The organism is Enterococcus sp. DIV1208 (assembly GCF_050530455.1).
Classification (GTDB): Bacteria; Bacillota; Bacilli; order Lactobacillales; family Enterococcaceae; genus Enterococcus_B; species Enterococcus_B hirae.
Genome location: NZ_CP172887.1, coordinates 2,477,843 through 2,593,185, shown reverse-complemented (window position 1 = coordinate 2,593,185; position 115,343 = coordinate 2,477,843). Strand labels below are relative to the sequence as shown.

Genomic DNA, 115,343 nt, shown 5'->3' with positions numbered 1-115,343 from the left:
CCACCGGAGCTTGCTCCACCGGAAAAAGAGGAGTGGCGAACGGGTGAGTAACACGTGGGTAACCTACCCATCAGAAGGGGATAACACTTGGAAACAGGTGCTAATACCGTATAACAATCGAAACCGCATGGTTTTGATTTGAAAGGCGCTTTCGGGTGTCGCTGATGGATGGACCCGCGGTGCATTAGCTAGTTGGTGAGGTAACGGCTCACCAAGGCGACGATGCATAGCCGACCTGAGAGGGTGATCGGCCACATTGGGACTGAGACACGGCCCAAACTCCTACGGGAGGCAGCAGTAGGGAATCTTCGGCAATGGACGAAAGTCTGACCGAGCAACGCCGCGTGAGTGAAGAAGGTTTTCGGATCGTAAAACTCTGTTGTTAGAGAAGAACAAGGATGAGAGTAACTGTTCATCCCTTGACGGTATCTAACCAGAAAGCCACGGCTAACTACGTGCCAGCAGCCGCGGTAATACGTAGGTGGCAAGCGTTGTCCGGATTTATTGGGCGTAAAGCGAGCGCAGGCGGTTTCTTAAGTCTGATGTGAAAGCCCCCGGCTCAACCGGGGAGGGTCATTGGAAACTGGGAGACTTGAGTGCAGAAGAGGAGAGTGGAATTCCATGTGTAGCGGTGAAATGCGTAGATATATGGAGGAACACCAGTGGCGAAGGCGGCTCTCTGGTCTGTAACTGACGCTGAGGCTCGAAAGCGTGGGGAGCAAACAGGATTAGATACCCTGGTAGTCCACGCCGTAAACGATGAGTGCTAAGTGTTGGAGGGTTTCCGCCCTTCAGTGCTGCAGCTAACGCATTAAGCACTCCGCCTGGGGAGTACGACCGCAAGGTTGAAACTCAAAGGAATTGACGGGGGCCCGCACAAGCGGTGGAGCATGTGGTTTAATTCGAAGCAACGCGAAGAACCTTACCAGGTCTTGACATCCTTTGACCACTCTAGAGATAGAGCTTCCCCTTCGGGGGCAAAGTGACAGGTGGTGCATGGTTGTCGTCAGCTCGTGTCGTGAGATGTTGGGTTAAGTCCCGCAACGAGCGCAACCCTTATTGTTAGTTGCCATCATTTAGTTGGGCACTCTAGCAAGACTGCCGGTGACAAACCGGAGGAAGGTGGGGATGACGTCAAATCATCATGCCCCTTATGACCTGGGCTACACACGTGCTACAATGGGAAGTACAACGAGTCGCAAAGTCGCGAGGCTAAGCTAATCTCTTAAAGCTTCTCTCAGTTCGGATTGTAGGCTGCAACTCGCCTACATGAAGCCGGAATCGCTAGTAATCGCGGATCAGCACGCCGCGGTGAATACGTTCCCGGGCCTTGTACACACCGCCCGTCACACCACGAGAGTTTGTAACACCCGAAGTCGGTGAGGTAACCTTTTGGAGCCAGCCGCCTAAGGTGGGATAGATGATTGGGGTGAAGTCGTAACAAGGTAGCCGTATCGGAAGGTGCGGCTGGATCACCTCCTTTCTAAGGAATATTACGGAGACTACACTGTTTGTTTTTCACTTTGTTCAGTTTTGAGAGGTCTACTCTCAAAAACAAATCGGGGCCTTAGCTCAGCTGGGAGAGCGCCTGCTTTGCACGCAGGAGGTCAGCGGTTCGATCCCGCTAGGCTCCATTAACAACATTAGTTGTTAAAACATTTTGTTCATTGAAAACTGGATATTTGAAGTAAATTAGTAATACAAACCGAGAACACCGCGTTGAATGAGTTTTTTAATAAGTTCAATTGCTTATTTTCTTGATCGGACTTCTATCGCTAGAAGAAAGATCAAAACCCAACCGCAAGGTTGATAAGGTTAAGTGAATAAGGGCGCACGGTGGATGCCTTGGCACTAGGAGCCGATGAAGGACGGGACTAACACCGATATGCTTTGGGGAGCTGTACGTAAGCTATGATCCAGAGATTTCCGAATGGGGGAACCCAGCATCTTTTATAGGATGTTACGTTTGCGTGAATACATAGCGCATTCGAGGTAGACGCAGAGAACTGAAACATCTAAGTACCTGCAGGAAGAGAAAGAAAATTCGATTCCCTGAGTAGCGGCGAGCGAAACGGGAAAAGCCCAAACCAATGAGCTTGCTCATTGGGGTTGTAGGACTCCAATATGGTAGTTCTTTCAGATAGTCGAATGACTTGGAAAAGTCAGTCAAAGAGGGTAAAAACCCCGTAGATGAAATTTGGAAGGCACCTAGGAGGATCCTGAGTACGGCGGAACACGAGGAATTCCGTCGGAATCCGGGAGGACCATCTCCCAAGGCTAAATACTCCCTAGTGACCGATAGTGAACCAGTACCGTGAGGGAAAGGTGAAAAGCACCCCGGAAGGGGAGTGAAATAGAACCTGAAACCGTGTGCCTACAACAAGTCAAAGCCCGTTAATGGGTGATGGCGTGCCTTTTGTAGAATGAACCGGCGAGTTACGATTGCATGCGAGGTTAAGTTGAAGAGACGGAGCCGCAGCGAAAGCGAGTCTGAATAGGGCGTTTGAGTATGTAGTCGTAGACCCGAAACCATGTGATCTACCCATGTCCAGGTTGAAGGTGCGGTAAAACGCACTGGAGGACCGAACCCACGTACGTTGAAAAGTGCGGGGATGAGGTGTGGGTAGCGGAGAAATTCCAAACGAACTTGGAGATAGCTGGTTCTCTCCGAAATAGCTTTAGGGCTAGCCTCGGAATTGAGAATGATGGAGGTAGAGCACTGTTTGGACTAGGGGCCCATCTCGGGTTACCGAATTCAGATAAACTCCGAATGCCATTCATTCATATCCGGGAGTCAGACTGTGAGTGATAAGATCCATAGTCGAAAGGGAAACAGCCCAGACCACCAGCTAAGGTCCCAAAATATATGTTAAGTGGAAAAGGATGTGGGGTTGCACAGACAACTAGGATGTTGGCTTAGAAGCAGCCACCATTTAAAGAGTGCGTAATAGCTCACTAGTCGAGTGACCCTGCGCCGAAAATGTACCGGGGCTAAACATATTACCGAAGCTGTGGAGTACACCTTTAGGTGTATTGGTAGGAGAGCGTTCTAAGGGCGTTGAAGGCAGATCGTGAGGACTGCTGGAGCGCTTAGAAGTGAGAATGCCGGTATGAGTAGCGAAAGACAGGTGAGAATCCTGTCCACCGAATGACTAAGGTTTCCTGGGGAAGGCTCGTCCGCCCAGGGTTAGTCGGGACCTAAGCCGAGGCCGACAGGCGTAGGCGATGGACAACAGGTTGATATTCCTGTACTCGTTGTTTTTGTTTGAGCAATGGAGGGACGCAGGAGGCTAAGGAATGCAGACGATTGGAAATGTCTGTCTAAGCAGTAAGTCTTGATAGGAGTCAAATGCTTCTGTCTGTACGGACAAGCTGTGATGGGGAGGGAAATAATAGTACCGAAGTTCCTGATGTCACACTGCCGAGAAAAGCTTCTAGTGAGAAAACAACGACCCGTACCGCAAACCGACACAGGTAGTCGAGGAGAGAATCCTAAGGTGAGCGAGAGAACTCTCGTTAAGGAACTCGGCAAAATGACCCCGTAACTTCGGGAGAAGGGGTGCTGATCTAAGATCAGCCGCAGTGAATAGGCCCAAGCGACTGTTTATCAAAAACACAGGTCTCTGCAAAATCGTAAGATGAAGTATAGGGGCTGACGCCTGCCCGGTGCTGGAAGGTTAAGAGGAGTGCTTAGCGTATGCGAAGGTACGAATTGAAGCCCCAGTAAACGGCGGCCGTAACTATAACGGTCCTAAGGTAGCGAAATTCCTTGTCGGGTAAGTTCCGACCCGCACGAAAGGCGTAACGATTTGGGCACTGTCTCAACGAGAGACTCGGTGAAATTTTAGTACCTGTGAAGATGCAGGTTACCCGCGACAGGACGGAAAGACCCCATGGAGCTTTACTGTAGTTTGATATTGAGTGTCTGTACCGCATGTACAGGATAGGTAGGAGCCGTAGAAATCGGAACGCTAGTTTCGATGGAGGCGCTGGTGGGATACTACCCCTGCGTTATGGCCACTCTAACCCGCACCACTGATCGTGGTGGGAGACAGTGTCAGATGGGCAGTTTGACTGGGGCGGTCGCCTCCTAAAAGGTAACGGAGGCGCCCAAAGGTTCCCTCAGAATGGTTGGAAATCATTCGAAGAGTGTAAAGGCAGAAGGGAGCTTGACTGCGAGACCAACAAGTCGAGCAGGGACGAAAGTCGGGCTTAGTGATCCGGTGGTTCCGCATGGAAGGGCCATCGCTCAACGGATAAAAGCTACCCTGGGGATAACAGGCTTATCTCCCCCAAGAGTCCACATCGACGGGGAGGTTTGGCACCTCGATGTCGGCTCGTCGCATCCTGGGGCTGTAGTCGGTCCCAAGGGTTGGGCTGTTCGCCCATTAAAGCGGCACGCGAGCTGGGTTCAGAACGTCGTGAGACAGTTCGGTCCCTATCCGTCGCGGGCGTTGGAAATTTGAGAGGAGCTGTCCTTAGTACGAGAGGACCGGGATGGACTTACCGCTGGTGTACCAGTTGTTCTGCCAAGGGCATTGCTGGGTAGCTATGTAGGGAAGGGATAAACGCTGAAAGCATCTAAGTGTGAAGCCCACCTCAAGATGAGATTTCCCATTTCTTTAAGAAAGTAAGATCCCTGAGAGATGATCAGGTAGATAGGTCAGGAGTGGAAGTACAGTGATGTATGGAGCGGACTGATACTAATCGATCGAGGACTTAACCACATTGGTAAAGAAAAAAAACTCGGTAGAGTTTACGAAATACTTCAAATCCAGTTTTGAGTGAGCAAAAGCAAACTCAATAATGATAACACCACAGTGTGGTGGCGATAGCGAGAAGGATACACCTGTAACCATGCCGAACACAGAAGTTAAGCTTCTTAGCGCCGATTGTAGTGAGGGGTTGCCCCTTGTGAGAGTAGGACGTCGCCACGCTTAAGTTATCCATGGAGGTTTAGCTCAGCTGGGAGAGCATCTGCCTTACAAGCAGAGGGTCAGCGGTTCGATCCCGTTAACCTCCATATGAGCCGTTAGCTCAGTTGGTAGAGCATCTGACTTTTAATCAGAGGGTCACAGGTTCGAGCCCTGTACGGCTCATATTTTTTGCGGGTGTGGCGGAATTGGCAGACGCACTAGATTTAGGATCTAGCGCCTTACGGCGTGGGGGTTCAAGTCCCTTCACCCGCATAATATGATTTTTTTAATGACATGCCGGCTTAGCTCAGTTGGTAGAGCATCTGATTTGTAATCAGAGGGTCGAGGGTTCAAGTCCTTTAGCCGGCATCATAAACACGCGGAAATAGCTCAGTGGTAGAGCACCACCTTGCCAAGGTGGGGGTCGCGGGTTCGAACCCCGTTTTCCGCTTTGCCAAAGTAACAACGCCGGGGTGGCGGAACTGGCAGACGCACAGGACTTAAAATCCTGCGGTGAGTGATCACCGTACCGGTTCGATTCCGGTCCTCGGCATTACAAATATGCGCCCATAGCTCAACTGGATAGAGTGTTTGACTACGGATCAAAAGGTTAGGGGTTCGACTCCTCTTGGGCGCGTTTATATCAACGGGAAGTAGCTCAGCTTGGTAGAGCACTTGGTTTGGGACCAAGGGGTCGCAGGTTCGAATCCTGTCTTCCCGATAGATAATAATTTTCACACGGGGCCTTAGCTCAGCTGGGAGAGCGCCTGCTTTGCACGCAGGAGGTCAGCGGTTCGATCCCGCTAGGCTCCATTTCATTTGAATAATGAATATCTTTTTTCGCGGTGTAGCTCAGCTGGCTAGAGCGTCCGGTTCATACCCGGGAGGTCGGGGGTTCGATCCCCTCCGCCGCGATTTTTAAAGAGCCTGGACCTTTAGCTCAGTTGGTTAGAGCAGACGGCTCATAACCGTCCGGTCGTAGGTTCGAGTCCTACAAGGTCCATAGTGACGTTGTAAGTTCCATATTGGAGGATTACCCAAGTCCGGCTGAAGGGAACGGTCTTGAAAACCGTCAGGCGGGTAAAACCGTGCAAGGGTTCGAATCCCTTATCCTCCTTACTTTGTGAGTTACTATAAAGTAGTTGATTCGCAATTATATTATCGCGGGATGGAGCAGTCTGGTAGCTCGTCGGGCTCATAACCCGAAGGTCGTAGGTTCAAATCCTGCTCCCGCAATTGACTTTGAATTTTTCAAAGTCGACAATTAAAAAAACTAAAATCATGGTTTGGTAGTTCAGTTGGTTAGAATGCCTGCCTGTCACGCAGGAGGTCGCGGGTTCGAGTCCCGTCCAGACCGCCATGCGGGTGTAGTTTAGTGGTAAAACCACAGCCTTCCAAGCTGTTGTCGCGAGTTCGATTCTCGTCACCCGCTTTTAGTTTTTTTATGGGCCTATAGCTCAGCTGGTTAGAGCGCACGCCTGATAAGCGTGAGGTCGATGGTTCGAGTCCATTTAGGCCCATTAGTACAAAACTTTATTGGTTTTGGGGAAGTACTCAAGTGGCTGAAGAGGCGCCCCTGCTAAGGGTGTAGGTCGGGAAACCGGCGCGAGGGTTCAAATCCCTCCTTCTCCGTTTCAATATTTTACCTGGCCCGTTGGTCAAGCGGTTAAGACACCGCCCTTTCACGGCGGTAACACGGGTTCGAATCCCGTACGGGTCATGATTATAGTTTTATATTGGAGGATTACCCAAGTCCGGCTGAAGGGAACGGTCTTGAAAACCGTCAGGCGGGTAAAACCGTGCAAGGGTTCGAATCCCTTATCCTCCTTACTTTGTGAGTTACTATAAAGTAGTTGATTCGCAAATTATATTATCGCGGGATGGAGCAGTCTGGTAGCTCGTCGGGCTCATAACCCGAAGGTCGTAGGTTCAAATCCTGCTCCCGCAATTGACTTTGATTTTTCAAAGTCACCAAATAAGAAACTAAATATGGTCTGGTAGTTCAGCTGGTTAGAATGCCTGCCTGTCACGCAGGAGGTCGCGGGTTCGAGTCCCGTCCAGACCGTTTGGCTCGGTAGCTCAGTTGGTAGAGCAATGGATTGAAGCTCCATGTGTCGGCAGTTCGATTCTGTCCCGCGCCATAATGCGGGTGTAGTTTAGTGGTAAAACCACAGCCTTCCAAGCTGTTGTCGCGAGTTCGATTCTCGTCACCCGCTTTTAGTTTTTTTTATGGGCCTATAGCTCAGCTGGTTAGAGCGCACGCCTGATAAGCGTGAGGTCGATGGTTCGAGTCCATTTAGGCCCATTAGTTTCACCTGGCCCGTTGGTCAAGCGGTTAAGACACCGCCCTTTCACGGCGGTAACACGGGTTCGAATCCCGTACGGGTCATTAAAGATACTTTCTAAAGTATCTTTTTTTATTTGTAAGAATGATTTCAAAAGACTTAAGATAGTTATCGTAGGCGATGATTGTTTTAGGTCTTTTTATTTGATTCTATAGGTGATCAGAAATAGAATGAAAAAAATTTGATTCTGCTGCAAAGGATTTGTTGTACACTTATGCTCCTAAACTTTGAACCTTTTTTATTGCTATTCTTTAAACATGTAGCATAGTGAAGCGAAATGATTACCTGGGATAAAGGAAATAACTAGCATAATCAGTGAACTATTCAAATTTTTAAGTAATTACGTTAAAAAAACAAGCGTAAATTTCAAATATCTGCTATACTTGGTTCGTTGCAAGTTCCCGAGAGGATCCGTCATCGGCGGAGATGCCTTGTAACCGAATTTAACTAGGGGGAATCACTATGGGAGAAAGACATTTATTTACCTCAGAATCTGTTTCTGAAGGACATCCAGATAAAGTTGCTGATCAAATCAGTGATGCGATCTTGGATGCAATTTTAGCAAAGGATCCAAATGCACGTGTGGCTTGTGAAACATCTGTTACCACTGGTCTTGTATTGGTATTTGGAGAAATCTCAACCACTGCCTACGTGGATATTCAAAAAGTGGTACGTCAAACGATCAAAGAGATTGGCTACACACGAGCAAAATTTGGCTTTGATGGAGATACAGTAGCTGTATTAGCTGCAATTGATGAACAATCACCAGATATCGCTCAAGGTGTTGATGAAGCACTTGAGATTCGTGACGAAGCGAAGAGAGATGTATTGGATGAGATCGGTGCTGGAGACCAAGGATTGATGTTTGGTTTTGCAGTCGATGAAACACCTGAATTAATGCCTTTACCAATTGCATTAAGCCATCGTCTAGTTCGTCGTTTAGCTGATTTACGTAAATCCAATGAATTAACTTATCTACGTCCAGATGCAAAATCACAAGTAACAGTTGAATATGATGACAATGGTCAGCCAGAACGAGTGGATACCATCGTTATTTCAACACAACATGATGATGCAGTGGACAATGAAACAATTCGTCATGACGTCATTGAAAAAGTAATAAAAGAAGTTATTCCAGCTGAATTACTTGATGACAACACAAAATACTACATCAATCCTACTGGTCGCTTTGTTATTGGGGGACCTCAAGGAGATGCTGGGTTGACGGGAAGAAAAATCATCGTTGACACATATGGCGGCTATGCTCGCCATGGTGGTGGAGCATTTTCTGGGAAAGATGCTACTAAGGTTGACCGTTCAGCAAGTTATGCCGCTCGTTACATTGCGAAAAACATTGTAGCAGCTGGTTTGGCAAGAAAAGCTGAAGTTCAGTTAGCCTATGCGATCGGTGTTGCACAACCTGTATCTATTTCAATCAATACTTTTGGTACGTCAACTGTTCCAGAAGAAGACTTGATTGCCGCTGTGAGAGAAAACTTTGATCTACGACCTGCAGGTATTATTGAAATGCTTGATTTACGTCGTCCAATTTATCGTCAAACAGCAGCTTATGGTCATTTCGGTCGTACGGATATCGAATTGCCATGGGAAAAAACAGATAAAGTTGATGCAATTAAAGCAAGCTTAGCAAAATAGCTTTTTGATGGCTGGAATGGTTCTCTTTATGGGATCATTCCAGTTTTTTTTATCCAAACGACTGAAGAGAAATCCATGGTCGTTTTTGATTCGTGTTTTTGATAAATGATAAAGCCTATTTTTTTTGGCTAAAATTTATTTGGCAACAATAAAAAAAGGAGGAATAAGATGAAAAGAGAAACAAACGTCAAATTAGTAACGATCAGTGTGTTTATTGCAACTTTCATGACAGCAATTGAAGGAACGATCGTGACCACTGCGATGCCTACGATCGTCGGCTCTCTTCACGGTATGGAGATCATGAATTGGGTATTTTCGATTTATTTACTAACGAATGCGATGCTGACACCGATCTATGGCAAACTTGCAGATAAAGTGGGGAGAAAACCTATTTTTATCTTTGGAACGCTATTATTTATTATTGGTTCTTTATTTTGTGGACTTTCTCAAACCATGATGGGGTTGATTGCTGCTCGTGCTGTTCAAGGAATGGGCGCTGGAGCAATGATGCCAGTGGCGTTAACGATCATTGGCGATTTATATACGATTGAAAAAAGAGCAAAAGTTTTAGGTTTGAACAGTTCGGCTTGGGGAATTGCTAGTGTTTTTGGACCATTAGCTGGAGGTTTTATTGTAGAAACGATCAGTTGGCATTGGATCTTTTTTATTAATGTACCGATCGGGCTTTTATTGATGGTTTTGATCTGGCTTTATTTGAACGAACCACAGAGAGAACATGAGTCAAAACCGATGGATCTATTCGGGAGCTTTAGTTTGATGGCGATGTTGGTTGCTTTACTTCTTGGATTTCAATTGTTAGGGGATCAAGGATTTACTCCAGTAGTGATCGGGCTTTTGATCGGAAGTCTTCTTCTATTATTTTTATTTATTGCAGCAGAAAGAAGAGCCAAAGACCCTGTGATCATGTTGCATCTTTTTGCTAATCCACTATTTGTGGTCGTGAATCTAGCAGCAGCTTTAGCCAGTGGGTTCTTAATGGGCATCGATGTGTATATCCCGATGTGGATGCAAGGGGTATTGGGGCTAAATGCTGCAGTAGGGGGATTAGTCTTAGCACCGCTTTCTCTCGTTTGGATGGTCGGTTCTTTCTTAGCAAGTAAGTGGATGACTCAAATGGCAACGAATTGGGTATTGCGAATTGGTCTATTGATTGCCTCTCTAGGCGGTGCCTGGCTCTGGTTAATGCCATTTGAAAGTAATTTTTTATGGTTCTTTGCTATTTCAACGGTCATTGGTGTAGGACTAGGAATCACCATGACTACCTCAACTGTTAGTGCCCAAAATAGTGTGTCTCGAGATCAACTAGGGGTAGCTACCTCGTTCAATACATTGGTGCGGACGATTGGACAAACTGTGATGGTGGCAGTCTTTGGCTTATTGATCAATGGAGTAACACAACGGGAGCTGAATGCGACTAATTTGACGAATGATGCAGATATCATGAATAAGCTAGTCAACCCACAAACAGCTAAAAACATTGCGTCAGAGTTGATCACGCCTTTACGGAAGATTTTATATGAAGGATTGCATCAAGTCTATTTTGTGGGGCTATTACTAGTAGTGATCGCTTTTGCATTGACATTTGTCGTTCGTGAAAAAAGTGATAGAATAAGAGAGTATTAGTACAAGAAAGTAGTACTAAATGTTACTTTGTGAGGTCGTTTGACCAATTATTTCACAACGATAACCGGTGTTAGAATAGTTGTTTTATCAAAATTTGTCATTATTGGTCAGGTCAAAAACACTATTTTTCACACCTTAGAGAGGATGTTTCAACGTGGCATTTATTCAAGCAAATATTTATTCGAATGTTTTAGAGATGGAAGTAAACCTGAATGTAATCCTTCCACAAACAACAAATAAAGTGATCGGTACGAGTTCACAACAAGCGACAACAGATGTTCCTGTCTTATACCTTCTGCACGGAATGGGAGGAAATCATAGTGTCTGGGAGCGTCGGACGTCGATTGAAAGATATGTCGCAGACCATGGATTAGCGGTCATTATGCCTTCTACTGATCTAGGTTGGTATACCGACACGGCCTATGATATGAAATACTGGACGTTTATTTCAGAAGAGCTTCCCGAAATCTGTCATGAACTGTTTCCACAATTAACGACAAAAAGAGAAAAGACTTATGCTGCTGGATTATCAATGGGTGGCTATGGTGCTTTGAAACTTGGGCTGGCAAAACCAGAAAATTTTGCTGCAATCATTTCTTTATCAGGAGCCATTTCAGTAGGCAATCGGATGGATGATTTATTGATGATTCGAAAGGCAAAATTCTGGGAGGGCGTATTTGGACCGTTAGATCAGATCAAAGGTTCAGTTAATGATCCTCAGTATTTATTAGAAGAATTAGTAAAGAGTGACAAAACAGCACCTCGTATCTACTTGGCATGTGGGGAATCAGATTTTCTTTATCAAGCAAATCAAGAAATGACTGATTCATTGAAAGCAAATGGGATTGGCGTAACCTTCGAACATGGTCCTGGCGAACATAACTGGGTATTTTGGGACCAGTGGATTCAACGTGCTTTGGAATGGTTATTTGAAGAAAAATAGGTGAAGAATCCTTGATCTTTCTTAGCTTTTGAGACTATTTTTCAGGACGATCGCTAGGGCTAGGACATTGTCTTGGCCTTAGCTTTTTTATAGGACGAATCACAAGGTAATAATTTGAAAGAGGTGTTTTTTTGGAAGAGATAAAGCATTGTAAAGAATCGATAGTCATTCAAACACATCGGATTTTTCCGTTCGATCTTAATCCTTTTGGGTTTTTATTTGGTGGGAAATTGATGACGATGATTGATGATGCTGCGTCGATCTCTGTGACAAGACATTGTCGCAGAGGTGCAGTTACCGCTTCTTTAGACAGCTTGAATTTTTTGAAGCCATTGCATGAAAACCATTCTGTGTGTGTAGAATCTTATGTAAGTGGTACTCATCATAAATCGATGGAAGTATTCGTTAAAATTATTGGGGAAAATCTGACAACTGGGGAGCGTTACTTAGCCGCAACTTGTTTTACAACATTTGTCGCTGTTCCGTCTCATATGAATGAAGAAACGGAATTTACAGTACCTAAAGTCATACCTGACACGGCAGAAGAAAAACTAGTGTGCGCAGGATACGAAAAACGTCGCAAACAGCGCTTACAAGAACGAGAAGACTACCGAGCTTTTGCTGCTCAATTATCAACAGACCTTCCTTGGTTAAAAAATGAAGGAATAGATGATTAGACCGCTTTATCTAGGATAAGTGAAATGGCTAAACTAGTAGCTAAACTGGCTATTACTTGTGGAATAGGAAGTTTTATTCACGTAGTCAACTCAAACAGTAAACAAAAAAATCATGAAGGCAAGTTCGCGAACTTGCCTTCATGTCTTTTTTTGTTTACGATTCTTTTTGTACAGCCAACCCTTGAAGATAGATCGTCACGCTATCAAGAAAGAGTTGTTTTTCATTTTCTTGGTTCTGGTGAGCGGTGATACTAGCCTTTAGTCCAACTAGTGCATTTTCTTCGACATAACTTTTCATAGAAAGAATAGCATCTTTGAGTAAGTGATTACCGGTCATGATTTTGTGCCGAAGATTCTGTTCATGCTGTTGATCCATCAGTTGACCAATCAACAAGTTATGAAGAGCAAACACTGCTTGACGACTACGGTCAATCGAAAAGCCCGCTTGGATAAGAATCTGGATCATCATTTCTAAGTGTTCCAAACGACTCGCATAAGAAGGAACGGTATTGATTTCTAGCTCTGCACCACAAGGAAAGTGGGTGTAAAGGTCATAGTAGTTTTCCATGAATTGAACAAGACGTTCCTGCCAAGGTAAACGAGGCTCGGGAATGATTAGTTCATTTTCCATGAATTCAGCCATTTTTTGGAGCAAGTCTTGCTTATTTTTGAAATACCAGTAAAGCGCAGGGGCTTTTACTTGAACTTTTTGAGCAAGGTTTCGCATAGATAGTTTTGATAGTTCTTGCGTTTCTGCCAGAATCGCAAAAGCAGATTTGATAATCATTTCTTGGGAAAGCTTTGGTTCCAAATTTAATCAACCTCTTGTATTGCAATATTTTTTTAAACATGGTAAATTGTTAGTCGGCCTTATTTTACAGTGTTAAATAAGACCTGTCAATTTTAATAAAAAGGGGTGTAACAACCAATGGGCTTAATTTTAAGACATGCAAAAAAATACAAAGTTGCTGTATTTATTTCATTGTTTTCTGTAGCGATTATGGTAAGTGCCGCATTATGGCAACCGAAGCTTTTACAACAAGTATTAGAAGCTATTATTACAGAAGATAACGACAAGATGAAAACGATCGGTGTATACTTGATCAGTTTAGCTTTATTAGGACTGGCAGCTGGAGTTTCAAATACGATTTTTTCAGCGAAAGTGGCACAAGGGATTAGTGCTGATATTCGGGAAGAAGCATTTCGTAAAATCCAGACTTTTTCATTTGGAAATATCGAAAAATTCTCTGCTGGAAATCTGGTAGTTCGACTAACAAATGATATTACACAAATTCAAAACCTAGTCATGATTTCTTTACAATCGCTCTTTAGAATTCCATTTCTGTTTATCGGGGCTTTTGTTTTGGCAATGATGACGATGCCGCAATTATGGTGGATCATTGTCGCATTGATCGTAGCAGTTTTCTTGATTACAGCTTTATCATTTACCAGAATGGGTAAACATTTTATGATCATCCAAAAACTGATTGATAAAGTCAATAGTATTGCCAAAGAAAATCTTATGGGGATCCGTGTAGTCAAATCTTTTGTCCAAGAAGACAATCAATTGAAAGAGTTTAGTAAAGTCAGCGAAGATCTAACGAAACACAACATCATTGTGGGAACCTTGTTTTCTGTGATGATTCCATCCTTTATGTTGGCTGCTAATTTAGCAGTAGTTGGCGCAATCTTTTTTGTTAGTGATTTAGCAAAAGATGATCCAACCTTAATCGGTGGTTTGGCTTCTTTCATGAACTATTTGATGCAGATCATGATGGCAATCATTATTGGTGGAATGATGATGATGATGACATCAAGAGCTGCAGTTTCATTGAAACGGATCAAAGAGATTTTAGACACAGAACCAGATTTAACATACCAAGATGTGCCAGAACAGGATTTAACTGGATCAGTCACTTTTGATCATGTTTCTTTCCGTTATCCTGGCGATGATGCAGACACATTGAAAGACATCAGTTTTTCGATCCAACCAGGGGAAATGGTGGGGATTGTTGGTGCAACAGGAGCTGGTAAATCGACACTCGCTCAGTTGATTCCACGATTGTTTGACCCAACAGAAGGAAAAGTGGAAGTAGGCGGCGTAGATTTAAGACAAGTCAATGAAAAAAGCTTACGTCACACTGTATCCTTTGTTTTACAAAAAGCGATCCTTTTCTCTGGAACGATTGCGCAAAACTTGCGTCAAGGGAAAAAAGATGCTTCTGAAAAAGATATGGAACATGCTTCTGCGATTGCTCAAGCACAAGAATTTATCGAAAAATTAGCGGATCGCTATGAGGCTCCTGTGGAAGAACGTAGTAGTAACTTTTCAGGTGGACAGAAACAGCGGTTGTCTATTACCCGAGGTGTCATTGGTGATCCTAAGATTTTGATCTTAGATGATAGTACCAGTGCATTAGATGCGCGTTCTGAAAAGTTGGTTCGTGAAGCATTAGCAAAAGAATTAAAAGGCACTACTACGATTGTGATCGCTCAAAAAATCGCTTCTGTTGTCAAAGCAGACCGGATTCTTGTGTTAGATGAAGGCAGATTAGTGGGTGAAGGAACACACGAAGAACTAGTAGCAACCAATCGGGTGTACCAAGAAATTTTCGAAACACAAAAAGGAACGGAGGAGTAGCCATGACTGATTTAATAAAAGCCAGTAAGTTTTTCTATCACTATTTAAAACGGTATAAGGTCTCCTTTTTCTTTATTTTTGTTACAGTTATCATTGCCACTTATCTTCAAGTGAAGGCACCACAATATATCGGAGAAGCCTTTCAAGAACTAGCCAACTATGTTGGGGCTTTGATGCAAGGAGTCGATGATAAGAGTCGCTTCGTTTCCATTATTTGGAAACTATTAATGTTTTATGTTTTAGCGAGTGCCGCAAACTTCATTTACAGTATCTTATTTACGCAAGTAGTGGGTAAATCGACGAATCGGATGCGTATTGGTTTATTCAATAAACTAGAAAAATTGACGATCCGCTTCTTTGATTCTCATCAAGATGGGGAAATTCTTAGTCGATTTACGAGTGATTTAGATAATATCCAAAATAGTTTGAACCAAGCTTTGCTCCAAGTAATCACCAATATCGTTTTACTTTTTGGGATATTGATTATGATGTTCCGCCAAAATGTTGAGTTAGCTTGGGCAACAATTGCTTCTACACCAGTGGCAGTTTTGATTGCTGTTTTGATTATCCAAAAGGCAAGAAAATACGTTGATTTACAACAAGACGAAGTTGGGAAATTGAACGGCTATATGGATGAAAAAATCAGTGGTCAACGTGTCATCATCACCAATGGATTACAGGAAGAGACAATTGATGGTTTCTTGGAACACAATGAGACTGTTCGTAAAGCAACGTTTAAAGGACAAGCTTATTCAGGATTGCTTTTCCCAATGATGCAAGGGATGTCTTTAGTGAATACCGCAATCGTCATTTTCTTTGGTGGATGGTTAGCACTGAATGGGGATCTGGAACGCTCGGCTGCTTTAGGATTGGTAGTCACATTCGTTCAGTATTCCCAACAATATTATCAACCATTGATGCAAATTTCATCTGGTTATAGCATGATCCAATTAGCGATCACAGGAGCACGTAGACTGAATGAGATGTTTGCTGAAAAAGATGAAGTGAAACCAGCGAATGGTCAATCCTTTGATGGGATCGATAAAGGCTTATCTTTGGAACACGTTGATTTTGGTTATAACCCTGATAAATTAGTGTTAAATGATGTATCCATTGATGTAAATAAAGGTGAAATGGTTGCGTTAGTTGGACCGACTGGCTCAGGTAAAACAACGATCATGAATCTATTGAATCGTTTTTATGATGTGAATAGTGGTGCAGTAACGATTGATGGGACAGACATCCGTGAGTATGATTTAGATGCTTTACGAAAACATGTAGGAATCGTTTTACAAGAATCCGTCCTATTCTCGGGTACTATTCGCGACAATATTGTCTTTGGGAAACCTGATGCGACAGACGAAGAAGTGATCAATGCCGCTAAGCAGGCGAATATTCATGACTTTATCATGAATCTAGAAAAAGGGTATGAAACAGAAGTATCTGAAGAAAACAACTTGTTCAGTACCGGTCAGAAACAATTGATCAGTATTGCCAGAACGATCATTACGAATCCTTCATTGTTGATTTTAGATGAAGCAACAAGTAACGTGGACACAGTAACAGAAGCTAAAATCCAAAAAGCCATGGACGAAGCAATCAAAGGACGTACCAGCTTTGTGATTGCCCACCGGTTAAAAACGATTTTAAATGCAGATCGTATTGTTGTTTTACGTGATGGAAAAGTAATCGAAGAAGGAAATCATCATCAGTTGTTGGCAGAAGATGGCTTCTATGCTGAACTTTATCATAATCAGTTTGTCTTTGAATAATCTGTTTTTGATGAACAAATAAGCTAACTAATAGACTACTTAGAAGAGGGAATGGCTCTTTTCTAAGTAGTCTTTTTTGCATATAGAGATCTCTTTGACTTTGGCTATTGTGAGATAAGAAACGTTATTTTTCAGACTTGTCTGAAAAAGTTGAAGTAAGCTGTTTCAAGAAACCTGTTATATTTCATGTTAAATAAGGCGCTCCTTAAAAACTATAAAAAGGCAGGTAATGGGTATGAAGGTAAAAATAAGGCAGGTGTGCTTACAATTGATGATGCTCTTGACGATTTTGGTTCCTTTGTCCAACCCGCTCTTTTTGATGGGGCCGCTAGTCCATGCTTCCTCAAATGGTCATTTCCAGGTAACTGGACAACCAACAGGTTTTCAATTAGGTGAGGCTTACGGGAACAATGATAACGGCGTCCAATTGATGATCGATCCTGAAAAAGACGGCACGTATACGAATGATTTGCCCGAAACAGGCGTTCCAAGCGATACGAATGTCCGCCTTCAAATCAATTGGTGGTTGGTCGATGACGATATTTATCCTAGTGGCGATCTAATAGCTAATGAACGCTATACGATCATTGAAAATATTCCTGACACATTATTGATTCCAGCAGGTGGTCTATCGGGTGAATTGATGGATGAAACTGGACGATTTTCTTTTGGTACGTTTTATGTAAATGAGGATCGTAGTATAGCAATCCAATTTAATACCCGTATTTATAATTTTAGTGAGATTCAGGGTTCGTTTTCTATTGATACGAGTTTTGATAATATTACCGAAGAATTGATCGTAGATTTGGGAGAATATGGTGTAGTTGAAGTGCCAATCATTGTTAAAGGAGAAGAGATCGTTGAAAAACAGGGAATTGGTTTTAATCGGGACACTGGAATTGTTGAATGGGAAGCGTTGATCAACGAAGAACATCGGGCGTTGACAAATGTGAAAATCACAGATTTCTTTGGTGATAACCAGGAATTTGTGTCAGTTAGTATCCAAAAGAAAGAAGTTGAACAGTTCCATCCTTTGTTAGCAAGTGATTATAGTCAAGCGCAACAAGACAATCAAATAACTTGGACGATCAGAAATAATGAAGCACCTAAACGAACCGCTTATCGATTAATCATCCGTACCAGAGTCAAAGATCTGAGCCAACCAACTGTTCATAATCAACTCATTGTCGAAAGTGATGAATTAGGTCGGACAGAAACGAATGATGTCGAATTTGATATCGTAAAACAAGACTTTTCAAAACGAATAGCTAAAAATCCAAATGGATCAGACAAAATTGATTTTTATCGGGCGACAGATGAGCCTGGTCAACCAACAGGGAATCGCGAAGCGTATGACTATGTACTCGTGACTTGGCAAATCGACACGTATTATTACGTCGATGGTGAAAAAGACCCTATCGTTGATCGATTATCCGTCATTCCAGCAAATGCTGCGAGCCATACCTTTGAACAAAACTCACTGCAGATCACTGGAACGAATGCGGAAGGCTTTACAGTCGGTTTCAATGCAGAAAACACAGAGATGACGCTCACACCACCAGGGGATGCGAATGGCACCTACCGAATCACCTACCAAACGAGGATACAAACGACGGATGGACAGGTTTCAGCGGATACGATCCAGTTTTCCAACCATGCGATCCAAGGAAGTTTTGGTGAAGGTAGCGCTGGCGGAATCATTCCTAACCCAAGCATGCCAGGGATCGTAAAACGTGGAGTTGGGGGTGACCAGACTCAGCAGATCCAACATTGGGAGATTTTGTTCAATCAGGAAAATAAATTAGTTGAACAAGTAGAAATCCGTGATTCTTCCATCATCTTTGAAGAGGATCTCGTGCGATTGTTCGATCCTAATAACTATCACGGCTACTATGAGAACAATGTTCGTCCTTTTAAATGGATCTATTATGCTCGCTCATTACTAGAATCGACATTAGTCATCACAGATGACGTAGGCAACACATTAGAAAAGGATGTTGATTTTGAGTTGGTTTTGCATAATCTTTCTGAACCCGATGAACGATTGATGTTGCCGGATGGGAGTTATTTACATCAAGCGAATAGTGCTTATCAAACAGGGTTTACGATCCGCTTGATTGGAGATTATGAAACAACGGATCGAACCATTAAGATTCATTTTTCAACGAAAGAGCATCAGTTATCTAGTAGAGGTTATTTAAAAATCTGGGATGAAGACCCTTCTCAGTTCAATAGAAGTAATTACTATTCCAGCGATCCAGTAGTCCAAGGGACCTATCCTTGGTTAGGTGGAACGTATATCCATCCAGATATTACGTTCTTCAACTATGCCAAAGCAACTTGGCGACAAGGAGACGTTCAGTATTCTCAAGATTCAGTTGGTTATGGAACATTTGGCAATTGGCACTATAGCCTCATAAACGATGGACATAAAAAAGGGTTATTCCTACAGCCAGGGCAAAAGTATGAAGAAGCAATCGCTGAAGATGCAGAACAAGCTGATGCTGGAAATATCGGAACGTTTGAATATTGGACAGATGAAAGTTTTTCAAATGAGAGTCGACAACCGGTCTACACTGGAATCGTTGATCGCTACCAAACACTGTTTCGTCTAGAATTCAATCCTTCCAGTGGTCCATTACCAGCAGGAACCGTCATTGAAGATGATTTTTCGACCCTTGCTGGTTGGGAGTTTAAGCCAGACTCTGTTCACGTCTTTCAGGGGACCGCCAACCTAGCTGGTCCGATTGATCCTGATACGAACCAACACCGCTGGAAAATAGCGGCAGGAGATTATGCAGGGAATGAACGACTAGTGGAAGGTACGGATTATCGCCTAGAATATGATCCGCAAACACAATTGATGCGGATCGTTCTCTTAAAAGAGAGTCATCGACCAATCGTTATCTTCTTCATTGCCGATTATGTTGCCACTCAAGAACTAGCTGATAATCCATTACTAGCAGGTTCTTATAAAAATATAGCGACACTGACAAGTCCTGGTGGGCGCAAGACAGAAGTAGAAACGCAAGTCACGATACCGACAGAAAGTTTAGTGATCAAGACGGGTGAAGTAGCAGACGACGGCGAACATATCACCTACCGCGTGATCGTGAATCCAGGTGGCGCCAAATACCAGAATTTGTATCTCTTTGATCTCATGGATCATGAAGAAGAAACGACGCTTCTGCTAGATCCCGATACTGGAAAATATCGAATCAACGTTTTTGAAGGAAAATACAATCCCCAGACTCAGCAATTTGAAAAAATACGCCGTTTAATTGATGAACAAGATTTTCTACTGTTGGCACCACAACAACTCTTAGTCCCATATTTGCCAGAGTACATTGGCGTAGATGGGCGAGGTGCTTATCAAATCTTTGAATGGCAAGCAAATCCAGAAAATGATACAAGTGAAGCTCATTGGATCAGTCAGCAAACAGGAAGAGCTTTAAGTGAGCCAGGTGTGAAGGCAGAAACCGCCTTTGACCAGTTAGCTGCGGACGGTTTGATCAATTTATCGCAAAAAACTGCTCATTTCCAATTAGTTGTAGGTGATAATACTGGTCAGTCAGAAGTGACAGATAAAACATTGATCGTAGAATATACTGCCCAAACAACCGCTGATTCTGTCAATAATCGTGCAGGTGTTTTCTTGAATGGGAAACAAAAAGTGACGGAAGAATCCATTACGGACATCACGACGGGCGAAGGTTATGCTTCAGGAATCCACCGAATCGTGGAATTCTATAAAGCCGATCACGAAGGAAATGATCTTACAGGTTCAGAATTCCGTTTAGAGAAAAAATCTAAAGATTTTTTCCAAGAACAATTTCCTGAAAGAGTATTAGGGACATTTACAGTAGATAATCCTACTCAGATCGGTGGTGTTCATGAAGAAGAGGCTTATGGATTGACGAACGGAATCTATCGTCTGACAGAGATTACTCCACCAGCAGGTCCGTTTGCTGTACTACCAGAGCCCATTTATTTCAAGGTACAGGCATCAGGAACGACTAGTAGAGAAGAGGAAATTTTTTTCACCGATGAACAAGGGATTCCAGTGACACAAGAACGAGCAACGATCCAATTAGACAATGGTCAGTTCAAGTTGACTGTTGAAAACCGACCAAAGCCTTTCACGATCGAAAAAAATTGGGATTTTACCACGCCTAATGCGGCAGTACCAGAGGAGATCAAAGAAGATTATGAAATTACGGTCAATTTATTAAGGGAACAACGGCATGAACAAAGCGATGAGTGGCGCTTGGATGCTTCATTCACACCCATGACTTTCACTTTAAATCAGGAGAATGAGTTTAAAGTGTTGGTCGAAGAGTTAGCCGATTTAGGTGAGGATTATCGATATATCGTAAAAGAAACCAGCATCATCAATACCAAAACAGGAAAAAACCTGCAACCATATTTTGATTTAAGTAGTGGGGAAGAAGGCGATCAAGTTGATAATCTCAATAAGATCGTGAAAGATGCTAATCATAATTGGCAAATCACCCTGAAAAATAGCACGACACCTGAAAGTACCCCTGAACGTGTCTATGTGGGATTTGAGAAACAATTTGAATTCAGCGATTTAGATTACTCGAGCATTAACTACATTACCTTTGAGTTATTTAGAAGTGTCGAAGAAGGGGAAAAGCAGAAAATCCAAACGATTCTCTTAACGCCAGGAGATACAGGTGAAGGGTTGAAATGGATCAGTAACCGCTTGGAGAAATTTACTCCAGATGGTCAAGCTTATCATTATTACATTAGAGAAATAAGTATCACGGATCACGAAGGTAGTGACCTTTCTGAACGATTTAGGCTAGCTGATACAGATTACATTTTGTTACAACCACATGAAGCTGTCCAAAACTTGGACGAAATGGAAGTCGTACCAATCATGAATACGGAAACGTCTGGCTTATTGCCAATGACAGGTGGACCTGGACTTCGCTTCTTTCTAATTGCAGCCCTCACTACCATTGTTTTATTACTAGGTTGGTTGTTCTATCACTTGAGAAGTAAGCGAAATAGCAAATAGTAATTAGGACGGTCTGATGGCATTTCAGCAAATGAGAAAGGAGTAGAGGATATGCAGAAAAAAAAGAATGTTTCAATGGCTGTTGCTAGGTCTGCTGTTAGTAACCGGGTTCTTCCCATATTGAGGCTATGCTACTGATCCTGAGACTGTGACGTTTATCTTACACAAGAGAGTCCTTGTAGATGAGTCGATCACAGATCCACAGACCTCTCCATCAAATGGCAGACAATTGACAGAAGATGAATTGGCTAACTTAAATGGCCTTGGTCTGAGTGTTCCTTATAATGGCGCCACGTTTCATGTCTATCATTTGACGGATTACTATCTTCAAGCACAAGAAGATGCGCAAGCTTTAGCTAAACGCTTGGGACAGATGAACCCGATCCAAATCGAACAATTTATTGCAGAGCAGCAATTAGAAGAAGTGACAGGTAGTCCTGTCCTAACGCAGACTCATGCTGAATTTGGCGAAGGAGTGGGTGTGGTCGATGTTCCCAGAAAGCACAACGGTCACTATGGAATTTATCTGATCGTTGAGGATCATTCCCAGCAAACTAGTTATTTCAATGTGACAAATGCTGCACCGATAATGATTGGCTTGCCTCTAATGGACCCATTAAATGAAGTAGAGCTGACTCAGATTCATCTTTATCCTAAAAATGCTGGGTATTTTCGACAACCGTATTTTTACAAATATGGCAAAGAAGAAGACAGCGAGCAGACCGAACCTCTCGAAGGTGTGATTTTTTCCCTGTTTCGTTATAACGAAGCTGGGGAAAAAATCTATTTAGCACAAAATCAGGAGGCGTTAGGGGATGTGTGGAAACAAAGTGATGATCCCTTAAATGATGAAGCAATCGCAACCTTCATCTCTGATGCTGCAGGGCGTGTCAAGATAGCAGACCATTTTTTGATCGGTGGTGAATACTATTTTGAAGAATTGCAAACTCTTCCGGGGTATGAGATCAGTGAAGAAAATCGGCAGATTCCATTATTTATCCCAAATACTTGGAAAAATGAATCAGGTGAGTTTTTATTCATGACCCTTAATGAACAAAAAATGTCGGAACCTTTTTCTGATGAACAGGACGAATCGGTAGAGAAAGGACCTAGAATCTATAATATTTCACGAGCAGGAGAGTCTCAAAAGGACGATGATCTGCCAACAGATGATGGGAGTGGACAAGGAGGGACAGCGACAGGGACGGAACAGCTATTTAATCGTCTGTTACCACGTACTGCAGAAATGAGACAAGCGCTAGCTATTTTAGGCATTGCGTTGTTATTACTGGCTTACTTGTTAAGGAAGTACATGAACAAAACTAGGAGGGAAGAAGATGACTGAAAGTAAAAAGAATAAATTCAGGATATTCGTGATGCTTGCTACGTTGTTGTTTTCGGCATTCAGTCTTTTAGGAATGAGTCTTCCAGTAGCAGCAGCCCCAGAGCATGTGAATGTCACGCTTCATAAACGTGTTTGGCAGGATGAGATCCCGAAAGAAGCTTATCAACAAAATACTGGTGAACTAATGGAAAACTTTGGCGGTGATCCGTTAGACGGAGTGACATTTTCTGTCTATGATGTCACAGAACAATATTTTCGTTCTATCAGAGAGGATGGGAAAACAGCACGAGAAGCCTTGGAAAGAATCCAGTCTGATGCGGCTCTATATAAAAGAGCCCCTGATTATGCCAGTGGCCCTTCGCAGACTCAAGTGACAGCAACAGCAAGTGGCGAGACCGATCCAAACAGACAGGGGATTGCGGTCTTTGACCAATTACCTCGAAAAGATGCCCAAGGTAGAGATGCTGTTTATCTCTTTGTCGAAGAAGAATCACCAGCGAATATATATGAAATGGCATACCCACTACTTTTGGCTTTGCCAGTCTATGCTGGTGATGGAGAACTAACAGAGATCCACCTCTATCCTAAAAATATTTTGAAAGAACATTCGAAAACTTTAGTAGATAGCGGTCGGTTTAATGAAGTAACAATCACTCAAGAGGGGAATCAAGTAACCTACTATGATGTTGGAACAGATGACATCTTAAATTATCTGTTGACGGTTGCTGTTCCCCGTGACTTAGGTAACAAAGCATTTTTCGAAATCACGGATACACCAACTAATGGGTTGCGACTAACGACCCCTGATTCAATCGAAGTATTGATTGATGGTGTAGCGGTACCTAGTAGTTATTTTACGATTGATACAGCTACTCCGAATGGTGGGTTTACGATTACTTTCCACATTGACAATGAGGAAGTGGTTGAATTATTACAAGGAAAAACGCTCACGATTTCTTATGACATGTCGCTCACGGGTGATGCAATCACTCAACTATCTGATAATACCGCCACAATCGATTTTGGCTCGGATCCTACGATCTTAGATGGACCAAAAGTCAAGACGAATGAGCATCAATTTAGAAAGATCAATAGTCATGATGGTAATCCATTAAGTGGGGCGGTCTTTCGGATTTTTAAAGATTCTGATGGTCAAGTATTGTACGCACGTCTGAATGAAGAGAATGTCTTGATTGGTTGGGATGATGTCGGGACAGAAATAACCTCAGGACCAGATGGCTATTTTGATATTCGGGGCTTTAAAGCGGGAACCTACACGTTGGAAGAGGTGACGGCTCCAAGTGGTTACGTCATTTTAGATCCTTATACCACTTTTGAAATTGATTCAACTGCTTCAGAGACACTTTTAGTCACGATTGAAAACCAACCTCAAGGGCTTTTACCGGAAACCGGTGGTATGGGTATCTATATTTTCCTGCTGATCGGGGGACTGATTCTCTTAGCAGCTTATGTGGTGTACCGACAAACGAAAAAAAAGCCAATGTAAACAGGTTTTGAAGGAGGGAATATCCAATGTCCCAAAAACAGCGACCAAAAAAGTGGCTTCGGATCGTGATGTATCTCCTTTTTTTAACAGGTGGGTTAATTGCGAGTTATCCTTTTTATGTCAATGCCTTCAACCAACTCGTTGATCATTATCGCATCAATGAGTCTCAAAAAACAAAAGCAGAACAGCAACAGGCACGAGAAAGAGCCAAAAAGTATAATCAAGAACTAGCAGAAAGAGGCATGGGAGCGATCACGCTCCCAACCTATACTGGTCGGAAAGAAGCGGACCTCGCTAATTATTTAGCGAATCACTTGATTGGTTCGATCCAAATCCCTAAGATTAGGGTCAGTGTTCCGTTGTTTGACCATGCAAGCCCGACGATCCTCCAATATGGTGCTGGTGTTTTGGAAGGGACGTCCTACCCTACTGGTGGTAAAAATAACCATAGTGTGATCTCAGCCCATAGTGGGATTCCTGAAAGAAAACTTTTTACGGATCTTGATCAACTGGAGTTGGAAGATATTTTCATTATCACCTATGCAGAAGAAAAGTTGGCCTATGAAGTGAATGACATCACTATTGTGACACCTGATGATGTTAGCTCTCTAAAAATTTATCCAGAGGAAGATCTCGTGACTTTAGTTACCTGTACACCGTATATGATCAATTCCCATCGATTATTAGTCAGAGGACATCGAGTGCCTTATACAGAAGAACTAGCCCAAAAAGAAGCCGACGCAGAACAAAGACAATGGTGGCTCAATCTCATGATCTTACTCATTTTATTGCTCTTTGTAGGAAGTCTATCCCTGTTCATTCTGCGAGTCATACGTGAAAAACCAATAGAATAGAAAAAGAGATGCTTGTTTACTTGCAGAAACCCAAAATGATAAAAAGTCCATAACCATAGAAAGCTTAGTGAAAACTTTCTAGTTATGGGCTTTTTTATATTCGTCAATTAACAAAACTGTCCAAAAAACATTGATGAGCCATAAAGAAGCGAATGGAGTAATTGAACAAAGCCAATTATTTCAACATTTTTTCTTCTCCACACAATACAAAATCGGTGGATTGTTTTTTTGATTAATAAATTGATAGTTTAAAACATTATACTGATCTTGAGGGAGCCTTTGACAAAACTGTTGTACCATATCCAGTTCTGATTTCCCACCTTCATGACCATAGTAGACGACGATAATCATGCGTCCTCGAGGGGCTAAACGTTTCAGTATCTCTTCCATTGCGATTTTCGTTGTTTCAGGTAAAGTGATGATTGCTTTATCACTCTTAGGAAGATAACCTAGATTGAAAATCCCTGCTTTGATTGGTTGCTCTGGAGCCACAACATTCCCCAGTGTCTCATGACCTTGTAAATAAAGAGAGACTCGATCGGTCAATGCTTGTTCAGCGAGTTTTTCTTTCGTGGATTGCAAGGCAGCAGGTTGGATATCAAAACTGTAAACATGTCCGGTCTTCCCGACCAATTCAGCCATAAAAAGCGTATCGTAGCCATTACCCATGGTGGCATCAATAGCATGGTCACCTGGTTGCAGGATTTCTGTTAATAACGTATGGCTAAAGTGTAAAGCAGTTTGTAACATTAGCAACGCACTCCTTTACGAACATCAAATTTTCCTTGATAACTATTGCGACGAACCAATTCTTCATCTATCGCATTCAAGACTTCCCACTTTTTCAAACTCCACATTGGTCCGATCAACGAATCCCAAGGGGCATCACCGGTAAGCCGATGGATAATGATTTCTTGAGGGATCATTTCCAATTGATCACAAATCACATTGACATAATCAGGACGGGTCATCAGTTGCAAACGACCTTCATGGTAATCACGAAGCATCCTTGTTTTGCGCATCAAGTGCATTAAGTGAAGCTTGATTCCTTGGATATCTGAATCAAGGATCGTACGTCGGACATTTTCACGCATCATTTCTAATGTTTCACCAGGTAAACCGTTGATTAAGTGAGTGCAGACACGAATGCCATGTTTTCGTAATTTATTCACACCATCAAGGTAAGTTTGGTAGTCATGTGCGCGATTGATCAGTGTAGAGGTTTCTTCAAAAGTCGTTTGTAATCCTAATTCGACCCACAGATAAAGCCGTTCATTTAGTTCTGCGAGATAATCCACGACCGCATCTGGTAAGCAGTCTGGGCGAGTACCAATCGACAACCCGACAACACCAGGAAGGTTGATCACTTGTTCAAAACGCTCGCGAATGATTTCTACAGGTGCATGAGTATTCGTGAAATTTTGGAAATAAACGATATATTGGGTTACCCCTGGCCATTTTTGATGCATCATATCGATTTCTTTATGGAACTGAATAGGTAATGGGTCTTCGGGAGCGACGATCATATCACCTGATCCAGAAACACTACAAAAAGTACAGCCCCCGTGAGCCACTGTACCATCACGATTGGGGCAGTCAAATCCTCCATCGATTGGCACTTTGAAAATTTTCCCGCCAAATTCATTTCTTAACGCATAATTCCATGAGTGGTAGCGTTTATTTCCATCTGAATATGTAAATTCCATTGTTATCCTTCTTTCTTAATGGTGCTAAATTCATCACTTTCTTCTACTCGTATTGAACGATTCAGATCATTATACCTGATGAATGACGCAAAATCTAAGCACTTTATAACGAGAATCGTTCTTAGAATCAAGTAAAGAGACAGATTAACTAATCATCAAAGAAAAAAGTTAACTGTCTCTCCACAATTTTTTATTTATTTGGATGATTTGTAACAAAAGTTCTCACTAAAAAATACTTGTGTGAGATCAAGACGTTTTCTGCGTGTTTAGCCATTTTTCTTTTTGGGTTCGATAAATTGGATACGTGAAGCATAACCACGAGAGGCTAAGTAAAAAGCCACCTAGAATATCACTTGGAAAATGAACGCCTAAATAAATACGGCTAATCCCAACACTTACTATAATAAACGCTAGAAGTATTTGAATCAATGGACGAAAGACCTTTTTTTGAATAATGACAGGAATTAGAAAAATCAGTGTACCATATAAAATCATACTACCAGCTGCATGACCACTAGGAAAACTGTAACTGTGCTCTACCACAAGGTGTTCAAGGGTTGGGCGAACGCGCATCACGAATAGTTTGATCACAGGATTGATGATCCCAGCAATGGCAATAAAATTAACCGCTAACCAAATCATTTCAGGTCTTTTTTTCTTCCACCATAACAAAAATGAAACCAGCAAGAAGACTAAGATGACCGTGAGTGGATTGCCAAATTTTGTCATAAACAGCTGATAAGCATTCCAATGGGGGTAGGGAGCGCGGATCATTTCTGTTATTGATTGATCAAATCCCGCCAGTAAAGAAATACGGTATTTGACAATGTAGCCTAAGACTAAAAAGAGCAGTAAAAAACAAGCTCCAGCTACATGAAAAGTTGTACGTTGCTTCATAAATATCCTCCTTTTCAACAATGACTCATTATAGCATTATTCGCTCTATAAATAATATCCATAATTATTTATAGAATCGAGCACTTAATCAAAAAATAAAAAAGGTATTTTATTTGTAAATCACTTTGTAATCTCCTAGACATTTTCAAGTAATATAACTGACATACTTTGACTGGGAAAGTTTAAATCGATTATTTGTTAAAAGTCGTTAAAATCAAGCGGGGAAAGGTGCTATTTTTTTCTCAGTGTTGAACATTACGAAAGGTTACAGTCTGATTACAATAAGCAGTCACACACTTAAATAACTTTTAATAAAGATTAAGAGAAGTTATAATTATTATAATAGTATAGAAATTGTATATAGAAGTTGGAGGATAGAAGATGGAAAACATTGCAAGAAAAGAACGTAGACGTTTAAATGAAACCAAACGTTTTCGTAAAGTAAAACGTAGTGCTGCACTTGTCGGTACGGCGATGGTCGGCTGTTCTGTGGCAGCGCCATTGATTCAGCCTGTACAAGTAGATGCTGATCAAACCCCCACACAATTCGGTGCCAGAATCAATACAGCAGCGTTTATTGCTGAGATTGCTACGTATGCACAACCAATTGCTCAAGCCAACGATTTATATGCCTCAGTCATGATTGCTCAAGCAGTCGTCGAAAGTGGTTGGGGAAGTAGTGCCTTGTCACAAGCACCTTACTATAATCTATTTGGGATTAAAGGAAGTTATCAAGGTCAAACTGTTTATATGGATACACTCGAATATCTTAACAATAAATGGGTATCTAAAAAAGAACCTTTCCGTCAGTACCCTTCTTTTGCAGAGTCATTTAATGACAATGCCTATGTTTTAAGAAATACCTCTTTTGGTAATGGCTATTATTATGCAGGTACTTGGAAAAGCAATACTAAATCTTATACTGATGCTACTGCTTGTTTGACAGGTCGTTATGCAACTGATCCAGGGTATGCTGGAAAACTAAACAATATTATTACAACCTATGGATTGACCAAATACGATACACCAGCTAGCGGCAACGCTGGAGGCGGTGCAACGATTGGAAATGGCGGGAATACGGGAAATACATCCAATTCTGGAAGTACTAGTGGGAACTCAGGCGGTTCTGCAACTACGACTGGTACGACTTATACCGTCAAATCAGGAGACTCCGTTTGGGGAATCTCTCATTCATTTGGAATCACGATGGCGCAGTTAATCGAATGGAATAATATCAAAAATAATTTTATCTATCCAGGACAAAAATTAACGATCAAAGGTGGCCAATCTGCAGGTTCTTCAACCACTAACACTGGTAATAATGCTTCTTCTGGAAATACTTCTGGCAACACGAATACGTCTGGCAGTACGGGACAAGCAACTGGTGCAAAATATACGGTTAAATCAGGCGATTCTGTTTGGAAAATTGCGAATGATCATGGGATTTCGATGAACCAACTGATCGAATGGAATAACATCAAGAATAACTTTGTTTATCCAGGTCAACAGTTGGTTGTTTCAAAAGGTAGTTCTTCAGCAAGCGGTTCTACTTCTAATACATCGACAGGTAATACATCTAGTAATACGGCAAATACAGGAAGTACTACTTCTGGAAGTACTTATACTGTCAAAGCAGGCGAATCGGTTTGGAGTGTTTCGAATAAATTTGGAATTTCCATGAACCAACTGATTCAATGGAACAATATTAAAAATAATTTTATTTACCCAGGGCAAAAATTGATTGTCAAAGGTGGTTCATCTTCAAGTAATGCGTCCACTTCGACAGCTAATAACAAGAACACCGCATCAAGCAATACCAGCTCAACTGCGACAGGGCAAGCGACTTATACTGTCAAGGCAGGCGAATCAGTATGGGGTGTTGCAAATAAAAATGGGATTTCCATGAACCAGTTGATTGAATGGAACAATATTAAGAATAACTTCATTTATCCAGGACAGAAATTGATCGTCAAAGGTGGAAGCAGTAAAGCAAGCGCAACAGCAACAACCAAACCAACAGCTTCAACGCCAGCTTCTACAACTCCAACGGCTTCTTCAACGGGTGATACGAAGTATACTGTCAAAGCAGGCGAATCGGTGTGGGGCGTTGCCAATAAACACCATATTACGATGGATCAGTTGATTGAATGGAACAACATCAAAAACAATTTTATTTATCCAGGACAAGAAGTCATCGTTAAAAAAGGCACTGCACAATCAACGCCAGCGAAATCAGATGAAAAAACCTATACCGTCAAAGCAGGCGAATCAGTATGGGGCGTTGCCGATAGTCATGGAATCACCATGAATCAATTGATCGAATGGAATAATATCAAGAATAACTTTATTTATCCGGGACAACAGTTGATCGTCAAAAAATAAGTAATGACACATGGCAGGAAATCAGTAAATGTGTGAAATAATATTTGAACTTGTAGCATTTATTTGTTACTATGAATCTACACTTTTGAGTAAATAAAAATCAACGCCTGAAAAGGAAGTAGTAAAAAGTCGAAAGTTTTAGAGAGCACATGGTTGGTGGAAATGTGTACGGACGCTTTTGAACTCGCCTTTGAGTTGCGCCTACTGAAATCACAAACAGAGTAAGTAGGAGCGGTGACGACCGTTACAACGTTTGAGGCCTTTGTGAAAAGGCAAAATTAGGTGGTACCACGTAGATTACGTCCTATAAAAAGAGCAATCTTTTTATAGGACTTTTTTGTTTTCTTCAGATGAAAAAAACAAAAAGGTGAGGCTAGACTTCACTAAACTTCGACAGATTGATGTGGAAGTACAAATAGATCAGGGGGATAGAAAATGAGTTATAACCATAAAGAAATCGAAAAGAAATGGCAAAAATACTGGGCAAAAAACAATACCTTCAATACCCATGATGATCCTGAAAAACCAAAGTTCTATGCGTTGGATATGTTTCCATACCCATCAGGTCAAGGATTGCATGTTGGACATCCGGAAGGCTATACAGCAACAGATATCTTATCTCGTTTTAAACGCAGTCAAGGATTCAATGTCTTGCATCCGATGGGATGGGATGCGTTCGGACTACCAGCCGAACAGTACGCATTAGATACAGGAAATGATCCAGCTGAATTTACACAAAAAAACATTGAAACATTTCGTCGTCAAATCAATTCTTTAGGGTTTAGTTATGACTGGAATCGTGAAGTCAACACAACTGATCCAGAATATTACAAATGGACACAATGGATCTTTACAAAATTATACGAAAAAGGTTTGGCATATGAAGCAGAAGTAGCAGTTAACTGGGTACCTGAACTTGGTACGGTGATCTCTAATGAAGAAGTGATCGATGGAAAAAGTGAACGTGGCGGCTACGATGTCGTCCGCAAACCAATGCGTCAGTGGATGCTGAAGATCACTGCATACGCAGATCGTTTACTTGATGATCTTGATTTAGTAGATTGGCCAGATAGCATCAAAGAAATGCAACGCAACTGGATCGGTCGTTCAGTAGGAGCAAATGTTGAATTTAAAGTTGCTGGAACAGATAAAACGTACACGATTTTTACCACACGACCAGATACACTGTTTGGCGCAACGTACTCTGTTTTAGCTCCTGAATTAGACTTGGTGCAAGAAATCACGACGCCAGAACAAAAAGCAGCAGTTGAAGCATACATCGAAGAGACAGCTAAAAAATCAGATTTGAAACGTACAGATCTAGCAAAAGAAAAAACGGGTGTCTTTACTGGAGCTTATGCAATCAATCCAGTTAATGGAAAAGAGATCCCGATCTGGATCGCTGACTATGTGTTAGCTTCTTATGGTACTGGAGCAATCATGGCTGTACCTGCTCACGATGAACGTGATTATGAATTTGCAAAAACCTTTGATTTAGAAATTCTTCCCGTGATCGAAGGAGGAAATATTGAAGAGGCTGCTTATACGGAAGATGGTCCTCATATCAACTCTGAATTTTTGAATGGCATGAATAAAGCAGAAGCCATTGCTAAAATGAATGAATGGTTAGAAGAAAATAGTTGTGGGAAAAAAGAGGTCAGCTATCGTTTACGTGACTGGTTATTCTCACGTCAACGTTACTGGGGGGAACCAATTCCGATCATTCATTGGGAAGATGGTACAGTCACAGCTTTACCAGAAGAAGAGCTGCCATTACGTTTGCCTAAAACGACTAATATCAAACCAAGTGGAACAGGAGAATCGCCACTGGCTAACATCGAAGAATGGGTGAATGTTGTCGATCCTGTGACTGGCAAAAAAGGTCGCCGTGAAACCAATACGATGCCACAATGGGCTGGAAGTTCTTGGTATTATTTACGTTATATCGATCCACATAATAAAACAGAATTAGCGAACTATGAGAAATTAGAACGCTGGTTGCCAGTAGACATCTACATTGGGGGAGCAGAACATGCCGTTCTTCACTTGCTGTACGCTCGTTTCTGGCACAAATTCTTATATGATATCGGTGTTGTACCTACAAAGGAACCATTCCAAAAATTATACAACCAAGGAATGATCTTGGGAGAAAACAACGAAAAAATGTCTAAATCACGTGGCAATGTCGTTAATCCAGATGATGTCGTGGCCAAATATGGCGCAGATACATTACGATTATATGAAATGTTTATGGGACCATTAGACGCATCGATTGCTTGGAGTGAAAATGGACTAGAAGGAAGCCGCAAATTCTTAGATCGTGTTTGGCGTTTGATCGTGGATGAAAACAATAAGATGCGTGATCGAATCACCACTTTAAATGATGGGAAATTAGATAAAGTGTATCATCAAACCGTCAAAAAAGTTACGGAAGATTACGAAAATCTTCACTTCAATACAGCCATCTCTCAATTAATGGTGTTTGTCAATGAAGCGTATAAAGTGGATGCACTACCTTATGAATATATCGAAGGATTTGTTCAATTGTTGGCACCGATCGCACCACACATGGGTGAAGAACTATGGGCAATCTTAGGAAATGAGGAAGGGATTTCTTACGCAGCTTGGCCAACTTATGATGAGTCAGCTTTAGTCGAAGATGAAATCGAAGTTGTCTTCCAAATCAATGGTAAGGTCCGAGGAAAAGCTAATGTTTCACGTGACTTACCAAAAGATGAACTTGAAAAAATAGCGATGAACAATGAAACGATCAAAGAAAACATTGCTGGCAAAACTGTTCGTAAAGTGATCGTTGTACCAAATAAATTAGTAAATATCGTGGCTAATTAAAAGCAGGAACAAGTGAATTATAAGAGATTGTTGAAGGAGCTTTCGATGAAACCCAGAGCCACTTTCAGAATGAAGAACAGATCATTAAAAACAATTTTGGCTGTTTCAGTATTTTAAGATGTTTTATAAGTCGCAATCAGTTCAGCAAGTTTATAACTGAATAAACAAAAAAGAGATTATGACAAAAGTGTCTAGCTCTGAGAAATAAGCCGGAAAAGAGGTTGAGCCATGTGTTGGCTCAACCTCTTTCTTCGGCTTATTTTCCGTTAGAGCTTGAAACACCGTGGATAAGATCGTGAAAGAGGCGGATAGCTCCGAGCAGATGCTTAAATACTATTTATTTGTCTTGGGTCGCTTCCTCTCAAACTCTTTTATAGAAAAATAAAGTGAAGAGAAACTAAAACAAAGAAAATATCAATTGAAGAGTTAGAAACATTCACCGAGTGGAAGTTTGCTGACGTTTTTTTTTGTGAATAACTATCCAAGATGAACAGTTATTTTTTGTTAGTTACAGAAGTGAAAAAAACAAAAAGTGTTTTATTAAAATTGCTTATGTCTCACAATATTTGCATCGTGATAACTTTTGAACGTAAACAAATGACACATTTTTTTAAAACATTGTTATTTTTATTTAGTTGGCATGTTTTCTTTTTTTTAATACCAAGCTATAGTATTACGCTATTTTGTTTTTTTTTATTTTAGAAAAATGACAGGCCGATGAAACAACCACAAATCTGTTAAAAATTACCATTCTATCGGTAAAAAAAGGTTTTGTTCTAAGTGGATAATCGTAGATAATTTTAGTGTAGGTGTTTCATATGTTTTTGGAGGTGAGTATACGTAAGATTAAAATGAAAAATTTTTCTTTACATAGTGATTTTTGTTATGTTAATAGTCAAATAAACTATCATCTCATGAGCAAAAAAGTAACCTTTTACAAATATTAGGAACGTTCACACTAGGAATGTTCATAAGAAATAATAAAAATTTTGTTTATTTAATCTTTCCTTTTAGAGAATTTGAGCAAGGAAAAAGAGTGAGTGTATTAGTAAGAGAGGAGGACAGAAAATTTGAAAAGCAAGCATTTGCGAACGATAACAACCTCTTTGTTGTTGTTCCAAAATTGTCTTTATCCATTAACCGTTTTTGCTGAGGAAGCACCACCAGAACTAGATACGGAGTTTGTACAGGATTTACAAAATCAAGGGGAACAACCAGTGATGCAAGAACCTGTTTCACCTGAAACAGCTGCAAACGACTCAACAGAAGAGTCAATCGAGGTAGAAGAGCCAGTAGAAGAAAATACAGAGGAAATCGTAGAAGAAGCACCTGTAGTTGAGGAAGTACCGATCGTTGAAGAACAAGAAGCGGAAGAAGTACCAACTGAAACACCAACTGAACAGCCAACTGAAGTAACGGAACCTGTGATTCCATGGGAAGATCCTGTACCACCAGTCCTTCGACAAAGTGCTGAGTTAAGGAAGAATAGTTTACCAAACCTAGATAAATATCGACCTGATCTGATAGCAAATGGGAAAAAAAGTTATATTGAGAAAACGTTAGCGACACAGATTAATCGCACTATTATGTTGGGAGCTGCCGTTGGTTCGAAGACTTCCTTTACTGTGAATGTGCCTACCTATGAGAAGGTCACTCAAGATAAAGATCATGGTTGGATTTCTTGGATAGCAAGTAATCTAACCACAACGGATGATTATCCATACGATACGATGTATTATGGGAATCATTCATCTTACCGCGGAACGTATACGTTAACGATTCCATCTGATCAAAGTGTCAATGGGTACCAAGTGACGGTTACGAAGCCGAGTATTTCTTCTTATGCCGCATCTTTTACCGTCACGATCACTAGGCTGGCATCGACCAGTGCAAAAGAAGATCGATTAGTACTTAACGGAGACGTGAAACTAGGGACGACGGCTGTAGCCTCCCAATACTCTGTTTTAGACTCGATCCCGATCGAAGATATTTCGTATGTCAATGCTTTGCTGGGAACGATTACAGTGAAGAAAGAGCAACCTGAATTTGAGATCAAAAATGAAGTGACCGTTGAAGCACAAAGAGGAAAAGAACTATCTACGAGCATCCTAAAATCGTGGTTTTCTACGATATCGGAGAATTCAGGGAATTATGACTATAGTCTGTCTTCCGGACCGGCAGAATGGGCACCTGGAGCAACTGGAAAAGCTACAGTTATTGTCAAAAATAAAACAACGAATAACACGCAAGAATTTACGACTAACTATACTGTTGTAGATACTACTGCACCAAAATACACAGTAATCAGGGATGCACCATTGGAGGCTAGACGAAAAGGGAGTCTCACTGATGAAGAACTAAGGAGTATATTTGAAAAACTAGAAGATAACTGGAGTAAACCGGAGGATCTCCAGATTGAGTTATTTGATTATAACGGTTCCAACGTTCCTTGGGAGATTGCTGGGACTCAACCAGGTGTTGAAATTGTCAAGGTACGTGTGACCGACCAAGCAGGGAATGCTGCTACGGGAAGTGGTTATCGTATCCAAGTGGTTGATACTACGCCTCCTGATGGGAAACTAAAAGACAAAATCGTGATTGAACAAGGAATGGAACTGAAAGATTTAAGAGATTTACTAGAGGGTGATCCAACCGACAATTGGTCCTTGCCAGAAAAAATCAGTCTTTCGTTGGCTGTTGATGGCGGCAAGCAAGTCTCGGAATTACCTAGGGGAGAGCATAAATTTACGCTAACCTTGACGGATGAGGCTGGAAATACTAAAGAGCTCAAAGGTACGTTACACGTCGGTGATGCGTTTAAAATCAAATCGGAAGTGGTTGTCCAAGCACAAAGAGCCAAAGAGCTATCAACTGAAATTCTCAAAAGCTGGTTTGAACAATTACCAAACAATCCTGACAGTTATGACTATCGTCTGTCTTCCGGACCGGCAGAATGGGCACCAGACACTAACGGACAAGCAACAGTCGCTGTCACAAATAAAGCAACGAATGAAACAAAAGAATATGAAACGAAATACTCCGTCGTAGACACTAAAGCACCCACCGCAACACTTAAAAAAGAGATCGTGTTTGAAGCAAGGCGTACAGGTGCGCTCACGCAAGCAGAACTACGAGAACTGTTGATTGAGAGTGATCTGCAAGATAATTGGAGTTTACCAGAAAAGATTACGATCGGATTGACTAACATCGGATCCGCAAATGAACCGTTTGAACTTGTTGGAAAGGCACCAAGTATGTACAGTAATATTTTTATTACCTTAACAGATGAAGCAGGAAATACGAGTCGATACATGAAAAATATTTCAGTCGTTGACACGCAAGCACCAGAGGGCAAGCTTAAGGAGTCACTGTTTTTTGAAAAAGGCAGTAAAGAGCCAGATTTACGAGAGTTATTAGATGGCGAACCCACCGACAACTGGTCGCTACCAGAAAATATCAAACTTGCGTTAAGCTTCAAGGACGGCAAGCAGTTTTCAGAATTACCTGAAGGGGCGCACGAGTTTACGTTAACCTTGACGGATGAAAGAGGAAATGCTAGAGAACTTAAGGGTAAGTTGTACATCGGTGAACGGTTTGAAATAAAGTCTGAAGTGGTTGTTGAAGCACAACGAAGCCAAGAATTATCTCGGACGATTCTAGAATCATGGTTTGATAAACGACCAAAAGATACCGATGATTATGAGTATCGTCTGACTAATGGACCGAAAGAATGGGCACCTGGAGCAACTGGAGAAGTAACAGTTGCTGTCAAAAACAAAACAACGAATCACACGCAAGAACTTACTACTAAATATACAGTAGTAGATACGAAGGCACCGACAGCAGAGTTTGAACGGAGTGTTTCATTTGAAGCAAGACGTACAGGCAGTCTTAGCCGAGAAGAGTTAATGAGTGTGATTAAAGAAGGGACTTTACAAGATAATTGGAGTTTACCAGAAAAGATTACGATTGGGCTGGAGGATCTTCAAGGAGGAAAGTTTGAAATTGCTGGGAAAGTGCCTTCAGCTACTGCGTATGTTGTAGCCTCTGTTCTAACAGACGAAGCAGGAAACCAACAACACTTTTCACCTATAAATCTATTGATCGAAGATACAACACCTCCAGAAGGAAAGCTAAGAGATTCACTTGTCTATGAGCAAGGAAGTGAAATGCCGGATTTACGAGAGTTGTTAGATGGCGATCCAACTGACAATTGGTCCTTACCAGAAAATATCCGACTTGAGTTAACTTTCGAGAACGGCTTAGAATTTTCTGAGTTGCCTGCAGACGATCATCGATTTACGCTGAAATTGATTGATGAATTTGGCAATAAAACAGAACTAGACGGAATATTGACGATTACATCTAACGCACAATACATCGATGTCACCATTCCTGCACGTATGAGTTTTGTACAGGAGGATATTCTAGCTGGTATCGCTTCACCAAATTATGAGATCAAAAATAATTCCAACCGTCCGGTATCCGTTTATGTGGATGCCATGACTAGTCTTGAAGAAACCGAACGATTAACTGAACTGACATTAGGTTTGCAAAATACGGATCATGAACAAGAGGTAGTTTTAGTATCAAATGGTCAAAATCTATCAGAAACCGTTGAACTTGTCACTTTAACAAGTGAACAGAATGCTTATGAGTTCTCTTTCTTTGGAACAGCAGGTGATAACATCTTGTCGGAAACCTTAGATGCTCCAATCAGACCTAGTTACTTGATGCAGTTGCATTTTAAAACACCATGAGATATAGACCTATTCAAAAGAGATCGTGAAAGCATCGGATAGTTCCGAAAACAAACAGAAAGAATTTTTTAACCAACTAAAAAAGAAACTGAGGCAAGTTTTAGCTCAGTTTCTTTTTTTGTATGTTTTTTTCTTCCTAATCGATACGGAAGTATTTCTTTTGTAAAGAAAACGTTTACAATCTATACTTTAAATAGAACGAAAAGGAAGGAGCAAATAAAATGAAAAAAGCATTGATTATTTGTGCAGCAGGGATGTCATCTTCTATGATGGCTTCTAAGACCACGGATCTATTCAAACAAAAGGGGGAAGAAATCGAAGTCGATGCGGTATCTGCGACAGAAGGCGATAAAATGATCAAGTCAAGCGACTTTGATTTATTTCTCATTAGTCCTCAAACCACGATGTTTTTAGATAAGTTTGTTAAACTAGGAAAAACGGTTGATAAACCTGTGGTTAGTATCCCCTTTCAAGCGTATGTTCCGATTCCCACAGGTATTCAGAAATTAGTGGAATTGATTGAAGAAAATATCTAACTAGGAGTGGATAAAGATGAAACAGATCGAAAAAGCATTGTTAGGGCTATTGATCAACTATCAAAAAAAATATATCACTAGTCATGAGCTTGCTTCTGAATTGTCTTTATCTGATCGAACAATCCGTAAATACATGGTTGATGTCAAAGAGAAAATTGAAAAAAACGGAGCAAAAATTATTGCCAAACAAGGACAAGGATATCAGTTGGCGATCTTAAAGCCTTTGGCATTTGCATTTTTTTTAAAACATCAAAATATCGCAGCTGATCAAGGCATGTCTGAAATGGAATTTTTTGAAACTGAAGATCGTCAAAAATATCTGTTAAATAAGTTATTGCTAGAAGATGAAGCCATTTTTATGGATGAATTAGAGTCGGAACTCTTTATCAGCCGTTCTAGTTTATCCAATGATCTAAATGAGATAAAGGCAAAAATTGAGCCCTATGCGTTAAAAATTTGTTCTAAACCACGACAAGGAATGTGGATCGAAGGATCAGAGCAAAACAAGCGCCATTTTATTATGGACACGTTTTTTGGTGATCAAGCAGCTAATTCTTTAAAAGATTATTTAGTGAACAGTCACTTTTTCAATGAATTCAATTTTGAAGAGGTTTTAATCATTATTTTAGATGAGATCCGAGAAGCAAATTTAAAAGTTTCTGATTTTATCATGCAAAATCTAGCATTACACCTAGCATTGACGATCAAGCGAATCAACGAAGGATTCCCCATTGAAGCTTTAGATTTTAGTGAAGAGTTAGTGGATCGCCGTGAATATCAAGTAGCAAAAAAGATCGTTCAACGAATGAATCGTGTGACAAAAGTACCTTTTCCAGAAGCGGAAATTCATTATCTGACATTGCATTTGGTTGCTAAGTCTAATCCCATCGAAAAAATAAATGATGAGCTGCTTTACGAGGAATTAGCAAGAGTGATTGAGCAGCTTGCCGACTTTTTTGGCGATTCACTGATTGAGGATCAACAATTAAAAAATGGTCTGCTTAATCATTTGACGCCAATGGTGGTTCGTCTACGGCAAGGGATTACTTTAGAGAATCCGTTGACTGAGGATATAAAAAAAGAAAATATGGTCGCCTTTGAACAGACGAAAAGAATATTTAGTCAAATGCCTATGTTACGACAATTCACGATCAATGAAGATGAATGGGCGTATCTTACCTTACACATCATGGCAGCTTTAGAAAAAGTCAGAACAGCGAAAAAAATACGGGTATTGATCATTTGTGCAACTGGTTATGGAAGTGCGCAATTGTTGAAGAATCGTGTGCTTGCTGAGTTTGGCGAAATGCTCTTAGTGACCAATGTCAAAGGTTATTACGAGATCAATGAAATGACTTTGATGGGCGTAGATATGATTATTTCATCAATCGATTTATCAACGATGATTTTTAAGATCCCCGTATTACATGTGAGTGTCTTTTTGAATCCACTAGATAGCCAAAAAATTCGACAGACGATTGCGGACTTACAACCTTGTCCGTCAAAAAGAATAAAAACTATTTGCACAGATTCTCCGAAAAAAAGACAGGATTATCATGGCCAGCTTTCTGAAAGATGGTACAAAGTCTATTCTGAAAGACCAACTAAAGAGACGGTGATTTTAGACCTACTCTCGCTTTTAGAAAAAGACGAAGTAAAAGATTATACCCTTGAAATGATGGCACAAATCAGCAAGCGAGAGAAAATGGGACAGATTGTCTTCAGTGAAACCGTTACAGTCCCACATCCAGCTATTCCAGTAGGGGTCACGACAAAAATTGCAGTCGCAGTGATTCCGGAGGGGATGTTTTGGGATGATTACCAACAGATCAAATTTGTTTTTCTCGTGTCACCATCTTTTATTGAAAACGAAGAAATTACTATAGTGACAAAAGCAATTGTGCAATTAATTGATCGCACAGATTTGCAACAACAAATTTTAATTGAACCAACGTTTGAAAATTTTAGCAATCATTTTGACGAGGTGATTGAATAAGGAGGAATACGTGTGACTGGAAATATGACGAGTGAAGAATTACAAGTCATCGCTTTTGATATTATTTTGCATAGTGGAAATGCCCGAACATTGATTCATGAAGCCTTCAAACTTCTACGGCAAGGAGAAAAAGCGGAAGCAAGTCAACAATTAGATAAAGCAAATGAAGCTATTTTAGAAGCGCATAAAGCCCAGACAAACTTGCTAAAAGAATATGCAAGTGGGCAAAAAATCGAGATGGAGATCATCATGGTCCATGCCCAAGATCATTTAATGACAACAATGACCCTTTTAGAAGTCGCAAATGAAATGAGTTATTTGTATCAACAAAAAGCTTGAAAGAGGAGATTAAGGTGGATGAAACTAAGAAGCAACAATTAGCTTTAGAAAAGAAACAATTTAGTTTGAAAATCATGTACTTCAATCGTTATCTTGTGATTCGTTATTTGACAGCCTTTTTCTTTTTCATCAATCTTAATTGGCTAGTACTACTATTAATCGCAAGAAGCAGTGCCTGGCTACTGCCGCTTAGCTTGCTGGCTTTGATCGTTCCTGCTATCGGTGAACAAGTCATACTTTATCGTACGCACACGAACCGAGCACCTTGGACGAGCAATTATTTTAAGATTCAAGGAATGATGAACGTAGGAATCAGTGGCTTACTACTTACCCCATGGTATCGCTCATTTTTTCCATTTATATCTAATGATCATAGCACCAAGCTATTTTTACTCGCATTATTTGTAAGCGGTATCTTTGTTTGTGGCTTTTGCTGGTTCCGCTTAGAAAAAATTGAACGTAATCAAGACCGTCAATATCAACGTGTTAAACAATATGAAAAGATTTCACAATTAGGGAAGGGGAGTAACTAATGTTTAAATTTTTGGAAAAGTATTTGATGGGACCGATGGGAAAAATTGCACAAATGAAAATCGTTCGGGCGGTAATGGCAGCAGGGATGGCTTCGATTCCATTTACGATTGTCGGGTCGATGTTTTTGGTTTTGAATATCTTACCTTTACCATTTCCATTTCTTGAAGGGTTTTTCAACGCTACATTTTTTAAAGTCAGTGATTTGTACATGATCATCAACACGATGACCATGGGGATTTTATCCATTTATTTTGCTATTGTTTTTGCTTATGAACTGACTTCAATCGAACGAGATGAACAAGGGTTGAATGTCAATCCTTTAACTGGTTCGCTGCTTGCGGTATTTGCTTTCTTCATGTGTATTCCGGAATTAGTGTTATCCGATGGGAAAGTAAGCTTGATCGCTAGTATCTCAGATACGGAAACTGTTGTGAACGGGATTCGGATGGGCTCATTTGTCGAGCGGCTAGGCACTTCCGGTATCTTTACAGCAATCATCATGTCATATATAGCTGTTGAATTATATTGCATCTGTGTCAAACGGAATTGGGTCATCAAGATGCCTGATGTAGTACCTCCAGGTGTTTCTCGTTCCTTTACAGCTTTGATCCCTACATTTGTGATTGGCTTCGTCGTGATGCTTGTTAATGGTCTGTTGGTTGTATTAGGAACAGATATCTTCAAAATGATTGCGATCCCATTCGGGTTTGTTACTCAATTAACGAACACATGGTTAGGGATCATGGTGATCTATTTCTTGATCCATGCACTATGGATCGTGGGTATCCACGGCGCCAATATCATTACTTCTTTCTTGACACCGATCGTATTAGCGAACATGGCAGCAAATGCACAGGGAGCGAATTTCCCGCTTGCTGGCGAATTTAATAATTCCTATGTAACAGTAGGAGGATCAGGGGCCACATTAGGATTGATCTTCTTCATTGCCTTTTTGGCTAAATCCGATCAATTAAAAGTACTAGGGAAAGCTTCACTAGTTCCAGGTATCTTTAATATCAATGAGCCAATTATTTTTGGGATGCCAATTGTTTATAATCCGTATCTGGCTGTTCCATTTTTCCTAGCACCGATGGCATCGGCTTCACTAGCTTATTTTGCCATTCGCTTCGAGATCGTTAAGCCAATGCTGGCGCAAATGCCTTGGCCTTCGCCAGTTGGTGTGGGCGCATTTGTCGGTAGTGGGGGAGACTGGAAGGCGGCTGTTTTAGCAGTATTATGTGCAATTTTAGCGTTCTTCATTTGGTTACCATTCATCAAATACTATGACAATAAACTATTGACTGAAGAAAGAGAAAAAGCAGCCGAATTAGCTGCGGAATAAAGCCATGTGATTTGCTTCAATTAATTCAATAAAAACAAAGATAGAAAACTACGATAAATGTGAAGCGACCTTCAAAAAATCTAATTTTTGGAGGTCGCTTCAATACGTTTCGCATCTCGTATTTTTTATTGTAAATAAGTGGTATTCATTGAAATACTCAGTCTTCAATCAGTTCTTTGACGACTTCATAATCGCCTTTATAAGGAACATCTATCCCATTGATTTTTTGATAAGGATCGACTCCTTTTCCAGCGACTACAACGGAATCTTCAGGATTGCTGATCGCTAATGCTTGTCTGATCGCTTCTGGACGATCCATTTCATAGTGAACCTCAAGCTCAGCATTAGTGATAGCTGCATTGATTTCTTCAGCGATTTTTTGTGGATCTTCAAACGCTGGATCATCCGCTGTTAAAAAGACGACGTCAGCCGTTTCTGATAATACTTTTCCGAAATCCTGACGGCGAGAAACTGCTTTGTTTCCGGGGCTACCTAGAACAACGATGACCCGACCCTTCGGATGTTCTTTTTTGGCAAATTCTAATAATGTTTTTAAACTGAGATAATTATGTGCATAATCGACATAAACATGACTGCCATTTTTTTGGATCAACTGATCCATCCGTCCAGGCACACGTGCTGCTTTGAGTCCTTTTTGGGCATCCTCGATGGAAGCGCCAGTCAACGCAGCCGCAATGATAGCACTTGCTGCATTTTCTTGGTTGAAATCACCGGCTAATTGGATCTCATAGTCTGCTTCGATATCAAGTTTTCCGTTGTGTTTGATCAAGTGAAAGGCATGGTTCCCTGAAGTTAAACTTTTTACTTCATAATCAGATTCGGCAGAACGTCCATAAGTGATGTAAGGGACGTTTGCTAACTCAGCCGTTTCCTGTAAAAGATCGAAATGATCACTTTCATGATCTAAAATCACAGTTTTAGAATTTAAAATCAGTTGACGTTTGCAATAGAAATAATCATCAAAAGTTGGATGTTCAATGGGGCTGATATGATCAGGAGAGATGTTCAGGAAGATTCCTACATCTAGCGTTAAACCATATACCCGTTGTGTTTTGTAAGCCTGTGAGGAAACTTCCATCACTAAGTGTGTCATACCGTTTTTTACCGCTTCCGCCATCATGCGATACAAGTCTAACGATTCAGGCGTTGTTAAATGGGATTTAAAAAAAGTTTGTCCATCTAAAGTCGTGTTCATTGTTGAAAGCAACGCTGTTTTGTTGTTTGTCGCATGATCTAAAATGGCTTTGGTAAAATAGGCTGCTGTCGTTTTTCCCTTAGTTCCAGTGTAGCCGATCACTTGCAATTGTTTTTGGGGATACTGATAAAAAGCCATGGAAAGGATCGCCATCGCTTTGCGAATATCAGTCACGATGATACCAGTTGCTGTATTTTCGTAAGGCTGTTCAGCGACGTAGTAGCTCAAACCATTCGAGATCGCACTTGTTAAATACTCTTCTTTGAAATTCAGACCTTTACAAAAAAACAACGTCTCATGATCTACTTGGCGTGAGTCATAACTTAACTTTTTGAATACAAATTGCTCAGGAGCATCTAAATGCCAACCTTGAACAGAAACAAATTCTTTTAATAAATTTTCTTTGATCAATAATTTACGGATATCTTCTAAAGAGAAGCTCATTGAATCATCCCTCACTTTATTATTCATTGGGTTCTGATTTATTATAGCATACTTCAAAAGAGTTGCTAAAAAGGGAATCAGCTATCTCAAAAGAGAATAGGAAAGAGAAAAAAACTCAAAACGACCGAACGTGTTGAGCTTTTTCTCTTTTTTATATAAAAATTGCTTGTTACTTGTCTAGCATTACTGACCTATCCGAAACGAATGCATAACACATTGTTCCAACAGAACAGTTCTTGATTTTTTTGCACGTAATTCTTGAATCAACAGTGAGAGCATCACGCCTCTAGATCATTTGTGATCGGATAGATCCGTCCCAATAGCTTTAAGAATAGTGAACTTAAAACGATAGAAAATAAGACATAGAGGGTTTCCCGTAATCCAAACACAAGATAATTCAACCAAACAATGATTAGATTCGTTAAGAGTAATCCTTTAGAAACCGGGATACGGAAGAACTTTTGGAGGATGATTGGTGGGATTGTCACGCCACCGTTTGATGCACCAACTGTATAAAGCGTATAGACACCCGTACTAAAAAGTAGACTTCCCATGATCAACGAAAGAAGATGAGAATAAAAAATCGGTGTTTTAGGAATCACATCTAACACAAGTGGAAAGAGCAAACTACCAAATACTGCTTTAATGAAGATCATTTTTCCTAATAAGAGTATAGCTAATAGCAGCATGATGACATTCACTGACCAAACCGTGATGGATCGTGGAATCAAAAAGGCAGTCTCAACTAAATGTCCGATCGCTCCGACTCCTGCTGAAGCAATGTCATGTGGCAGTAAAAACCAATTCAAACCAATGGCAATAAAAACGACACCTAGTAAAATGATCGGTGTTTTTTTCAATTCTTTCAGCATAAGCGCATCCTCCGTTCGCTAATTATAGAACTAGTATAGCATAAGAAAAAAACAACTCGTTAGTAATTATAAATGTTAAATAATAACGAACATTATTGAGGAGGAACTTTATGATAGCTAGAAAGAAAACGTTATCTTAAAAATGTTGAATTTACAGAAAAATCACACAAAAAAGATTGCCAGTTTCCCTTTTTACTATTAAACTGTTAGTAATGTTTTGAAGAAAGTTGGAATCTGATCGATGACTAATCAACGAAAACCAGCAATGGAAAATTTAACACCTCAAGAAAAAATGGCTCGTGGCTCTGCTTGGATGACAGCTAGTAATATCATTTCCCGGTTACTCGGTGCGATCTACATTATCCCTTGGTACGCTTGGATGGGGGAGAATGCGAAAGCTGCTAATGGATTATTCAATATGGGCTACAATATTTATGCTTTGTTCCTACTGATTTCGACAGCTGGGATTCCGGCGGCGATCGCCAAGCAAACCGCTCGCTACAATTCATTAAATGAATATGGGACTTCTCGGCGTTTATTTATTCGAGCATTACAGATGATGGGTGTACTAGGACTCTTATTTTCATTATTTATGTATGTGGCTTCGCCTTGGCTCGCACATGCTTCTGGTGGCGGAGCAGAATTGATTCCAACGATGCGATCACTCAGTATCGCGGTACTTGTTTTTCCTTGTATGAGTGTTATACGAGGGTATTTCCAAGGAAACCAAGAAATGATGCCGTATGCACTTTCCCAAATCGTGGAACAAGTCGCACGGATCTTTTACATGTTGCTTGCGACCTTTATTATTATGAAAGTCATGAAAGGCGATTATGTCACAGCAGTTACTCAGTCGACTTTTGCTGCATTTATCGGAATGTTAGCAAGTATTTTGGTTTTGTTGTATTTTTTGAAAAAACAACAGGCGTATTCAGCGGCACGTGTCCAGTATAGTCATAACCAAGTCAACGTAGCGACAAAAGAATTGTTACTAGATACGATCAAAGAAGCGATTCCGTTTATTATTGTTGGGTCAGGAGTGACGATCTTTAAATTAGTAGATCAGTTTACCTTTATTAAAATCATGTCAGCAACGACTGAATATTCCAAAGATCAGTTATTGGATCTCTTTTCAATTTTCAGTGCAAACCCAGATAAATTGACGATGGTCGTGATTGCGCTTGCTACTTCCATCGCTTCTACTGGGTTGCCGTTGATCACCGAAGCAGTGACGATCAAAGATCACCGTGGTTTAGCGAAACTGACAAGTGGCAATTTACAATTGTTTTCGTTCTTTATGTTTCCTGCTACCTTTGGCGTGATCTTGCTAGCCTATCCTTTAAATACGTTGTTTTATGCACCTGATAAACTAGGAAGTCACGTGTTGATCCAAGCCAGTTTTGTGGGGCTGTTCCTTGGTCTATATATGTTAGTTTCCAATATGCTTCAAGGGATGTTTGAAAATGCCGCAGCGATCCGTTATCTTGCAATCGGTTTTGTCGTGAAGGTGATCTTGCAATATCCAGCGATCAGTCTGTTTGAAGTCTATGGTCCATTATTTGCGACGATGATCGGTTTTGCTGTTTCTTGCACGTTGATTTTAAAAAAGATGCGTCAAGTGGCACGTTTCAAACCAAGTTTTGTTTGGCGGAGAACACTATTGATTTTTATTTTGACACTGATCATGCTGGCAGCAGCTGGGGTCACGAAATCTGTTTTCGGTTTATTCCTCAATCAAGATAGTAAAATTCAGTCATTGTTCTTGATTTTATTTGTAGCTGGTGTTGGCGGTACGGTGTACGCATACTTAGCGTTAAAAATTCGATTAGCTGAACGTCTTTTAGGACCAAGTATGGTTCGATTACGCCATCGATTAAGAATCAAGTAGTAAATAAAATTTGAAAAAAGAAGTTAGGAATAATGTTCCCTATTATCCCTTAACTTCTTTTTTCAATCAAATGGAGGAAAAGCATGCGATTAGACAAATTTTTAGCGGATGTCGGATTAGGCAGTCGCAAAGAAGTCAAGGCACTGATCAAAAAAGGGCACATCAAAGTGAACGATCAAACCATTAAAAGTGACAAATTCCAAGTAGATGAATGGAAGGATCAAGTGACTTATGAAGGCGAACAGTTCATTTACCAAAAAGATTTTTATTATATCCTCAATAAACCAGCTGGAGTAATTTCAGCCACTCAAGACAACTACGATCAAACAGTGCTTGATCTATTCGATGATACTTCTTATCGGGAAGACCTTTTTCCAGTCGGGCGTTTAGATAAAGATACAGAAGGCTTATTGGTTGTGACAAATGATGGCGGCTTGGCGCACCGTTTACTTTCCCCAAAAAAACACGTCGAAAAAGAGTACTTCGCTGAAGTTAACGGTATCATGACCGAAGCTGATGTACAGGCATTTAGTCAAGGATTGACGATTGATGGTGGCGAAGAAACCAGACCTGCTCAGTTATCGATTGTTTCAGTCAATTCGGAAGATGAAACATCAGTGATTCACTTGATCCTACATGAAGGAAAATTCCATCAAGTCAAACGGATGGTCAAAGCCGTAGGAAAAGAAGTCACTTATCTTAAAAGAATCCGAATGGGGAACTTCCTGCTCCCAGAAGACTTAGCACTCGGCGAGTATCGACCAATGACAGCTGAAGAAGTCAAGCAGTTAGAGGGAAAGGAAATGTAATCAAACAAAATACAATGAAGAAACAAAAGCCAGCTAGCCTGTTTTTAGGCTCATTGTCAAATGATAAAATGATAGTTAGGGTATCTTTGATAAGCTAAGTAAAAGACATCTTGAAACCTCCTATGAATTAGTTCGCGAAATTAATTCTAAAGGAGTTCAAGGTGTCTTTTCTATATTTTTCCATCATATAAAAGATGTTGGCGATCTGCACTTTCATTAAAAAGTATAGAACCAATAAAGTTAATAGCTTTTGTATTAGTTTTTTTATTATTATTTAATGTTATTGAATCGATGGATTAAGAGAGAAATTTGATTATTGTACTAGTAAAATAGAATTTTAACGGCTGTTCTTTTTGGAATAAAAAATCTTATTTTTTATAAAAATGTTGAAATAAAAATTCGTAGGATGTATGATTAGCTATGTAATTATGATTCTATGTTTAATTGGTCGTCTAGTATTTGTGATTAGAATTATAATTTTTTTTTACCGCTAAAAGAAAGGGGTTACAAAAGTGATCATGTGGGGAGGAGCTACTGCGGCAAGTCAATATGAAGGAGGTTTTGACAAAAAAAAAGGAATCGATACTCAAGATTGTAGACCATATTTGCCAAGAAATAGTAATGCAACTATGCAGACGAGATTATTAACCAAACAAGTGATTCAAGAATCGAAAGATGAAGAAAGTAAGCTGTATTATCCATTTAGAGTTGGAACGAAAGGTTATGAGTATGTAGAAGAAGATTTAAACTTATTGAAAGAATTAGGTATTCAAATTTATCGTTTTTCATTAAGTTGGGCAAGGCTATTTCCAAAAGGAATTGAAGAAAAACCAGATATGGAGGGCGTTCAGTACTACGATCAGATTTTTGAATTTTGTAAACAGAACAATATTAAAATTTTTCTAACAATGAATCATTATGCTGTACCTTTGTATCTGGTCGAAAATTATGGTGGATGGACGAATAGAAATATGATTCGCTACTATTTGAATTTTGCGAATTTTGTATTTGAGCGTTGGGGGAGTTATGTTGATTATTGGTTACCTTTTAATGAGATAAATGCTGGTTACTTTAGCCCATATAATGGAACCGGTTTAATTAAGCCGGAAAGTGAAGGCTATGATATGCAAAAAGTTTTTGAATCTTTGCATCATCAGTTTGTTGCGAATGCGAAAACGATCCAGTTAGCAAAAAAATTGAAGGTATCTGGGGAGTTTGGTGCAATGATTTCATGTTTTTGTTATTACCCATTTACGCCAAAACCAGAAGATAATTTCAAATTAGTGAAGGAAGAACAAGTTAATCAATGGTTTTGTAGTGATGTGCTAATGAAAGGGAAATATCCTTATTACATGGACGATTTTTTTGAAAAAAATAAGGTTAACTTGAATATAACTAAAGACGATAAAAAAGTATTGAGTGAATTTCCTTGTGAGTTTATTTCATTTTCTTATTATTCTTCAAGTGTTGTCACTACAGAAGAAGTGGAGAAAACTGCTGGTAATTTAGTTATTACAACTAAAAATCCTTATCTTCAAGCTAGTGAGTGGGGATGGCAGATTGATGCAATAGGGTTACGTACAACCTTGAATAAAGTTTATGATCGCTATAATTGTCCTGTCATTATTGCTGAAAATGGTTTTGGCGCGAAGGATGTATTGGAAAAAGAACAAGTTCATGATTTATATCGAATCAATTATTTTGATTCTCATTTTAACGAGATCATTAAGGCAGAAAAAGAAGACAAAGTGGATATTCGTGCATATATTGCTTGGGGCATCATTGATATTGTTTCTGCTGGTAGTTGTGAAATGGATAAGCGGTATGGGGTAATTTATGTTGATGGGGATAATGAAGGAAACGGAACATACCGTCGATACAAGAAAGACAGTTTTTATTGGTATCAAGATTTTATAAAGAAACAAACAAATAAAATTTAAGTTGGAGGTAATTGTTATGAAACACGTTTTATTTATTTGCTCTGGTGGAATGTCTAGTGCGATTGTAGAAAAAGCTTTAGAAAAGGAAGCAGAAAAAAATAATGTTGAATTAGAAAGTTCCGCAGTTGGAAGTGGCGAAGCAGAGCATGCAATGAAATCAAAGAAATGGGACATCATTTTAGTTGCCCCGCAAGTGAAACACCGATTTAAATTATTTAAAGAGGTAGCAGATGAAATGAATTTGCCAATTGAATTGATTCAACCTAGAGATTATAGTCCACTGGGAGGAAAACATTTATTAGCTTTAATTGAACAAAACTAATTAAAAGAAAGGTTGTAGACAGAATATGAACCGTTTTTTTGAAGTTTTAGAGGAAAAAGTGGCATTGCCTATGTCAAAAATTTCAGAGCAACGTCATTTACGAGCTTTGCGGGATGGCGTTGTCTCGGCGATACCATTCATTATCGTAGGAAGTTTCTTTTTAATTATTGCTTTTCCGCCAGTTCCAGAAACCTGGGGAATTCATCAATGGGCAGCCGAACACATTAGTGAAATATTAATTCCTTATCGAATGACTTTTTGGATTATGTCTTTATATATCTGTTTTGGTATAGGTTATAATTTGGCTAAAAGTTATGACTTGGATCCATTGACAGGGGGGCAATTATCAGTAGCTGCTTTTTTATTAAGCATTATGCCAGTTCAATTTGATGAAGGGCTAATGTTACCCATGGAATCTTTAGGTTCAGTTGGAATTTTTCCATGTATGATTTTAGCAATTTTTGCAGTGGAAGTTTTACGTTTTTGTAAAGAAAAAAATGTGATGTTTAAGATGCCTGAACAAGTGCCTAGTTCGGTGGCGCATTCTTTTGAAGCAGTTATTCCAGCTGCCATTGTAATTGCTGTCATTGGTACAATTAATGTAGTGTTTAAAATCAACTTGGAACAAGTAATACAAGTTTTATTTTCTCCTTTAGTTAAAGCAGGGGATACCTTTTTAGGTGTGTTAGTTCCAGTCTTGTTAGTAACATTTTTGTGGCTGTTTGGGATTCATGGAGATTCAATCGTTGGTTCTGTGGCGCGTCCAATTTGGTTACAATATTTTACTGAAAATGCTGAAAAAGTGGCGAACCATCAGACACCTACACATATTGCTCCAGAAACATTTTTTCAATGGTTTATTTGGATTGGTGGATCGGGAGCTACTTTAGGATTGATTATTTGCGCTATTATATTTGGCCGTGCCAAATATACGAAGTCAATTAGTCGAGCATGCTTGATCCCAAGTATTTTTAATATCAATGAACCAGTTATATTTGGATTCCCGATCATGCTTAATCCACTATTCTTTATTCCGTTTGTTTTATCACCAGTAATTATGACTATTGTAACGTGGTTTGCGTTTAAATTAGAATTTATTCATTTGATGTACGTACAACCACCATGGACATTACCTGCACCAATTGGCGCTTTTTTAGCAACTGGCGGAGATTGGCGTGCGATTGTGTTAGTGATTATAAATATTTTGATATCAACTTTTATTTATTATCCGTTCTTTAAAATTTATGACAAAAAACAATTACAACTTGAGTTGGAAGAAGAATGAGAGATAAATCCCGTTTTTTAAATGCTTTTGTTTATGTTTTGTGTTTATTAATCATAAACATCATTCTTATTTATTTTAGTACTATTTATAATTCAAAAAAACTTTTATTTTGGGGAAATATTTTAGCAATAAGCTTTGTATTTCCAATGATCATTTTATACTTTGAAAAAAAAGAACCGTTTAAATGGAAGCGGTATATTTATTTTACTTTTCTTACATTTGTAGTAATGTTTATGATTTGTAATCTATTTATTTATCGTCTTTATTAACAGAATTAAATATTAATGGATGTGAAAAATATGGAAGAATTAGAAACAATCATTTTTGATTTGATTGTTCATAGTGGGAATGCACGCGGATCGTTATTTGAAGCGTTAGAATGTGCAGAGAATAAAAAATATGACGAAATAGATAATTTGTTAAACAAGGCAAAAGAGGAGATGAATATAGCACATAATATTCAAACTCAATTGATTCAAGATAATCTGGCGGGTAAAGGCGAAATTAGTTTACTATTGATTCATGCCCAAGATCAATTAATGACGGTTATGAGTGAACAAGCATTGATTGAGCGATTAATCAAAATGCAAAAGCAAATTAATGAAAATAATTAATACGTTAAAAGAGGGCTTAGTTATAAAGTCCTCTTTTTATGAGGAGTGTAGGTATGGAATATCTCATTGGGGTAGATGCTGGCGGAACAAAAACAAAATTTAGTATGTACGATGTAAATGGTGTTTTGGTTAAAGATTTTAACTTGGATGCAGCAAATATTGTTGTCCAAAAAGAGTATGCGTGGTCGATTATTCAACAAGGGTTAAATTTTTTATTAACTAAATATCATAATGAAGTTAAAATGATTCTTGTGGGGATTGCAGGAATAGAAACAAGTGGGCTTCAAAATGATATTGAAAACAAATTAAAAGCATTATATAACTGTCCATTCATTGTAATGAGTGATGCGAAATTGGCACTAATTAATAAACTAAAAGGAAATGATGGCGGACTGATCATTTCAGGAACGGGATCAGTTGGCTATGGTTTGCAGCATGCTACTTTTTATCGAGTAGGTGGGTGGGGGCATCTTTTAGGAGATGAGGGAAGTGCTTATTCTATTGGTTTGGCTTGTTACAAACAATTAGTAAATGAATTAGATGCTGGATTGGAACTAACTGATTTTTCTTTAGAATTTTTGGAATATATTGGTGAAAAAGATTCAATGAAAGCTATTAGTCGATTTTATGAAAAAAGCAAAAAAGAAATTGCAGACGCAGCCTTGTTTGTTGCCATGTATGCGAAAGATGGGGATGTAAAATCCAAAATTTTGACAGATTCTATAGAAGCATTAAATTTATTGTTAGATAGTTTGATTCATAAAATGAAAGCGAAACAAGAAAATATGGAAATTGCTTTTGCCGGTTCTGTGTTAGAAAAAAATGAATTCATTAGAGAATCATTGATAGGAAGACTAGCACAAAAAAATATTAGAGTGTTGCCTATATCCCAAGATTTTAATACGAAGGCTGTGTATTATTACTATAGAAGAAACAAAGGAGAAAAAAATGAGTCTTATAAAAAACATTGAGAATGTTCAAAATGAGTTGTCCATGACTGAAGAGAAATTAGCTAGTTACATATTAGCTAATCTTGGTGATATTCCACACATGACTGCTCAAAAATTAGCAGATCTATCAGAAACAAGCCCAGCTACTGTTATTCGTTTTTCAAGAAAAATAGGTTATAAAAAATATTCTGATTTTAAATTAGCTGTTTCTCGTTCAATTGAAAAACAAGTTAGAAATGAATACAATTATATTTCGTTTGATGAATCATTTGAAGTTACTAAAAATAAAATATTAATTAATGACAAGTTGGTTGTGGATTCTATAGGGGAACTATTAGATGAAAAAACTATTAACAGAATTGTCAAAGAAATTTATGATGCAGACAAGATTTATGTATTTGGCGTAGGAACTTCTGGAATAGCTGCAGAAGATATACGACAAAAGTGGTTGAAAATTGGGAAAATGGTTATCTTTGAAAAAGACAAATCATTGATTTTGGAACAAATAAAAAATGATTTAGAGTATAACAAGATCGTTTTTTGGGGGATTTCTCATTCAGGGAAAAACAGAGAAGTCTTACAATTGATTAGAGAAGCCAGAAAGAATGATATAACAACAATTGGAATGACTCAGTTGGGTGGGTCAGATTTAGAGAAGGCAGTGCAATATGTGCTTCAAACTTCTCGTACAGACAATATAGAAAATGGCCATTATGGAAGTGGCGCTACGCATTCGTTATTACTACAACTGTTGACCATTGATATCGTCTATTTCTTCTATTTGAAATATTCTAGAAGTGTAAATACTATATGAAGATAATCAAAAGCTTCATATTTCAAAAAAACATAAGCAGTGCATTGTTTTCCTTCATTCGGTAGTTTAAAAAAGTACTTCCCATATGTTGGAGAATGTGGCTATTCTTCTGGCTTGTACTGAAGAACATCTTTATAAATCAAGCAAATATGTCCTTTATATTTTTCTTTGGTTAAACAATTTTTCTAGAAATGGATAGTTGGGTCTGGGGTATTTAGCTATCTTTGATAAACTTAGTATAAGACATCTTGAATCCTCTTATGAATTGGTTCGCGAAATTAATTCTAAAGGAGTTCAAGGTGTCTTTTCTATTTTTTGAATCTTAAAAAAGATGTTGCGAATTGCACGAATATCAAAAAGTATAGCCTATATTAATAATAGAGATACTTATAGAGAGAACAGTCAATAATTTTTTAAACAAGTGGTCGATAATTACTCTCTATTCATTAAGAATCATGTACTTAACAAAAAATGGTACCGTCATCATAGTCGATTTCCTAGTTAAGATCCAAAAAGGTATTGAATGTGATTAAACAAACGACCATAAAAACCATTATTCGATAAAAATGAAGAGAAATAAAATACCGCAGAAGACTTGATTAAATCAATTGAATAAGTATGTTTTATAGATTACTCCCTTTATTTAAATAGAATTTTCTATTGTGGTTTTTATTTTTAGTTTTTTTTTTTTGCTTAATATTTGAAAAACAAAACAAACAAAAAAACTGTTTATTTACTTTTTTTTGGGGGAAAAGAGGGCGTTCACCTAAGGTTTGTTTTGTATTTTTTCGATTGATTTGTAGAAAAAAACTTATAAAATCAACATGCGAGTGATTTTACAGGTGTCACAATTAAAGGTACCAACGGCACTGTTCAAGAAAATGATGGTAAAGGAAACCTTTCTACTATTGCTAACGATGTAGTTACTACCACTGCAAAGGATTTAACAATTAGTAACACAGCTACAACTATTATGGAAACTAAAGAAGGTAGTATGAAAGATGGAATATATGATTACTCTGTAGAGAACTTTAAAATTAATATTCCAAATGCCAGTGTAGTACCGGCTGGTAGCTATACAGGAACAATTGATTGGAACTTAACTATTGCTCCAAATCCTTAATTTAGCTTATTAGGAATAAAACGATATGGTTTTATTCCTAAGGAAACAAGGTTTTATACTAAAACCTTGTTTCTTTAGGATATAAGCCAATGAATAAGGAGAGGATAAATGAAGAAACAAGTAGCATGTTCAACTTCTCGTTTTATACGCTCTGGGACTATAGTTAGTGCTATTAATCAAATGATCGACCTTAGTTGGAAAGTGAGAAAAATACATTAAACACAAGTAATGAAAAGAGCAACTTTAATTGGGAAAATTTTTTAGGTATTTAAGTATATAGAAAAATAAATAGAAAGGATAGAGTAGATAGATGAAAAAAAGTAAGATTATTTTTTTCACGTTATTGGTTTGTGTAAGTAGTTGGCTAGGTATAAACGTAAAAGCAGATGAGACAGCGCAAGCAAATGGTGGATATACGATTGAAGGTGTTGCGAATGAACACCAAATCGATCCTAATGTTAGTTATTTCTATTTGAGAGAAGAACCTGGGGCAGTTGATCAATTAAAAGTGAAATTGATCAACCAATCGGATGCTGAAAAAACACTACATGTGAAAGTAACCAATGGAAATACGAATGCGAATGGTTTGATTGATTACACAGGAAAGTTAGCTGACCATAAGACGTTAAACACTCCTTTGACGTCTCTTTTGAAACCACAAGAAGAGGAAGTGAAGGTACCAGCTAATGGGGAAGCAATTGCGACATTAGATTTAAAAATGCCGGAAAAAGAACAAGAAGGGATCATTCTTGGTGGAATTGTAGTATCAGACTTAACTAATAAAGATACTTCAAATAAACAATTGTCAGTGGAAAATACTTATAGTTACACACTAGGTGTGGTATTAACCAACCAAGAAGCAGATCCGGTTATGAGTGTCAATGAGGGAGTGGATTTAACATTAGAAAACGTAGAGGCTAAATTAGTTGCAGGAAAAAAAGTGGTTCAAGCAGATATTGTGAATCCAAATCCTTATATTCTTGAAAAATCAACAGTAGAAGGAGAAATTCTTCAAGCAGAGGGCGAAAAAGTTGTACAAACACACAAAACAGAAAATGTTCGAATGGCTCCTTACTCTGTCTACCCTTTCCAATTTGATTGGAAAAAGGAAGAGCTCAAGCCTGGAGACTATATTTTTAAAGGTCGTGTGATTTCAGAGAAAAATACTTGGGAATTTACACAAAAATTTACTATTTCAGAGGAGCAAACAAAAATAATCAACAAGGAATCTACCTTTAAGGTTCAAATTCCGTCCTAGTTAATATGGAGTTTGTGGATCATGGTGATCACCTCATTGATTAGTACTTTATATATTTTATTTGTTAAAGGAGGAAAAGAATGAAAAAGAAATGTATATTGACTGGTTTAATGTGTAGCTTATTTCTCGGCTCAATGCTAATTCCTGGTACTTCAACAGGAGTAGAAGCAGAGGCACAAGAGCAAACAGAGACAGATCTTAAGATTACTTTATACAAAAAAATCATGCCAGATAAATTACCTGGAGAAACAGTGAGTGACGAAACAAATAATACAACGAATGATACAACAAATAATACAACCAATGATCCGAGTAATGATAGAAGCGAGAATACAGCAGATTCTTCACTCACTATAGCAGGCAAAGGCACTAGTTCACTCGACCAAGGAAAAGGAGAAAATCATTTTTTAAAAACATCATTTTTACCGGAAACTGGAGCCGTTAAAAATAATTGGTTGCTCTGCGGTGGTATAGGACTGATTGTGTCAATCTTCTTGTTTTATATTTGTAAACCAAAACGAAGAAAGGAGAAGGAAGAATAATGTATGTATTGCCTATTTGTTTGCTAATTATGGCTGTTGTCTTTTTAATGATTCAGATTCGTTATTTCTTGATTCATTATAAACAAGCAAGTGAAGTAGAACCATCTAAGTTAAATGTATATATATATATAAACTATTGTGGTTTGATCAGTTCATTGAGTGTAGCGGTTTTATCTATCATATATGTATTTATCCTTAATAACCAATTATAAGAAATAAGGGAGTCTGTATTACATGAAAGCAACAAAAGTTGTTGGACTATGTTCTGCAATTTTAGCTAGTAACCTATGTTTGATCACAACAAATGTGTGTGCACAAGCAACAAACCCATCGGATACTCAAGTAACTCAGAATTACTCAGAAGAAAAGGATTTAGTCCTAAATCCATTGGATCCACTGAAAACAGTTCAAAGTGAGGAAAATGGTCTGGAGGAAGACCAAGAAATATCCCCAGAAGGAGCATCTTCCCAAACTACTTCTGAAAATCTGACTGCTTCTTCTGAGAATGAAGAAACGGAGCAAAAGGAAGCAGAAACGATTGAGACAAGTGAAACAGAATCTAGCTCGTCTTCAGAAACGAGTGATACAACAGAGAAACAAGCAGAAGAAAAGGCGCAAACCGATTCTTCTAAAACTAAAGAAACGGGAAATGAAAAAGCAACAGCAACAGGAACAGCTGATCCAGAAATTGTATTAGCGGATTGGGATATTACAGTAACAGGGTCTACAGCTACAATTAATAAATATGTAGGACCAGTAAACATAACTAGAGCTAAGAGAGTAATTCCTACTTTGGAAGATCTACAAGCATTAGATCCAATGAAGTATGCTCAATGTACAGAGGTGTTTATTGAGAAGATTGCTATTAACAGAGCAGCAGCATTTACTGATAACAGTACTAATATCTTAAGAGTTAGTTCAAATGGTTCTAAAGTAAAATATGCAGGAGATTCAATGGAAAAGATCTGCAGTAACAGGAGATATCTTAAGGTTTTAGATTTAAATAATTTAGATGTATCGAATGTTACAAATATGAATAATGCTTTTTCAGACTTAAACTATATAAAAGAAATTGGAATATCGACTTGGGATACATCATCCGTAAAGGACATGTCTAACATGTTCGCTGGTTCGAGCTTAGAAGTTCTATATATTCCGAATCTCAGAACAAATGGAGCAAATACTACACATATGTTTTCTGGTACTACCTATGCAGGCGGCAGATTCTTGGTTGTTACAGATGATCCACATTTACTTAATGAGTATAAATTTACTCAAACGCCAGCGTTATTAAATATAAGTAGTGGCGACGGGCAATATCCTGATGGAACAACAGGAATTAAAAAATATTTCAATACAGTTGCAGTTGATTCTAAGCAAGGATCACTGGATGCGATAAATAGATGGATGCAAGAAAATCAACCCCTACGAGCTGGCTATGAATTTGCTGGCTGGGAAGTCAACTTCACTAACCCATGGACTATAGCCCCAGGAAAAGATTTATTTGCAATTACTAATTCGACCTATAAACCAACATGGAAAAAAGTAACAGAGCCGAATGTACCAGGGGAAAGTATCAAACCAAATCCTGATAGCAAAGAAAATTTAGCTTTAGCTTATCTTCCAAAGTCCTTTAATATACCTACCACGCAACTCCAAGAAAGTGGACAACAAAGTATTCCATTAGAAAATGGTTCCGGATTTCATATTGGAGTCAAGGATCAAAACTCTGGTTCAACTTGGCAGTTGAATGCGCAGTTAGTTTGGAATACACCAGGAATTGAAGGGAGTTATATTAAATCAAAAAATACCAATGGGCAAGTATATAAGAATAATAATGGCCAATCACCCGTACAAGAGCCAGATTTCACACCAATTTCAGAGGTTACTGGTACAGCCAACCTTCAGATTGGAACGGGTGCTGAAGTTTGCGTCATGCAAGTGAACCAAAACGTACCATCTGGTGTTTACGATTTTGCTTTAGGGGATGCCGAATTAGTGATCCCAGAAGTGGCACAGGTACAAGCGAATCAGTATGCAGGACAAGTTAATTGGAATTTAGTGAAAGCACCATAATTGTAATACCTACAAGCAAAGTAAGTAATTACTTTGCTTGTTTCATCTAGTAAGTGAGGTGATAGCTTATGGACAAATGGATGGATATAAAAGAAATTGAACAGTTAATTCTAGCACTAAGAAAACGAGAATATAACGACGAAAATAATAAAGAAGTAAAACAAAATATTACACTAGCATTGGAAAAAATTGATTCCTTAAAGCAAGAATGTCTACAGAAGATCCAATATTCGAAATCGAAAGGCATCGAAAGTATTTTATATCTTTTAAAAACAGAAGCCGAAATCATTAATGTTATTGGGGTGGTGACGTATAGTGATTTTTCCGATCAACAGACATTGGCTGCCTATTTAGAGCGAGAATCAGAATATACTTATAGAGAGTATATCGAGGATATTCAATATTATGCAAAAGATTTTCAAAATATAGGGATTTTACCACAATTTTATATTAAAACAGTTTCAAATACGGAAAATTGATTTCTTTTGGAGAAGAGAAAGGCAGTTTAATGCTATTCTTTGAGAAAAAAACTTATAATGAAAGTAGTGATTGGGGGCAGGATTGGTATGATCGAAAATTATATTGAGAAAGAAATTATGCGGCAGGTGAAATTAACAGAATACCTATACGAGTGTAAAAAATTAGTGATTTCAGATGTAGCAAAACGCTTGGATGTTAGTTTCAATACGATAAAAAGAGATTTTGATAGATTGGTCTTCCAGTTAGAAGATTACATTGTAAGCTACGAAATCACTAAAACACACATGACCGTCTGGTTTGATACCATCTATACAAGATATGATTTAATCAAACAAATTTATAGTTATTCGAAATTTTTAAATGTATGTCTACTTTATTTGACTGATGAAACTAATTATTTAACTATAGTAGAAAATGAATTTGTTTCAGTGACAAAGGCTTTTCAGCTAAAAAAAAATGTTGAACAATATTTTATAGAGATAGGTCTTTTAGATGAAAATAAAGCTTGGTTAAATGATGAAATAACCTTTAGACTAGTGACATTAACGGTATTGGCTAGAAAACCTCTTAATTGTCATACATTAGATAAAGAAAAAATGAAGCAATCACAAGAATTTGTAGAAAAGTTATTTTTTGATTTAGCGAATTGTTATGAGAAAAATGATCGTGAATACACGTTTTTGACGTTAGCTGTTTATCTAACCATCACAAGATACGAAGACCATCCAGTACAGAAAAGTTCAATAAAATACAAATTAGAAGAAAGCTTAACGTTTAAGAAAATTCAAACAAATGTAAAATTGTTTTTTAAAGAATATGATTTAGATAACAATGAATTGCTTTTTTTGACTACTATTTATAAAAACATCTCACTAAATTCTGATAGCTTTATGACAATTCAACTCAATTACCAGTATGAACGAGAACATGTCATTGAAAATATTCGTGAAGTCCAAAGTTTGGTCTTTCATTTTGAAGAGGAATTCAAAAATAACTTATTTTCACAAATTATTTTTGAACGTCCACTCATTACTTTTTGTTATTCCACTTGGAATAGCTTACAACATTTTTTGTTGTATCGTCATCATTATCTAAGTGAAGAACAATTGCAACTTTTACCAAGAATAAAAAAAATTTTTATTCAATGGAAAGAAGAGGTATGGCCAGAACCGCCTTTTATTTTTAGTGATGTAGCAATTGAGTGGTTCACTGCACAAGTGTCTTCGAGTCTTATTTTTAGAGAGAAACAAAAGAGAGTGTACTTTGTTGTGGCAGAAAGTGAAGAGGCACATATCATTTATCGGGAATTACTTATTCACTGGCTTAATCTGGATTACAATATGATCGATTCGTATCTATATTATTCTGTGGATCAATTACCAGAATATATAAAAAGAAATCCTCATATAATTATCTGTGATCGCTCGGTATTGGCCGAAACTGAATTAGATCTTCCCAATCTTTTTCCTATCTCCCGTTATTCCGTTGGAGAGGATTTAAAAGTAATATTGACAGAAAGTTTAAATCTAATCCGTTAAATTAATTTATGATTTCCCCACCATTGGTTTATAGAAACTGAGTACTAAGAAATCACACGGTCTTATATACTGCGAGTTGCTTCTACTTTTTAAATCTAATAATAGTAGCATTTATTTTATTCACAGGTATAATTGTACCGTTTACATTGGGGAATCTAATCATGGATTTATGGTATCTAGTCATAGGAGTTATGATATTTCCAACATTTTCTTTACTTGTTCGAATAGTAAGGGTCGTATGAATTTATTAAGAAAAGGTTGATGGATTTTATAAACAAAATGGTGTACGCAACAATGTCAAGGGTCAAAAACTTTTAAGTTTTTGACCCTTCTTATTTATATTACAGCCACATCACTTTAGTTTATATAAAGCAACATAGTTGCTGTTAACAAAAGAGTGAATAGAAGCAGTATAGGATTGATCGTCTGTTCAAAACTCCTGTTCAACTAATCGTGAGTATTGTCTATCTCAAAACGAATATAACTTGTACAGTAGCAACTTAAGTACCTACTAGAATATCAGTGATTTTCATTCTAATGAGCGGCTGTTTTTTCTGCATGTTCGACTTATTTATCGGTTTTTCTATACCTAACACCCTTTTTTATGCTCATTTCATCCGTGTTTATTTAGAAATTACTGCCATTAGCCAACGATTTTTTGAAAAAATTGATCGCTAAAATTGAACCTCTGCCTAATTTTGTTATCTATATTTTGTATCATTTTATCTATAATTTGTTTATTTATTCCTTTTGTTGTAAGCGCTATAATTGGCTTGTGAATGACACGAAAGGAGTTTTACGATGAAAAAAAGAAAGGGGTTAAATCATTTTTTTGCTAATCTATGGCGCTACAAAGCTTTAGTACTAATGGCTGTGCCGGGGATGCTATGGATGATTTTTTTCTTTTATATCCCAGTATTAGCAAACGTAGTAGCATTTAAAAACTTCCATATTTCTGCTGACGGGTTTTTAGCTAGTTTAAGAGAAAGCCCTTGGGTTGGTTGGGAAAATTTCCGCTTCTTATTTACTTCTGATCAAGCTTTCTTGATCACTAAAAACACCATTTTATATAATGTTACTTTTATTCTTTTGAATTTATTGATTTCCGTTGTTTTTGCCATCATTATGAGTGAATTACGGAATAAACGACTGGTAAAAGTTTACCAAACAATGTCGTTACTTCCTTACTTTCTATCATGGGTCATCATTGGGTATTTTGTTTATGCCTTCTTGAGTCCTGACAAAGGAATCTTTAATCAGTGGATCACTGGGCATGGTGGAGAAGCGATCAACTGGTATAACGAACCGAAGTATTGGCCGTTTATTCTTGTCTTTATCGGTACGTGGAAAGGGATTGGCTATAACAGTATCATTTATTTTGCTTCTGTTATGGGGATCGATCCTACTTATTATGAAGCAGCGATGGTGGATGGTGCCAGCAAATGGCAACAAATCAAACATGTGACGATTCCACAATTGATTCCGTTGATGACGATCTTAACGATTCTAGCTGTCGGGAATATTTTCCGAGCAGACTTTGGTTTATTCTACAATATCCCGAGAAATTCCGGGGCACTTTATGATGTCACACAAGTATTGGATACTTACATTTATAATGGCTTGACCTCTACTGGTGACTTTGGAATGACAGCTGCAGCGGGATTGTATCAATCCGTTGTCGGGTTTGTTCTATTGATGATCACAAATACGATTGCTCGTCGTTTCGACAGCGAATCAGCATTGTTCTAGGGAGGAGAAAGAAATGAAAAAAAAGAAAGTCGAACGAGTACAAATTCGTTCATTTAACAAAACAACCAATTTTTTCTCTAACTTGTTGATCGCATTATTTGCTCTTTCTTGCATCTTACCGTTTCTATTCGTGATTGCGATTTCTTTTACGAAAGAATCCGCTTTGACACAATATGGCTACAGTTTTTGGCCAAAAGAATTTAGTACATTTGGGTATACTTACTTATTCGGTCAAATGCAAGACAAGATTTTCCAAGCTTTATTTGTGACGATCCTTGTCACTGTTCTAGGGACTTTGATCAATAGTACAGCGACTTCTTTATACGCTTATGCGATTTCACGATCAAACTTCCCATTTCGGCGCTTCTTTACCGTATTTTGTTTGATCACGATGTTGTTCTCACCAGGGATGGTTGCGAACTATTTAGTAATGACGAATCTCTTGCAGTTAAAAGATACGATCTGGGCATTGATTTTGCCAATGGCGGTCAGCCCGTTCAATATCATCGTGATGCGAACGTTCTTCAAACGCTCGGTTTCAGATTCGATCATTGAATCTGCAAGAATTGATGGGGCTAGTGAGCTGCGAATCTTTGTGCAAATCGTTTTACCGCTGGCAATTCCAGGGATTGCAACGATCAGTTTGTTTGCTGCCTTAGGGTATTGGAATGATTGGTTTAATGCGTTGCTTTACATTCAAGATGATAAACTGGTTCCTTTGCAATATTTATTGATGAAGATCCAAAGCAATATTCAATATTTGACACAAAATTCAGGAGCGGGCAGTCAATTGACAGGCGGACTTGCTTCTGTTCCGGGAGAATCAGCTCGAATGGCGATCGTCGTGATTTCTACTTTACCGATTGCGATCAGCTATCCATTCTTCCAGAAACATTTTGTTAAAGGATTAACGATTGGTGGAGTAAAAGAGTAATGCAATAAAAATATAAAACAATTTAGGAGGAAGAAAAATGAAGTTATGGAAGAAATTAGCCTTTACTGGCGTTTCTGCAATGATGGTTGGAACATTGGCAGCCTGCGGATCGGGGACAAAAGAAAAAGCTGAAGCAAGTGATTCAACAACCCTTCAAATGTATCAAATCGGTGATAAACCAGAGAATTTCGATCAGTTAATGGACATTGCAAATAAACGGATCGAAGATAAAATCGGAGTCAAAGTCAATATCAACTACATCGGTTGGGGCGATTACGAGAAGAAAATGAATGTCATTATCTCTTCTGGTGAAAACTACGATATTGCCTTTGCCAACAACTATGTATCAAATGCGCAAAAGGGTGCATTTACTGATTTGACAGAATTAGCACCAAAATATGCGAAAGAAGCGTATGATTCTTTAGATGAAGCGTATATCAAAGGAAATTTAGTTAACGGAAAATTGTATGCCTTTCCAGTAAATGGCAATGTGTTTGCCCAACAAGTGTTGACTTTCAACAAGCCGTTATTAGATAAATACAATTTATCGATTGATGGGATCGAATCTTATCAGGATGCGGAAAAAGTGTTACAAGAATTCCATAAAAAAGACCCAAATACAGCTGCTTTTGCGATTGGACAAGGATTTAAGGTCCAAGGAGATTTCGATTATCCATTAGGGAATACATTACCATTTGCGGTTGATTTGAACGGCGATGACACTAAGATCATCAATCAATACGACAACAAAACGTTTATCGAATTATTACGTACGATGCACAGCTGGTATAAACAAGGATTGATTCCTAGCGATGCTGCTACTAGTAATAAAGATTACCCACTTGAAGGGAATACTTGGTTAATGCGTGGCGAAACGCAAGGACCATACGATTATGGCGATACGATCTTGACTAATGCAGCGAAACAAGAATTGGTTTCAAAAGCAATCACTGTTCCATTGAAGTCAACTGGACAAGCACAAATGGCCAACTTTGTCGTATCAAATACCTCTAAAAACAAAGAAAAATCAGTTGAATTTTTAGGTTTATTAAATAGCGATCCAGAATTATTGAATGGTTTAGTTTGGGGTATCGAAGGCGAAGCATGGAAAAAAGATGGCGATGACAAGATCAAATTATTAGATGGGTACCAACCAAACATGCACATGTCTGCTTGGAATACCGGTAACAATGAAATCTTATACACACAAGATACGATCACAGATCAAATGATCGCTGAAAGAGATAAATCAATTGAAGAAGCAAAAACTTCTCCAATCTTAGGCTTTAGTTTCAATACAGATAGCGTAAAAACAGAACTAAGTAATATCTCAAATGTCATGAATCAATACCTAGATGGATTAAATACTGGGACAGTTGATCCTGATGAAACATTACCAAAACTAAAAGATGCTTTGAACAGAGCAGGTTATGACAAAGTATTAACAGAAATGCAAAAACAATATGATGCATTTCGTAAGGAAAGTAAATAATTCAAGAAACTGAATCAGTTTCTAGAAAGAAGCAGAACTTTTTCCGAAATTTGCATGTCGAATTTTTGGAGAGTTCTGCTTTTTGATTAGTGTCCGAAGAAATGAAAGATAAGCAACCAAGTAGCTAAAAGTTCATTAGGATTTTTATCAAACTGGTTCTTTTACTTTTTTACTACTCTTGTATAATGAAAGGGAATACAATATTTTTTATGGAGGGAATCGCATGTTAGGTAAAGCACTAGAAACATTATTTATCAGAGTGTGGGTGGTCATGAAATTAACTTTTTATTTTTGGATCTATACACTGATGGGAGCCATCGTATTAGGGATTGGACCTGCTTATAAAACAGTCAACGAATTGTTTTATCTTTATGGTTTTGAATATAAAGAGATTACGTTTAAGCGAGGGTGGGAAACATTTAAACAAACATTTGTCCGTGGGAATGTGTTGTTTGGTTTATTTTTAGCGGGGACATTTTTGCTTGGCTATAATTTATACTTATCTGTTCAAATTCAAGGAATCCTTTTTTTGATTACTGATTTTATCCTGATTTTTAGTTTACTTTATATTTACTCCACTTATCAGTATAGCTTGATTTTAGATAGTGAATACGAAATTTCGATTCCTAACCTACTTAAGTTAAGTTTTGTTTCAGGCTTTTCCAGTTTTTCGACCTTTTTGAAATTGTTGATTGGCGGAGGCATTATTTTTTGGCTAACTTGGAATTATAAAGGACTGATTCTCTTTGGTGTGATTGGCTTATTGACTGTTTGGAATGGGCTGGTAACCAAACAATGGCGGGAAAAACTGGATATGCAGTTAGAAAGCTATGAATAAATGGCGTATTTTATTTTCACAAGGAACACTTCTGAATCGTCTTTTCCGAAAATATGCGCTCGTCCTGATTTTATTAACAACGGTGGCGACTGCTATCATCAGTGTTCATACGTGGGTACAAACGCAAGAGCAAGCCAAGCGAACGACAAGTGAGGCGTTACAAAGTACCAGTCGTACACTGAACGATAAAACGACACTAAGTAAAATCATTAAAGACCAATTGTTGGGGAACTCTGATAAAATCGAGAATGCGACTACTTATCTGACAAAACCGATCAATGAATATTTGATGTACGCTTATGATCAACAACAAAAAACGACCGATTTTGTCTCTTTTCCTTATCTAATGAGAGATATTTATGTCAGCTATGAGGAAGTCAGCTCCGTCTATGTTGTTTTCAGTCAATTGCCTGAGTATCTGGAATCTTCTAGAGCAAATAAAGGAGGGGTGATTAAAAGTGGTACGCCTAAATTGACAGATGCTTTTTATATCAAAATGTCGATCACGCAAGGTGGAAGCGAAGTCGGGAGCATGTTTGTCGGTTTTGAAAAAGCGGAATTGGATGCGGCATTAAAGAGTTTGAATACCTTTAGCGGCTTATCATTGTATATGATCTCTGGTACCACCAACCGTTTATACACATTCCATGATCAAGGAATGACAAAGGATAAACTAGCAACCCAAGAACAATTGATTACAACCAGCCTTCAAGAAAATTCCACTTTGCCACTGATAAACCTTGAAAAAAATAATTTCATCCAGTACCAACAATTACCCGATGATTACCGGATATTGGCTACTTTAGATCGTTCGATGGTTAGACGAGCGGTTATCCAAGATTTAACACCATTGATTTTCGGTGTATTTCTATTAGATGTCAGTCTGCTATTCTTTTTATACCAAACCTTCAAGCGCTATTCGCAACAAGTAGATCTCGTGATGGATGCAATGAATGAAACGGCCAAAGGTAATTTGGAGACGCGGATCGATACCACCCAAACGGAATATGAATTAAAAGACCTTTCTATAGGGATCAATGAGATGTTGGATAGCATCAACCAATATGTTGAAGATATCTATAAATTGGAAATCAAACAGCAAGATGCCCACATGCGTGCATTACAAGCACAAATCAATCCTCATTTTCTCTATAACACGTTAGAGTATATTCGGATGTATGCGTTAAGTGAAGGCAGCGAAGAATTGGCAGATGTGGTGTATGCTTTTTCGGCCTTGTTGCGAAACAATACTAATCAAGAAAAGACGATCAGTTTAAAGGAAGAACTGGACTTTTGCGAAAAATATGTCTATTTATATCAGATGCGTTACCCCAACCGGATCGCCTATCATTTTTCCATTGATCCATCATTAGCAAGTATCGAAGTACCGAAGTTTGTGATTCAACCATTGATCGAAAATTATTTTAAACATGGGGTCGATTTTACACGTTTTGATAATGCCTTAAGCGTGAAAGTGTTTCGTGAAGGGCAACGAGTCCAGATTATTGTGAAGGATAACGGCAAAGGGATCACACCGGAACGCTTGGCAGAGATCGAATCAAGATTGGCGCATCCTAAAGTCGAATTGTACCAATCGATTGGATTGCAAAATGTGAATGAACGTTTGCGTGCTAGTTTTGGACATAGTTATCAGATGAAGCTAAGTACCAATCAAGAAGGAGGATTGTCTGTCACTATTACATTTAAAGAAAAGGGGTAGGAACATGTACCGAGTGTTATTAGTCGACGATGAATATATGATCTTGGCAGGGTTGCAAAAAATTGTTGATTGGGCAAGTTTGGGATTTCAGGTAGTCGCAACGGCAGAAAACGCGATGCAAGGATTGTCTGTTTTAGAAAATCAATCCATTGATTTAGTTATAACAGATGTCACGATGCCCGAAATGAATGGTTTAGAATTTATCGAGGCGGCTCAAAAGGAACATCATGCGTTTGAATTTATGATTCTTTCTGGTTATCAGGAATTTGATTATTTAAAAAGTGGGATGCAATTAGGGGCCATCAATTACTTGATGAAGCCAGTTAATAAAACCGAACTGATTGCTAGTTTAACCAAAGTGAAGCAGCAATTAGATCATCAAATTGAACAGAAAAACCAGCAAGAAATCTATCAAGAAGTCCTTTTTAGTCAGTGGCTCAATGAAGAATTAGATGAAGTGAGTGAAGAAGAGATTTTAGACAAAATCGGAGGGAAACAACGAAGAGTTTTACTCGCTCAAGTGTCTAGATCCGTCGGGAAATCAGTGAATCAGTGGCTGAAAAACCACCAAGAACTTTTTTATTATCAACGAAACTTTGGAGACATGGAACGCTTTACTTTGTTGCTGGAAGAAGCGTCAGTTTCTGCATTTTGCCGCTTCATTCAAGAGAAGAGTATGGAAGAAAACTGGTTGATCAGTATTGGAGATGAAACAGCAGATCCCGATAAGATCCCTGAGAGTTATCAACATGCCAAAGATAATTTACAACTGCATCAATTTTACGGTGAAAAAGATCAACATATCTTTTTTGCCGAACAAGAAGCAGCGAAAGAACAGGCAATTGATTTTTCTTCGTTTAATCGTGTGTTAAAAAGCGGGCAATTGGCTAGTGCCCAACAAATGATCACTCAATTTTTTGACCAATTCCAAACTGCTGTGATGACACCGGATGATATCCGTCATTTTAGTTTTTTGTTGTTTATGGATATCCACCGGGAATTGATTCGGCTAGAAGACGATGAATATTTAAAAGGGATTCAACAGATCAATCAAGCAAAAACAGTCCAAGAACTGCATCAACTCTTACTATCTTTGATCAAGAAACAGCAAAAACAAGTCCGATATAGCGAGAATGTCGAACGAGTGATGACGATCTTACACGAACACTACCGAGAACCTTTAACCTTGAAAGAAGTTTCAGAAAGCCTGCATTTGAATGTGATGTATTTGGGGCAATTATTCAAAAAAGAAACGAAAAAAAGTTTTTCAACTTATTTAAATCATCTCAGAATGGAACAAGCGAAATGGTTGCTGCTGCATAGCAATCAAAATATCAATGAAATTTCTAGTGAGATCGGCTACAACAACACAACCTATTTTTCAAAGTTGTTCAAAAAAATCGTCGGCAAGTCACCAAAAGAATATCGTGAAAAGAATGGAATGATCGTATAAAATCAGCTACTGTGGTTCAGAGGAAAGTGCTCATTACCCTCATCAAGTAAATCCAAGGTGCCGCATGTCTTGAAGCTTGTTTAAATTAGTATAATTCGGTACAATTTTTCTAGATGATGTCTAGAATTTTGAAAGAAAGCGAGCATGAAACTTTCTTTTTTCTGGTTGGTGAAAAGAGGATGCAGGATGGATTTTTTACGTAAATATGGATTTTATTTTTTATTGTCAGGAGTAGTAAGTGATTTTCTGACGCCGTATGTTTTAGGGATTTTTTATCCCAAACTTAATCAAATGACTGCTGTGATCAGTCTTTTTGGGGATGTTGGTAGTCCCGTACGAAAAGCATTTTTGATTTGGTCGGTCATATCTGGCTGCTTGTATGTTTTGGCAATGCCAGCGTTATATCAAGCTTTTGTTACTACTTCAAAACCACTTGCTTTATTAGTGACAGCTGCCATCGGTCTATATGGTGTTACAGATTGTATTTTTACCGGGTTATTTAGTGTGGACACGAACGAAACTTCTTGGAATTTTTCGACTTGGATCCACAATCTTGGTTCAGGGATTGGGTATGGTGGATTTATTTTGTTCCCTTTATTTGTTTTCTTATTGTATCGCAAAATGGGCGATGCACAATTAACTCAATCGTTTTTTATTTTACTAGTTGCCAGCTTGGTTTTTGCAGGAATTTATGGCGCAGCACGTATTCCCGGATTAAATCAATTGCCGGTTTTGAATCAGTTAGGTTTTTGTCAACGGATCAGTTTCTTCTTTAATTATTTACCAATTGTGTGGTTAAGTATCTTACACATTAGGGCATAGCGGACTGTAGCCCTAACTAAATGCTGGAAATTCGTAAAACTGATTGAAACCACAGGACAAATGTGTCAGACTAAACCTTGACCGCACATCGTGATGTGCAAATGTATATCGTAGGGGAGTCTAATGAAAGACATGAGAAATATCAAATTAACGATCGAATATGATGGGAAACGTTACTCAGGCTGGCAACGTCTGGGAGATGACGATAAAACGATCCAAGGTAAAATCGAAGCAATCATCTCACAGATGACTGGAGAAAAAATTGAGATCATTGGATCGGGGCGCACGGATTCTGGGACACATGCCAGAGGACAAGTGGCAAACTTTAAAACGACTTCTCAAATGAGTCGTAATGAAATGCTAACTTTTCTCAACCGCTATTTACCAAGAGATATCGTGATCAAAAAAGTGGAAGAAATGCCTGAACGCTTTCATGCTCGATACAATGCGACAGGGAAAAAATATAGCTATTATGTGTGGAATAATCCCATTCCAACTGTTTTTGAACGAAATCATAGTTTCTATTTTCCGCAAGAACTAGACCTGGAAAAAATGAATGAAGCTTGTCAAAAACTAATGGGAAGTCATGATTTTATCGGGTTTTCTGCCTTGAAAAAATCAAAAAAATCAACAGTTCGTACAATTCATGAACTCTCAATCGAACAAGAAGGTGGCATGTTGCACTTTACCTTTGTGGGCAATGGCTTTTTGTATAAGATGGTTCGGATCTTGATGGGTACACTCTTGGAAATCGGTACAGGAAAGTTACCTGTTTCGGCGATTGATGATATTTTTGAGAATAAAGTAAGACAACAGGCAGGAGAAACCGTGCCGGCACATGGTTTATTTTTAGACGAAGTGTATTACCAATAAACATTCATATCAAATAGAACAAACTGAGAGAGTCGTTTGATTGCCTGTAGTAGGCAAAAGAATGGCTGTTTCAGTTTTTTTGAGTAGCCTACGCTCGCCCATGACTCCTCTAAGCGGTCTATTCGCAATTTCGCTAGTTTCGTGATACATTCAGGACGAATTTACATATTTGACCAAGAAGTGAGGGGAAAAGTGGTGGAGCAAGAGCTAGCAGAATTATACAATCTCATTTTAAACCCTAATACCCGTGAATGGGAACGGACATTGTTGATCCAAGCGAAAAACCAAGTAGGGGAAAGAAAACAAAGAAAAGAAATCCTTGAAATGATTGAAGTCTCTTTACGACCACTAGCACTTCGGGGGAATTTGACGCCTGACGTCATGGACTTTTATTTGAAGATCACCCATGATCCGATGGGACAAGTGTCTTACGACTTTGCGAAACACCAGATCATCGATGAAAGCTATCAAGAAAAAGCCGTCTTTGCCGGGGGCTGTTTCTGGTGCTTAGTCGAACCGTTTGAAACACGGCAAGGGATTATTTCCGTGTTGTCCGGATATACTGGCGGGGAGGTCGAACATCCTAACTATGACCAAGTTAGCAGTGGCACGACTGGGCATGTGGAAGCAGTGGAGATTATTTTTGATCGGCGAATGATAAACTATGAAGAACTATTAGCGATTTTTTGGCAAGTCACCGATCCAACAGATGCCTTTGGACAGTTTCAGGATCGTGGGAATCAATACCGCTCCATCATTTTTGTAGAAAATGAAGAACAAAAAATACTAGCAGAAAAATCCAAGCAACAAGTGATCGCTTCGCATCAGTTTGCGGAACCAATCGTCACACAGATCAAGCCAGCAACAACTTTTTGGCCTGCTGAAAATTATCATCAACAATTTTACAAAAAACAACAAAAACGTTATAAGAAGATCAAGAAGTCTCATCAACAATTTTTATTTTTTAAGCGGGCAAAGAAAAAATGGTCTGGAGGAGACGAATAAGTACACTTATTCATTAGCAGTCACCTGATTCCATTACTTTCTTAGGGACATTTTCCCAATGAGCCGACGATTTTTCTTGTGGCAAAAAAAGATTCCTGTTAGCAATTCACCATTGATAAGCGTATAATTCACATAGAACAATAGTTATCAACAACGAAATATCACATACGCAGATTAGGAAAAAGAAGTGGTAAACCATATTTTTTTGAAAGCGTATACTTTTTTAGGAGGAGAAGAATATATGTATGTAGCAAATCAGCAGCGATACGAAAAAATGACGTATCGAAAAACTGGAAAATCTGGGTTGAGATTGCCTTTGCTGTCTTTAGGATTATGGCAAAACTTTGGTGATTATGATCCTATAAGTAATCAACGGGAAATTTTACGTGGTGCCTTTGATATGGGGATCACACATTTTGATTTAGCCAATAACTATGGTGGTCCAGCAGGAGCAGCAGAGAAAAACTTTGGTCGGATCTTTAAAGAAGACTTTCAAACGTATCGTGATGAAATGATCATTTCAACCAAAGCAGGTTATCACATGTGGGAAGGACCTTATGGGGAATGGGGTTCCCGTAAATCGATCATTGCTAGTTGTGATCAAAGCCTCAAACGGATGGGGTTAGATTACGTAGATATCTTTTATCATCATCGTCCTGATCCAGATACACCTTTGGAAGAAACGGCAGAAGCGCTTATGCAATTAGTTCGTCAAGGGAAAACACTGTATATTGGGATCTCCAACTACAACGGGGAAGACACGAAGAAAATGTCTGCTATCTTACGTGAAATGAACGCTCCATTTATTATCCACCAAATGCGTTACAATATGTTTTCAAGAGAGTTATTAGAAGAAGATTTAGCACCTGTTTTAGAAGAGACAGGTCTGGGAGCTATTACTTTTAGTCCTTTAGCGCAAGGGTTATTAACTAAACGCTATTTACATGGGATTCCAGAAGATTCTCGAGCCCATCGTAAAGAAATTCCTTTTCTATCAGAAGATCAAGTGGCACCTACATTGGGTAAGATCAAGCAATTACAGGATTTAGCTGATTTGCGTGGACAGACATTAGCACAAATGGCTTTAGCATGGAATCTACGACAAGAGTCAGTGACCAGTGTGCTTGTAGGCGCTAGTCGACTTAGTCAATTAGAAGAAAGTGTTCGGATGATGGATAATCTTTCCTTCTCACCTGAAGAAGAACAGAAAATTGAACAAATCTTAGGACACTAATGAAAGCTGTTTTTTCCTTTTTCTCAGAAAAATAACGTAAAGGAGGAGTGGCCATGGCTCATCAAGATTACGTTCATCTGAAAACAATTGATACAGATATTCGTTCATTTATTTTACAAAAAAATAAGAAACTGACCATAGAGTCCCAAATCCCTTTTATTACCTTTATGAATTATCATTTTGAGTATATAAAAGAAAAAATCATTCAAGACCAGAATGAAACAAAAAAAATTAATCAAGAAATGCTAGAGCAGTTGAAAAATAAGCAAATAATTAGTCAAAATTTAAATACAACGATCAATCAAAAAGCGACTTTTGGTCAAAAATCAGCAGATGCAATTGCCAAGTTTGGTGGTAGTTGGCCGTTTATCTTTCTCTTTGTAGTGATTTTAGGTAGTTGGATCTTGTTGAATACGTTACATTTTTTGGGGCTATCATTTGATCGATATCCGTTCATTCTTTTGAACTTAGTGCTTTCTTGTTTAGCTGCTATCCAAGCACCGATCATTATGATGAGTCAAAACAGACAAGCAACTAGAGATCGGATAGCAGCCGACCATGATTATCAAACAAACCTAAAAGCTGAGTTAGAAATTAGTTTGTTGCATGAAAAAATCGATTATTTGATGTCACAGCAATGGCAACAAATGCTAGAATTACAACAATTACAAATTGAGTTATTAACCCAATTAAACAAAAAATTTCAAGAAACGACCAAAAGTGAATAGTAGGACAAGCAGATGAAAAATAAGCTGGAATTCGCTCAAAGGAGTCATTTTTGCGAAACTACGGCTTATTTTTTTTGATACCATGAATTAGTTACACAAATTTATCAGAGAAATGATCAACGTTTGCACACTAATTTTAGTGTGCAAAGAAAAAAGAAGTGTGCATCTATACAGTGTCCTCTTGAAAGCGTTAGCACGACAAGGGATTAAAGCGCTTTAAAAGTTGGCACGGTAATTGCTTTATATAAAAGTGTAAGATACAAGAAAGGGAAGTGTAGAAAATGGAAAAGAAAACAATCATGCTTGTATGCTCAGCTGGAATGAGTACTAGTTTATTAGTAACAAAAATGCAAAAAGCGGCAGAAGAAAAAGGAATCGAGGCTGATATCTTTGCAGTATCTGCTTCAGATGCAGACAATCAATTAGAATCAAAAAATGTAGACGTTTTACTTTTAGGTCCACAAGTACGTTTTATGCAAAATCAATTTTCTGAAAAATTAGCACCAAAAGGAATTCCTCTAGATGTAATCAATATGCAAGATTACGGTATGATGAACGGTGCCAAAGTATTAGAACAAGCAGAATCATTAATCAATAAATAATGGAGGAAACCAACAATGCAAGAGCAAAAAAATCTTGAAGCAATCATGGGTTTGATCATGTTTGGCGGAAATGCAAAAAGCGATGCAATGGAAGCGATTGCTGCAGCGAAAAAAGGAGATTTTGAGTTAGCTGATGCAAAAATCAAAGATGCAGAAGAATCTTTAGTGCAAGCTCATCACTCTCAAACAGAAATGTTAACACAAGAAGCACAAGGTAATCATATGGAAGTGACTTTATTGACGGTTCACAGCCAAGATCATCTGATGACTTCGATTGCATTTACAGATTTAGCAAAAGAAATCATTGATTTATATCGACGTTTAGATGCTTAAAGTAAACTGGTGAAATAGAAAAGAGGAAAGAAACATGGATAAATTTGTTGCATTTATGGAGAAACATTTTATACCTGTGGCATCAAAAATTGGTGCTCAACGTCATTTAGTAGCGATTCGTGATTCATTTATGGTCAGTATGCCTTTGATGATTTTAGGTGCGTTAGCAGTAATGATCAATAACTTGCCTATTCCTGGTTTCCAAGAATTAATGAATAAAATTTTTGGTGGCGAAGCTTGGAAAGGATTTGGCGCAGCTGCTTGGAATGGTACATTTGCGATTCTTTCAGTTTTGATCGCCTTTCTACTTGCTTATCATTTGGCAAATGGTTATCGTAAAGACGGCGTTTCTGCTGGAGTAATTTCTTTAGGTTCATTCTTCGCATTAGGCGGAGCGTTGGGCATGAGCTCAAACGGTTTATTTATTGCAATTATTGTTGGGATTATTTCAACAGAAATCTTTGTTCGTTTAAGTGGAAATGAAAAATTAATCATCAAAATGCCTGATGGCGTGCCACCAGCTGTAGCTAAAGCCTTTGCTTCATTATTACCTGCAATGATCACGATCTCATTCTTTGCTTTGATTGCTGCGATCTTTGCTGCATTTGGTGTAGATGATATCGTAGGCGCGTTTTATACAATTGTCCAAGAACCATTCATGGGACTAGCCAATTCTTATCCTTCAGCTTTGTTGTTAGCATTCATTACACCATTCTTATGGTTCTTTGGATTACACGGAGCAAACATGGTAGACCCTTTGATGCAAACAATCAATGCACCAGCAATCGAAGCGAATGTTAATGCGATTGCTGCTGGTCATAGCGCACCATACATTGTAAACAAACCTTTCTTTGATAGCTTTGTCAACTTAGGTGGTACAGGGGCAACATTAGGTCTGTTGCTAGCAATTTATTTAGTGGGACGTAGAAATAAACCTTATATGGTTGTTACGAACTTGTCGATCGCACCAGGTGTTTTCAATATCAATGAACCAACAATGTTTGGTTTACCAATCGTATTGAACCCAATTATGTTTATTCCGTTTATTTTAACCCCAATGGTTTTAGTATCTGTTGCTTATTTTGCTACTGCTACCGGACTAGTTCCAGCTGCAACGGTGATGCCACCATGGGTAACACCACCAGTAATCGGTGGGGTATTAGCAACAAAAAGTATCGCTGGCGGTGTCTTAGCTGCTATCAACTTAATCTTATCTGTCTTGATTTACCTACCATTTGTGAAAGTAGCGACAGTTCAAGAAAAAAGAAAAGAAGCATTAAACGGCTAAAAGCACATAAAAGAAAGAAACAGCACATACAATCAAAAGTAGCTATTCTTTAGTGAAAAGATCTTGTTTCGTTTAATGAGCGATCAAAAAAAACAGTTGTCTGACAGAGGTCATGATAACTGTTTTTTTTTGGATAAATGGCTCAAGGATAGCTTTCTTTTTTCTTAGTGAAAAAGAAGGATAGAAGGAGGTTTTTTTGGAGTTTAAAAAAAACCATTTCGATAACAAGCGTGCTATAATAGTGCAAATGTATAGGGGAGTGAAAGGACGAAATGAAAGGTTATGAGTTGGTTAAGATCAGAGAAAGACCTGAATGGTTGGAACAGGCAGCGCAATGGTTTACGTCAAAATGGCATCTTCCGCTTTCCTTTTACCAAGAGAGCATGGAAGATTCTCTTCAATCATCTAACGCTGTTCCTCAATGGTATATAGTCGTGACGTCAGAACAAAAAATTATCGCTGGAGCAGGGGTCATCGCGAATGATTTTCATGATCGTCCAGATTTGACTCCGAATGTTTGTGCGTTGTTTGTTGAAAAAGAATATCGTAATCAAGGAATTGCCAAAGAGATTTTATCATTTATTCGAAAGGATATGGGGGCGCTTGGGATTTCGCAGCTCTATGTAGCGACTGACCATACAGGTTTTTATGAAAGATATGAGTGGGAATATCTGACGACAGTGCAAGATAATGAAGGGATCCCGGTTTATTTATATCAACTAGCGATTTTTACAACGTGATCGGAGTTGATTACTCAAAAGGGTTCTTTGTCTGATCAGTAATCTTTTGTTTCTGGTGAGCAATGCCAAGAAAAATCGGAAATTGTTTTTTGATGCTATTTTTGTTGGTATATTGGTTATTCGAGTATTATTTAGTGGACGGTACTATTTTTTAGCTTCAAAAAAATTCCAGGAGCAATAGAAAGTTCTATCAGTCCTGGAATTTAGAATGGTTGATTTGTTGGAAAAGCATGAATGAGCTCGCTATCCTAAATAGGCGTTCCGTCTTTTTACCGAAAAATTAGGAAGCTTTCTTATTCATTCTTTTTTTCGCTCTTTTTTTGTTTTTTTTTCTCGTCATAGATGAAGACATTACGTACTATTTTCAAAATAGGTCGTGCAGTCAAAAAGATCGCTCCTACTAGATAACAATAGGTACTATAACGGTCTGGAATATCTGTTAACAACGCTACGCTTCCAAAAATATAAAAAATCCCTGTCAATAAATCAACTGCAAGAGACAATAATGTATAGCGGTTCTGGAAATAAAGACGAAAACGTTGTCCAGCAATTTCGATATCTTCTTCTTTCCCAATATCTATTTCATGGCTTTTTCGTTTTATTTCTGGCATCTCTCACTCACCTATCTGTGAACAAAGCTAAGGTTTCAAAACAACTTTGATATTTTTATCTTCTTTTTTGTCAAAAATCTCGTATGCTCGGGCAGCATCAGCTAAAGGCATCGCATGTGTGATGATTTGGGTTGGATCGAACAGACCCGCAGCAATCATCTCGTAAATTTTAGGCATCAAATGAACGATCGGTGCCTGACCATGCTTCACTGTGATATCTCTCATGAAAAATTCTTGTAGTGGGTACGAAGAAGCCGGGGTCATATAAACACCAGTGATTTGTACGGTTCCAAATTTTTTGACAGCTTGCGCAGCCATTTGGATCGGTGAAATCGTCCCGCTTTGCAAACTAACGAGATTCTTAGCTTTTTCTTTCACTGGTTCCAAGCCATCCATCCCTACACAATCAATGATGACATCAGCGCCACCTTTTGCTAATTCGTAAAGTTCTTTCCCAGCAGACTGAGTATCTTCTAACAAATAAGTTTCTACATGATTGTAACGAGCGGCTTTATCAATACGATGTTGGACCGGATCGACAGCAATCACGCGCTCTGCTCCTGCCATAGCGGCAAATTTTTGTGCAAACAATCCAACTGGTCCTGAACCTAAGACCACTACAGTGTCGCCTTTTTTTACGTTGGCATTTTGAACGCTCCAATAAGCAGTTGGAAGGATATCCGATAAGAAAAGGACTTTTTCGTCTGCAAGATCATTGTCAGGTACGATAAACGAAGTGCTATCAGCAAATGGTACCCGAAGATACTCAGCTTGACCACCCCAATGGTTCCCGTTTAAACGGCCAAAGCCAAATAAACCACCATAAAGTTGATCTGGATTTGAGCGATCACATTGACTTTCCATCTCATGGGTACAGAAATGACAATGCCCACAACTAATATTAAAAGGAATAACGACCCGCTGACCCTTTTTTAGTTTTTTTACTGCAGGACCTACTTCTTCAACAATCCCCATTGGTTCATGACCAACGACATATCCTTTTTCTAAGACAGCCTCCCCATGATGATAGAGGTGAAGATCCGAGCCGCAAATCGCAGTAGCGGTAATTCGAATAATAGCATCTGTCGGTTCCACGATTTTTGGATCATCTACGTTTCTGATTTCCATTTTTTGGTTTCCTTGCCAGGTAACAGCTTTCATGAAATAAAACTCCTTTCTTCAAACCCTATAACATGTCATTTTTTGAACGAACAGCTAATTTCATTCTAAAGGAGGAGCTGGCTTTTGAGTAGTGAAACGCTTTTAGTAAAGGGAAAATCGTTTTAAAATAACTTGTGTATTATTTGGTTTACATTGAGAAGCTTTATAGTTAGAAGTATAATTAAATTATGTTGATTTCTTAGGTTAAGTAAATAACAGATTAAAAAATAGATCAAAAGGGAGGTTATTTGTGATAAAAGAAAAAAAGGGAGAACAAATCAGAAAACTGATGGTCACATTTGCTTGTTCAGTGACTTTGTTTGTGATTATTTCCGTAGGAATCATTCAAGTGACGTTTTTTGATCAGGCGTATTTACTCGGTCAAATCGAAAAAACAAAGTATAGCGAATTGGTCCTCGCAGAAGCTGCTCAGAATTTTCGGAAAGAAAACACAGAAGAAAGTGAATTTTCAGAGGTCGTTGCAACGGCACTTTCACCACGTTTTGTCGAAGAAGCCCTTCGACCATTTATCCAACATATATATGAAGAAACAAATTATGAGCTAAGAGACAGCAATGAGGTGAGTGAGATAATTGCTCAAGCGGTGGCTACAGTTGCAACAAAAAAACAACTGACTATCGATAAAGAGGAGAAAAATAAAATCGAGACAATGATCTTTATTTACATGTATCACTTCCAAAGTGCATTAGGTGATCGATACTTGACTATTTTTATCGAAAACATCGTGTCTGCTCGAAAAATAGTGGTACCTCTTTTTTACATCTGTCTGGGTCTATTGGCGTTTTGGCTAGTCTATTTATATCGGTTAATTAACAAAACACCCTTTTCTTTCCTACGTTATGGTATGTTTATTTTGGGAACAACTGGAAGTATGTTTTGCGTTTTAGCAGGATTGCTTTATATACAAGACGTTTTACATAATATAGCTTTTCATTCACAAGCGACTTTACAATTAATGACACATTACGTGCAAGATCTACTGCTGTATCCAGCGATTATTGGGGGCATTCTTTTGTTTTGTGCTGTATTATTCGGTGGGGGAAGTAAGCTTCTGCAGAAACGGCAAAATAAAAAGTGGCTGAAAACTGGAAGTAGTACCTTAAAAAAAGCCTGAGATAATAGCTAAATAAAAATCATTCGTTGAATGATGAAATACTAAAAAACGACTGTCACTCCCGTTACTAGGAAGTGACAGTCATTTTTTGTTGCGGTTGTTCCTTGTTGCTACCTTATTGCATCGATCATTCAAACATTTTCTTAGCAGCACGCATCAATGTAGGAATATCTTTGTCATATCTTGGAGTTTTAACAAGACGTGACATTGGAATACCAGCAAAATGGAAAGCAGCGATCTCGCCAGAGCGTACGGCACTTTGTTCCGTAAAGATCATTTGATAAGGTTGTTCGACAAATTCTCCAGTAAATGCCAAGTTCGTTGAGTGTTGAGGAATCACTTTTGGTCGGTCGCTTTTTGCTCGATTATTAAATAATGCAGAAGCATAAGGCATATACACAGGAATATTATTCACAACGCTATCAAAAATCTCGGTTTCCTTCGTTCGAATATTTTCAGGACCAGGATCGACTTTCGAAAGTTGTCCGATCAATTCTTCTAACATTTCTTTCCCAGTCATCTTGATATATTGCTTATCCACAAATTCTCCACGACGTCGAGGGTATAAGAAATATCCCCAAATGACGGTTTCGTTTGGTTTTTGTGAAGTAAAATGTGGTTGGTGATGAACGACGATCGACATATTGACATCTTTTTGTCCGAGTGGTGTGATTGGTGTAGTGGAGATAAATGAATTCAATGCATTACCAGGGACTTGTGTCGTGATCCGAGTAATTTCATTTAAAAGCAAATGGTCCTTAGTTGTTAAAGTGAAACTGACCCATTCGCTGGCATCACGATCGGCAAAAAATTTGTCAGGGTTACCTAAATTATAGAAACGTTCACTGGCTTTCTTCCACAAGCTAGAAGCAGCACCATAATCCATATTTTCAACAGCTGGTGTATCGTAGTCACCTAGTGTAGCCGAATCAGTAATTGATCCGTTAGTGAAAAGCACACCCGTATCACCATCAACCACGACGTGTTCTTCCTCATTGGTTAACGTGTTGATCATTTTTAAGCCAGTCACTGTAATTTCATCTTGCATCGGAGTTTCTTTGAATTCCCAATCGACTACGCGGCGGTTCAAAATGATTTGACATCCTTGGTCTTTTAAATAATTGATCAATGGCAACATGATACTTTCATACTGATTGTAGCGAGTTCGGTTTACTCCTACCAAATGTTCGATTTGTGTAAATTCATAAATCATTTGATGCATATAGCGACGAAGTTCTTGGGCAGAACTACGAGTACGAAAAGCAAAAGTTGTTTCCCACATAAACCAAAAGTTTGTCTCAAAGAAGTGAGGATCATCTTTGAAGTATTCTTCAATTGTGACATTATCTAATTTTTCTTCTTCTGAATCAGGCATGGCGATCAGCTTAGTCAATAACAAACGATCTTTATTGTTAAATCCTAGTTTGCCACCGTCAATAATCCCTTTTCCGCCTTCCATCAAACGTGCTTTATCAAATGTTCGGTGTTTTGCATCAAAATCTCTAGTATCTTCAGCCGCAGTCATTCCTGGTTCGGTGACAGAGGGGATTCGGCTTAAGAGATCCATCAAATCCACGTATGTTCGATAATTGAGCATACGTCCACCACGGGCGATATAGCCCTTTTTGTTTTCTAAGGGATGATTTTTATTCCAATATTCATCGACAACGGTATCCGTTGGGGCACCATCATTGGAGCCATGGTCATCTAAAGAATAAAACGTAATCTGATCACCACGCCAGTTTCCTTCTTGAATCAAATAAACAGCAGCTGCCATATTGGCGATTCCAGCGCCAATCATTATTGCTTTACTTTTTCTCATTGTGATTCCTCCAGTATTTTACAAGTGAACAGTCTGACGATTCGTTTCTTTGACTAGATCGATTCAAATTCATCATACAAATGACGATCATCTTCTAACAAGCCTGTCTTTTTACCAAGATAAACAGCACCCAATGTTAATATGCCTAGTCCAATACCTAGTTTGATCCATTTTTTACTCATAAGATGTTCCTCCTTTGTTTTTTCTCTCGTCCTTCTATGTAAAAGGATAGAACCTTTCATTCTAATTGCCAAATGATAGGGTAATCAAATATCCAAACTTTGGACAGATTGAACAGAGTGTCTAATTTTGAGCAAAAGTAAGTCAATGGAATCGAAAAGTTGGTCAGCTGAAAAAATGGAAAGCTTGGGAAGAAAATCAAGATTGGCAGAAAATCTGGAAAGAATGGTTTGCCAGATAGCAATGAAAGGATATGTAAGAGGTTTGTGTTATTTTATATCTGATGAATCATTAGGTAATTAGAATTATTTTTTAAAAAAAGTTTCATTAGATTTGATTTTAAAATCAAAATTCTAAATAAAATGCTTTCAAAAATAAAAATCGCATAAAAATTTTGTGTTATAGTAAAACTGTTAAAAATTCTATATATAACAAAAAAGGCAAAATAAAAAAGCACCGAGACAGTGCTTGCTTTAAAAGCTGATAACGGACAATGCCTTATTTTAACTCGCTATGTTGATTTGAATGCTACCAACAAATTGATTATAGCATAATACCAAAGAGTTACAAGTAGAAAAAGAAAATCACTTTGTCTAACTATTCATGATGGTTGGCAATTGTAAAGAAGACAACTTGCTAAGTTGTGTAAATGTTAAAAGAAGGGATGGATAGTGAATGACAAAGGACTATACGATTGGTTTAGATATAGGAACCAATTCTGTGGGCTGGGCGGTACTAACAGATGATTATCAATTAATGAAAAGGAAAATGAGCGTTCACGGAAATACTGAAAAAAAGAAAATCAAAAAAAATTTTTGGGGCGCACGATTATTTGATGAAGGTCAAACAGCGGAGTTTAGAAGAACTAAGCGAACGAATCGCCGAAGATTGGCTCGCAGAAAATATCGACTCAGCAAATTACAAGATCTTTTTGCTGAAGAACTCTGCAAACAAGATGATTGCTTTTTTGTACGTTTGGAAGAAAGCTTCTTAGTTCCAGAAGAAAAACAATACAAACCAGCATCGATTTTCCCCACGTTAGAGGAAGAAAAAGAATATTATCAAAAATATCCGACAATCTATCATTTGCGCCAAAAGTTAGTCGATTCAACGGAAAAAGAAGATCTCCGTTTGGTTTATCTGGCATTGGCTCATCTATTGAAATATCGTGGTCATTTTTTGTTTGAAGGAGACTTGGATACGGAGAATACCTCTATTGAAGAAAGTTTTCGTGTTTTTTTAGAACAGTATAGCAAACAATCAGATCAACCACTGATCGTTCACCAACCCGTTTTAACTATTTTGACAGATAAATTATCGAAGACGAAAAAAGTGGAAGAAATCCTCAAATATTATCCTACAGAAAAAATCAACAGCTTTTTTGCTCAATGTTTAAAATTGATCGTTGGGAATCAAGCGAACTTTAAACGTATATTTGATTTGGAAGCAGAAGTAAAACTCCAATTTTCAAAGGAAACCTATGAAGAAGATCTGGAGTCTTTGTTAGAAAAAATCGGTGATGAGTACCTAGATATCTTTTTGCAAGCAAAGAAAGTCCATGATGCGATCTTATTATCAGAGATTATTTCTTCAACTGTCAAACATACGAAAGCAAAACTATCTTCAGGGATGGTCGAACGGTATGAACGGCATAAAGCTGATTTGGCAAAATTCAAACAATTCGTGAAAGAAAACGTACCGCAAAAAGCAACGGTTTTTTTCAAAGATACCACCAAAAATCATTGCGTTATTCAAATTTCGAATCCCTTATTATGTCGGTCCTTTGGCAAAAGAACAAGAGGCTAGTTCTTTTGCTTGGATCGAGCGGAAAACAGCTGAAAAAATCAATCCGTGGAATTTTTCAGAAGTCGTAGATATCGAAAAATCAGCGATGCGTTTTATTCAAAGAATGACAAAGCAAGATACGTATTTACCGACAGAAAAAGTACTTCCTAAAAATAGCTTACTTTATCAAAAATATATGATTTTCAATGAACTAACCAAAGTGAGCTATAAAGATGAACGAGGTGTGAAACAGTATTTTTCAGGTGATGAGAAACAGCAGATTTTTAAACAGTTGTTTCAAAAAGAGCGAGGAAAAATCACTGTCAAAAAATTACAAAACTTTTTGTATACGCATTACCATATTGAAAATGCCCAGATTTTTGGTATTGAAAAAGCATTTAATGCTTCGTATAGCACGTATCATGATTTTATGAAATTAGCAAAAACAAACCAAAAAGCCATGCAAGAGTGGTTGGAACAGCCCGAAATGGAACCGATTTTTGAGGATATCGTAAAAATACTCACCATTTTTGAAGACCGTCAAATGATTAAACATCAATTAAGTAAGTATCAAGAGGTCTTCGGTGAAAAGTTGCTCAAAGAATTTGCAAGAAAACATTACACTGGCTGGGGAAGATTCTCAGCTAAATTGATCCATGGCATCAGAGATCGAAAAACGAATAAAACGATCCTTGATTATCTAATCAACGATGATGACGTTCCGGCTAACCGTAACCGTAATTTGATGCAGCTGATCAATGATGAGCATTTATCTTTTAAAGAAGAAATTGCAAAAGCAACGGTGTTTTCTAAACATAAATCATTAGTTGACGTCATACAAGACTTACCAGGAAGTCCGGCGATCAAAAAAGGAATTTGGCAAAGTCTTAAAATCGTGGAAGAACTGATTGCGATCATTGGATACAAACCAAAGAATATCGTGATCGAAATGGCAAGAGAAAACCAAAAAACGCATCGGACGAGCCCACGTCTTAAAGCTTTAGAAAATGGGTTGAAACAGATAGGAAGCACGTTATTAAAAGAACAGCCAACAGATAACAAAGCGCTCCAAAAAGAACGGTTGTACCTGTACTATTTGCAAAATGGCAGAGATATGTATACGGGAGAACCGCTAGAAATCGAGAATCTTCACCAATACGAAGTGGATCATATCATACCGAGAAGTTTTATTGTGGATAATTCTATTGATAACAAGGTGTTAGTTGCTAGTAAACAAAATCAAAAGAAGCGCGACGATGTGCCGAAAAAACAAATAGTCAACGAGCAACGGATCTTTTGGAATCAACTGAAAGAAGCCAAATTGATTAGTCCAAAAAAATATGCGTATTTAACCAAAATTGAACTGACACCAGAGGATAAAGCCCGTTTTATTCAGCGGCAATTAGTCGAAACGAGACAAATCACGAAACATGTTGCGAATATTTTACATCAATCGTTTAATCAGGAAGAGGAAGGAACAGATTGTGATGGGGTACAGATTATTACGCTAAAAGCAACATTGACGAGCCAATTCAGACAAACTTTTGGGCTTTATAAAGTACGTGAGATCAATCCACATCATCATGCGCATGATGCGTATTTAAATGGTTTTATTGCGAATGTTTTGTTAAAACGGTACCCTAAATTAGCACCTGAATTTGTCTATGGAAAGTATGTCAAATATAGTTTAGCAAGAGAAAATAAAGCTACCGCTAAAAAAGAATTTTATTCCAATATTTTAAAGTTCCTTGAATCAGACGAACCGTTTTGCGATGAAAATGGGGAAATTTATTGGGAAAAAAGCCATCATCTCCCACGGATCAAAAAAGTTCTTAGCTCCCATCAAGTGAATGTAGTGAAAAAAGTCGAACAACAAAAAGGTGGTTTCTATAAGGAAACGGTCAATTCAAAAGAAAAACCTGATAAACTGATCGAACGGAAAAATAATTGGGATGTGACGAAGTACGGTGGTTTTGGAAGTCCAGTCATTGCCTATGCCATTGCGTTTGTTTATGCCAAAGGGAAGACACAAAAGAAAACCAGGGCAATTGAAGGAATTACCATCATGGAACAAGCGGCTTTTGAAAAAGATCCGACTACATTTTTAAAAGAAAAAGGCTTTCCTCAGGTGACAGAGTTTATCAAATTGCCAAAATATACCTTGTTTGAGTTTGATAATGGGCGCAGAAGATTCCTGGCAAGTCACAAGGAGTCGCAAAAAGGGAATCCTTTCATCTTATCGGACCAATTAGTAACCTTGTTATACCATGCGCAACATTATGACAAAATCACCTATCAAGAAAGTTTTGATTACGTCAATACTCATCTTTCTGATTTCTCAGCCATCTTAACCGAAGTTCTCGCTTTTGCAGAAAAGTATACACTTGCGGATAAAAATATAGAGCGAATTCAAGAACTCTATGAAGAAAACAAATATGGAGAGACTTCGATGATCGCACAATCCTTTTTGCAGTTGTTACAGTTCAATGCGATAGGTGCTCCAGCAGACTTTAAATTTTTCGGAGTAACGATCCCTCGAAAACGTTATACCAGCTTAACGGAGATTTGGGATGCTACGATCATTTACCAGTCGGTCACTGGTTTATACGAAACGAGGATAAGGATGGGTGACTTATGGGCTGGCGAACAGTAGTAATCAATACCCATTCTAAACTGACTTATGCAAATAATCATCTGGTGTTTAAAAATGCGCAACAAACGGAAAAAATCCATTTGTCTGAGATCGATATCCTTATTTTAGAAACAACCGATATCACGATCACGACAATGTTGTTGAAGCGTTTAACAGATGAAAAAATCTTAGTGATATTTTGCGATGACAAGCGATTGCCGTCATCGCAATTATTCTCCTATTATGGGCGACATGATAGTAGTTTGCAGTTATCTAAACAAATTCAGTGGGAATCGGACTTGAAGGGCGTAGTTTGGACAACGATCATTGCCCAAAAGATCCATAACCAATGTCGTTTTTTACAAGAAAATGATTTTGTTGAAAAGGCATCTGCGCTTTCCAAATTATCAGAAGAATTGGAAACATTTGATCCGACGAATCGTGAAGGGCATGCGGCAAGAATCTACTTTCAAACGTTGTTTGGTAATCAATTCACGCGGGAGGAGTCGAATGAAATCAATGCGGGGTTAGATTATGGTTATACGCTGCTAATGAGTTTGTTTGCAAGAGAAATCGTTAAAAATGGTTGTATGACACAATTCGGTTTAAAACATGCGAACCAATTTAATGATTTTAATCTAGCAAGTGACTTGATGGAACCATTTCGTCCGCTAGTTGATCAAATTGTTTATACATATCGTGATCAACCTTTCCCAATTATCAAAAGAAGGCTGTTTGATTTGTTTTCACAAAAGTATTTATATGGGAAAAAAGAAATGTTCTTAACGAATATCGTGACGGATTACACCAATAAAACGATTAAAACATTGAATAATGAAGGGAAAGGAGTTCCTTATTTCGGAATATGAGTTATCGTTACATGAGAATGTTATTAATGTTTGATCTGCCGACAGAGACGAGCGATGATCGAAAAGTTTATCGAAGGTTCAGAAAGTTTTTACTGAGTGAAGGCTTTATCATGCATCAATTTTCAGTATATAGTAAGTTGTTGTTGAACGGTACTGCTAATCAAGCGATGCTCGGTCGATTAAAAGCCCATCATCCTAAAAAGGGCTTAGTTACCTTACTAACGGTCACTGAAAAACAATTTTCACGAATGGTTTATTTGTGTGAGGAAAAAGACCTGAGTCCAGCTAATTCAGACGAACGAGTCATTTTTTTAGGAGAGGATGTGGAGGATGAACCTTAACTTTTCTTTATTAGAACAACCGATAAGCTTTGAAAAAGCGCTGATTTTTGTAATTGAAGATGTGGAAGTTTTTTCAAAAGTCGTTCATGGAGTTTACCAGTATGGTGAAAATAGCATGTTAAAGTTTTTCAATGATAAATTACAGCTACTCAAACCATCAGAATTGATAGTTGTGACGGATATCTTAAGTTTTGATAGCCAAGCTCCGACTACATTGAAGCTGATCTATGCTGACTTAGAGCAACAATTAAATGAAAACATCGAACTAAAATCAAGGATTGATCAATTAACCACCAAGGTTCAGGAATGGATTAGTGAGGAACTCTTAGAACATGAATTAGATTTAGTCTGTGAAGAAATGAGTATGGTTGAGCTATTCAAAGCATTAAAAATAAGAATTACGACGCAACCAGAATCAATCTTTCAAAAAATAATGGAGATTTTACAGATTTATAAGTATCTAGTGAAAAAGAAATGCTTGGTTTTTATCAATGTTGGAGCGTACTTAACAACCACAGAAATGGCTGAACTACAGGAATATATTTCTTTGTGTCATATGCCTGTCCTTTTTATCGAACCACGAAAAATAAAAGGATTGAAGCAAACTGTTTTAGATCAAGACTATTTTTTGTGTGAAGAAATGTGGTAAAATAAGAACAATCAAAATAACAAAAAACAGCATGAATGAGCATTCAAGACGAAAGTTTTGCTATGGACGAGTAGCGCGATTACGAGATTTCGTGAGAAAAAAATTTTTCTGCGAGGTTTTAGAGCTATGTTGTTTTGAATGTTTCCAAAATGTAGAAGCGTTGTGCTTTACTCGATCGCTGTTTTAGTTTTGTGTTATTTTGAGTGCTGACCTCATCAACTATGATAAGAGGTAGCTTTAGAGTTATGTTGTTTTGAATGAATGAAGATGCCTACTTTATCATGAAAAGTAGGCTCTTTTTTTACTTATATATAGGAAAGTGTCTTCAGTTGTTGAATCTGCTAAGTTTTGATCATTGAAAGGGGGAATCGTGCCTTTTAAAAATGAATGGGTATGTTTACGGAACAGGACACAATTGTTCAGTCTTATCAACATTGAAACGAATTCATTTTCTCAAAGAAAAGATGAGTTGCTAATTTCGTGCTTTTTCTCTATCATCAAACAGTAGGCATTTGTTCGTGAACTAAAATGAATGTGAGAGGGGACAGTGAGATGTTTGATACAAATTTGATAACTTATTTGGACTGGTTGATCGCAATTTTGAATATTGCTTCAATCATTATTTTGCTGGTAGGGATTTTTTTAGTCTTAAAAAATCTTTTTGACTGGCACCCACTGAAAAAAGACTACGAACAGCGTAATTTCCGAAATGCGGAAGTACGCAAATTATTGGCTAGTTATATTTTGCTGAGTCTAGAGGTGCTAGTGGTAGCAGATATCATTGAATCAGTTATCAAACCAACTTGGACAGATATTTTAAAATTAGCAGTGATCATCATTATTCGAACGATTATTTCCTATTTCTTGAATTTAGAAACACAAGATAAAAAGCAAGTAAAGGTAGGAACACATAATGGAAATTAATTTGATCGAGAAACTTGCCCCTTATTTGGAACAATTAGTCATCATATTAGACGTTTTTGCTATTTTAATCATTCTCTGGGGTGCCTGGTTAGCTATCAAAGATTTTCTCTACTTTTCTTTTACGGAACGAAGAATCAAAGCAGAGCGGATTAACCAAAACAATGCAATCAAAAAAATGTTAGGTGGCTATATCTTGTTGAGTTTAGAAGTCCTGATCTCAGCTGGTATCATTGAGTCCATTATCAAACCAACCTTGGAAGATGTCTTCCAGTTAGCTGCTTTGGTTGTGATCCGAACGATCATTTCGTTCTTTTTAAATAAAGAAATCGGCTCGGATGCACGACAATAAGTTATAAGTATCACTCAATTAGTTTATTATGGCGCGCCAACGTAGAAACATTTGCAATATAGAAAAAATCTCAAAACGACTTTCCATGTTTTGAGATTTTTTGTTTTGCTTTTTAATTGCCTAACATCAGCCATTTTACAGAACGAACGTTATTAAACAGTTGTTCTAACAACTTGGTTTCTTCACTGGAAGCTGGCTTTCAGCGAAGCATACGCCGTTTTTTCCCAACACGGCTTATCGAACTGCTTGAACTGCCCAGACAATCGATTTTTCAATTGTGTCTACGGAAACGGGAACAATTGTCGGAAACTGTTCTGCTTCTGGCGTATAGAGAGTTTTTTCACATAAAATCCGAGTGTTTTCTTGTTGTGCAGCACTTTTTATCGCTTCGTCTAAGTGCTGATAAACAACGGGATCGACTTCCATATCGAAAGTAGTGACGGACTCTAAGGCTTCTCGGTAAATCAGATATTTTACGTCTGAGTTGGTAACGATACGGACGTGGAGTTTTGTTTTATTAATGCGTAAAATGCCACTTAATTCAATAACGAAAGCGTCCAAACAATTGATTTTAAGTCGTAGTCTATAAGGTAATTGGGCTAACCATTGGTTGAATAAAGGCTGTATTTCGGCTAATAAGGATTGCTGTTCTGGGGACAGAAGATAAAATTTTTCAGGTACAAAGAGTTGATAATTATCCCATGCGGTGCGCATCAAACGAATTAAAGCGCGTTCGAATGCTCGGTTACCGATGAATTTTCGATTGAAATAGCTTTCAAACTGGGTAATCAGTTGCTTGATTGATTGGCTATCTTCAATGAAAACTTGATGGAGGTGACAGAAGTCTTCTTCGATTGCTTGGTAAGAATTGAAGCCATAATCACTGAGATTAAATAAGATCAAAGCAAAGTATACTTCATTTTCTTGATAATAATGTTTTAGTTTAGTTGTATGCCATGCATCCATCACATATTGATAAATGGGGCGTTTTTGAAGTTCGGATATAAAATCTTGTTCAATCGATAAAGGATGCTTTTTTTGAGACAAATAGCTGATCAACAATCCAATACGTAAGATCTCACGGTTGTCTTTATCGTAGATACGCCTACTATTAAAGGTTACCGATTCGATAAATTCATCTATTGCCAGGAAGTAGTCTGCTGGAAGTGTTGGGATCTTCAAGGTGCCCGTTCGATAAGTCACATTCAATAATAATAAACGACGTTCGATCTCCGTAAATCGTGGAGAGTGGTGTTGGATTTGAATGTCACAATCTTCAAAATAAGCAAGTACTTGTTTTTTTAATGAATACGCTTTGCTAACAGAAATATACTCGATTTCAGTCAGTTGGAGATAATCAGGTTCATTTTCAAGATATAACTGACAAGTTTTAAGAAATAAAGAAGGGCGTGCTAATTTTTGTATCAGGCGAAAACGAGGGATCGTAGGATCAAAATACAAGGAACAAGTATCTTTTTCTCGGTGGCTATAGATGATCTCATCCTTGAGTTCAGTTCGAATCGCTTTGATGTCATTGAGTAACGTTGTTTTGCAGACTTGTAATAAATGGGATAGTTCGTCTAAATCGATTTCTTTTTTGTGATAGAATTGACCGCAAAGAAATAACTGGCGTAAAATATTTTTTTCCAAATAGTCTTCAAACATTAAAACTCCTCCGTTTTGTAGATGGTTGAACAATGTCTTATTCATTATGCCATGATTTAAAGTTTAAAACACCTTTATTTTTTTTCATATGAATGAAAAAGCTTGTGATGACAAGCTTTTTTGTTATAAAACGATGTTTTATAAAAATATAAAGAGAAAAAATTCTTGTGAAAAAAATACAATAAAAGTAAAAAATGGATGAGTAAACGGATAAATAAAATAATTATTTTTTTAATATACGTATTTATTTTTAAACACACTTAAGAAACGACAGTTTTTTATCTCATGTTTTTATAAAATATTCGTTATTATGAGTAGAAAATTCTGAAAAATCAGACTTTCTTTATTTTTTTCTAAAAAAAGGGGTTATTTTACAATGTTATAAAAAAAATTATCTCATTTTTTGTTCTATAGTCAGTAGTGTGATACAGATGGATGGTTTCATCTGCAGTTACAAAATCGTTGGCCAACGAGAACAATATGGAGGTAATAGACATGAAAGATATGGATATCAAAGCCGTCTTTATTGGCGACAAATCAGAAAATGGCGCATTTTACAAAATGCAATTGAACAAGATGGTCGATGAACATTTAGGTTGGAGAGAGAATTATCTTCCTGGTGACGTTGCAGCCATTAGTGAAGCCGACAAACAAGCACCTCGATATATCGCCACTCGTGAGCATATGGTGGAAGTTTTGGATGAAGTCAGTCAACGGATGCGTGCAGGATCGATCCCTTGGCATTCTGCTGGGCGTTATTGGGGTCAAATGAACGCTGAGACATTGATGCCTGCCTTGCTTGCTTATAACTTTGCTATGCTTTGGAATCCGAATAATGTGGCATTGGAATCTTCTATGGCAACTTCACAAATGGAGGCAGAAGTAGGACAAGATTTTGCTGATTTATTCAATATGACCGGTGGCTGGGGCCATATTACAGCAGATGGCTCGATCGCAAACCTTGAAGGTCTTTGGTATGCACGTTGTATCAAATCTATTCCCCTTGCAGTGAAGGAAGTTTATCCTGAAAAAGTCAAAGATAAAACAGATTGGGAACTATTGAATCTTTCTGTCGAAGAAATCTTAGAAATGGTTGGAACCTTCAGTGATGAAGAATTAGATGCTGTCAAAGCAGCTTCATCTCGTAGTGGGAAACACCTCCAAGAACTTGGCAAATGGTTAGTGCCACAAACGAAGCATTATTCATGGATGAAAGCTTTAGACATTTGCGGGATTGGCTTAGATCAAATGATCGCTATCCCAGTTCAAGAAGATTATCGTATGGATGTTGCTATTTTAGAAAAAACGATCCGTGAATTAGCCGCACAAAAAATTCCAGTCCTAGGTGTGGTAGCGGTCGTTGGGACTACGGAAGAAGGCCAAGTGGATAGTGTAGATAAAATCGTCGAATTGCGAGAAAAATTATACAAAGAAGGAATTTATTTCTATCTTCACGTTGACGCAGCTTATGGCGGATATGCACGTGCATTGTTCTTAAATGAAGCAGGCGAGTTTGTACCTTATGAATCTCTGCCAGACTTTTTTGAAGAACATCATGTATTTAATTATGATGTTTCCATTGATCAAAGTGTTTACGATGGGTTCAAAGCAATCTCTGAGGCAGATTCGGTCACGATCGATCCGCATAAAATGGGCTATGTTCCTTATGCTGCTGGAGGTATCGTAATCAAACACAAAGAAATGCGTAACATTATTTCCTATTTTGCTCCTTATGTTTTTGAAAAATCAGTAAAAGCACCGGACATGTTAGGCGCCTATATTTTAGAAGGATCAAAAGCCGGGGCAACGGCTGCTGCTGTTTGGACTGCTCATCGTGTATTGCCATTGAACATTACTGGTTATGGTCAATTGATTGGTGCCTCGATTGAAGCAGCTCAACGATTCCGAGCATTTTTAGAACAATTGAGCTTTACCATCAAAGGGAAAACGATTGAAGTTTATCCTTTGAATCATCCAGATTTTAATATGGTCAATTGGGTATTTAAAGTCAAAGGATGCACGGATTTAAAAACGATCAATGAATTGAATGAAAAAATGTTCAATCGTTCTTCTTATATGGAAGGGGATGTTTATAGTGAACATTTCATTACTTCACATACGACCTTTATGAAAGAAGAATATGGAGATTCCCCACTTCCTTTCATTGAACGGATAGGTCTTTCGAAAGAAGAATGGCAAAAAGAACAAAAAGTGACATTGCTAAGAGCGGCAATTATGACACCATATCTTAATGATGACAAGATTTTCGAGTTCTATACGCAAGGCATTACCAAAGCCATGGAAAAAACACTCAATGAAATCTTATAACAATAAAAATTAACCGATAAACTGTCTAGTGAAGAACGGTGTTACAGGAAGCTATGATCAAAGAAGATAGATGATGCACGTTGAATTGTTGTATTCAGAGTAGAAAGAGTGGATGTTCAAACGCTTTTCCGATTCAAGATATCAAGATTATGTCAAACTCAGATAGTTGAAGACTAGTGAGTAATCGGGTAAACGCAAGCAGTTCTTTTTCAAAATGAAGTACTGCCATTAATTTTTTTCGTTCATAGCTTTTCCCCCCTGTAACGTTCAAATTAGATAGTTTATTCTGTGTTGATGGAAAGAAGGAAAATAACAATGACAGATTCGAAAACTTCACAAATCACTACACTGACATTCATCGGTATGACTTGTGCCTTAGTTGCTAGTGTTCGGAACATTCCTGATGTTGCAGCCACGGGTTGGACGATGCTTTTCTATATGCTTGTAGCGGTATTATTTTATGCTTTTCCTATTTCGTTGATCTCAGGTGAATTTGCTGGGATATTTCCCCAAAAAGGTGGACCAGAACTCTGGGTCTCAAATTCTTTAGGACGAAAATGGGGCTTTGTTGTCTCATGGCTTTTATGGGTCCAAATGTTTCCAGGGATGGTGATGGTCGCTTCAGCGCTAGCACCTTTATTGGGTAATATGATTGATAACGTTCCTTTAGGGTTGAATAGTAAATTTACTTTGATCGTTATTCTAGTCGTGTATTGGATCATTACATTATTAAATTTGAAATTTGATATGGCTAAAATTGGTGGGAAGATCGGTGTTTGGTTAGGTCTATATATTCCATTAGCAATTATGCTTCTTTTAGGTATTTTTTCATGGATCAAAGTCGGTATCCAACCACATGCAACATTAGGTCATTTTTCTTGGGCTAAATTGATCCCTGATGCAGAAACAGCGAAATCATTCGTTTACTTTGCACCAATCATGTTTATCTTTACGGGGATCGAGATGTCATCTGTCTACATCACCCGTTTGAAAAATCCTGTAAAAACTTATACTAAAGGGATCTTTGCTGCATTGATTTTTCTCTTCTTTGTGAATACGTTGAATGCGTTAGTCGTAGCAAATGTGGTACCTAAAGGCCAAATGGAGTTGAATAATATTGCGCAATCCATTTCAATCTATTGTCAGATTCTAGGATTACCACATATCATCGTTAATATTTTCAGTCTATTAGTCTTTGTAGGTGTAGCTGTCCAATTATCTGCATGGGCTTCAGGACCAGCCAAAACAGTCACTGCAAGTGCGAGAAAAGGAGCATATCCACCAAAATTCAATTTTTGGAAAACGAACCAATTTGATGTGTCAAAATCAGTAATCTTAACACAATCAACGATTATTTCGATCTTTGCTTTGTTTTATTTGTTGATACCAGGTGTCAATCAGGCATTTCTGATGTTAGTGAACTCCACGACAGTGATTTATTGTATTGTATATGTCATTATGGGGATTGCTATTTTGAAATTAAGAAAAGCCAAACCTGAACTTGCCCGACCATTTAGAATCGGTAAAAAAGGTGGTAAGGGTGATTTAGGTGCATGGATCGTTGTACTTGTTCTTTTTGCAGCAATTGGCTGTTCGGTAGGTTTGACGATGCAAGCTGGAACGTTGATCAACTTTTTCGCAGTAACGGTGATTAGTTTGATCTTATTCATTGCCCCATTATGTATTGATAAAATCAGAAAACCATCATGGGAACAAGAAGTCCAACAAAAATTGAATCAAGAATAAAGAAAAGGTGAGTAAGATGGAAAGAACCACAATGAAGAAAACTTTGACGAACCGGAATATCCAGATGATTGCGCTAGGAGGTGCGATCGGGACTGGACTATTCTTAGGTTCTGCCAAAGCAATCAAGTTGGCGGGACCTGCTGTCTTGCTTACTTATTTTGTTTGCGGCCTCGCTATTTATGGGTTGATGTATGCGATGGGTGAGCTCTTTTTATCCAATAATGAGTTTCAATCGATCGGCGATTTCATCCAATACTATTTAGGCGAACGATGGGCATTTTTAGTCAACTGGACGTATTGGTTATGTTGGATGGGTGCTGGATTGACCGAATTGACAGCGATTGGTTTATATATCCGCTTTTGGTTACCAGCACTCTCTCCCTTAATCAGTGGGATCTTCGCACTTATTGCCTTAGTGATCATTAACGTAGTTGCGGTTCGTTGGTTTGGTGAGTTGGAATCCTTGTTTTCAACTATCAAGATTTTTGGGATTTTATTATTTATTCTTTTAGGGATTGGCGTTTGCTTTTTGTACTTCAAGTCACCAAGAATTGGTGTCAGAGAAAATTTTGATCAGCTCCAAACCATTTTTCCATTTGGACTAACCGGCTTAGTTGCTGCTTTTCCAATGGTTTTATTTAGTTTTGCCGGAGTTGAAATGATCGGTTTAACGGTGGGCGAAACAGCAGATCCACAGAAAAACCTTAAAAAAGCGATCCAATGTTTACCCGCACGTATCCTCTTTTTCTATATTGGAACGATCGTGGCGATTTTGTTAGTCGTTCCTTGGCAATCTTTAGATTTAAAAGAAAGTCCGTTGGTCACGATGTTACAGTTCATTCATTGTAGCAAAGGGGCAGGAGTCATCAACTTGATCATCTTGGTTGCTTCCCTTTCTTCCACGAATAGTGCCATTTATAGTACGAGTCGTATCTTATATAATACGGCAAAAGAAAAAAATCTTTCCAAATGGTTTCTAACATTATCTTCTCGAGGTGTGCCCTTGCACGGTATCTTATTTACTGGAGGCATGTTTTTATTAGGACTTTGTTTACACTTTTTTGTATCAGATAGTCGGATTTTATTTCAATTACTTGCAGGCATGACCACGATTTCGTTCTTATTTGTCTGGTCAGCTATTTTATTTGCCCATCTAAAATTAACGAAAAGTCAGTTGAAAAAATGGAAAGATCGACTCATTCTATGTTTTTTTGGTTTGGTAGGAATCAGTTTGTTTTTTGAACCAACTACTCGTGTGATTCCCGTAGTTTCCGTTGTTTGGTTTGGTGCCTTGAACTTGATCTATCAACGGATTCGTCAGACCTCTCCAAAATGATTCGATATTTTTCCCCTATTTTTTTCAGGGCCCTCTGAAATAATTGACGTTAAATCAAGTCTCTCCTACCTATAATAAAAGTATCACAACCGAAAGAGGAGGGATTGCGATGGTCTGGTATAAAGAAACAGCCCAAGAAGTGATGAAGACACTCAAAACGACTCCAGATGGGCTAAACCAAGATGAGCGTATCAGTCGTTTAAAAGAAAACGGCTATAATCATATAGAAGTAAAAAAGAAAGTTAGTCCATTACGAAAGTTTTTGAAGCATCTGACAGAATTATTGATGATTATCTTATTGGTTGCTTCTTTGTTAAAATTTTTTACAGGAGAAGTGATTGAAGGCAGTATTATTCTGGCAGTCGTTCTCGTCAATAGTTTTGTTGGTTATTGGCAAGAGCGAAAGGCTGAGGAAGCGTTAAACGGCTTAGAAAAACTTTTAGGACAGAACGCGGTGATTTTCACAGAAGGGATCAAAGAATTGGTTCCAGCTAAGGAATTAGTACCAGGTGATTTGTTAGCGTTGAAAGCAGGCGATGTTATACCTGCAGACGTTCGCTTGATTGAGGTCCATGACTTCATGGTAGAAGAAGCCGCATTGACGGGGGAGTCGGAAGCAGTTGAAAAGACTAGCGAACGATTGACGACAACTGTCTCAACCGGAGATCAGAAGAATCTGGCATTTTCTGGTACCTTAGTTCAAACAGGGACTGCGATTGGTGTGGTCATCGAAACGGGAGATACCACTGAAATCGGGAAAATCAATCAGGCACTACAATCAGTCCAACAACAAACTACACCACTCGTTAAAAAGATCAACCAACTAAACAAGCAGATCTTTCGTGGGATTCTTTTCCTTAGCTTGTTCTTACTCTTTTTCACGACATTTAGATATGGCTTGGAAATGAACTTCTTATTTTCAACGATTATTGCTTTGATCGTTTCGATGATCCCGGAAGGTTTACCAGCAGTACTCACGATGATCCTTTCTTTAGGTGTGAACGAAATGGCTAAAGAGCAAGCGATCATTAAAGGCTTGCCTTCTGTGGAAACTCTTGGCTCTATGACCGTGATTTGTTCGGATAAAACAGGAACCCTGACAAAAAACGAAATGAGTGTTGTCGAAACAGTGACGGATCAAGAAGAAACCATGTTGGCAATCATGAAAAACTGCCAAGAGATCCAAACCAAAGCAAATCAAAACGTGACCGAATTAACAGGAAACCCGACCGAACTTGCTTTACTACGTTACACGGCAAAAGCATCACTACCTTTGGAGCCAGTCAAAGGAAAAATCCCATTTAGTTCAAGCTATAAATACATGGCAACAATGCATGACAAACAGGAACATGCGATTGTTTATGTCAAAGGGGCACCAGAAGTATTACTAGCAAAAGCGAACTTGACACCGAAACAAGTCGGAAAATGGCAAGAGGAAGCGATGAAACTCGCCCAAAAAGGACAACGAGTCTTAGGCTTTGCTTATAAGACACTTGCTCCTGATCAAGAATTGGGACATGATCAATTGAACGAACTGACCTTTGTAGGGATTGCAGGAATTATCGATCCACCAAAAGAGAGTGCGATCCGAGCAGTCAAAGAATGTCAAAATGCAGGGATCTCGGTGAAAATGATCACAGGAGACCATAAAGACACTGCGCAGGCAATTGCTGAACAAATCGGTCTCAAACACACAAAAAACGTGTTAGAAGGAATTGACATTGATCGTTTATCCGATGAAGAACTAGCGAAACAAGTGAAATCAGTAGATGTATTTGCCCGAACGACACCGGAACACAAGTTACGGATCGTGGATGCTCTTCAAAAAAATGAAGAAATCGTTGGAATGACGGGTGACGGTGTGAATGATGCGCCAGCTTTGAAGCGTGCTGATGTAGGAATCGCTATGGGAATCAAAGGGAGTGAAGTGAGCAAGCAGGCAGCGGACATGGTACTGGGTGATGATAATTTCCATACGATCGCTAAAGCGGTCAAAGAAGGGCGGAGGATTCTCGACAATCTTCAAAAAACAATCAATTTTTTCTTACCAACAGCTTTAGCCCAAGGACTGGTCATTATTTGGGCACTACTCGTTAACCAGCCGTTACCACTGACACCTGTCCAAATTTTATGGGTGAACATGGTTACTACGATCACGTTATCCTATGCTTTAGGATTTGAAAAAGCTGGTAAGGACACGATGAGTCGCTCACCGAGAGATCCAAAGCAAGGGATTCTCACCCGCTACAGTGTGTTCCGAATCTTTTATGTGTCATTGCTGATCATGATTCCTGCTTATTTACTAGCAATGAGCTTTGAAGGACAAGCGCTCCAACAAACCATGCTTTTACAAAATATCGTAGCTGCTCAAGCTGTGTATATGATCAATTGCCGCGAGTTACTTGATCCTTCATTGAATCGTAGTTTATTTGAAAACAAAGCGTTGTTCTTGTCACTCGGGATGTTGGTCCTCTTGCAAGCAGGAGTGATTTACTTACCGATCGCACAACAGCTAATTGGGACAACAAGTCTTTCCCTGACAGAGCAACTACCGATCTTACTAAATATTCTAATACTTTTTGTAATCGTTGAGATCGAAAAGCGGATCAGTAAGATGATCGCCAAAAAAAGAAATGCTGAGTTACCCACGTAAAAAGTACCACCACAAACAGGAAATAAAAGCTTATAAACGTACTCTTTGGCCATTACCAAATAGACATTTATAAGCTTTTGTTAGTTACTTGATCATTGATCGATGTTAAGACAGAGCATAAAAAAACTAAGTGTGAGTTACAAATACGATCGCAACGATAAGTCACTTAAACGATCCAATTCATTTTTTGTCGGGATCGTTGAAAGATAAATGACAGGCATTGGCGGTGTATCGATCGGAATATTTGAAACTAATAAATCATTTTTCTTGATAGTGATATCTGACAATTGACTCAATTCAATGGGTTCCAAGATCACTCGTTTGCCTAAATAAGCATTTAATTCTTGTTGCAAAAAAGCTTTCCATGAAGGTTCCCCTTGAAAAATAAAATAAATCGTTGCTTGATACGGCTGCACGGCTAAAAGTGTCTGTTGGATCAATAAAGAAAGTAAATAAAAGAAATAAGTCTCATTGGTGACCTTTTTGACCATGCTCGTCGATTCTTTAACTTGTTGCAACAAAGCGAATTTATGAGGATATAACTCTGGGTATTCTTGTTCATATTCTTTTAAATAATAGTGATATTGTTTGGTTGTTTGTTCGATCAATAACGGTGATTCATAGTATTTCAGGAGTAGTAAAATCAAATTTTCCGGTAAGTTTGTTTGTTCTAACTCTTTGATAGCTAAGCTTTCTGATAGACGATTTACAAATTCACGAATGTTTGTTTCTGCAGGGTGACGGTGTAAAATATCCAAGATCATAGGCGGGTAAGAGTTGTTATAGTTCCAACTGTCAAGAAAACAGGAAAAAGCAAACGCTGCTTCTTTATCTTTAAGATAGACCCCTTCAGTTCGGTACAGTTTTTCTAATTCAGGAGCATAGAGTAAAAATAATTGATCCTGGGTAGAAAACAATGAAGTCGGGATTCGACAACCAGCTTTGATCCGAATCGTGTTGATAAAAAACCAACAAATCCCGAATACCTCTTCGGTATCAACAGCTAACTCAGCTTGTCGTAAACGTTTGAGAAATCGGAAGTAGTGTGATTCATGGATCGAGTAATCCTCGAAAAAATAGTTGTTATGGGTAAACGGCATAAGTAACCGATGATAAAATAGCCGAATGGTTTCTTCTTCACCTGAAAACGACAAACGGTGGCGGTTTTGTTCGATCTGTAATTCATAGACGACTAATTGTTGATTCAATTTTTTGACATGACGATTCAATGTTTCGTAAGACAAGCCGTTACGTGCTAAAAAGGTGGGGGTAGCGACTTCTTTAATCGTTAATAATTCTTTCAATAATTGGACACTGATCGACTGTGTCAGAAAAATTTCCCACAGTTCATTTGTCAGGAGATTCTGTTCGTTTTTTAGTTGAATCCCTGATTGGTCACTATTGATTAGCCAGCCTTTAGGTAATTGGGTTTTGATTGTTTGAAGATCAGAAAAAATCGTACGCTCTGTGGTATTGACAACTTCGGCCAATTCGTTCACAGTTATTTGCGAGTGATTCAGTAATAGTTCCACTAAAGAGACTTGGCGTTTGATATCTTTTTCAGTAATGATTTTTTTCATTAAAGAATACATCGGATCAACCTTTCTTTGTTAAGTATGACAAGTGAGGAAGACACTCGTTTCGCCGCATCTTCATAATGAAACCTGATTATTTTAGATAGCGCTTACCATTAGTATAATGAAAAAAGGCACAATATCAAATAAAGGATGAGTTTTTTGGATTTTTTTACTTCAATCAGCCTTCGTTTATTTAAAGTAGAAGTTAGCTAAAAAATTTGACTTATACTAAAATAAGTAAAAAGATAGTCATGTGAGAGGAGTGAGTAGAATGGAAAACAGACTAAACGATTATCGCCGCTTACTAGCGATTGCTCAAGCTGGATTGCTTTATGGGAAAGACGTGTTTGACAAAGAACGATATGAAGAGCTGCAAGAAATCTCGTTGAAGCTGCTGAGTGAAGTGGGATTGGAAACAAAGGAAGAATGGACAAGCCTAATAGAAGCTCATGAAGGATATCCAACACCAAAAGTTGACGTACGTGCATGGATCAAACAAGACGAGAAGATTCTATTGATCGAAGATACAAAAACACAAGAATGGTCATTACCAGGAGGATTTGCAGAAGTTGGTTTGTCTCCTAAAGAAAATATACGTAAAGAAGTCAAAGAAGAAACTGGATTAGAGGTAGAAGTAGGTCAATTATTAGCGATATTTGATACGAATCTGCGCACAGACATCCCTCAAGCCTTTCAGTATTATAAAATTGTTTTTTCTTGCGCTATCTTGTCAGGTACGTTTGTGGCAAACCATGAAACTTCTAATATGAAATTCTTCCACTTAAATGATTTACCAAAACTCTCGCTGAAACGTACGACCAAAGAGCAACTATTGATTTTAGAAAAAGCTACCTTGCCTTATTGTGATTGATCAGGGAAGGTAGTTTTTTATTTTTAGTGATTTTTTGTTGCAAATGCAATAAAAAAGAGTAAAATCATACTAAAGCTAGGTAAGGGAGGGCTAAAATGGACGAAATCATTCGAGAGATTGGAGCAATTGCCCGTGCCTTGGACTCGATTAGTAACATTGAGTTTCAAGAAGTTGATTTGACAAGAGGACAATATCTGTATTTAGTACGAATCTGTGAACATCCTGGCATTATTCAAGAAAAGTTAGCTGAGATGATCAACGTTGACCGAACAACAACGGCACGTGCGGTGAAAAAATTGATAGCAAAAGACCTGATAAAAAGCATGCCAGATAAAAAAAATAAAAAGATAAAAAAACTTTACCCAACGGATCGTGGAAAAAAAGTCTATCCGTTTATCCTTCGAGAGCATCATTATTCCAATCAAGTAGCTGTCAAAGGGTTATCCCAGCAAGAAGTTTTGCAATTACACACACTTTTGCAAAAAGTTCGGAAAAATGTGAGTGAAGATTGGCATTATATAAAAAAAGGAAACAAAAGAATTTATTGAAAGGACTGGAGCGGTGAAAACAATCGAAATCGTAGGGATCAAAGAAACGGAAGTAGAAAAATTACAGGCAATTAGTATCGAGACCTATCAAGCTACCTTTGGTGAACACAACAGTGAAGAATTGATGACGACCTATTTGGATGAAGCTTATGCGCTCGATAAATTGAGGCGAGAACTACAAGAGGAACAGTCAGAATTTTATTGGGCAGTACTAGATGACCGGATTGCTGGCTATCTAAAATTAAATATAGGGCAAGCACAAACAGAAGCAATGGGAGAAGGATTTTTAGAGATCGAACGTATTTATGTCCGATCGCCATTTAAATCTAAAGGGATTGGATCTAGATTGATCGAATTTGCTGTGCAAAAAGCGCAAGAAAAACAAAAAGAGGCGATTTGGTTAGGGGTATGGGAACATAACTATCCTGCCTTAGCTTTTTATAGAAAACATGGATTCCAACATCATAGCCAACATATTTTTTATATGGGAGATGATGCTCAGACAGATTATCTATATGTCAAAAATTTACAGAAATAAAAGGAGTAGAAACATGGAAAAAATCATCGCAGAACAAAATTTTTGGGAAGTCTTTCCAGAAGCAACAATTGAAGTTTTGGTAGTCGAAGGTACCGATAATCATGTAGATAAAGCCAAAGAAGAACAATTCCATCAACTATTGAATGATGCAGCGAAAGAAGCAAGAGGATATTTGACAGAAGAAACATTCAGTCAAAATGAAGTCATTGCCCAATGGCGTCAAGCTTTTTCACGTTTTAAAACCAAAAAAGGAGCCCGTTCATCGATTGAAGCGTTATTAAAAAGAGCTAGCCAAGAACGTGAATTTTTCCCTATCAACCCATTAGTCGATATCTATAACAGTATTTCTCTAACATTTGGTGTGCCATGTGGAGGAGAAGATCAAGAAAAAATCAAAGGGGATCTTCATCTAGGAAAAGCTCATGGTGGTGAAAGTTTCTTACCTCTAGGAGCAGAAGCTGATGCACCAGCTTTACCAGAAGAAATCATTTATTACGATAACGAAGGAGCAATCTGTCGCAGTTTCAACTGGCGAGAAGCGCAACGGACAATGTTGACGGAAGACACGACTAAAGCCATTTTGGTTATTGAATCAGTCACAAAAGAGCAAGCATCACGTGGCGCAAAAGCAATGACAGAATTGAAAAAACGCGTGGAACAAACATTTGGCGTAGAAGGGAAAACATTTACGCTAACGAAGGAACATCCAGAAATGAACATTTGAAGTAGGAGCGAAACGTAGGAAGAAAAAGTAGCTCAACCAATAAGATCACATAGAAAAACGAGGGATTTTTCTATGTGATCTTGTTTTCTCTAACGAGTGTAGTTTTGAATGGTTTCGTTTCACTGTTGTGCCATCAAATCTTATCAAAACAAGACAAACTGACAAAGAATCGTCACAGTCTGTCAAATCTTGTCGGATTTTTCGATTCTTAAACCGAGAATTCTTTGATTATCCGCTTTCATGATATACTTAATGAAAAGGATCAACACCATCAAAGGAGGATCAGAGATGATCGGTAAAACCAGAGTCATGCTTTATGCAGAAAATGTTGAAGTGCTTAGTCAATTTTTTGTCGAAACTCTAGGCGCAACAGTTAGTGAAACGATTGAGTTACCAGAAGAATTTCAAAGTACGATCGTGCAACTTTCACCAGAATTTGAATTAGGGATTTTTCCAAAAGTTTTTGTCCAACGATTTTCGCCAGAAGTGTTAGGTACGACTCCTTCGATCATTTTCTTTACGGATCAATTTGAGGAGATCTATCAAAAAATAGAGAATGCTGGTGAAATCATGGAGAACAATGGCGTAGAGACGTTCAACTTTTCTGATCCAGAAGGAAACTATTTTGTGATCGGTAAGTTGTAATGTTTGAAATCAGAAGAGGTCCTGGTGTTTGAAAAGGAGATGCACAGGACAAGGAATTTAAATAAATGAATAACAAATTTTTGAAGGAAAGGAGAGACTGTCATGAATCTAATCGCAAAAATGGAAGAATATTCACAGAGACGACGAGAAGAAAAAAGTGAAAAAATCCGTATGAAAAACTTGAAGACAGGGAAAAAGCCAACAAAAGGTTGGGGGAAAATGGTAGATACAGGATATGGCGGCTTGAATTCGTTGACTAATTCTAGTGAAATTAGTAAATATTTTTCGGCAGAAAGTGACATCAAGGGATTCATTGCTGAAGAACAAAAACGCATCGGAAAAGAGCAGCTAAAAAATAGCTAAAGCAAACCGATTTGGTACGCTATTTTGTTTGAAATGCTCCTTTTCTATTAAAAAAACTGTTAAATCAGTTCATAACGATCAAAAAAACTTAAAGTTCGGATTTTGCTTGAAATCCGACTTTTTTGTTTACTTATGTTCTGATTTAGTATATGATTAAACACGTTGTTTTTAAATAATTCAAAATTTTGAGGGACTTTTTTATAAATGTTCGGTTTTAGGGGGATGAAAGATGAAGGAAAAACTACTTTCCTACTTCGAGATTGAAAAATTAGGTACCACCGTCAGAAGAGAAATACTTGCAGGCTTTACAACATTTATCTCAATGGCATATATCTTATTTGTCAATCCAACAGTTTTAGGCGCATCAGGAATGGACGAAGGTGCGGTGTTTACGGCTACAGCATTAGCAAGTGCGATCGGCTGTATTTTAATGGGGGTCTTGGCACGTTACCCGATTGGTACTGCGCCAGCATTAGGGATTAATGCCTTTTTTGCTTATTCCGTTTGTTTGGGAATGGGGATTCCTTGGGAAACAGCTTTAGCAGGCGTGTTCGTTGCTTCTTTGATTTTTATTTTAATCACGATTTTCAAATTACGTGAAATGATCATTGATGCAATTCCAGCTGATTTAAAATATGCGATCTCAGGTGGGATTGGCTTATTTATTGCTTTCCTTGGCTTGAATGAAGGAGGAGTCATCGTTTCAAATGAATCCACATTAGTGGGGTTAGGATCACTAAGCGTAGGTTCAACATGGTTGACGATTTTTGGGTTAGTTGTGACAGCAATCTTATTGATAAGACGTGTTCCAGGAGGTATTTTTATTGGGATGGTAGCTAGCACAATTCTTGGATTAGTGACTGGACTTATTCCTATGCCTTCTCAATTAGTTTCAGCTGCACCAAGTTTAAAGCCAACATTCTTAGTTGCATTGAAACATATCGGAGACATCAACTCACTACAAATGTGGGTAGTCGTATTAACCTTTTTATTAGTTACATTCTTTGATACAGCAGGAACGTTAGTCGGTTTAGCTAATCAAGCTGGTTTTATGAAAGATAACAAAATGCCTCGTGTTGGGAAAGCGTTGGCTTCTGATTCAACAGCCATGCTTGCAGGTTCTTTATTAGGAACTTCACCAGTTGGGGCTTTCGTTGAATCTTCTGCCGGAATCGCTGTTGGTGGCCGTTCTGGGATTACTGCAGTAACGACCGGGATCTTATTCCTATTCGGTTTATTCTTTTCACCTTTGCTATCAGTAGTGACTTCACAAGTAACAGCACCAGCACTGATCATTGTCGGTGTATTGATGGCACAATCGTTGCGTCAAATCGAATGGGGCAAGTTAGAGATCGCCATTCCAGCTTTCTTGATCTTGATCGGTATGCCGTTAACTTACAGTATTTCTGATGGGATCGCATTAGGATTTATCTTCTATCCAATTACTATGATCGCAGCAAAACGCGGAAAAGAAGTATCACCGATCATGTATCTGTTATTCTTTGTCTTTATTGGCTTCATGTGGATACTGAACATTAGTTAACTTGATTTAGTTGATTAATTTTTATGATGTGTGACAAGTAAAAAAACCTTGGCAAATGGAGATCTCGCTATTGTTAGCGAGAAAACAAATGCCAGGGTTCTTTTTTGGAAAAAATTGTTATCGGTAACAACTGAAAGTAAAAGACGATAGCATCAAGGTTTAGGCGTGGTGAAAGAAATAAGGAGAATAATGGCTATTTACTCTCGTTTTTGAAAGCGTTACAATTTTTTCGAGGGATCAATAATCTTTAACCAATGGAGGAAAGTATGGAGAAAAAATGGTGGCATCAATCAGTTGTCTATCAAGTATATCCTCATAGTTTTCAAGATACGAATGGGGATGGAGTCGGGGATTTACAAGGAGTGATCACTCGATTGGATTATCTGCATTATTTAGGGATCGATACGATATGGTTATCTCCCGTATATGAATCTCCTAACGACGATAATGGTTACGATATCAGTGATTATCAAGCAATCATGGCCGAATTTGGCACGATGGCTGATATGGAGGAACTGATTGCAGAAGCAAAGAAACGTGAAATAAAAATCATTATGGATCTCGTCGTCAACCACACGTCAGATGAACATGCTTGGTTTATCGAAGCTCGTCAAAGTAAAGAAAATCCGTATCGGGATTATTACATTTGGCGTGACCCAATCAATGGAAATGAGCCTAATCAATTACGGTCGATATTCAGTGGCTCCGCTTGGCAGTTTGATGAAACAACTAGTCAGTATTATTTACATCTTTATAGTAAAAAGCAACCAGATTTAAACTGGGAAAATCCCCATTTACGTCAAGAGATCTATCAGATGATGAACTTTTGGATCGACAAGGGAATCGGTGGTTTCCGAATGGACGTGATCGATACGATTGGGAAGTTACCTGATCAAGAAATAACAAGTAATGGTCCCAAACTTCATGACTATTTACAAGAGATGAATCAAGCTACTTTTGGAAACAAAGATCTGATGACAGTGGGCGAAACTTGGGGAGCAACCACGGACATTGCCAAGCTTTATTCTGATCCCAAGAGAAATGAACTATCGATGATCTTTCAATTTGAACATGTCGGTTTGGATCAACAGGCAGGAAAAGACAAATGGGATTTAAAACCATTAAGTATTCCTGAGTTGAAACAGGTATTATCAAAATGGCAAACTTCTTTAGGGAATGAAGGATGGAACAGTCTATTTTGGAATAACCATGATTTGCCAAGGATCATCTCACGTTGGGGGAATGATCAAGATTATCGAGAAGAAAGTGGTAAAATGTTTGCGATTTTGCTTCATATGATGAAAGGGACACCTTATATTTATCAAGGAGAAGAAATCGGGATGACAAACTACCCGATCAAGGATATTTCTGAAGCGCAAGATATTGAAACGATCAACATGTATCATGAACGGTTAACTTTAGGATTTACTCCGGAAGAAATCTTGTGTTCGATCAATGCAAAAGGGCGTGACAATGCGCGTACACCGATGCAATGGGATAATAGTGAACATGCTGGATTTACCACAGGAACTCCTTGGCTACACGTCAATCCAAACTACCAAACGATCAATGTGAAAACAGCCTTAGCAAAGAAAGATTCTATTTTTTATACGTATAAGCAATTGATCGAGTTACGGAAAAACAATGAACTCATCGTCTGGGGAGATTATCAGTTGGTAACAGATACGCCCGATGACGTATTTGCCTATTATCGGACGTTGAATAATGAACAATGGTTAGTCGTTTGCAATATGTCTGAAAAAAATCAGCCATACACATTGGCTGATCAAGCGATGACACTAGTCATTTCAAACTATCCACAAAAACAGATACCAACAGGCAAACTGAATTTACGTCCTTATGAAGCTTTTGTTTTGAAGACGAGCAAATAAATGACTTGTCCGAACACCTCAAAAAAGAGTATGATAAAAGAAATTTAGACAAGTGTGAGGACCATGATGAAAGTATTGTTTGATTTGATTCCAAAAAAACAAGAGGAGATGGTACTTTTTCAAGTTCATGAAAAGGTACCATTTTTAACTTCGATTGCTGATATTTTAGAGAAATACAAAGTGGAAACTATTTTAGTGAGAGACTATAAAAAAGAAAGAGATGTCTATTTAGATTTATTCTCGATTTTTTATATCGAATACCTTGATCGCAAATGTTTCTTTTATACGGAAAATGAAGTGTATGAGCGAAGATTGACACTAGCTCAGTTAATGAAAGAACTCCCAGAACCATTTATCCAAATATCGAAAACGACTATTTTAAATATCTATATGGTTAAAGAAATCAATTCGTCGCTTTTAAATGGAAATCTCTATGTCACATTACAAAATACAGAAGAGTTACTCGTTAGCCGTTATTTTTCCAAAGCATTAAAAGAAAAAATCGATCAGACTTTTCGCAACAAGTGACAAGAAAAATGCAAGAAATGACAATCAAACTAGCTTCAAGAAGGAAACCTTGTAGAATAAATGTACCTGATAGCTGGTAAGATGAAAAGGAGAGCCCGATGAAATTGATACAACGTATGATGAGAAGTATTGGTATTGGAAGCTTTGCTTTCTTGCTGTTCAAATTAGTTTCACAAACCCATGAGATCACGAGAAATGAGATTCTTTTTGTCTTCTTTCTCTCGGCTTTTATTGGCGTAGTATCGCTGATCGAGCGAATTGAGAAGCTTAATTATCTTCAGATTATACTGCTGCATTTTATTAGTACGTATGCCTTTAGTTATTTCTTGTTGGTGCTGTTAAATGGAAGAGTGTCTGTTCATCTTGAGAGATACACGCTAACCTTTGTGAGTATCTATTTCATTGTGTGGCTTTGTTTGATCATCAGGAACTTTTTACGAGCCCGATTGTTAAATAAACGAATCCAAATAATCAATACACGGCATTCAGGAATTTCAGGAAAGAAAGAAGAATAAAACGTGGAACATCTACAAAATTATCTCATTGTGTTAGTATTGATTCTCTTTATTTTACAGAGATTACTTAAAGAAAGAGCAATCAAAGACACGATGAAAAGTGAAATCATCATTGTATTAGTTGGACTTTATTTAATCATAAGCAACTGGCAAGAAATCATTAAGACTAACCATACCCTTATCCTTATTGTTTTGTCTGTTTTGCTGGGGTTCATCTTTGGCGTGTTACGTGCCCAAACTGTAAAAATCTATCAAAGACAAAGTGACCAGCAATGGGTAAAAAAGGGAACTTGGCTGACCGTCCTTGTATTTATCATAGGGGTCATCATCAATCGTGTCAGCGTATTGCCTTTTGGTGAAAGCGTACCTGCAGTTGCTGAAACTTTGCATATCGGTGTCTCATTATTAGGTGCCAAAGTAGTTTATCTGAAAAAAGTATAAACCAATCAGTCGCATTTTTTTCTTATTCGGCGGTACCTAGTGACAATTTTTTTGAATCATTCTTTTATGAATGGAATAAGACCTCTCTTCAACAAGGAGAGCATGTGAAAAGATAACAGTATGAAACATCAAGAAAGTAAGAAGACTTCAAAAATGATAAAAAATACCAAGACAATTTTTTGCCGTATCTGTTCTCTACTTATCTTATTTCAAATTTTTGGTGCAGCCCATTGTTTGAAGGTGCTTGAATCTTGTTTCTGCGTTTTTATATCCCCTAAAACAGGTTATATTATTCTTTCTAGGAATTTTACATGCTCTTGTTTTCCCTTGTTACTACAGCCTTTTTTGACAAATAACAAAAATCATACTATGATATGTTACGCGGATATTAGGGGGAGAAAACATGGGAAAACCGATTGAACAAGCGTTAAATGATTGTCTGTTTTTTAGTGTGAAAAAATTAGATCGCCTGTTGAATAAAATGGCAGATGAAGCATTTAAGAAAACGGGTTTGACACCGACATATGGGTTTATTTTATTGATTTTAAAAGAAAAAGATGGGTTACCACAAAAGGATATCGCCCAATTACTTTGTTCTGCACCTTCAACGATTGCTCGTTTTGTCGAAAAATTGGAATACAAAGGCTATATCAAAACAGTCAGTGATGGACGCTTGTCATTAGTTTATCTGACGGATCAAGGACGGGAATTTGTAAAAGAAATCGATAGTAGTTGGGAAGAACTACATCATGCATATCAAGAGATTCTAGGATCTGTAGAAAGTGAATGTTTATCTAAAGCAATCAATTCAGCCACTGAAAAACTACAAAAAAAATAAATTTTTTTAATCTAGTTAGTTGTATGCGCAACTAATTATGTGTTTTAATAAACGAAGAGAACTGAATGGAGGAATCACCATGGCAAATTTTAACGAAACAATCACTTTTCCTTCTGGTGTGACATTACCTAACCGTTTGATGATGGCACCTATGACCACCCAGTTAAGTTTTTATAATGGTGTGATTACGGAAGATGAGATCACGTATTACCAAGAACGTTCGAAGGGACTAGGCGCTGTTATTACAGGGGCTGCGAATGTGCAAGATATAGGAAAAGGCTGGCCCGGTGAACTTAGCATAGCGCATGATGAAATGATACCTAGGCTCAGTGACTTGGCAAAGGCAATCAAAGAAAATGGGGCAAAAGCGATCGTACAAATCTTCCATGGCGGACGTATGACGAGTCGAGCAACGTTATCAGGCGAACAAACTGTTTCGGCTAGCGCAATCCCTGCAGAACGACCTAATGCGGAAACACCACGTGCCTTGTCAGAAGACGAAATCTTAGAAACAATCAAGGCTTTTGGTGAAGCAACTAGAAGAGCGATCGAAGCTGGATTTGATGGTGTAGAATTACACGGTGCTAATACGTATTTGATCCAACAATTCTTTTCGCCACATTCTAATCGTCGTGAAGATCAATGGGGCGGAAGCTTAGAAAATCGCTATCGCTTTATTGATGAAGTAGTGAAAAGTGTGTTTCAAGCTGTCGAAACATACGCAACAAAGCCTTTTATCGTAGGTTATCGCTTTTCACCAGAAGAATTTGAAACGCCTGGTATCCGTTTTGAAGATACAATATGGTTAATGGAAAAATTACGTGAAACAAAATTGGATTACCTTCATGTTTCATTAAGTACGTATGATCGTGTTGCTCGTTCTGAGAAATACAATGAGCAATCGATGCTTCACTATCTCCATGAAACAGTGCAAGGAAAAATACCATTAGTGGGTGTAGGGAATGTCCGTAATCGCCAAGATGTTGAAGCCGTTTTATCTGATGCAGAACTTGTTGCAGTCGGTCAGCAACTATTAGTTGACCCCGAATGGGCGGTCAAATTAATGGAAAATCGCGATACAGAACTTGTGACCAAACCATTTGCAAAAGCATATCAAGAACTCTATTTACCTAATCCATTGTATAATTTTTTACAGATCCGTTATCAATCAAATACTAATAGATAAGTGAAGATTTATTAGTAAAGAAAGAAGAGAGAACAATGAAAGTATTGATCGTCTTAACGAATGTGGAAAGATATAAAGGAACCGACCGTCCAACAGGGCTGTGGCTGAGTGAACTGACTCATTTTTATGATGCTTTAGTCAAAAATAATATCTCAGCTGATTTTGTCAGTCCTAAAGGTGGGTATGTTCCTTTGGAGCCGAAGAGTCTGGAAGCGATGGATGAAATCGATTGGAACTATTATCAGGACGAAGATTTCCGTAACCGAGCGTTAGGAAGCACCTTGAGTCCAGCTGAAGTCGACCCAAACGAGTATCGTGCGATTTATTATACCGGTGGACACGGAACCATGTGGGACTTTCCTGAAGCAACGGATCTAGGAAAAATTGCTTCATCGATCTACCAAAATGACGGAATCGTTTCAGCTGTTTGTCATGGTGTAGTCGGGTTACTTCCTGTAGTTGACGTTTCTGGTCAACCGATTTTAGCGGGGAAAACGGTCACTGGTTTTAGTAACGAAGAAGAAACAGCGAATGGAACAACGGACAAAGTACCTTTTCTAACAGAAGATGCCTTGAAAGAAAAAGGAGCAAACTATCAAGCAGGACCAGCTTTTACAGCGGTCGTACATGCAGATGGACAGTTGTTGACCGGACAGAATCCTCAATCTGCCCATCAATTAGGAATCAAAGTCGTTGAATCTTTGAAGAAGTAAGTTGTTAAGGGAAAAAGTTAAGCAAAAAACGAAAATAAACAGTTCCGACGTAGGCCTTCTTATTACAGCATTATAGTAAGTCTGCCAAAAAACAATCCAATTTAACAATAGAAGAAAACTTTATAAAGTAGAGGGTGGAATCTGAAACGTCCTCCAAAATTTAGATTTTTTAGTCTAACTGTTTGGAGTCGCTTCAGATTTTGCCCTCTATTTCTATAAAAAAATAAAAAGAATGTACAACGTAAGTCTAAAAATTGATTTTTTTATGGAGTATGAGAGGTAAAAAAACATGGTAAAATAAAAGCGGATACATAGAAAGTAACTAAGGAAGAAAGGAATGATGAAATGGAATTGCTAGAAAAAGAAACGTTCTATTATAAGTATAACGATCATTTAATTGAACCCGTCCATTGTGCTTTTTTTAAAGAAGACAATAACCAAGGGATTACGAGTCATCAAGAAGCAGTACTGGCCTTTCTCACGTATTTTAATCGGGTATGGTGCATTTGGACACCAAAATTTGTGCCTGGATTAACTCAAAAATTTTCCGAAGTGCCAAAAGTTGAGGTCACACTAACCCCAGAAGTCGAAGCAAGAATAGAAGCTGAGGTAGATGCCCAAATAAAAGGAGATATACAAGGAGAGATCAAATATCTTCAAGCCGTCGGACGAAAAGTAGATCTCAAAAAGCTACAAATTGATCATGAAGAACGCAAACAAGAGCGTTACCAAATGATAAAAGAGCTTAGAAAAGAGCGTGAAGCATTATTGATCAGATTTCCACAACTCTACGAGCGAACTGAAGAAGTAACGCTTACTTATATGGAAGAAACCTCATTTGATACTTATGACGGCTTTCCCATACGGGTCAATCCCGAAATGATGAAAGCTGATGAAATTAGTTCTACCACTTTTTTTGCCAAGGGTGGGGAATACCAAATTGCTTTTTGTAGTTATCTCCAGACCCATCGAACAATCGAAGATTTCCGACGAGTCAATCAACTTCTGTTTCCTGATCGAAGTGAGTTAGTCATTTATCAATGGCATACTGATTTTACCAATTATTATAATGAACCCAGAAGAGATGATGGAGCGTATCTATGGTCGATCTATGACAAAAAAAGGAAACGATTTACAGTGATTGATATTGCCCTAATTATTCCATAAGTGATAAAAAGTGTTTAAGAAAGGAGTTAAGGGAAAAACTTCCTAGCTATTTGGTGTTCAATTCTTTCTCTTTTTATGAAAAAGTAGGTTTATGGTAGTTGTCTTACTTCAGTCGTCTTCATGATAAAATAAAGTGAGGCGTAGCTAAGTAGAGGAGAGTGGAAAAATGGAATTGCTAGAAAAAGAAACGTTCTATTATGAATGTAATGAATATCTAATTGAGCCGGTCAATTGTGCTTTTTTTACTGAGGAAAAGTATCGAGGATATGAAAGTCATCGTGAAGCAGTACTGGCATTTCTTACATATGCTAATCGGGCATGGTGTATCTGGACACCAAAATTTGTGCCTGGATTAACTCAAAAATTAGCCGAAGTGCCAGAAGTTGAGATCACACTAACCCCAGAAGTCGAGGGAAAAATAAAAGCTGGGGTAGATGCCCAAGTAAAAGCAGATATGCAAGGAAAGATCAGATACCTTCAAGCAGGCGGACGAAAAGTAGATCTCAAAAAGCTACAAATGGAGTATGAAGAACGCAAACAAGAGCGTTACCAAATGGTAAAAGAGCTTAGAAAAGAGCGTGAAGCCTTATTGATTATGTTTCCTCAACTGTATGAACGAACTGAAGAAGTAACGCTTACTTATATGGAAGAAACCTCGTTTGATACTTATGACGGCTTTCCTATACGGGTCAATCCCCAAATGATGAAAGCTGATGAAATCAGTTCCACCACTTTTTTTGCCAAGGGTGGGGAATACCAAATTGCTTTTTGTAGTTATCTCCAGACCCATCGAACAATCGAAGATTTCAAACGAGTCAATCAACTCCTGTTTCCTGATCGAAGTGAGTTAGTCATTTATCAATGGCATACTGATTTTACTAACTTTTATAATGAAGGTAGAAGAGATGATGGAGCGTATCTATGGTCGATCTATGATAAGAAACAAAAACGATTTACGGTCATTGATATTGAACTGTTTATCCCGTAGATGATACAAAATGATTAAAAAAGGAGAGTCAAGGGTAGAACTTCCTTGGCTCTCTTTTCTTTAAGGGGAAATCAACAAAATCAAGTACATATTGTAGTTCGATTACTCCATACTACACTATTATTCATAGAGCAAAGTATTTGTTTCTTCTTTATATCTTTTTAGATCTGGAAAAGCAGTGACAATGTAATACTTATGATTTTTTCGAAGTTCGTTCTTCCTTTTTTTGTGAAAAAGTAGTTTTAAATAATTTTATAATTAAAAAGGTTTTATGATGGAATTAAAGGAAAATAGTATGGGGAAGTATAGGAGAGTGATGAAATGGAATTATTAGAAGAAGAAACATGGAATTTCAGAAAAAAAGGTTTTGCTATGAATTATGCTTTTTTTTATGAAGAGAATTATCAAAAGATAATAAGTCATCAAGAAGTTGCATTAGCTTTTCTTAATTACAAAAATAGACTGTGGGCGCTTAGAATTTGGGCGATTAAAACAAAAGATGGAAAGTTTACTAGTAGGGAATATGAAAAGAAGTATCAGGAAACAAGAGAGGAAAAGATTATTTACACTAATTTGCGTTCATTTGATGAAATCAAAGGTTATCCTATCCAAGTAAATCCAGAGTTAATGAATAGCAAAAAAATATCTGTCGAAGAATTTTTTGAAGAAAAAGGAACATATGAACATGCGTTTATGGATAATCCTCAAAATTTATATGGGAAAAAGGAAGATTTTATTGAAATAAACCAGCAACTTTTTCCAGAAAAAAAAGGTTGGAAATCTATCTTTGGAATAATGAATTTACCCAATATTATAATGGGGGGCGAGAAGGACTTGGAGCATATTTATGGACAATCTATGATGTGGAGTACAAAAAGTTTATTGTAATTGATGCTTCGTTAATAATAGATTAATGAGACTGGGACGATAGTTCTTTCTCAAAAAGAAGATAAGTTCGATTTTGATTTTTATTGTCAAAATCGAACTTATTTTTTTATTCTGCAAAAGTTGCCTACTTGATCTAACACCACGGCTGTTCTTATGATCGAAGATTTGCTTCGTTTTTGAGTACATTTTTTGAAACATTAACGGTTACATGATACTCTTCAAATAGGCTATTGGAAAAGAGGGAAATGGATGAGGATCGTGATCATTGGTGGTTCTTTTGCGGGGATCTATGCAGCAATTTCTTTGCGAAAAAGTTGTCCTGACAGTGAGATCATACTTTTGGAAAAACAAGACAAGATTGGGTTTATACCGAGTGGACTCAATTTACTGTTAAAAAAGCAACTCACAAGTAAAGAGCAACTTTATTGGTTGACTAAGGAAGAATTGCAAGCGCTATACGCAATTGATGTGCAAGTACGCACGGAAGTCGTTTCACTTGAAATAGCCACGAAGACTGTGTTTAT

The 115,343-nt window shown here is 38.2% G+C and carries 87 protein-coding genes, 26 tRNA genes, 3 rRNA genes, 2 pseudogenes, 1 riboswitch and 1 other annotated feature (2 of these 120 running past the window's edge); of the genes and pseudogenes, 105 read left to right on the top strand and 13 right to left on the bottom strand.

The window, feature by feature from the left end; all coding sequences use genetic code 11:
- The 33 genes from IGK91_RS12045 to IGK91_RS11885 all read left to right on the top strand — a co-directional run.
- Positions 1–1,483, top strand: a 16S ribosomal RNA gene (locus tag IGK91_RS12045) (it extends 77 nt beyond the left edge of the window).
- A gap of 78 nt (positions 1,484–1,561) precedes the next feature.
- Positions 1,562–1,634: transfer RNA gene (locus tag IGK91_RS12040), tRNA-Ala, on the top strand.
- A gap of 179 nt (positions 1,635–1,813) precedes the next feature.
- A 23S ribosomal RNA gene (locus IGK91_RS12035) occupies positions 1,814–4,727 on the top strand.
- Between the two features lie 94 nt (positions 4,728–4,821).
- Positions 4,822–4,937 (top strand): 5S ribosomal RNA (gene rrf / locus IGK91_RS12030).
- The 16S, 23S and 5S rRNA genes sit together here with 26 tRNA genes alongside, the layout of an rRNA operon.
- Before the next feature lie 13 nt (positions 4,938–4,950).
- Positions 4,951–5,023, top strand: a tRNA-Val gene (locus IGK91_RS12025).
- A 3-nt stretch (positions 5,024–5,026) separates the two neighbouring features.
- Positions 5,027–5,099: transfer RNA gene (locus tag IGK91_RS12020), tRNA-Lys, on the top strand.
- An 8-nt stretch (positions 5,100–5,107) separates the two neighbouring features.
- Positions 5,108–5,189 (top strand) — tRNA-Leu (locus IGK91_RS12015).
- Positions 5,190–5,212: 23 nt separating this feature from the next.
- Positions 5,213–5,285: transfer RNA gene (locus tag IGK91_RS12010), tRNA-Thr, on the top strand.
- A 10-nt stretch (positions 5,286–5,295) separates the two neighbouring features.
- A tRNA-Gly gene (locus IGK91_RS12005) sits at positions 5,296–5,367 on the top strand.
- Between the two features lie 16 nt (positions 5,368–5,383).
- Positions 5,384–5,469, top strand: a tRNA-Leu gene (locus IGK91_RS12000).
- Positions 5,470–5,479: 10 nt separating this feature from the next.
- Positions 5,480–5,553, top strand: a tRNA-Arg gene (locus tag IGK91_RS11995).
- Between the two features lie 10 nt (positions 5,554–5,563).
- Positions 5,564–5,637, top strand: a tRNA-Pro gene (locus IGK91_RS11990).
- Positions 5,638–5,656: 19 nt separating this feature from the next.
- A tRNA-Ala gene (locus IGK91_RS11985) sits at positions 5,657–5,729 on the top strand.
- A gap of 28 nt (positions 5,730–5,757) precedes the next feature.
- Positions 5,758–5,831: transfer RNA gene (locus tag IGK91_RS11980), tRNA-Met, on the top strand.
- Positions 5,832–5,845: 14 nt separating this feature from the next.
- A tRNA-Ile gene (locus IGK91_RS11975) sits at positions 5,846–5,919 on the top strand.
- A gap of 24 nt (positions 5,920–5,943) precedes the next feature.
- Positions 5,944–6,033 (top strand) — tRNA-Ser (locus IGK91_RS11970).
- 45 nt (positions 6,034–6,078) lie between these two features.
- Positions 6,079–6,152: transfer RNA gene (locus IGK91_RS11965), tRNA-Met, on the top strand.
- A gap of 47 nt (positions 6,153–6,199) precedes the next feature.
- Positions 6,200–6,276 (top strand) — tRNA-Asp (locus IGK91_RS11960).
- A 1-nt stretch (position 6,277) separates the two neighbouring features.
- Positions 6,278–6,348, top strand: a tRNA-Gly gene (locus IGK91_RS11955).
- A 14-nt stretch (positions 6,349–6,362) separates the two neighbouring features.
- A tRNA-Ile gene (locus tag IGK91_RS11950) sits at positions 6,363–6,436 on the top strand.
- Between the two features lie 24 nt (positions 6,437–6,460).
- Positions 6,461–6,548, top strand: a tRNA-Ser gene (locus tag IGK91_RS11945).
- Positions 6,549–6,564: 16 nt separating this feature from the next.
- A tRNA-Glu gene (locus IGK91_RS11940) sits at positions 6,565–6,636 on the top strand.
- 18 nt (positions 6,637–6,654) lie between these two features.
- Positions 6,655–6,744 (top strand) — tRNA-Ser (locus IGK91_RS11935).
- A gap of 46 nt (positions 6,745–6,790) precedes the next feature.
- A tRNA-Met gene (locus tag IGK91_RS11930) sits at positions 6,791–6,864 on the top strand.
- 43 nt (positions 6,865–6,907) lie between these two features.
- Positions 6,908–6,981 (top strand) — tRNA-Asp (locus IGK91_RS11925).
- A gap of 3 nt (positions 6,982–6,984) precedes the next feature.
- Positions 6,985–7,057, top strand: a tRNA-Phe gene (locus IGK91_RS11920).
- A gap of 4 nt (positions 7,058–7,061) precedes the next feature.
- Positions 7,062–7,132, top strand: a tRNA-Gly gene (locus IGK91_RS11915).
- Positions 7,133–7,147: 15 nt separating this feature from the next.
- Positions 7,148–7,221, top strand: a tRNA-Ile gene (locus IGK91_RS11910).
- 12 nt (positions 7,222–7,233) lie between these two features.
- Positions 7,234–7,305 (top strand) — tRNA-Glu (locus IGK91_RS11905).
- Between the two features lie 342 nt (positions 7,306–7,647).
- A riboswitch (SMK box riboswitch) is annotated at positions 7,648–7,726 on the top strand.
- Positions 7,724–8,917: a methionine adenosyltransferase gene (gene metK, locus IGK91_RS11900; protein WP_034868017.1), complete on the top strand. Its 1,194-nt coding sequence runs from the start codon at positions 7,724–7,726 to the stop codon at positions 8,915–8,917. Its footprint overlaps the riboswitch before it by 3 nt.
- A gap of 168 nt (positions 8,918–9,085) precedes the next feature.
- The gene (locus tag IGK91_RS11895; RefSeq protein ID WP_010736956.1) at positions 9,086–10,561 is read left to right on the top strand and encodes an MDR family MFS transporter; all 1,476 of its coding nucleotides are present in this window, start codon (positions 9,086–9,088) and stop codon (positions 10,559–10,561) included.
- A gap of 154 nt (positions 10,562–10,715) precedes the next feature.
- Positions 10,716–11,504, top strand: a complete 789-nt coding sequence (locus IGK91_RS11890) for an alpha/beta hydrolase (protein WP_010736957.1) — start codon at positions 10,716–10,718, stop codon at positions 11,502–11,504.
- A gap of 131 nt (positions 11,505–11,635) precedes the next feature.
- Positions 11,636–12,181 (top strand): acyl-CoA thioesterase, encoded by a 546-nt coding sequence (locus IGK91_RS11885; protein WP_010736958.1) that lies wholly within the window; start codon positions 11,636–11,638, stop codon positions 12,179–12,181.
- Between the two features lie 154 nt (positions 12,182–12,335).
- Here IGK91_RS11885 and IGK91_RS11880 read toward each other — a convergent pair whose 3' ends face one another.
- Positions 12,336–12,992 (bottom strand): TetR family transcriptional regulator, encoded by a 657-nt coding sequence (locus tag IGK91_RS11880; RefSeq protein WP_010736960.1) that lies wholly within the window; start codon positions 12,990–12,992, stop codon positions 12,336–12,338.
- 117 nt (positions 12,993–13,109) lie between these two features.
- Here IGK91_RS11880 and IGK91_RS11875 point away from each other — a divergent pair, with 117 nt between their 5' ends.
- The 6 genes from IGK91_RS11875 (at position 13,110) to IGK91_RS11850 (ending at position 25,344) form a co-directional block, all read left to right on the top strand.
- Positions 13,110–14,822, top strand: coding sequence for an ABC transporter ATP-binding protein (locus tag IGK91_RS11875; RefSeq protein ID WP_034868009.1), 1,713 nt, complete (start codon positions 13,110–13,112; stop codon positions 14,820–14,822).
- A gap of 2 nt (positions 14,823–14,824) precedes the next feature.
- Positions 14,825–16,594, top strand: coding sequence for an ABC transporter ATP-binding protein (locus IGK91_RS11870; protein WP_010736962.1), 1,770 nt, complete (start codon positions 14,825–14,827; stop codon positions 16,592–16,594).
- Positions 16,595–16,829: 235 nt separating this feature from the next.
- Entirely contained in the window at positions 16,830–21,638 is a 4,809-nt protein-coding gene (locus tag IGK91_RS11865; protein WP_241546987.1) for a prealbumin-like fold domain-containing protein, read from the top strand.
- A 148-nt stretch (positions 21,639–21,786) separates the two neighbouring features.
- Positions 21,787–22,983, top strand: a complete 1,197-nt coding sequence (locus IGK91_RS11860) for a pilin N-terminal domain-containing protein (protein ID WP_309597269.1) — start codon at positions 21,787–21,789, stop codon at positions 22,981–22,983.
- Entirely contained in the window at positions 22,976–24,490 is a 1,515-nt protein-coding gene (locus IGK91_RS11855) for a SpaH/EbpB family LPXTG-anchored major pilin (RefSeq protein ID WP_010736965.1), read from the top strand. Before IGK91_RS11860 ends, IGK91_RS11855 begins: the two co-directional genes overlap by 8 nt.
- 26 nt (positions 24,491–24,516) lie before the next feature.
- On the top strand, positions 24,517–25,344 hold the full coding sequence (locus IGK91_RS11850) for a class C sortase (RefSeq protein ID WP_034868003.1): 828 nt from the start codon (positions 24,517–24,519) through the stop codon (positions 25,342–25,344).
- A gap of 180 nt (positions 25,345–25,524) precedes the next feature.
- Here the strand turns inward: IGK91_RS11850 and IGK91_RS11845 are convergent, their stop codons facing one another.
- The 3 genes from IGK91_RS11845 to IGK91_RS11835 form a co-directional block, all read right to left on the bottom strand.
- A complete protein-coding gene (locus IGK91_RS11845) occupies positions 25,525–26,094 on the bottom strand; it encodes a class I SAM-dependent methyltransferase (protein ID WP_010736967.1) in 570 nt (189 codons plus the stop codon).
- Positions 26,094–27,050: a TIGR01212 family radical SAM protein gene (locus IGK91_RS11840; protein ID WP_010736968.1), complete on the bottom strand. Its 957-nt coding sequence runs from the start codon at positions 27,048–27,050 to the stop codon at positions 26,094–26,096. The genes IGK91_RS11845 and IGK91_RS11840 overlap by 1 nt, the downstream gene beginning before the upstream one ends.
- A gap of 246 nt (positions 27,051–27,296) precedes the next feature.
- Positions 27,297–27,947, bottom strand: coding sequence for a phosphatase PAP2 family protein (locus IGK91_RS11835; protein WP_010721028.1), 651 nt, complete (start codon positions 27,945–27,947; stop codon positions 27,297–27,299).
- A gap of 381 nt (positions 27,948–28,328) precedes the next feature.
- Between IGK91_RS11835 and IGK91_RS11830 the strand changes: the two genes are divergently transcribed.
- The 8 genes from IGK91_RS11830 (at position 28,329) to celB (ending at position 42,686) form a co-directional block, all read left to right on the top strand.
- The gene (locus tag IGK91_RS11830) at positions 28,329–30,329 is read left to right on the top strand and encodes a muramidase-2 (RefSeq protein ID WP_034700501.1); all 2,001 of its coding nucleotides are present in this window, start codon (positions 28,329–28,331) and stop codon (positions 30,327–30,329) included.
- A 99-nt stretch (positions 30,330–30,428) separates the two neighbouring features.
- Positions 30,429–30,639, top strand: a binding site (T-box leader).
- Positions 30,640–30,764: 125 nt separating this feature from the next.
- A complete protein-coding gene (leuS, locus tag IGK91_RS11825; RefSeq protein ID WP_034868000.1) occupies positions 30,765–33,179 on the top strand; it encodes a leucine--tRNA ligase in 2,415 nt (804 codons plus the stop codon).
- A gap of 1,070 nt (positions 33,180–34,249) precedes the next feature.
- Entirely contained in the window at positions 34,250–37,939 is a 3,690-nt protein-coding gene (locus IGK91_RS11820; protein WP_113803822.1) for a hypothetical protein, read from the top strand.
- A gap of 221 nt (positions 37,940–38,160) precedes the next feature.
- The gene (locus IGK91_RS11815; protein WP_181934422.1) at positions 38,161–38,475 is read left to right on the top strand and encodes a PTS cellobiose transporter subunit IIB; all 315 of its coding nucleotides are present in this window, start codon (positions 38,161–38,163) and stop codon (positions 38,473–38,475) included.
- Positions 38,476–38,491: 16 nt separating this feature from the next.
- Positions 38,492–40,471: a BglG family transcription antiterminator gene (locus tag IGK91_RS11810; protein WP_113803821.1), complete on the top strand. Its 1,980-nt coding sequence runs from the start codon at positions 38,492–38,494 to the stop codon at positions 40,469–40,471.
- 24 nt (positions 40,472–40,495) lie between these two features.
- Positions 40,496–40,810, top strand: coding sequence for a PTS cellobiose transporter subunit IIA (locus IGK91_RS11805; protein ID WP_014834421.1), 315 nt, complete (start codon positions 40,496–40,498; stop codon positions 40,808–40,810).
- 14 nt (positions 40,811–40,824) lie between these two features.
- On the top strand, positions 40,825–41,343 hold the full coding sequence (locus IGK91_RS11800; protein WP_081123520.1) for a hypothetical protein: 519 nt from the start codon (positions 40,825–40,827) through the stop codon (positions 41,341–41,343).
- The gene (gene celB / locus IGK91_RS11795; protein ID WP_010721020.1) at positions 41,343–42,686 is read left to right on the top strand and encodes a PTS cellobiose transporter subunit IIC; all 1,344 of its coding nucleotides are present in this window, start codon (positions 41,343–41,345) and stop codon (positions 42,684–42,686) included. Before IGK91_RS11800 ends, celB begins: the two co-directional genes overlap by 1 nt.
- Before the next feature lie 157 nt (positions 42,687–42,843).
- Here the strand turns inward: celB and IGK91_RS11790 are convergent, their stop codons facing one another.
- On the bottom strand, positions 42,844–44,346 hold the full coding sequence (locus IGK91_RS11790) for a UDP-N-acetylmuramoyl-L-alanyl-D-glutamate--L-lysine ligase (RefSeq protein WP_034700494.1): 1,503 nt from the start codon (positions 44,344–44,346) through the stop codon (positions 42,844–42,846).
- A gap of 278 nt (positions 44,347–44,624) precedes the next feature.
- Positions 44,625–45,218 carry a YitT family protein gene (locus IGK91_RS11785; RefSeq protein WP_010736976.1) on the bottom strand — a complete coding sequence of 198 codons (594 nt, stop codon included), beginning with the start codon at positions 45,216–45,218 and terminating at the stop codon, positions 44,625–44,627.
- A 241-nt stretch (positions 45,219–45,459) separates the two neighbouring features.
- Between IGK91_RS11785 and IGK91_RS11780 the strand changes: the two genes are divergently transcribed.
- From IGK91_RS11780 to IGK91_RS11745, 8 genes are all read left to right on the top strand, one after another.
- Complete coding sequence (locus IGK91_RS11780; protein WP_113803820.1) at positions 45,460–47,106, top strand: putative polysaccharide biosynthesis protein; 1,647 nt, start codon at positions 45,460–45,462, stop codon at positions 47,104–47,106.
- 83 nt (positions 47,107–47,189) lie between these two features.
- Complete coding sequence (locus tag IGK91_RS11775; RefSeq protein ID WP_010736978.1) at positions 47,190–47,915, top strand: pseudouridine synthase; 726 nt, start codon at positions 47,190–47,192, stop codon at positions 47,913–47,915.
- Positions 47,916–48,433: 518 nt separating this feature from the next.
- A complete protein-coding gene (locus IGK91_RS11770; RefSeq protein WP_034686410.1) occupies positions 48,434–49,855 on the top strand; it encodes a glycoside hydrolase family 1 protein in 1,422 nt (473 codons plus the stop codon).
- A 16-nt stretch (positions 49,856–49,871) separates the two neighbouring features.
- On the top strand, positions 49,872–50,177 hold the full coding sequence (locus tag IGK91_RS11765; RefSeq protein WP_010736980.1) for a PTS sugar transporter subunit IIB: 306 nt from the start codon (positions 49,872–49,874) through the stop codon (positions 50,175–50,177).
- Between the two features lie 25 nt (positions 50,178–50,202).
- Positions 50,203–51,462, top strand: a complete 1,260-nt coding sequence (locus tag IGK91_RS11760; protein ID WP_010736981.1) for a PTS sugar transporter subunit IIC — start codon at positions 50,203–50,205, stop codon at positions 51,460–51,462.
- Between the two features lie 299 nt (positions 51,463–51,761).
- Positions 51,762–52,076 carry a PTS lactose/cellobiose transporter subunit IIA gene (locus tag IGK91_RS11755; RefSeq protein WP_010736983.1) on the top strand — a complete coding sequence of 105 codons (315 nt, stop codon included), beginning with the start codon at positions 51,762–51,764 and terminating at the stop codon, positions 52,074–52,076.
- 53 nt (positions 52,077–52,129) lie between these two features.
- Complete coding sequence (locus IGK91_RS11750; protein ID WP_010736984.1) at positions 52,130–53,047, top strand: N-acetylglucosamine kinase; 918 nt, start codon at positions 52,130–52,132, stop codon at positions 53,045–53,047.
- Complete coding sequence (locus tag IGK91_RS11745) at positions 53,025–53,840, top strand: MurR/RpiR family transcriptional regulator (RefSeq protein ID WP_010736985.1); 816 nt, start codon at positions 53,025–53,027, stop codon at positions 53,838–53,840. Before IGK91_RS11750 ends, IGK91_RS11745 begins: the two co-directional genes overlap by 23 nt.
- Positions 53,841–53,944: 104 nt before the next feature.
- Here IGK91_RS11745 and IGK91_RS11740 read toward each other — a convergent pair.
- Positions 53,945–54,087, bottom strand: a pseudogene (locus IGK91_RS11740) (ISL3 family transposase); the annotation flags it as partial.
- A gap of 747 nt (positions 54,088–54,834) precedes the next feature.
- Here IGK91_RS11740 and IGK91_RS11735 point away from each other — a divergent pair.
- The 21 genes from IGK91_RS11735 (at position 54,835) to IGK91_RS11635 (ending at position 76,668) form a co-directional block, all read left to right on the top strand.
- A complete protein-coding gene (locus IGK91_RS11735; RefSeq protein ID WP_014834422.1) occupies positions 54,835–54,963 on the top strand; it encodes a hypothetical protein in 129 nt (42 codons plus the stop codon).
- 310 nt (positions 54,964–55,273) lie between these two features.
- Positions 55,274–56,221, top strand: a complete 948-nt coding sequence (locus tag IGK91_RS11730) for a DUF916 and DUF3324 domain-containing protein (RefSeq protein ID WP_010736986.1) — start codon at positions 55,274–55,276, stop codon at positions 56,219–56,221.
- A gap of 80 nt (positions 56,222–56,301) precedes the next feature.
- The gene (locus IGK91_RS11725; protein WP_034867990.1) at positions 56,302–56,763 is read left to right on the top strand and encodes an LPXTG cell wall anchor domain-containing protein; all 462 of its coding nucleotides are present in this window, start codon (positions 56,302–56,304) and stop codon (positions 56,761–56,763) included.
- 234 nt (positions 56,764–56,997) lie between these two features.
- Positions 56,998–58,839 (top strand): BspA family leucine-rich repeat surface protein, encoded by a 1,842-nt coding sequence (locus tag IGK91_RS11720; protein ID WP_430605302.1) that lies wholly within the window; start codon positions 56,998–57,000, stop codon positions 58,837–58,839.
- 68 nt (positions 58,840–58,907) lie between these two features.
- Positions 58,908–59,318: a hypothetical protein gene (locus IGK91_RS11715; RefSeq protein ID WP_010736990.1), complete on the top strand. Its 411-nt coding sequence runs from the start codon at positions 58,908–58,910 to the stop codon at positions 59,316–59,318.
- A gap of 87 nt (positions 59,319–59,405) precedes the next feature.
- Positions 59,406–60,857, top strand: coding sequence for a DeoR family transcriptional regulator (locus IGK91_RS11710; protein WP_225428995.1), 1,452 nt, complete (start codon positions 59,406–59,408; stop codon positions 60,855–60,857).
- Positions 60,858–61,658: 801 nt separating this feature from the next.
- Positions 61,659–62,606 carry an ABC transporter permease gene (locus IGK91_RS11705; RefSeq protein ID WP_010721015.1) on the top strand — a complete coding sequence of 316 codons (948 nt, stop codon included), beginning with the start codon at positions 61,659–61,661 and terminating at the stop codon, positions 62,604–62,606.
- 13 nt (positions 62,607–62,619) lie between these two features.
- The gene (locus IGK91_RS11700; RefSeq protein WP_010721014.1) at positions 62,620–63,540 is read left to right on the top strand and encodes a carbohydrate ABC transporter permease; all 921 of its coding nucleotides are present in this window, start codon (positions 62,620–62,622) and stop codon (positions 63,538–63,540) included.
- Positions 63,541–63,577: 37 nt separating this feature from the next.
- A complete protein-coding gene (locus IGK91_RS11695; protein WP_081123429.1) occupies positions 63,578–65,032 on the top strand; it encodes an ABC transporter substrate-binding protein in 1,455 nt (484 codons plus the stop codon).
- 223 nt (positions 65,033–65,255) lie between these two features.
- Positions 65,256–65,870, top strand: coding sequence for a YesL family protein (locus tag IGK91_RS11690; RefSeq protein WP_010721012.1), 615 nt, complete (start codon positions 65,256–65,258; stop codon positions 65,868–65,870).
- Positions 65,863–67,590 (top strand): sensor histidine kinase, encoded by a 1,728-nt coding sequence (locus tag IGK91_RS11685; protein WP_010736994.1) that lies wholly within the window; start codon positions 65,863–65,865, stop codon positions 67,588–67,590. The genes IGK91_RS11690 and IGK91_RS11685 overlap by 8 nt, the downstream gene beginning before the upstream one ends.
- A gap of 4 nt (positions 67,591–67,594) precedes the next feature.
- A complete protein-coding gene (locus IGK91_RS11680) occupies positions 67,595–69,043 on the top strand; it encodes a response regulator transcription factor (RefSeq protein WP_181934420.1) in 1,449 nt (482 codons plus the stop codon).
- Positions 69,044–69,229: 186 nt separating this feature from the next.
- On the top strand, positions 69,230–69,865 hold the full coding sequence (locus tag IGK91_RS11675) for a DUF998 domain-containing protein (RefSeq protein ID WP_010721009.1): 636 nt from the start codon (positions 69,230–69,232) through the stop codon (positions 69,863–69,865).
- A gap of 132 nt (positions 69,866–69,997) precedes the next feature.
- Positions 69,998–70,738, top strand: coding sequence for a tRNA pseudouridine(38-40) synthase TruA (gene truA, locus IGK91_RS11670; RefSeq protein ID WP_025480461.1), 741 nt, complete (start codon positions 69,998–70,000; stop codon positions 70,736–70,738).
- A gap of 192 nt (positions 70,739–70,930) precedes the next feature.
- Complete coding sequence (msrA, locus tag IGK91_RS11665; RefSeq protein ID WP_010736998.1) at positions 70,931–71,743, top strand: peptide-methionine (S)-S-oxide reductase MsrA; 813 nt, start codon at positions 70,931–70,933, stop codon at positions 71,741–71,743.
- Between the two features lie 241 nt (positions 71,744–71,984).
- Positions 71,985–72,977 carry an aldo/keto reductase gene (locus tag IGK91_RS11660; RefSeq protein WP_034868020.1) on the top strand — a complete coding sequence of 331 codons (993 nt, stop codon included), beginning with the start codon at positions 71,985–71,987 and terminating at the stop codon, positions 72,975–72,977.
- Positions 72,978–73,030: 53 nt separating this feature from the next.
- Positions 73,031–73,705: a DUF1003 domain-containing protein gene (locus tag IGK91_RS11655; RefSeq protein ID WP_010737000.1), complete on the top strand. Its 675-nt coding sequence runs from the start codon at positions 73,031–73,033 to the stop codon at positions 73,703–73,705.
- 281 nt (positions 73,706–73,986) lie between these two features.
- Positions 73,987–74,307, top strand: coding sequence for a PTS sugar transporter subunit IIB (locus IGK91_RS11650; RefSeq protein ID WP_113803816.1), 321 nt, complete (start codon positions 73,987–73,989; stop codon positions 74,305–74,307).
- A 15-nt stretch (positions 74,308–74,322) separates the two neighbouring features.
- Positions 74,323–74,640 carry a PTS lactose/cellobiose transporter subunit IIA gene (locus IGK91_RS11645; RefSeq protein WP_010721002.1) on the top strand — a complete coding sequence of 106 codons (318 nt, stop codon included), beginning with the start codon at positions 74,323–74,325 and terminating at the stop codon, positions 74,638–74,640.
- A 34-nt stretch (positions 74,641–74,674) separates the two neighbouring features.
- Positions 74,675–75,928, top strand: coding sequence for a PTS sugar transporter subunit IIC (locus IGK91_RS11640; protein ID WP_010721001.1), 1,254 nt, complete (start codon positions 74,675–74,677; stop codon positions 75,926–75,928).
- Between the two features lie 272 nt (positions 75,929–76,200).
- Complete coding sequence (locus IGK91_RS11635; protein WP_010737001.1) at positions 76,201–76,668, top strand: GNAT family N-acetyltransferase; 468 nt, start codon at positions 76,201–76,203, stop codon at positions 76,666–76,668.
- Between the two features lie 293 nt (positions 76,669–76,961).
- On the opposite strand, the gene IGK91_RS11630 is transcribed toward IGK91_RS11635, so the two are convergent.
- Both IGK91_RS11630 and IGK91_RS11625 read right to left on the bottom strand, forming a co-directional pair.
- Positions 76,962–77,279: a YrhK family protein gene (locus tag IGK91_RS11630; protein WP_010720999.1), complete on the bottom strand. Its 318-nt coding sequence runs from the start codon at positions 77,277–77,279 to the stop codon at positions 76,962–76,964.
- A 27-nt stretch (positions 77,280–77,306) separates the two neighbouring features.
- Positions 77,307–78,440: an alcohol dehydrogenase catalytic domain-containing protein gene (locus tag IGK91_RS11625; RefSeq protein WP_010737002.1), complete on the bottom strand. Its 1,134-nt coding sequence runs from the start codon at positions 78,438–78,440 to the stop codon at positions 77,307–77,309.
- A gap of 250 nt (positions 78,441–78,690) precedes the next feature.
- Here IGK91_RS11625 and IGK91_RS11620 point away from each other — a divergent pair, with 250 nt between their 5' ends.
- Entirely contained in the window at positions 78,691–79,575 is an 885-nt protein-coding gene (locus IGK91_RS11620; RefSeq protein WP_309597268.1) for a hypothetical protein, read from the top strand.
- Positions 79,576–79,702: 127 nt separating this feature from the next.
- On the opposite strand, the gene IGK91_RS11615 is transcribed toward IGK91_RS11620, so the two are convergent.
- Both IGK91_RS11615 and IGK91_RS11610 read right to left on the bottom strand, forming a co-directional pair.
- Entirely contained in the window at positions 79,703–81,397 is a 1,695-nt protein-coding gene (locus tag IGK91_RS11615; protein WP_010720996.1) for an oleate hydratase, read from the bottom strand.
- Positions 81,398–81,450: 53 nt separating this feature from the next.
- Complete coding sequence (locus tag IGK91_RS11610; RefSeq protein ID WP_010720995.1) at positions 81,451–81,579, bottom strand: hypothetical protein; 129 nt, start codon at positions 81,577–81,579, stop codon at positions 81,451–81,453.
- A gap of 673 nt (positions 81,580–82,252) precedes the next feature.
- On the opposite strand from IGK91_RS11610, the pseudogene cas9 reads away from it, so the two are divergent.
- The 6 genes and pseudogenes from cas9 to IGK91_RS11580 all read left to right on the top strand — a co-directional run bounded on the left by cas9 (position 82,253) and on the right by IGK91_RS11580 (position 89,126).
- Positions 82,253–86,015, top strand: a pseudogene (gene cas9, locus IGK91_RS11605) (type II CRISPR RNA-guided endonuclease Cas9).
- The gene (gene cas1, locus IGK91_RS11600) at positions 85,997–86,863 is read left to right on the top strand and encodes a type II CRISPR-associated endonuclease Cas1 (RefSeq protein WP_010720993.1); all 867 of its coding nucleotides are present in this window, start codon (positions 85,997–85,999) and stop codon (positions 86,861–86,863) included. The pseudogene cas9 and the gene cas1 overlap by 19 nt, the downstream one beginning before the upstream one ends.
- On the top strand, positions 86,860–87,204 hold the full coding sequence (gene cas2 / locus IGK91_RS11595; protein ID WP_081123427.1) for a CRISPR-associated endonuclease Cas2: 345 nt from the start codon (positions 86,860–86,862) through the stop codon (positions 87,202–87,204). Before cas1 ends, cas2 begins: the two co-directional genes overlap by 4 nt.
- Positions 87,194–87,853: a type II-A CRISPR-associated protein Csn2 gene (gene csn2, locus IGK91_RS11590; protein ID WP_034867967.1), complete on the top strand. Its 660-nt coding sequence runs from the start codon at positions 87,194–87,196 to the stop codon at positions 87,851–87,853. The genes cas2 and csn2 overlap by 11 nt, the downstream gene beginning before the upstream one ends.
- A gap of 552 nt (positions 87,854–88,405) precedes the next feature.
- Entirely contained in the window at positions 88,406–88,777 is a 372-nt protein-coding gene (locus IGK91_RS11585; RefSeq protein WP_010720990.1) for a DUF1622 domain-containing protein, read from the top strand.
- On the top strand, positions 88,767–89,126 hold the full coding sequence (locus IGK91_RS11580) for a DUF1622 domain-containing protein (RefSeq protein WP_010737006.1): 360 nt from the start codon (positions 88,767–88,769) through the stop codon (positions 89,124–89,126). The genes IGK91_RS11585 and IGK91_RS11580 overlap by 11 nt, the downstream gene beginning before the upstream one ends.
- A gap of 234 nt (positions 89,127–89,360) precedes the next feature.
- Here IGK91_RS11580 and IGK91_RS11575 read toward each other — a convergent pair whose 3' ends face one another.
- Positions 89,361–90,791, bottom strand: coding sequence for a helix-turn-helix domain-containing protein (locus IGK91_RS11575; RefSeq protein WP_010737007.1), 1,431 nt, complete (start codon positions 90,789–90,791; stop codon positions 89,361–89,363).
- Positions 90,792–91,286: 495 nt separating this feature from the next.
- On the opposite strand from IGK91_RS11575, the gene tdc reads away from it, so the two are divergent.
- The 4 genes from tdc (at position 91,287) to IGK91_RS11555 (ending at position 98,854) form a co-directional block, all read left to right on the top strand.
- Positions 91,287–93,119, top strand: coding sequence for a tyrosine decarboxylase (gene tdc / locus IGK91_RS11570; protein WP_010720987.1), 1,833 nt, complete (start codon positions 91,287–91,289; stop codon positions 93,117–93,119).
- Between the two features lie 315 nt (positions 93,120–93,434).
- A complete protein-coding gene (locus IGK91_RS11565; RefSeq protein ID WP_081123426.1) occupies positions 93,435–94,865 on the top strand; it encodes an amino acid permease in 1,431 nt (476 codons plus the stop codon).
- A 16-nt stretch (positions 94,866–94,881) separates the two neighbouring features.
- Complete coding sequence (locus IGK91_RS11560; protein ID WP_010737009.1) at positions 94,882–96,201, top strand: amino acid permease; 1,320 nt, start codon at positions 94,882–94,884, stop codon at positions 96,199–96,201.
- Positions 96,202–96,310: 109 nt separating this feature from the next.
- On the top strand, positions 96,311–98,854 hold the full coding sequence (locus IGK91_RS11555; protein WP_034867962.1) for an HAD-IC family P-type ATPase: 2,544 nt from the start codon (positions 96,311–96,313) through the stop codon (positions 98,852–98,854).
- 137 nt (positions 98,855–98,991) lie between these two features.
- On the opposite strand, the gene IGK91_RS11550 is transcribed toward IGK91_RS11555, so the two are convergent.
- Positions 98,992–100,446 (bottom strand): helix-turn-helix domain-containing protein, encoded by a 1,455-nt coding sequence (locus tag IGK91_RS11550; protein WP_010737011.1) that lies wholly within the window; start codon positions 100,444–100,446, stop codon positions 98,992–98,994.
- A gap of 256 nt (positions 100,447–100,702) precedes the next feature.
- Between IGK91_RS11550 and IGK91_RS11545 the strand changes: the two genes are divergently transcribed.
- The 18 genes from IGK91_RS11545 to IGK91_RS11460 form a co-directional block, all read left to right on the top strand.
- Complete coding sequence (locus IGK91_RS11545) at positions 100,703–101,302, top strand: NUDIX hydrolase (protein WP_010737012.1); 600 nt, start codon at positions 100,703–100,705, stop codon at positions 101,300–101,302.
- 95 nt (positions 101,303–101,397) lie between these two features.
- Positions 101,398–101,850 carry a MarR family winged helix-turn-helix transcriptional regulator gene (locus tag IGK91_RS11540; protein WP_010737013.1) on the top strand — a complete coding sequence of 151 codons (453 nt, stop codon included), beginning with the start codon at positions 101,398–101,400 and terminating at the stop codon, positions 101,848–101,850.
- Positions 101,851–101,863: 13 nt separating this feature from the next.
- A complete protein-coding gene (locus tag IGK91_RS11535; protein ID WP_010737014.1) occupies positions 101,864–102,388 on the top strand; it encodes a GNAT family N-acetyltransferase in 525 nt (174 codons plus the stop codon).
- Between the two features lie 13 nt (positions 102,389–102,401).
- Positions 102,402–103,112, top strand: coding sequence for a B3/B4 domain-containing protein (locus IGK91_RS11530; protein WP_081123424.1), 711 nt, complete (start codon positions 102,402–102,404; stop codon positions 103,110–103,112).
- Positions 103,113–103,400: 288 nt separating this feature from the next.
- Positions 103,401–103,757: a VOC family protein gene (locus IGK91_RS11525; RefSeq protein ID WP_010720978.1), complete on the top strand. Its 357-nt coding sequence runs from the start codon at positions 103,401–103,403 to the stop codon at positions 103,755–103,757.
- Between the two features lie 102 nt (positions 103,758–103,859).
- On the top strand, positions 103,860–104,120 hold the full coding sequence (locus tag IGK91_RS11520) for a hypothetical protein (RefSeq protein ID WP_010737016.1): 261 nt from the start codon (positions 103,860–103,862) through the stop codon (positions 104,118–104,120).
- A gap of 229 nt (positions 104,121–104,349) precedes the next feature.
- Positions 104,350–105,663, top strand: a complete 1,314-nt coding sequence (locus IGK91_RS11515) for an NCS2 family permease (RefSeq protein ID WP_010737017.1) — start codon at positions 104,350–104,352, stop codon at positions 105,661–105,663.
- Positions 105,664–105,929: 266 nt separating this feature from the next.
- Positions 105,930–107,555 carry a glycoside hydrolase family 13 protein gene (locus IGK91_RS11510; RefSeq protein WP_010737018.1) on the top strand — a complete coding sequence of 542 codons (1,626 nt, stop codon included), beginning with the start codon at positions 105,930–105,932 and terminating at the stop codon, positions 107,553–107,555.
- A gap of 66 nt (positions 107,556–107,621) precedes the next feature.
- Positions 107,622–108,083, top strand: a complete 462-nt coding sequence (locus tag IGK91_RS11505) for a LytTR family DNA-binding domain-containing protein (protein WP_010737019.1) — start codon at positions 107,622–107,624, stop codon at positions 108,081–108,083.
- 98 nt (positions 108,084–108,181) lie between these two features.
- Positions 108,182–108,598 (top strand): DUF3021 family protein, encoded by a 417-nt coding sequence (locus tag IGK91_RS11500; RefSeq protein ID WP_010737020.1) that lies wholly within the window; start codon positions 108,182–108,184, stop codon positions 108,596–108,598.
- Positions 108,599–108,601: 3 nt separating this feature from the next.
- Positions 108,602–109,039, top strand: a complete 438-nt coding sequence (locus IGK91_RS11495) for a hypothetical protein (protein WP_010737021.1) — start codon at positions 108,602–108,604, stop codon at positions 109,037–109,039.
- 403 nt (positions 109,040–109,442) lie between these two features.
- Positions 109,443–109,877, top strand: a complete 435-nt coding sequence (locus tag IGK91_RS11490) for a MarR family winged helix-turn-helix transcriptional regulator (RefSeq protein ID WP_010720971.1) — start codon at positions 109,443–109,445, stop codon at positions 109,875–109,877.
- A 79-nt stretch (positions 109,878–109,956) separates the two neighbouring features.
- Positions 109,957–111,063 carry an NADH-dependent flavin oxidoreductase gene (locus IGK91_RS11485; protein ID WP_010737022.1) on the top strand — a complete coding sequence of 369 codons (1,107 nt, stop codon included), beginning with the start codon at positions 109,957–109,959 and terminating at the stop codon, positions 111,061–111,063.
- Between the two features lie 35 nt (positions 111,064–111,098).
- Positions 111,099–111,776, top strand: a complete 678-nt coding sequence (locus IGK91_RS11480; RefSeq protein WP_010737023.1) for a type 1 glutamine amidotransferase domain-containing protein — start codon at positions 111,099–111,101, stop codon at positions 111,774–111,776.
- Between the two features lie 345 nt (positions 111,777–112,121).
- Positions 112,122–112,943 (top strand): hypothetical protein, encoded by an 822-nt coding sequence (locus tag IGK91_RS11475; protein ID WP_034867953.1) that lies wholly within the window; start codon positions 112,122–112,124, stop codon positions 112,941–112,943.
- A 166-nt stretch (positions 112,944–113,109) separates the two neighbouring features.
- Entirely contained in the window at positions 113,110–113,931 is an 822-nt protein-coding gene (locus IGK91_RS11470) for a hypothetical protein (RefSeq protein ID WP_034867950.1), read from the top strand.
- Between the two features lie 321 nt (positions 113,932–114,252).
- Positions 114,253–114,819: a hypothetical protein gene (locus IGK91_RS11465; protein ID WP_258924979.1), complete on the top strand. Its 567-nt coding sequence runs from the start codon at positions 114,253–114,255 to the stop codon at positions 114,817–114,819.
- A 249-nt stretch (positions 114,820–115,068) separates the two neighbouring features.
- Positions 115,069–115,343, top strand: partial view of an FAD-dependent oxidoreductase gene (locus IGK91_RS11460; RefSeq protein WP_010737026.1) — the 5' end (the start) only. Its footprint extends 1,021 nt past the window's final position; only the first 275 of its 1,296 coding nucleotides appear in the window; the start codon lies at positions 115,069–115,071; the stop codon falls past the right edge of the window.

Excerpts from the sequence above, each read along its gene's own strand:
- IGK91_RS11545 (WP_010737012.1), top strand. The coding sequence starts at position 100,703 with ATGGAAAACAGACTAAACGATTATCGCCGCTTACTAGCGATTGCTCAA.
- IGK91_RS11540 (WP_010737013.1), top strand. The coding sequence starts at position 101,398 with ATGGACGAAATCATTCGAGAGATTGGAGCAATTGCCCGTGCCTTGGAC.
- IGK91_RS11505 (WP_010737019.1), top strand. The coding sequence starts at position 107,622 with ATGAAAGTATTGTTTGATTTGATTCCAAAAAAACAAGAGGAGATGGTA.
- IGK91_RS11765 (WP_010736980.1), top strand. The coding sequence starts at position 49,872 with ATGAAACACGTTTTATTTATTTGCTCTGGTGGAATGTCTAGTGCGATT.
- csn2 (WP_034867967.1), top strand. The coding sequence starts at position 87,194 with ATGAACCTTAACTTTTCTTTATTAGAACAACCGATAAGCTTTGAAAAA.
- IGK91_RS11815 (WP_181934422.1), top strand. The coding sequence starts at position 38,161 with ATGAAAAAAGCATTGATTATTTGTGCAGCAGGGATGTCATCTTCTATG.
- IGK91_RS11725 (WP_034867990.1), top strand. The coding sequence starts at position 56,302 with ATGAAAAAGAAATGTATATTGACTGGTTTAATGTGTAGCTTATTTCTC.
- IGK91_RS11700 (WP_010721014.1), top strand. The coding sequence starts at position 62,620 with ATGAAAAAAAAGAAAGTCGAACGAGTACAAATTCGTTCATTTAACAAA.
- IGK91_RS11675 (WP_010721009.1), top strand. The coding sequence starts at position 69,230 with ATGGATTTTTTACGTAAATATGGATTTTATTTTTTATTGTCAGGAGTA.
- IGK91_RS11690 (WP_010721012.1), top strand. The coding sequence starts at position 65,256 with ATGTTAGGTAAAGCACTAGAAACATTATTTATCAGAGTGTGGGTGGTC.
- IGK91_RS11760 (WP_010736981.1), top strand. The coding sequence starts at position 50,203 with ATGAACCGTTTTTTTGAAGTTTTAGAGGAAAAAGTGGCATTGCCTATG.
- IGK91_RS11480 (WP_010737023.1), top strand. The coding sequence starts at position 111,099 with ATGAAAGTATTGATCGTCTTAACGAATGTGGAAAGATATAAAGGAACC.
- IGK91_RS11510 (WP_010737018.1), top strand. The coding sequence starts at position 105,930 with ATGGAGAAAAAATGGTGGCATCAATCAGTTGTCTATCAAGTATATCCT.
- IGK91_RS11490 (WP_010720971.1), top strand. The coding sequence starts at position 109,443 with ATGGGAAAACCGATTGAACAAGCGTTAAATGATTGTCTGTTTTTTAGT.
- IGK91_RS11685 (WP_010736994.1), top strand. The coding sequence starts at position 65,863 with ATGAATAAATGGCGTATTTTATTTTCACAAGGAACACTTCTGAATCGT.
- truA (WP_025480461.1), top strand. The coding sequence starts at position 69,998 with ATGAGAAATATCAAATTAACGATCGAATATGATGGGAAACGTTACTCA.
- IGK91_RS11515 (WP_010737017.1), top strand. The coding sequence starts at position 104,350 with ATGAAGGAAAAACTACTTTCCTACTTCGAGATTGAAAAATTAGGTACC.
- IGK91_RS11465 (WP_258924979.1), top strand. The coding sequence starts at position 114,253 with ATGGAATTATTAGAAGAAGAAACATGGAATTTCAGAAAAAAAGGTTTT.
- IGK91_RS11870 (WP_010736962.1), top strand. The coding sequence starts at position 14,825 with ATGACTGATTTAATAAAAGCCAGTAAGTTTTTCTATCACTATTTAAAA.
- IGK91_RS11850 (WP_034868003.1), top strand. The coding sequence starts at position 24,517 with ATGTCCCAAAAACAGCGACCAAAAAAGTGGCTTCGGATCGTGATGTAT.
- IGK91_RS11695 (WP_081123429.1), top strand. The coding sequence starts at position 63,578 with ATGAAGTTATGGAAGAAATTAGCCTTTACTGGCGTTTCTGCAATGATG.
- IGK91_RS11730 (WP_010736986.1), top strand. The coding sequence starts at position 55,274 with ATGAAAAAAAGTAAGATTATTTTTTTCACGTTATTGGTTTGTGTAAGT.
- IGK91_RS11560 (WP_010737009.1), top strand. The coding sequence starts at position 94,882 with ATGGAAAGAACCACAATGAAGAAAACTTTGACGAACCGGAATATCCAG.
- metK (WP_034868017.1), top strand. The coding sequence starts at position 7,724 with ATGGGAGAAAGACATTTATTTACCTCAGAATCTGTTTCTGAAGGACAT.
- IGK91_RS11565 (WP_081123426.1), top strand. The coding sequence starts at position 93,435 with ATGACAGATTCGAAAACTTCACAAATCACTACACTGACATTCATCGGT.
- IGK91_RS11840 (WP_010736968.1), bottom strand. The coding sequence starts at position 27,050 with ATGGAATTTACATATTCAGATGGAAATAAACGCTACCACTCATGGAAT.
- IGK91_RS11705 (WP_010721015.1), top strand. The coding sequence starts at position 61,659 with ATGAAAAAAAGAAAGGGGTTAAATCATTTTTTTGCTAATCTATGGCGC.
- IGK91_RS11875 (WP_034868009.1), top strand. The coding sequence starts at position 13,110 with ATGGGCTTAATTTTAAGACATGCAAAAAAATACAAAGTTGCTGTATTT.
- IGK91_RS11735 (WP_014834422.1), top strand. The coding sequence starts at position 54,835 with ATGAAAGATGGAATATATGATTACTCTGTAGAGAACTTTAAAATTAAT.
- IGK91_RS11855 (WP_010736965.1), top strand. The coding sequence starts at position 22,976 with ATGACTGAAAGTAAAAAGAATAAATTCAGGATATTCGTGATGCTTGCT.
- IGK91_RS11655 (WP_010737000.1), top strand. The coding sequence starts at position 73,031 with ATGGCTCATCAAGATTACGTTCATCTGAAAACAATTGATACAGATATT.
- leuS (WP_034868000.1), top strand. The coding sequence starts at position 30,765 with ATGAGTTATAACCATAAAGAAATCGAAAAGAAATGGCAAAAATACTGG.
- IGK91_RS11650 (WP_113803816.1), top strand. The coding sequence starts at position 73,987 with ATGGAAAAGAAAACAATCATGCTTGTATGCTCAGCTGGAATGAGTACT.
- IGK91_RS11470 (WP_034867950.1), top strand. The coding sequence starts at position 113,110 with ATGGAATTGCTAGAAAAAGAAACGTTCTATTATGAATGTAATGAATAT.
- cas2 (WP_081123427.1), top strand. The coding sequence starts at position 86,860 with ATGAGTTATCGTTACATGAGAATGTTATTAATGTTTGATCTGCCGACA.
- IGK91_RS11790 (WP_034700494.1), bottom strand. The coding sequence starts at position 44,346 with ATGAGCTTCTCTTTAGAAGATATCCGTAAATTATTGATCAAAGAAAAT.
- IGK91_RS11770 (WP_034686410.1), top strand. The coding sequence starts at position 48,434 with ATGTGGGGAGGAGCTACTGCGGCAAGTCAATATGAAGGAGGTTTTGAC.
- IGK91_RS11660 (WP_034868020.1), top strand. The coding sequence starts at position 71,985 with ATGTATGTAGCAAATCAGCAGCGATACGAAAAAATGACGTATCGAAAA.
- IGK91_RS11715 (WP_010736990.1), top strand. The coding sequence starts at position 58,908 with ATGGACAAATGGATGGATATAAAAGAAATTGAACAGTTAATTCTAGCA.
- IGK91_RS11635 (WP_010737001.1), top strand. The coding sequence starts at position 76,201 with ATGAAAGGTTATGAGTTGGTTAAGATCAGAGAAAGACCTGAATGGTTG.
- IGK91_RS11680 (WP_181934420.1), top strand. The coding sequence starts at position 67,595 with ATGTACCGAGTGTTATTAGTCGACGATGAATATATGATCTTGGCAGGG.
- IGK91_RS11500 (WP_010737020.1), top strand. The coding sequence starts at position 108,182 with ATGAAATTGATACAACGTATGATGAGAAGTATTGGTATTGGAAGCTTT.
- IGK91_RS11710 (WP_225428995.1), top strand. The coding sequence starts at position 59,406 with ATGATCGAAAATTATATTGAGAAAGAAATTATGCGGCAGGTGAAATTA.
- IGK91_RS11755 (WP_010736983.1), top strand. The coding sequence starts at position 51,762 with ATGGAAGAATTAGAAACAATCATTTTTGATTTGATTGTTCATAGTGGG.
- IGK91_RS11550 (WP_010737011.1), bottom strand. The coding sequence starts at position 100,446 with ATGTATTCTTTAATGAAAAAAATCATTACTGAAAAAGATATCAAACGC.
- IGK91_RS11895 (WP_010736956.1), top strand. The coding sequence starts at position 9,086 with ATGAAAAGAGAAACAAACGTCAAATTAGTAACGATCAGTGTGTTTATT.
- IGK91_RS11610 (WP_010720995.1), bottom strand. The coding sequence starts at position 81,579 with ATGAGTAAAAAATGGATCAAACTAGGTATTGGACTAGGCATATTAACA.
- IGK91_RS11645 (WP_010721002.1), top strand. The coding sequence starts at position 74,323 with ATGCAAGAGCAAAAAAATCTTGAAGCAATCATGGGTTTGATCATGTTT.
- IGK91_RS11520 (WP_010737016.1), top strand. The coding sequence starts at position 103,860 with ATGAATCTAATCGCAAAAATGGAAGAATATTCACAGAGACGACGAGAA.
- IGK91_RS11775 (WP_010736978.1), top strand. The coding sequence starts at position 47,190 with ATGCGATTAGACAAATTTTTAGCGGATGTCGGATTAGGCAGTCGCAAA.
- IGK91_RS11485 (WP_010737022.1), top strand. The coding sequence starts at position 109,957 with ATGGCAAATTTTAACGAAACAATCACTTTTCCTTCTGGTGTGACATTA.
- IGK91_RS11835 (WP_010721028.1), bottom strand. The coding sequence starts at position 27,947 with ATGAAGCAACGTACAACTTTTCATGTAGCTGGAGCTTGTTTTTTACTG.
- IGK91_RS11830 (WP_034700501.1), top strand. The coding sequence starts at position 28,329 with ATGGAAAACATTGCAAGAAAAGAACGTAGACGTTTAAATGAAACCAAA.
- tdc (WP_010720987.1), top strand. The coding sequence starts at position 91,287 with ATGAAAGATATGGATATCAAAGCCGTCTTTATTGGCGACAAATCAGAA.
- IGK91_RS11785 (WP_010736976.1), bottom strand. The coding sequence starts at position 45,218 with ATGCTGAAAGAATTGAAAAAAACACCGATCATTTTACTAGGTGTCGTT.
- IGK91_RS11585 (WP_010720990.1), top strand. The coding sequence starts at position 88,406 with ATGTTTGATACAAATTTGATAACTTATTTGGACTGGTTGATCGCAATT.
- IGK91_RS11580 (WP_010737006.1), top strand. The coding sequence starts at position 88,767 with ATGGAAATTAATTTGATCGAGAAACTTGCCCCTTATTTGGAACAATTA.
- IGK91_RS11720 (WP_430605302.1), top strand. The coding sequence starts at position 56,998 with ATGAAAGCAACAAAAGTTGTTGGACTATGTTCTGCAATTTTAGCTAGT.
- IGK91_RS11780 (WP_113803820.1), top strand. The coding sequence starts at position 45,460 with ATGACTAATCAACGAAAACCAGCAATGGAAAATTTAACACCTCAAGAA.
- IGK91_RS11865 (WP_241546987.1), top strand. The coding sequence starts at position 16,830 with ATGAAGGTAAAAATAAGGCAGGTGTGCTTACAATTGATGATGCTCTTG.
- IGK91_RS11805 (WP_014834421.1), top strand. The coding sequence starts at position 40,496 with ATGACGAGTGAAGAATTACAAGTCATCGCTTTTGATATTATTTTGCAT.
- IGK91_RS11640 (WP_010721001.1), top strand. The coding sequence starts at position 74,675 with ATGGATAAATTTGTTGCATTTATGGAGAAACATTTTATACCTGTGGCA.
- cas1 (WP_010720993.1), top strand. The coding sequence starts at position 85,997 with ATGGGCTGGCGAACAGTAGTAATCAATACCCATTCTAAACTGACTTAT.
- IGK91_RS11525 (WP_010720978.1), top strand. The coding sequence starts at position 103,401 with ATGATCGGTAAAACCAGAGTCATGCTTTATGCAGAAAATGTTGAAGTG.
- IGK91_RS11750 (WP_010736984.1), top strand. The coding sequence starts at position 52,130 with ATGGAATATCTCATTGGGGTAGATGCTGGCGGAACAAAAACAAAATTT.
- IGK91_RS11810 (WP_113803821.1), top strand. The coding sequence starts at position 38,492 with ATGAAACAGATCGAAAAAGCATTGTTAGGGCTATTGATCAACTATCAA.
- IGK91_RS11745 (WP_010736985.1), top strand. The coding sequence starts at position 53,025 with ATGAGTCTTATAAAAAACATTGAGAATGTTCAAAATGAGTTGTCCATG.
- celB (WP_010721020.1), top strand. The coding sequence starts at position 41,343 with ATGTTTAAATTTTTGGAAAAGTATTTGATGGGACCGATGGGAAAAATT.
- IGK91_RS11475 (WP_034867953.1), top strand. The coding sequence starts at position 112,122 with ATGGAATTGCTAGAAAAAGAAACGTTCTATTATAAGTATAACGATCAT.
- IGK91_RS11625 (WP_010737002.1), bottom strand. The coding sequence starts at position 78,440 with ATGAAAGCTGTTACCTGGCAAGGAAACCAAAAAATGGAAATCAGAAAC.
- IGK91_RS11575 (WP_010737007.1), bottom strand. The coding sequence starts at position 90,791 with ATGTTTGAAGACTATTTGGAAAAAAATATTTTACGCCAGTTATTTCTT.
- IGK91_RS11845 (WP_010736967.1), bottom strand. The coding sequence starts at position 26,094 with ATGTTACAAACTGCTTTACACTTTAGCCATACGTTATTAACAGAAATC.
- IGK91_RS11555 (WP_034867962.1), top strand. The coding sequence starts at position 96,311 with ATGGTCTGGTATAAAGAAACAGCCCAAGAAGTGATGAAGACACTCAAA.
- IGK91_RS11530 (WP_081123424.1), top strand. The coding sequence starts at position 102,402 with ATGGAAAAAATCATCGCAGAACAAAATTTTTGGGAAGTCTTTCCAGAA.
- IGK91_RS11615 (WP_010720996.1), bottom strand. The coding sequence starts at position 81,397 with ATGAGAAAAAGTAAAGCAATAATGATTGGCGCTGGAATCGCCAATATG.
- IGK91_RS11630 (WP_010720999.1), bottom strand. The coding sequence starts at position 77,279 with ATGCCAGAAATAAAACGAAAAAGCCATGAAATAGATATTGGGAAAGAA.